We start from the raw sequence: 82,126 nt of genomic DNA, 5'->3' as shown, positions 1-82,126 counted from the left end.
AGGCAAGGATTCATGCGCATGGGGTCTGGACGGCCGTCCAGACCCCATGCGCTACAGAACAAACCACAAAACCTGTAACCCATGTCTCCGGGCTAACTTGTCACCCCTCTTTCCGGTTGCTCAGTGGGGGTGGTTCCTAGTTCTTCGCCTTGTCGACCAGCTTGTTCTGGCTGATCCACGGCATCATGGCGCGCAGCTTTTCGCCCACCTTCTCGATGTCGTGTTCGGCCGCGCGGCGGCGGGTGGCCTTGAAGCTGGTCTGGCCGACCTTGTTCTCCAGCATCCAGTCGCGGGTGAAGACGCCGTTCTGGATCTCCGCCAGCACCTGCTTCATCTCCGCCTTCGTCTCATCGGTGATGATGCGCGGGCCGGTGCGGTAGTCGCCATATTCGGCGGTGTTGGAGATCGAGTAGCGCATGTTGGCGATGCCGCCCTCATACATCAGGTCGACGATCAGCTTCACCTCGTGCAGGCATTCGAAATAGGCCATCTCCGGCGCGTAACCGGCCTCGACCAGCGTCTCGTAGCCGGCCTGGATCAGCGCCGTCAGGCCGCCGCAGAGGACCACCTGTTCACCAAACAGATCGGTCTCGCATTCCTCCTTGAAGGTCGTCTCGATGACGCCGGCGCGGCCGCCGCCGATGGCGCTGGCGTAGGAGAGGCCGATATCGAAAGCCGAGCCCGAACCGTTCTGGTGGACGGCGATCAGGCAGGGCACGCCGCCGCCCTTCACATATTCGCCGCGCACGGTGTGGCCGGGGCCCTTGGGCGCGACCATGAACACGTCGAGGTCGGCGCGCGGCTCGATCAGGTTGAAATGGACGTTGAGGCCGTGGGCGAAGGCGATCGCCGCGCCTTCCTTCATGTTCGGCGCCAGATGGTCGCGATAGATGTCGCCCTGCAACTCGTCGGGCGTGCACATCATCAGCACGTCGCCCCAGGCGGCGGCCTCGGCCGGGCTCATGACGGTGAAGCCCGCCTCTTCGGCCTTCTTCACGGTCTGCGATTCCGGGCGCAGCGCCACGCGAACGTCCTTGACCCCGCTGTCGCGGAGGTTGGCGGCGTGGGCGTGGCCCTGGCTGCCGTAACCGACGATGACGACCTTCTTGGCCTTGATCAGGTTAACGTCGGCATCGCGATCGTAGTAAACGCGCATTGTCTTTCCTTCTTCTTTCCTAGGTGCTTGTTGAATGGAGGCGGATCAGCCGACCAGGCTTTGTATCCGGTTCGCCCAGCGTGTGCCTGCGAGCTTGTTGATGAACCGACGATCGGCGGTAAGGACCTGGGTGTCGTACTCCTCCGCCAGCGTGACGTAGAAGCAATCGTAGATCGGATGATCAATGCTCATGGCGAGTGCGGCTGCTTCCTGGCCGAATTCGACGGTGGGGACGATCTTACTGAGAAGATTGGGCGTTTCGCGCATTATGGACGACACCATCTCAGGGGCAGCTTCCCCCTGGCGCTGTTTCCGCCAGGCGGCATTTCCGACCTCCGGCACGATCAGATCGGGCGCGATCAGCGGAACTGCGCGATCGACCCATGAACGAGCTTCCTCGGTGCCATCCTCCGGAAAGAACCATTTCAGCACGACGCTGGCATCCACCACGATCATCGCCGGCTATCCCGATCAGCGCGAACGAGATCGGCGCTGTCGGAGGTTTGAGCGGGCGCCATCGCGCGAATGCGATCTATGATGCTGAGCCGCTCTTCCCGGCTCAGCTTTGCGGCGTCGCTCAATATATCCCTCAGTTCCTGTTCCAACGAATGCCCGTGAAGCTCAGCCTTGATCTTCAGATTCTGGACGACCCTGTCTTCCAGGTTTCGAACGACGACCTGCGCCACCGCAGCCTCCGCTATCAAGTTTGATAGCATTAAACGTTCCGACGTTCGGTCCTGTCAATCGCCGCCCTGGAGGCCTTCCTTGCCGCGGGAGATGGCGACGACGCCGGTGCGGCTGACTTCCACGAGGCCGAGGGGGGCCATGAGGCCGGTGAAGGCGTTCAGCTTGTCGGACGAGCCGGTCACCTCGAAGACGAAGCTTTCATGGGTGGAATCGACCGCGCGGGCGCGGAAGATGTCGGCGATGCGGAGCGCCTCTATCCGCTTCTCTCCGGTCGCCACGACCTTGAGAAGCGCCAGCTCGCGCTCCACGAACGGGCCTTCGTCGGTCAGGTCGGAGACGCGGTGGACGGGCACCAGCCGGTCGAGCTGCGCCTTGATCTGCTCGATGATCATGCGGCTGCCGGACGTGACGACGGTGATGCGGCTGAGATGTTCACCGGCCACGACCTCGGCGACGGTCAGGCTCTCGATATTGTAGCCGCGGCCGGAGAAGAGGCCGATGACGCGGGCGAGGACGCCGGGTTCGTTGTCCACGAGCACGGAGATGGTGTGGCGTTCCACGGGTTCGACGGGAGGCATGGGTAGAGGTCCGTTCTTATTTTCTGTCAGGCATTGGGAGGGCGTAGGCGGGGCCGCCTATACCAGGACCATGCCTTCCTCCGAGGTCTGCTGCTCCGTCTTGTCGGCGGGCGTCAGGATCATCTCATTGTGCGCCGCGCCGCCGGGAATCATCGGGAAGCAGTTCTCATGCTGCGTGACGTTGACGTCAACGATGACGGGCTTGCGGGTGCCGAGCATCTCATCGATGACGCCGTCGAGTTCCCCCATCTTGGTGGCACGCAGGCCGACCGCGCCGAACGCTTCGGCCAGCTTCACGAAGTCCGGCAGGGCTTCGGAATAGCTCTGCGAATAGCGCTCGCCATGCAGCAGTTCCTGCCACTGGCGCACCATGCCCATCCAGCGATTGTTGATGATGTAGACCTTCACCGGGAGCTGGTACTGCACCAGGGTCGCGATCTCCTGGATGTTCATCAGGATCGACGCCTCGCCCGCCACATCGACCACCAGCGCGTCGGGATGGGCGATCTGGACGCCCATGGCGGACGGCAGGCCGTAGCCCATGGTGCCGAGGCCGCCTGAGGTCATCCACCGGTTGGGCTTCTGGAACGGGATGAACTGGGCGGCCCACATCTGATGCTGGCCGACCTCCGTCGTGATGAAGACGTCGTCGCGCTGCGCCGTCTTCTCCGCCAGCCGGCGGATGGCGTATTGCGGCTTGATGATCGCGTCGTCGCCCCTGTCCTGGGTGAAGCGCAGGCAGTCCCGCGCCCGCCAGAGGTCGATCTGGGCCCACCAGTCGGAGAGCGCCAGCTTCTCAGCCTTGTACTTCCGGTCCTTCCAGACCTTGATCATTGCCTCCAGCACGGCGGCGGCGTCGCCGACGATCGGGATGTCGACCCGCACGTTCTTGTTGATGGAGGACGGGTCGATATCGACATGGATCTTGGTCGATCCGGGGGAGAAGGCGCTGATCTTGCCGGTCACGCGATCATCGAACCGCGCGCCGATATTGACCATGACGTCGCAGCCATGCATGGCGAGGTTGGCTTCGTACGTGCCGTGCATTCCCAGCATGCCCAGGAACTGCTTGTCGGCCGCCGGGAAGCCCCCCAGCCCCATCAGGGTCGAGGTGCAGGGGAAGCCGGTCAGCGCCACCAGCTCTCGCAGAAGCTCAGACGCGCGGGGGCCGGCATTGATGATTCCGCCGCCGGTATAGAAGATCGGCTTCTTCGCCCGCGCCATCGCGGCCACCGCCTCCTCCACCCGACGCATGTCGGGCTGGACCTGCGGGCGGTAGGTCTTGTGCGTCACGCTTTCCGGCGAAACGTAGGTCCCGTCGGCGAACTGCACATCCTTGGGGATATCGATCACCACCGGGCCGGGCCGGCCGCTGCGGGCGACGTAGAAGCCCTCATGCAGCGTGCGCGCCAGCGCGTTCACGTCCTTCACCAGATAGTTGTGCTTGGTGCAGGGCCGGGTGATGCCGGTCGTGTCGCATTCCTGGAAGGCGTCGTTGCCGATCAGATGGGTCGGCACCTGCCCGGTCAGGCAGACCACGGGAATCGAATCCATCAGCGCGTCGGTCAGGCCGGTGACCGCGTTGGTCGCGCCGGGGCCGGAGGTCACCAGCACCACGCCGACCTTGCCGGTCGACCGCGCATAGCCTTCGGCTGCATGTACCGCCGCCTGTTCGTGCCGGACGAGGATGTGACGTACGGCGTTCTGCTTGAACAGCGCGTCATAGATCGGAAGGACCGCGCCGCCGGGATACCCGAAAATAACGTCTACGCCCTGGTCCGCCAGGGACTTCAGGACGATTTCGGCGCCGTTCAGCGTTTGGTCGGACATGATCATCTACCCTCGACACGGCCGTCGCACGGCCGATAACTCCATGATTTGATTGGACTACCACCCAAGGCTGACCTTGAAGGGAAGGGCAAGCTAGTCGGGATGATGCAGTGCGTCAATCGCAAAATCGAATATTCGATAAGATTTCATCCAGCAATTTTTCCGAATATTGCGCGTTTACGGTATGGCTGTTATGCACATTGCCGCCTTCACAAGTCTTCGGAGCCTGGTGGCGGAACCAGGTGAGTTGCCGCTTGGCGTAGCGCCGCGTGCTCTGCCGGGCCAGCGCCGAAGCCTCGGCAAGCGGCAGTTCCCCTGAAAGATGGCCGCGAAGCTCCGGCACGCCGACGGCCTTCATGACCGGAAGGTCGGGCGGCAGCCCGCGGGCTTCGAGCGCCCTCACCTCTTCCAGCGCGCCTTCGTCCAGCATCGACTGGAACCTATTGTCGCAGGCGGCGTAGAGCGCCTCGCGCGGCGGCATCAGGCCGATGAAGTGGAAGGCCAGCCCATCGGGGGCCAAGCCCGGAGCGGCCTGCCAGTCGACGATGGAACGGCCGGTGGCGGCCATGACCTCGAACGCGCGGACGAGGCGCTGCCTGTCCCCCGGATGCAGCCGCGCCGCCGCCTTCGGGTCGCGCCGCGCAAGCTCCTCACGAAACGCCTCGCCACCCAGGAAGGCGTGAAGTTCCGCCGTCGACTGCCGGATCTCCGGCGGGATGTCGGGAATGTCCGCGATGCCCTGCATCAGCGCACGCAGATAGAGGCCGGTACCGCCGACCGCGACCGGGATGTGGCCTTCGGCGAAAGCGCCGGCGACCGCGTCGAGCGCCATCGTCCGCCAGCGGGCGACGGTGCAGCGCTCCGATCCGTCCAGCACGCCGTAGAGGCGGTGGGGAACCGCCGCCTCGTCCGCCGGGTCCGGCCGGGCCGACAGGATGCGGAGGTCGCGATAGACCTGGAGCGCGTCGCCATTGACGACGATTCCGTCGAACCGGCGCGCGAGATCCAGCGCTAGGGCCGACTTGCCGCTGGCGGTCGGACCGCCGACGACCAGGACGTCCCGGCCGATCCGGGGGGTTCCGGTCATCGACCCTTTCCTGGGGCCGGACGGTCGGGCATAAGGCGGGCGGCGTTTTCATAACGATCAGGCATCATGGACAAGGTTCTAACGCTCATCGCCGTGCCCGCCCAGCATCTGGACGAGGCGACTGTCAGGAAGGTCGCGGTCGCGCTGGGCGTGGAGACGGGGCCGACAGGCTGGCTGGCGGCGAATGCGGCGTGCGACGTGCCCTTCACCGGGATCGGGCTCGCCGAGGCGCGGGACCGGGCTGAGGCGGCGCTAGACGGCCGGCCGGTCGACGCAATCGCGCAGCCGGCGGCGAACCGGCGGAAGAAGCTGCTGATCGCCGACATGGATTCCACCATCGTCACCGGAGAGACGCTGGACGACATGGCCGCGCTGGCCGGCATCGGGGAAGCGGTCGCCGCCATCACCCGCCGCGCGATGAACGGGGAGATCGACTTCGCCGGCGCGCTGCGGGAGCGGGTGGCGATGCTGAAGGACCGACCGGCGGACCTGCTGGAGCGGACGCTGGCGATGGTGGAGCTGATGCCGGGGGCGCGGATTCTGACCGCCACCATGCGGGCGAACGGCGCGCACGCCATGCTGGTATCGGGCGGCTTCCGCTTCTTCACCGGACGAGTACGGGAGATGGCGGGCTTCGACCAGGACGAGGGCAACGTGCTGCATGTCGAGGGCGGCCGGCTGACCGGAACCGTCGGCGATCCGATCCTGGGCCGGGAGCACAAGCTGAAGACGCTGACCGATGCCGCCGCCGCGCGCGGCCTGTCGCCGGCGGAGACGCTGGCGGTCGGCGACGGGGCGAACGATCTGCCGATGCTGCTGGCGGCGGGCCTGGGCGTCGCCTACCATGCCAAGCCTTCCGTCCGGGCGGCCGCGCACGTCCGAATCGACCATGGCGACCTGACCGCCCTGCTCTACGCGCAAGGGTATCGAGCGGAAGAATTCGCCACCCCCGAAGCCTGAGTCTCGAGGAAACTCCCATGCCATACCTGGCCGCCGACGATCGCTACCAGTCGATGCCCTACAAGAGGTGCGGGGGCAGCGGATTGAAGCTGCCCGCCCTGTCACTGGGGCTGTGGCACAATTTCGGCGGCGACCGCACGCTGGAGAGCCAGCGCGCGATGCTGCGCCGCGCCTTCGATCTGGGCGTCACCCATTTCGACCTCGCCAACAATTACGGGCCGCCCCCCGGCTCCGCCGAAGAGAATTTCGGCCGGCTGATGGCGCAGGATTTCCGGCCCTATCGGGACGAACTCCTGATCTCCACCAAAGCCGGCTACGACATGTGGCCCGGCCCCTACGGCGAATGGGGCAGCCGCAAATATGTGCTGGCGAGCCTGGACCAGAGCCTGAAGCGGATGGGGCTCGACTATGTCGACATCTTCTATTCCCACCGCTTCGATCCGGAGACGCCGCTGGACGAGACGATGGGGGCGCTGGACCACGCCGTCCGGTCGGGCAAGGCGCTCTATGCCGGCATCTCCTCCTATTCCGCGGAGAAGACGCGGGAGGCTGCAGCGATCCTGCGGTCGCTGGGCACGCCCTGCCTGATCCACCAGCCCTCCTATTCCATGCTGAACCGCTGGGTGGAGGATGGGCTGCTGGACGCGCTGGAGCAGGAGGGAATCGGCTGCATCGCCTTTTCGCCGCTGGCTCAGGGGATGCTGACCGACAAATATCTGAAGGGCGTCCCGGAGGAGAGCCGCGCGGCGCAGGGCAAGTCGCTGTCGCCCAACCTGCTGAGCGACGATAACCTGAAGCGCATCCAGGGGCTGGACGCGATCGCGGGCAAGCGCGGGCAGAGCCTGGCGCAGATGGCGCTGGCCTGGGTACTGCGGGACCGGCGGGTGACCTCCGTGCTGATCGGCGCGTCGAGCGTCCGGCAGATCGACGACAATGTCGCGGCGCTGGAGAAGCTGGATTTCACGCCGGAGGAGCTGGCGGAGATCGACCGGTTCGCAACCGAAGGCGGCATCAACCTCTGGGCGCGGTCGAGCGCCGTCTGATCCCCCGATCGTGGGGGATCGCGCATCCCCCTTCCTTCATGATCCGATCCTTCCGGGCGGCGCGACAGTCCGCCCCGGAAGGACGATCCGATGCATTTCCTGCCAGACCCGATCGATCCCGCCGTCAGCCGCACGGCGCTGATGGTCTGCGCCTATTGCGCCCTGACGGCCCGCCACCCCGCCTTCGCGAAGGCCTTCCGCGACCCGTTCGCCGAACCGCTCTACCGTCTGGCGGCGCGGGAGGGCGACGCGCTGATGGAACGGACGCCGGACTGGCCGGCCGTGGAGCGGGTAGTGCTGGCGGAAGGCGGCGTCGCGGCGACGGCGCTTACGAGCGTCGTCTGGCGGAAACGCTGGATCGAGGATCATGCGCGGCGGGCGCTGGAGGATGGAATCCGGCGCGTCGTGGTCCTGGGCGGCGGGCTGGACACGCTCGCCCTGCGGCTGGCCCCGGCCTTCCCTGCTGCGAGCTTCATAGAGGTCGACCGGACGGAGACGCAGCGGGTGAAGCGGCGGCTGGCGGCGCAAGTGGCCGGGATTCCGGACAATCTGGCGTTCGTCGAGGCCGACCTCGCCATCACGCCGCTGGAGGCCGTGCTATCGGAGAGCAGCGGTCCGACGCTGCTGATCGCGGAGTTCGTGCTGGAATATCTGCCGCCGGAGGCTGTGGCGCGCCTGTTCGGATCCTTCCGGCCGCTGATCGGCGCGCAGGGGCGGCTGATCTTCACCTTCATGTCGAAGCCATCGCTGGAGACGGAACCGCTGGCCCGCCGCTATGCGGAAGCGGCCGAGGCTATCGGAGAGCCGATCCGCTGGCGCCTCGACCCTGCGCTCTTGTCCGGATTTCTTCGGGATCACGGGCTCCGGGCGCGGGACCGGCTGAACACGCGGGTGCTGATCGATTCCTATCTGGACCGGATCGGGATCAATGTTCCCGGCGTGGTGCCGGAACGGCCGGTCGACACGCTGCACATGGTGCTGGCGTCGGCAAACCACCCCTCACCCTCCCGCTCCGCGGGTCCCTCCCTCTCCCACAAGGGGAGAAGGTGAAGTTGTTAGCCCTCTCCCCTTGTGGGAGAGGGTTAGGTGAGGGTTTAGGCTCCCTCCCCTGCTAAGCGGGGGAGGGTTGGGGTGGGGGTGTCAGCCGGTTTCGACGTTGAGGGCGACGAAGCGGATGCCGCCGGGGCCGTCGAGGAGGAGGAGGACGGATTTGCGGCCGGCGTCGCGGGCTTCGGCGACCCTGGTCGCGACGTCGGCGGGTTCGGCGACCTGCTCCTGGCCGACCTCGACGATCACCTCGCCGGGTTGCAGCCCCTTCTGGGCCGCCGCGCTGCCGGGCTCGACATTGGTGATGAGCACGCCTTCCAGGTCGGGAGCCAGATTGTACTGGGTCCGCGTCTCCTCGGTCAGCGCGGTCAGGGTCAGGCCCAGCGTGTGGAGGTTCTCCTCAACCATGGTGTCGGGGCTTGAGCCGTCGGCGGAGAGAAGGCCCTGCTCCTCCGCCTCCTCAAGCTCGCCCAGCTCGACCTCCACGGTCCTGATCTCGCCCTGACGGAAGATCTCGACCTCGACCTCCCGGTCGACCGCCGTTTCAGCGACGAGGCGCGGCAGGCGGCGCATCTCCTCCACCTCCTGGCCGTCGAATTCCAGGATCACGTCGCCCGCCTCGATCCCCGCCGTCTCGGCCGGGCCTTCGGGCGTGACGCTGGCGACCAGCGCGCCGCGCGCGGAATCGAGGCCCAGGCTCTCCGCGATCTCATCGGTCACAGTCTGGATGCGTACGCCGAGCCAGCCACGGCGCGTACGGCCGAACTCGATAAGCTGCTCGACCACCGGCTGGGCCAGGGAGGACGGGATGGCGAAGCCGATGCCGACCGACCCGCCGGAGGGGGAGAAGATGGCGGTGTTGATGCCGATCACTTCACCCGCCAGGTTGAACATCGGACCGCCGGAATTGCCCCGGTTGATCGAGGCGTCGGTCTGGAGGAAATCGTCATAGGGGCCGGCATTGATGTCGCGGGCGCGGGCGGAGATGATGCCGGCCGTCACCGTGCCGCCAAGGCCGAACGGGTTGCCGATCGCCAGCACCCAGTCGCCGACGCGCATCACGTCGCTGTCGCCCCAGGGAACGAAGGGCAGCGGCTCATCGGTCTCCACCTTGAGGACCGCGAGGTCGGTCTTGTCGTCGACGCCGACCAGTTCGGCCGTCAGCGAGGTGTCGTCCTGGAGGATGACGTTGATCTCATCCGCGCCGGCGATGACGTGGTTGTTGGTCACGACATAGCCCGACGCGTCGATGATGAAGCCGGAGCCCAGCGAGGTGGCGCGCTGCGGCGGGCCGTTCGGGATGCGCCCGCGCTCGTCGAAGAACTCCCGGAAGAATTCCTCGAACGGGGAGCCCGGGGGGAATTGCGGGATGTCGGGGCCTTCGAAGCGCCGCTGGTCGATGGTCTGCGTCGTGGAGATGTTGACGACGGCCGGCGAAAGCCGTTCGGCCAGATCGGCGAAGCTCTGCGGCGCGTTCTGCGCCCGCGCGAGCGAGGAGAGGCCAAGAGCGGTCGCCAGCACAAGCAGGGCCAGGAAGGCGCGGAGATAGATCGAGGTGTCGAATCGCCGCGCTGTGGCGAGCGAGGAAACCCTTTGTCCAGCGGACCCCAACCGACGCCCCATACCTGCCTTCTCCCTGCCGTTGCGCCGGTCCCTGCCGGCTTCTTCGCGACGCGCCGTCGACGCCTGTCCCGCTTTCAAGGGATGTTGGCGTTTCGGAACGGCGGGTCAACCCACTTTGCCAGAAGCCGCCAGCTTCGTCGGCAATCGCGGCGTCATCAAGGCGGGTCAGCGGGCGCCGGTCAACGAATGCCGGTCAACGAATGACTGCGACCAGCGCCACGCCCAGAACGGCCGCCACCAGCCCGGCGATTCGCAGGCTGGCCGACGGCATCGTCATGACCGAGGCGACCATCCGCTTCATCGCTTCCGGGGCGACGGCGTAGCACAGCCCCTCGATGACCAGCACCAGGGCGATGGCGGTGAGGAAATCAGACATGCGGGATCGCTAGAGCGAGGCGGCGGCGGTCCTTCGGGAAGACCGCCGCCCTCCCCTCGTCACTCGGCTTCCGTCGGGGCCGCGGGAATGGTTTGCTCTTCCGGCGGCTGCCCGGCGGACTCTTCTTCCGTGGGGCCGGGCGGAGCGGTTTCCGGTTCCGGCGCCTGCGCGGCCGAGCCTTCTTCCGCGGGTTCCGACGGGGTCACGGAGATAGCCCCGCCCGACGCGCCGACGGCCTCGGCCGGATCGACATCGCCGAAGAACCGGAAGAACTCGCTCTGCGGCGACAGGACGAACGTCGTCTCCTCGCTGCCCAGCGCGTTCCGGTAGGCCTGGAGCGTCCGGTAGAAGGTGAAGAACTCCGGATTGGCGTTGTAGGCCTGGGCCAGGATGGTGATCGCCTGGGCCTCGCCCTCGCCGCGCAGCACCTGCGCCTCGCGCTCCGCCTCGGCCAGGAGGACGGTCGCCTCGCGGTCGGCGCGGGCGCGGATCTGGGTCGCCTGCTCCGCGCCCTCGGCCCGGAACTCCGCCGCCTCCCGCGCCCGTTCGGAACGCATCCTTTCAAACACCGCCTGCTCGGTTTCCTCCGGCAGGTCGACCCGGCCCAGCCGGACGTCAATGATATCGATGCCGAAGCTGAGCGCGTCCTCGTTCACCTGGCGCTGGATCTCTTCCATGATCCGGGCGCGCTGGTCGGACAGGATCTCTATCTGCGTGGTGTTGCCCAGCACCCGGCGGACGGCCGAATTGACGGTCCGGGCCAGCCGCTCGCGGCCGGTCTCCTCCGTCCGCACCGCCTGATAGAACATCAGCGGATCGACGATCTTGAACCGGGCGAAGCTGTCGACCACGAGGCGGCGCTGGTCGCCCAGGATCACCTGCTCGGCCGGCGGATCGAGGGAGAGGATGCGGTCCTCATACCGAATGACGCGCTGGATGAACGGGATCTTGAAGTTCAGGCCGGGTTCGACGACCTGGTCGACCGGATCGCCGAACTGCACGACCAGCGCCTGTTCGGTTTCGTCGACGATGTAGAAGGACTGGGTGGCGAGGAGGCCGAGCAGGACCACGAGCACGCCGAGGATGGCGAATTTCCGGTTCATGGTCACTGACCTTCCTGGGTCGCCGGGCGACGCCGCAACTGATCGAGCGGCAGGTAGGGCACGACGCCCGAGCCGCCGCCGGCATCGTCGCCGATGATGACCTTGTTGGTGCCCTGGAGGACATCCTCCATCGTCTCGATATAGAAGCGTTCCGCCGTGACTTCCGGGGCCGCCTCATAGGAGTTGAGGACCGAGGTGAAGCGTTGTGAGTCGCCGAGCGCCTCGTTGATCACCTGCTCCCGATAGGCCGAGGCCTCCTGGATCATCCGTTCCGCCTCGCCGCGCGCGCGGGGGATGACGTCGTTGCGGTAGGCCTCCGCCTCGTTGCGGAGCCTCTGGCCGTCCTGGAGGGCGCGCTGCACATCGTCGAACGCGTCGACCACCGGATCCGGCGGCGCGACGTCCAGGAGCTGCACCTGCGTCACCTCGATGCCGGCATTGTAGTCGTCCAGGACCGACTGGACGAGGTCCCGGGTCCGGATCTCGATCTCCGCCCGCGCCTCGTTCATGGCCGGCTGGAGCTCCGTCTGGCCGATGATCTCCCGCATCGCGCTTTCGGCGACGATCTTCACCGTCTCCTCCGGCTCCCGGATATTGAACAGGAAGTTGGACGCGTCGGAGATGCGCCAGAGGACCGTGAAGTCGATGTCCAGGATGTTCTCGTCGCCGGTCAGCATCAGGCTTTCCTCCGGCACGTCGCGGGCCGAGGCGTTACGCCCCTCGATCGCGCCGACGAAACCGATGTCGATCCGGTTGACGGTGGTGACCGACGGGGTCAGGACCGTCTCGATCGGCGCGGGCAGGTGGTAGTTCAGGCCCGGCTGCGCGTCGCGCACATATTCGCCGAAGCGGAGCACGACGCCCCGTTCATCGGGCTGCACGCGGTAGATGCCGCTGGCCAGCCAGAGGACGATGATCGCGAGGATCGCCAAGGCGATGCCGCGTCCGCCGCCGAAGCCGGACGGCATGATCCGCTTGAAGCGGTCCTGCCCCCGGCGCAGCATATCCTCCAGGTCCGGAGACGAGGGGCCGCCGCTGCCGCCGCCGCGACTTCCCCAGGGGTTCTGCCCTCCGCCGCCACCGCCGCCGGAAGACCCCCAGGGGCCGCCGCCCCCACCACCCTGATTGTTCCAAGGCATACCTTGATCCCACTCCCTCGGTTCGCACGGGAACCGGTTCTTTCTATCGCCAAGCTAGGGCCTTATATCAGAAGCGATCGCCCCGCGGTCCAGAAGTTCCACCGGAATATCTTTGAAAGGATGGGTTTTCAACCATGGCCGAGGTGACGGAAAGCCAGATACTGGCGGCGCTGGGAGATATCCGCGCGCCGGGGCAGGAAACCGACATCGTCAGCATGAAGATGGTTTCAGGCCTTCATGTCCGCGACGGCCACGTCCTCTTCTCCATAGAGGTCGACCCGCAGCGCGGCCCGGCATTGGAGCCGCTGCGCCAGGCGGCAGAGGATGCCGCCAAGGCGATTCCCGGCGTGCTTTCGGTCACCGCCGTCCTGACCGCCGAACGCCCGTCGCAGGCCGCGCCCCGGCAATCGGCGGCGCCTCCTCCTCAAGCACGGCCGGCGCCGGCGCGTCAGAAGGCCGCGGTCGAGGGGGTGAAGGCCATAATCGCGGTCGCCTCCGGCAAAGGCGGGGTCGGCAAATCGACCACGGCGGCAAATCTGGCGCTGGCCCTGTCGGTCAACGGGCACAAGGTCGGGCTTCTGGACGCGGACATATACGGCCCCTCCATGCCCCGGATGATGGGCCTGCGCGGCAAGCCCACCTCGCCGGACGGCAAATCCCTCAACCCCATGGAGAATTTCGGCATCAAGGTGATGTCGATGGGCTTCATGGTGGAGGAGGAAACGCCGATGATCTGGCGCGGGCCGATGGTCCAGTCGGCGCTGATGCAGATGCTGAGGGACGTGAACTGGGGCGAGTTGGACGTGCTGGTCGTCGACATGCCGCCAGGCACCGGCGACGCGCAGCTCACCATGGCTCAGCAGGTGCCGCTGGCCGGCGCGATCATCGTTTCGACGCCTCAGGACATCGCGCTGCTGGACGCCCGCAAGGGGCTGAACATGTTCCGCAAGGTCGACGTGCCGGTGCTGGGCATCATCGAGAACATGTCCTATTTCGTCTGCCCGGATTGCGGCAGCCAGCACGACATCTTCGGCCATGGCGGCGCGAAAGCGGAGGCCGCCCGGCTGGGCTGCCCGTTCCTGGGCGAGATACCGCTGCACCTGGCGATTCGGGAGACTTCCGACAGCGGCAATCCGATCGTCATGTCGCAGCCCGACGGCCCGCACGCCCAGGCCTACCGGGCGATCGCCGAACGGGTATGGGAGGCGCTGTCGGCGGAAGAAACCGGCCGCGCCGCCCCGCGCATCCTGGTGCAGTAGGCGGCAGCTTGGGGCTTGTCGAAGGGCCGGGGCCGACATGGTTCGACGGCCTCACCATGAGGGTGGGGCCGCCGCAATGAGGTCTTATTCTTTCCGCATAACATCGTCGTCATGAAACCGGCTGGGGAAAGGCCGGCAATCGAATCATTTGGCACCGATGCCGGCGGCGCGGACCTGCGGACGGAAGGCAAGCAGGCCGGACCGGCGAGGAGAGTTTGATGCGTATCGGACTTCCAGGATGGACGTTGGCGGTAGTGGCCGGGGTCATCGCGATTTCAGGCGCGGCGCAGGCGGACCGGAACGGCTTCTACCTTCGCAATACCGGCGATGTGGAAGTGTCCTCCGTCTATGTCTCGCCCATGTTCTCCAAGCGCTGGCGCGGCGACCGGCTGGACGTTTCCGGCATCGATCCTGGCCAGGACATCTGGGTCCAGATCGAAAATCCCGAAGGGGACTGCTTCTTCGACATAAGGGTGGAGGACGCGACGGGAACGCCCCACGAGTTCTGGGGCATCGATTTGTGCGGGACCCGCATCCTCAGCGTCCCCTGAAATCCGGCTTCATTCCCCGCCGACGGCGTGTTCGATCGGCGGTAGATTGCGGAGATATTCCACCATCGCCGCCCGGTCCTCGGTCGTCAGGCGGCTCGTCGTCTCGGAGATGACGTCGGCCATTTCGCCGCCGGCGAAATCGCCATCCGGCATCATCCCGATCTCCAGGAAGAAGGTCAGATCGTCGGCGCTCCAGCCGCCGATCCCGGTTTCCTCATGGGGGGTGATGTTGGGCACCACCTCGCCGCCCGGCCCGTCTTCCGCCCCGGCCAGATGGAGATCCTCGTCAAGCCCGCCCAGCGGGCCTCGCGGCGTGTGGCATTGGGCGCAATGGCCCAGCGCCTCGACCAGATAGGCGCCGCGGCTTTGCTCCGCCCGCACCGCCGCGGCCTCGGGCGGGATGCGCTCGAAATTCATCGACCGCCAGACCGGCAGAAGGAAGCGCCATGAGAAGGGCCAGGACAAATCGTGAGGCCGGTTCTCGACAGCGGCCGGCGGCACGGATCGCAGATAGGCCCAGAGATCGGCGATATCGGTCGCCGTCATGCCGGTGTAGCTGGTGTAGGGGAAAGCCGGGTAGTAGGGATCGCCCGAGGGCGACACCCCTCCCCTCAGCGCCCGCACCAGATCGGCCTCCGTCCAGTCACCGATGCCATGTTCGGGATCGGGCGTGATGTTCGGGCTGTAGAAGGTGCCGAACGGCGTCGACAGAGCGCGGCCGCCGGCCAGGGGCCGCGCCCCCTCCTCCTCCGCGGTATGGCAGGCGGCGCAACCGGCGGCGGCGAAGATATAGGCCCCGCGCGCCACCGGATCGTCGGACGCGGGATCGAGTTCCACCTCCTGCGCCCAAGCCGCGCCGCCGGCGAGAAACAGCAGCGACGCGGCCGGGATCATCGCGCGAGACAAGGCCACAGCGGTCAGTCGTCCTCCGCGCGGAAATTGTCATGGCAGCCGCTACAGGCCTGCCCGACGACGGCAAATGCAGCGCGGATCGCCTGCGGATCGCCGCTTTCGGCCGCCGGCTGGAAATCGGCGATGGCGGCCTGCGCAGCCTCTACCCGCTCCGCAAAATCATCGGGATTTTCCCAGATCGCCGGCAAGGCATCGCTATCGTCCACGCCTTGCCCGGTGCCTTCGGGGAACAGGTCGGGCAGACGGGGCGCGACCTCCGCCATATCGGCGGCCGCGGCCTGGACATCCTCCACGGTGCCCGCCTCGCCCTGGATGAATTTGGCGGTGGTTTTGGCGGAGTCGCCCAAGGTCTCCATAGCGTCCTGACGGGTCTCCACCATTTCCTCCGGCGTCTGGGCGACGCCCGGGAAAAACGCGCCCGACCCGACGATGGCGGCGGCGGCAAGGGCCGAGATGGCGAGGGGCTTCAGCATCAAATCCTCCCATTCTTCCGTTGTTGTCGACGCCGGAGCCGGCCTTTCGGGGGCCGGGCAGCAGGCGTCACGGGTAAAGCTAACACGGCGCCGGAAGGGAGAGTGATCACGGTCGCGTCAGGTCACGCGGAAAGCCGCCGCACGATATCGAAGCCAAGATCGGTGACGGGGGGAGCCGTCCGGCTGCCATCGAGCCTGCCCAGGATCGCTTTCGCCGCCGTCAGGCCAAGCGATTTGTAGTCCACATGGACGGTGGTCAGGCTCGGCTCCACATGCGCGGCGAAATCCTGGTCGCCGAAGCCGATCACGGCGATCTGGTCGGGAATTGCTAGACCGCGAGAGCCGGCTTCGATGATGATCCCCTGCGCCAGCAGGTCGGAGCTGCAAAAGATGACGCCTTGCGAAAAATCCTGTTCCTCGACCAGCCGGGCAAGACCTTCCCGGCCGCGCGCGAGGCTCGCCGACCCCTGGAACGTCACGTCGGAGACCGGGGCGCCCGATAGCTGGGCGAACCGATCCGCGAACGCCGTCTTGCGCCGCAACGCCCGCTCGTCCCCAGCGGAAACGGTGCCGGCGCGCCGATAGCCGGCTTCATGCGCGAACTCGGCGACCACTCGGCCGGCCTCGACATGGGAGAATCCGACGCACAGATCGACCGGGGAGTCGGTGATGTCCCAGACCTCGACCACGGGGATCCCCGCGCCGAGCAACATCTTGCGAGCCATGGCGGTATGATGGATTCCCACCAGCAGCATGGCGTCCGGTCGCCGCGACAGATGAAGGGAAATCAGCGCTTCCTCATCCTCCGCGACAAAGCCTGTCTCCGACAGGAGGATCTGGTAGCCGTGCCCCCGCATTCCGTCGGTGAAGGCCTGGATCACCGATGAATAGACGATGTTGGTGATCGAAGGCACCAGCGCGCTGATGAGCTTGCTGCGCCGCGAGGCGAGCGCGCCGGCAAGCGCGTTGGGCACGAAGCCCGTCACCTCGATCGCCTCGCGGATCTTGCGGAGCGTCTTCGGCGACACCTTGGAAGGATCGCTGAGGGCGCGGGACACCGTCACCTGTGAGACGCCGGCCAGCCGGCCGACGGTTTCCATGGTGACGGCGTCCGATGGGCGGCGGCGTGTGCGCGCTGGGGTTTCTTCCGCTGTCATAGGGAAGTTATTTCTTCACCCTGGCCGGAAGGCAAGCATCAGACCGCGTCTTCGATCCCTCCGCGATCGCGGCGGCTGATGATGATCGAGACGGCGATCGATCCGGCGATCAGCAGCCACAGGAACACGGCGATCCAGCTCTTGGTGAAGAAGATCGTCAGGTCGCCGAAGGATTCCAGGCTCTTCACGAAATAGATCTCGGCCGAAGGCCCCAGGATGAAGCCGATGATGAAGGGAGCGACCTCGAGCCCCAGCTTGACGCCGACCCAGCCGAGGATTCCGAAGACGAGCAGGGTCCAGACGTCGAACATGATGCCGTAGTTGATCGTGTAGGCGCCGATCACGCACATCATCAGGATGACTGGATAGAGGATCGCCTTCGGGATGGCGACGGCGAGGGAGAACCAGCGGATCGCGTAGTACATCAGGACGAACGTGACGACGTTGGCGAGCAGCATCGCGAGAATCATCGAATTCCATGTGTCCGGATGCTGACCGATGAACAGCGGACCGACCTGGATGCCCTGAAGGGTGAAGGCGCCGATCAGGAGGGCCGTCGTCGAATCCCCCGGAATGCCGAGCGAAAGCAGCGGCACCAGCGCCCCGCCGGTCAGCGCGTTGTTGCTCGTCTCCGAAGCGATGACGCCGGCGGGCTCGCCCTTGCCGAAGGTCTCAGGGTGGGAAGAAGTCGTCTTGGCGGCCGTATAGGCCAGGATCGATGCGGCGGAGCCGCCGATGCCGGGCAGGATGCCAACGAACGTCCCGATTCCCGAAGAGCGGATGAGGTTGAGCGTCTGGCCGCGGAATATGGACCAGGAGAATCTGGACCTGGAGCCGCTCTCCAGCTCCCGGATGGACTGGCCCTTCGGCATGCCGATCTCCGCCTCCTCCAGGACCGTCGTCAGCCCGAAGAGCGCGATGAGCATCGGCAGCAGCGAGAAGCCGCTGTAGAGGATGTCTTCCATGCCGGGCGGTATCAGGCGCCAATGTCCGTTTCCGCCGTCCGTGACGTCATAGACTCCGATGAGGCTCACGAAGATGCCGAGGAAGCCGGAGAAGACGCCCAGCAGCATGTCGCGCGAGAGCGCGCCCATGACGGTCAGCGCGAGCAGGATGATCAGGAACTTCTCGATATAAGAGAAGCGGATCGCGAAATCGGCAAGGAAGGGCGTGAAGAGGTACAGCGCCGCGAGCGAGACCAGACCGCCGAAGAGAGAGCCGATGATGCTGATGCGCATCGCCTGCTCGCCCTTGCCTTGAAGCGCCATCTGATAGCCATCGAAGGTGGTGGCGACGGATGATGGCGTGCCGGGCATGCCGATCAGGATCGCCGGCACCACTCCGCCCGAGATGCCCCCGACATAGAGCCCGATCAGCAGGGCGAGACCGTTCTCCAGCCCGAGCGCATAGGTCAGCGGCAGACAGACGGCGACGGCCATCGTCGCGGTGAGGCCGGGAATGACGCCGAAAATGATCCCAAGGGCCGTTCCGGCCGCGATGAGCAGCACGAAGAGCGGCGTGATGAAACCGAACAGATCCATTGAATTTCCCCGCTCAAGGCAGCGTCAGGAAGAAGACGTAGGCGAACACCCACCAGACCAGGAGCGGCGAGACGATGGAGACAATGCCGAGCACCGCCAGGGCGGGCCTCGCCCTTTCCCGCAGGAAAAGCAGCCCGCACAACGCCACATAGGGGATCGAACAGAGAAGGAAGCCCATGCCCGTGTTGGGCCAGAAATTGCCGACCGGGACCATCAGCAGGAAATAGACGAGCGTCAGGACGATCGTTCCGAAGAAGCGGAACTTGTCCATCGCGGCGAATATTCCGGACCAATAGCCCGCCGCGCCGGCGAACCGCCGCCAGCGCGTCGCGACGATCGCCGCCCCGAGAAGCAGAAGGACGGTGCCGATGATGGTGGGAAATACCAGGTGAGAGGTCTCGAAATCGATCGAGACGCGCGTGAGGCCGTCCATCCGCGGCGCTCCTCCTTCCTACATGACGAGGCGCGCCCGGCCCGTTTTGCAGGGCCGGGCCAGATCCTGCGAAGGATCAGCTCTTCATTTCCTCGATCACCGCGGCGGCAGTGTCGCGCTTGGCAATGAGATATGCCGCCGCCTCTGCCTGCGGCAGGTAGTTGGGCATGAAGAACGCCTGGAGCTGGCGCTGCTGGATTTCCCCGACGGCGTAGATCTCCGTCAGCGCCTCGTCGATCGTTGAGGAAATGCCAGGGTCCATCTCCTTGTTGAAGAGAAGGAAGAACTCCTTGTCGAAGGTGAAGTCCTTCTCGCCATCGAGCGTCACGCTGGTCTGCGGGCTGGCGAATTTGAGCATCTCTTCCCGGGTGGTTCCGCCCATCCCTGCCTCCGGCGCCTGCTCCAGGGTTCCCGGACGGGTCGTGATCCAGACGAAGCGCATGGCGGTGCGATCGTCTTCCGGCAGTTGCGTGAACTGCTCGTTCGCCTGGATCGAGCCGTTGATCACGTCGGCCAGGCCGTCCCACATCGCCTGATTCTTGTCCGCCTGGGAGCCGGTGTTGACCGGGACGATGTTGGCTTCCGAACCGGGGTTGAGGATGTTCGCGGCATTGCGCATTCCGGTGAATCCGATCTCCGAAACGCCGCCGGGCTGTATCGCGACGCGGATGCGTTCCCCGCCCGCCGCCGCCGCGAAGACGTCCTCCATGGATTGGTAGGGCGAGGTCTTCGGCACGAGGAAGCAGTTGCCGGGATTGATGGCGACCGTCGGGCCGATCGCGAATTCGGAGAAGGCGTCCCCGATGCCGGGCACACCATAGAGGTAGGAAAGATAGATCTGGTCGTGGTGAAGCATGATCGTCGTGCCGCGCGAATCGCGGCGTGTGGCGTTCAGCGCCTCGTTCGTGCCGACCGCGTCGACGCGGATGTTGACGCCCAGCTTCTCCGCCAGCGCGTCGGCCACGATCGACGAGTTCTGGTAGGTGTCCCCGCCTGTCGAGGTCGAGCCGATGACCATGCGGATGTTGCGCGGCAGGCTTTGCGCGCGCGCAACGTACGGGCTGGATAACGTGACGGTGGCGGCGACTCCAGCGCCGGCCGCCAGAACGGATCTGCGGGTCAGTTTCATGATGTCCTCCCCTCGGGCCGACTGTCGCGGCCTTGAATTGCGGAGCTGGGCGCTCATGACGCCCATCCAGCGCGCCACTCTATATGTATGCGCATACATAACCGTGAGACATGAATCAGCCATGTGTCAAGGCCGGAGTCACCGCAACGTCGTGCACACTTTATGAACGGGCGAGATGATTGACGCACTTCTATGAATGCGCATACACATGACGACATGGCACGATGTGAGAGATCGAGGATGACTGATCACAAAAGACGGAGCCCGAAAGAACTGCGCAGCGCGCGCTGGTTCGCTCCGGACGACCTTCGCAGCTTCGGGCACCGTTCCCGCATGATGCAGCTTGGCTATTCCGAGGAGGAATTCATGGGCAGGCCGATCATCGGCGTGCTCAACACCTGGTCCGAGCTGAATTCCTGCCATGGGCACTTCCGTCAACGGGCGGACGACGTGAAGCGCGGAGTGGCGCAGGCAGGTGGCCTAGCGGTGGAACTGCCGTCCCTTTCCGTCGACGAAAGCTTCACCAAGCCCACCTCGATGCTCTACCGCAACTTGCTCGCGATGGAGACGGAGGAGACGATCCGCTCCCACCCGCTGGACGGGGTGGTGCTGATGGGCGGCTGCGACAAGACCACCCCCGCCCTTGTGATGGGCGCGATCACCGCCGGCGTGCCGATGATCTACCTGCCGGCGGGGCCGATGCTGAGGGGCCATTTCGCCGGCAAGATCCTGGGCTCAGGCTCGGACGCCTGGAAATACTGGGACGAGCGGCGCGCCGGCAAGATCACGGATGAGGAATGGCTAGGGGTGCAGGGCGGCATCGCGCGCTCCTACGGCACCTGCATGACCATGGGCACCGCCTCCACCATGACCGCCATCGCCGATGCGATGGGGCTGACGTTGCCCGGCGCGTCGTCCATCCCCGCCGCGGATTCAGGCCACCAGCGCATGTCGTCGCAATGCGGCCGGCGGATCGTGGAGATGGTCTGGGAAGATTTGACGCCCGACCGGATCGTGACCGAAGCCGCCGTACGCAACGCCGCGATCGTCGCGATGGCGACCGGCTGTTCCACCAACGCCGTCGTCCATCTGATCGCCATCGCACGCCGCGCCGGCGTGGACCTGACGCTCGACGAACTCGACGCGCTGGGGCGCACGACGCCGCTGATCGCCAATGTCCGGCCGGCGGGCAAGGACTACCTGATGGAGGATTTCTTCTATGCGGGCGGCCTGCGCGCGCTGATGAAGCAGATGGAGGACCGGCTCGACACCTCCGCGATCACGGTGACGGGCAAGTCGCTCGGGCAGACGCTGGAGGGCGCCCAGGTCTACAATCCCGACGTGATCCGCCCCCTCTCGAACCCCGTCTATCACGAAGGGTCGCTTGCCCTCCTGCGCGGGAACCTCTGCCCTGACGGCGCGGTCATCAAGCCGGCCGCCTGCGACCCGAAATTCCACACCCATCAGGGCCCGGCCCTGGTCTTCGACAGCTATCCCGAAATGAAGGCGGCCGTGGAGGACGAAAATCTCGACGTGACGCCGGACCACGTGCTGGTGCTGCGCAATGCGGGACCGCAGGGCGGGCCCGGCTTTCCGGAATGGGGAATGCTGCCGATCCCGAAGGCGCTCATCAAGCAGGGTCATCGGGACATGCTGCGGATTTCCGACGCGCGGATGTCGGGCACCTCCTACGGGGCGTGTGTGCTGCATGTCGCGCCGGAAAGCTATGTCGGCGGACCGCTGAGCCTGCTCAGGACCGGCGACATCGTGCGGATCGACCTTCCGAACCGTCGTCTGGACATGCTGGTGTCCGACGACGAGCTGGAAGAGCGGCGGAAGGCCTGGACGAGGCCGGAGCCCCGCTTTGAGCGCGGCTATGGCTACATGTTCTCAAAGCACGTGACCCAGGCCGACAAGGGCTGCGATTTCGACTATCTGGAGCGCGGCTTCGGCCGGACCGCCGGCGAACCGGACATCTTCTGAGGAACCGTTAATCGCGACGATCGAGGATGAGGAAGGAGAAAGGCGGGTCACCCGCACGGTCCTCCCGCCGCGTCTCCACCCAATCCTTGCTGTCGTAAGGCGGAAAGTACGCATCCCCTTCGAACGCGCCCTCAACCAGGGTGACATAGAGCCGGTCGGCGGAGGGAAGCGATTCGGCGTAGATATGCCCGCCGCCGATCACCATGATCTCCGCCTCCCCCGCTTCGGCCGCCAGCCTTTCGGCCGTCGCCCAGGCGGAGGCGAGGTCGTGGACGACATGGACGCCATCGGCGCGGAAACCGGGGTCGCGCGTCACCACGATGTTGGGCCGGCCAGGCAGCGGGCGGCCGATCGATTGGAAGGTCTTGCGCCCCATGACGATCGGCTTGCCCATGGTGATCGCCTTGAACCGCTTGAGGTCCTCCGATATCCGCCAGGGCAGGCCGTTGTCCCGGCCGATCAGCCGGTTGCGGTCATGGGCGACGACGAGCGACCGGCGCATCGCCATCAGACCGCGACCTTCGCGGCGATGTGCGGGTGGGCCTGGTAGCCCTCAAGCGCGATGTCTTCATAGACGAAGTCGAACAGCGACTGCCGCGACGGGTTCAGCCTGAGCGTCGGCAGCGGCAGGGGCGTGCGGGAAAGCTGGATGTCCGCCTGCTCCAGATGGTTGGCGTAGAGATGGGCGTCGCCGAGAGTGTGGACGAAATCCCCCGGCTTCAGCCCCGTCACCTGGGCCACCATCAGCGTCAGCAGCGCGTAGGAGGCGATGTTGAACGGCACGCCGAGGAAGATGTCGGCACTGCGCTGGTAGAGCTGGCAGGACAGACGGCCGTCCGCGACGTAGAACTGGAACAGGCAGTGGCAGGGCGGCAGGGCCATCTTCTCTATGTCCGCCACGTTCCAGGCGCTGACGATCAGGCGGCGGCTGTCCGGATTGCGCTCTATCTGGTCGACCAGCCGGGATATCTGGTCGATCGTCCCACCGTCCGGCGTCGGCCATGACCGCCATTGCGCGCCATAGACCGGGCCAAGGTCGCCATCCCCGTCGGCCCATTCGTCCCAGATGCGGACGCCGTTCTCCTTAAGGTAGGCGATGTTGGTGTCGCCCTTGAGGAACCACAGAAGCTCATGGACGATCGACTTCATGTGCAGCTTCTTGGTCGTCACCAGCGGGAAGCCATCCGCCAGGTCGAAGCGCATTTGGTGGCCGAACACGCTGTAGGTGCCGGTGCCGGTCCGGTCCTCCTTGTAGACGCCGTCCTCACGCACGCGGCGCATCAGTTCCAGATACTGCTTCATTCCTGACCGTTCGGATTCGGGGGACGAGAGGCGACGATAGCGGCGACGGGAGGGGCTGGGAAGGCCCCCTCACGGAATGATCCGTCGATCGCGGAAATCCCGGAAGATGCGCATGAACATCGCTTCGGTCTCGACATATTCGTGGAAGCCGAAGCGGCGCGCCTTGGAGCCGTCGGCGAACATGTCGTAGTCCCAGGAAAAGACGAAATTGCCGAAGCCCCAGGAAGAGACCTGCCGGTAGGGCGTCGGCTCCAGCCCGTGCCTCTGGACCATGCCGTTCCATAGCGGCTCCTTGTCCGCCATGACGACGGCAAGCGACATGGGCAGTTGTGGGGCGACCTCCAGATCGAAGAATCGGGCGATCTTCGGCCACATCTCGCTCCACCGGAACAGGTCGCCATTGTTGATGTTGAACGCCTGGTTGGCGGCAGCCTCATCCGTCGCCGCCCAGACCGTCGCCTTCGCCAGAAGGCCGGAATCCGTCATCTCGATCAGGCTGTCATAGGCGCCGGGCTTGCCGGGGAAACGGAGCGGCAGCCCCAACTCCTTCGACATCGAGGCGTAGATCGCGATGACCATGGCGAGGTTCATCGGATTGCCCAGCGCGAAGCCGCCGACGACGGACGGGCGGATGGCCGACCAGCTCCACGCCCTGCCCTTCTGCCGTTCCTCCAGGAACATCTGCTGGTCGACATTGAATTCCGGCGGCATGTGCCCGGCGTCGGTTTCCCGCGCAGGCGTCTTGAAGGGGCCGAGATGCGCGCCATAGACCTTGTAGCCCTGCATCAAGCTGATGTGGCGGAGGTTCTTCGCCGCCGGCTCCACCGCCTCCACGACATTGACCAGCATGGCGAGGTTGGGCGGGACGAGTTCGGCCCAGCTCGGCCGATCCTGATAGGCGGCGTAGAAGATGTGCGTCACCTCCTTCAGGCCGCCGAGTTTCGCGCGGGCATCATCGGGATCGAGCAGGTCGACCGCGATATGGCGAACCGGCCCTGACGCCTGCCCGCCCCGGCGGGAGAGGCCGATCACCTCCCAATCGCCCAGCGCAGCCAGATGATCGACGAGGTTCCGGCCGATCACGCCCTGCGCGCCGACGACGAGGGCGGTTTTCCGATTCGTGCTCATGGGGTGATGATCCTTCAGACAGTTGATTCGACGACGCCCGGCCGGCCGGAATCCCGGCGGAGGCTTAGGAAGGCGACGGGCAACGCAGCAAGGGGCAGGAGCGCCGCGATCCAGGCGACGGAGCCGAGCCCCGGCCCATGGGCGATCACCACGCCGCCAAGCCACGCGCCGAGTGCGTTGCCGAGGTTGAAGGCGGCGATGTTGAAGCTGGAGGCGAGACTTTTCCCCGCCCCGCCCGCCTTCTCCAGCACCCACATCTGGAGCGGCGGCACCGTGGCGAAGGCCGAAGCGCCCAGCAGGCCGACGAAGATCACGGCGGAAACCGGATTGCGGACGGCGAAGGTCATGAGCGCCAGGACGGCCGCAAGCACGATCAGGCTGCCGAACACGGTCGGCGCCAGATGCCTGTCGGCCAGTCGGCCGCCGACAAGGTTGCCGACGATCAGGCCGCCGCCGAAGACCAGCAGGATCGGCGAGACGGCGCTTTCGGCGAAGCCGGCGATATCGGTCAGGAGCGGCGCGATATAGGTGAAGACGGCGAAGACGCCGGCATATCCCAGCACCGTCGTCAGCAGGCCCAGAAGCACCGGCCGGCGTCCCATCGCCCTGAAATCCGCCCGCCAGTCGCCGGCCTCAGGCGTGGCCGTGTCCTTCGGCACGAAGGCGGCGATGACGGCCAGCGCCGCAAGCCCGACCAGCGTCACAGTCCAGAAGGTCACGCGCCAGCCGAACTGCTGCCCGATCCAGCTTCCCAGCGGCACGCCGAGGATGGTGGCGACGGTCAGGCCGGTGAACATGATGGCGATCGCCGAGGCCTTGCGGTCGGGCGCGACGAGCCCGGTCGCCACCACCGAGCCGACGCCGAAGAAGGTGCCGTGGGCAAGCGCGGTGAGCATGCGCGCCGCCATCAGCGTCCCGTATGTTGGTGCCAGCGCGCAGGCGGCATTGCCTGCTGTGAAGATCGCCATCAGAGCGATCAGCAGCGTCTTGCGCGGCCATCGGCTGGTGAAGGCCGTCAGCAGCGGCGCGCCGACGACGACCCCCAGCGCATAGCCGGAGATCAGCAGGCCCGCCGCCGCGATCGAGACGCCGAGATCGGCGCTGACCTCCAGCAGCAGGCCCATGATGACGAATTCGGTGACGCCGATCCCGAAGGCGCCGGCGGCGAGGGCGTAGAGGGCAAGGGGCATGTCGTCTTTCCGTGATGACGTTCGCTCAAGCCCCTTAGGTGGACGATCCGGCGCCGGTGAAGTAGACATCCTTTAAGAACATCATTTGTGAAACGAGATCATGAATGGCGCGATTGGAGGTCAACCGGTCCGGCGAGATGGAGGTCTTCGTGAAGGTGGTGGAGCTGGGTGGTTTCTCAGCCGCCGCCCGGGCCTTCCGGATGACGCCCTCGGCGGTCAGCAAGCTGGTCGCGCGGCTGGAGGCGCGGCTTGGGGCGAGACTGCTCAACCGGTCGACCCGGCGGCTCCAGTTGACGCCGGAGGGCTGCGCCTTCTTCGAACGGGGGGTACGGCTGCTGGCCGACCTGGACGAGGCGGAGCGCTGCGCCGGGGCCAGCGAGATTCCGTCCGGCCGGCTGCGGGTCAATGTCAGCGTGCCCGTGGGCATGCACATCCTGCTGCCGCTGATGCAGGAATTCCTGGAGCGCCATCCGGAGGTCAGCCTGGATATCGATTTGACCGACCATGTGGTCGATTTGCTGGAGGAGCGGACCGATGTCGCGATCCGCAACGGGCCGCTGAAAAGCTCCCGTCTCATCGCCCGGAAGCTGGGGGAGACGCGGATGATGATCGTCGGCGCGCCCTCCTACCTCCGCCGGCGCGGAATCCCGAGGACGCCGGCGGAGCTGGACGGGCACAACAGGCTGGGCTTCGGCTATGTCCGGGCGGTTGAGGGATGGCCGTTGATGGATGGGGACCGCCGGATCGTCGTTCCCACCATCGGCAGCGCCCGGGTCAGCAACGGCGACGCGCTGCGGGCGCTGGCCGTGAACGGGCTGGGCCTGGCGCGCCTCGCCACCTTCCTGGTGGAGGCGGACATCGCCGCCGGCCGGCTGGAGCCGGTGCTGGAGAATTGCAGCCCCGGCGATCTCGAGGAGATCCACGCCGTCTATCTGGGCCAGGGTGGCCTGCTGCCGGCCCGCGTCCGCGCCTTCCTGGACTTCCTGGTGGAGAGGGTGCGGATGGGCTGAAGGTTGAGTCGACGCCTTCCCGAAACCGTCATGCCGGACCCCGATCCGTCATCCATGCGATGTCGATGATTGCCGGAACCGTGCTCTGTTCTTCGCGATCGGAGAAGCGGCAAGAGCCTATGGATTCCCGATCAAGTCGGGAATGACCAACAAAAACAATGTCATGGTGGACTTGATCCAGCATCCATGCGGTGTCGAGAGTGGGCGACCTTCGCGGGAATGACCAGCAAAAGAACCATTCTCCCAACTCCCTCATGGTGAGCCAGTCGCACCATGTGTGCCCGCGCCCTTCGACGGGGCTCAGGCCGAGGAGGAAAAGCATGGGCCTGACAACACAATTGCCCGATCAAGTCCGGAATGAACAGTAAAGGAAGGTTTCGCCCCGCCTCCTCATGGCGAGCCTACCATGCCGCGCGGGGCCGGCTGGTTCACCCCAGCACCTTCCCGTAGATCCTCTTTTCGAACAGTTCTCCCTCCTCGCCCTTGTAGTCGGAGCCGTCCTGGTCGTCGGCCCAATGGATGAGTTCGTGGAGCACCGTGACGCCGGCGAGGTGGACCTTGTCGCCGCCCTTGTTGCGAACCCAGTCGCGGCCGGCCTCGAACTCGTCCACAAGGTCGGAATCGATCTTTATCGTGTTGGATTTGACGCCGGGCTGGAACGAGCCGTAATCGCCGTCCAGCGCCGTCACGTTCACCGTCGGCCGCTCCGTCCATTTCAGCGCGCGCTTCAAAGCGGCGTGGTCAAGCTGACCGTACTTCATGAAGGCGCGTCGGATGGATTTCACGTCCGCCACATCCGGCAGGTCGTAACGAAGATAGTGGTAGAACTTCGGATAAAGCACGCGATCGATGAGCCCTATATACATGGCCGTCCCTCCGGCAAGAGACCTGCCCGATATTAAGCTCGGCCGGCGGGAGCGGGCAGAGGTTCATGGGAATTGCACCCAATGAACGCCGATGAACGTGGGACTCCTTCACGCCACCTTCCAAACCGGCGGCGGACGCACTATATTCATCGGTGACGGGGCTTGCTCCGTCTATGGCGATAAACGCCGTAGCTAATAGCTTGACCGGACCGGGGGGGCAGCACCCCCGCGCCTCCACCAAACTTCCACCTTGGGGGCGAAACAGGATCGACGGCTGGTGAACGGTACGGTTTTTGCCCGGCATGGTTCCGCCGTTATCGGGCCATTGCATAGTTGCGAATGACAACAATGCTGAGGTTCGCCTCGCCGCGTAAGCGGTCGGGTGACCACATCTAAGCCCTTGGGGGTTGCACTCCAAGGCGGGGTCGGGGGGCGCCTGGCAACAGAAGCCCCCACTTCCCATTTTCGGCGCGCCGGGCGGCTTCCAGCCCTTCACAGGGCGGATTGAGGCGTCTAGTCTCTGCCGCATGGTTGAAGACCGACTCCGATACGACCGCATGGTCGAGCGAGCGTTGCGCGGCGTGGTCCGCGAAGCGCTGACCCAGGCGGCCGAAGGCGGGCTGCCCGGAAACCATCATTTCTACCTGACGTTCACGACCGACAATCCGGACGTGGACATTCCGTCATATCTGAAGGAGCAGTACCCGGAGGAGATGACGATCGTCCTCCAGCATCAGTTCTTCGGGCTGGAGCTCGACACGGCCGGCTTCGCGGTCACGTTGAGCTTCAACAACAAGCACGAACGGCTGGTCATCCCGTTCGCGGCGATCACCACCTTCGCCGACCCTTCGGTGAATTTCGCCCTGCAGTTCCAGCGAATCCCGGGCGCCGAGGATCCGTCTCCTCCCTTGCCCTCCCAGGACCATCTGGAAGCCCCGGAAACTGCCGACGAGCCGCCCAAGGAAGAGGACGGCAGCAAGATCGTCACGCTGGATAATTTCCGAAAAAAATAGCCCTTTACCCTTCCTTCATATTTTTTTGCGCCGGGCGAACAAATGACACGCCCGATTCCCGATCTTGGTTGTTATGGTGAATATCAACTTCCGGCAGACCCTGAGGAAAGGGATCCTGACCGTGGTTGCCTAGACCTTGACATCTCGGCTTGAGGGAAAGGCGCGGCCATGTACCAACACGAGTCCCTGCGGCATCACGCAGTTGTTATCGGCGGAGAACGGGTCGGCGATCTGGTGTCGCTAGGCCTGCGGGTCGTCTTCTATACGACGGACCCACGGCTGACGACGCTGGACGGCACCTATTATTGCTCTATGGAAAGCGCGGTCGAGGCGGCGCGCAACGCATTACGGAAAATCAAGGCGATGCCCGGCCTGGAACGGCGTCGTCCACCCTATCACGCGCCCGTCAGGCAGGCGCGTTTCTAGCTCTGAAGGGCGAAAGCGACCTGACCCGTCCGCCGCACCGTCGCTTGGCGGAGGCGGCGAGACGGGCCGGGATGCAGACCAGCCTGCCGACGCGCGAGGCGCGTCCGGCGGTGCGGCCGAGGGCAAGAGCGTTGGCGATCCGACGATCGAGGAAAGCCCAGCTCGCCTCATGCCGCTCCGAGGAATCCCCCAGCCAGTAGAGCAGCGTCGATCCCTGGACGGCCGCCAGCAAGCCGCGCTTGGTGTAGAAATTATAGTCGGTCGAGACGTCGCCCGCGGCATGCCACAGCGCGTCCACCGTCCGGTAGAGAAGACGGCTGGCGACAACGCCGTTTCCGGGCATCGACAGGACGGCCAGCGCCCGTCGCTCCGCATCCCGGTGGGGCTCCAGGATCTCCAGCCGGGTGCGAACGCCCAGCGTGATCTTCTCCCGGACCTTCAATTCGGCGAAACCGTCATGGCCAGCCAGAGCCTCCAGCATTTGCCGGTCCGCCCAGTCGCTGAAATGGGCGATCAGGTCGATCGTGCCCCTGGGGAACAGGTCGTCGGCGGCGCCAGCTTTCATCCCGACCGATTCGGCGGCCAGATGAAGGGCGCGGCGGGTCCAGCCGTCGAAGGCGATGTTGGGCAGGACCGCCAGCATCAGGCGGTCCCGCTGCGCCAACCGCTCGGCCTCGCGGGCCCTCGTCCGTTCAGTCGTCATCGGTTTCTTCCTCCTTCTCAAGGAGATGGTGCAGTTCGCTGTCGAAGACGAGCGTTTCCATCCTGTCCATGCGGTCGAGATAGAGAATGCCGTCCAGATGATCGACCTCATGCTGGACGACACGGGCATGAAAGCCCGTCGCCTCCCGCTCGATCCGGCCGCCATCCAGCCCGGTGCCGGAATAGCGGATGCGGTCGTGGCGCGGCACCAGCCCGCGCAGGCCCGGTATGGAGAGACATCCTTCCAGGCCGAGCGCGATCGTATCGTCCAGCGGCTCGACGACCGGATTGACCAGGACCGTCACGCCCTCGGGCGGAGGATCCTCCCCGGCGGTCAGGCGCTCCGCCGGCGCCCGGAAGACGATGATCCGGCGATCGACATGGATTTGCGGGGCCGCCAGCCCGACGCCGCCGGCATCCTCCATCGTTTCGATCATGTCGCGCGCCAGGACCGCCACCGCCGGATCGGTGGGATCCTCGATCGGCGCCGCCTTCCGGCGCAGCACGGGACGTCCCATAAGTGCGATCTTCAACAGGGTCATGGTTTCGAGCCTTCGTTCCGGTTCTTGAAATTCCGCGAAATCTGGGGCGCATCCGATCTTGGCAAGCGGAGCCGCCCGTGATAGACACTGCGCCCTTGGACCCGCCTTACGGGCGGGAGCCAACGGTTTTCTGTGGACCATTGACCTTTGAGTGTCCCCGAAAGGAGCGACGAACTAACGTGCAAGTTCAAGTTCGTGACAACAATGTCGACCAGGCCCTTCGCGCGCTGAAGAAGAAGATGCAGCGCGAAGGCATTTTCCGCGAGATGAAGCTGCGCCGCAACTACGAGAAGCCCTCGGAGAAGCGTGCGCGCGAAAAGGCGGAGGCCGTGCGCCGCGCCCGGAAGCTGCTGCGCAAGCGCCTGGAGCGCGAGGGCTACTAGCCCCGCGACATTCTCGGCGGCGTTTTCAGGACGCCGCGAATGAATGCTGGATGAGACCGCCCGGCCCCGTTGCCTGGGCGGTTTTGTCTTGCGCGCGTTCCCGAGCGGGTCGAAGCGATCAGGCCATCGCCTTGCGATAGCAATATTCGACGCTGTTGGAGAGGTCGTTCAGCGCCCGGCTCCCTTCCTGCCGGACATAGCCCAGCCTTTCATAGAGCCGGTGAGCGTCCGTGAAGCGGGTGTCGGTCCAGAGCACCATCCGCGTGCAATCGACCCGCCGCGCCGCATCCTCCACCAGGGCGACCAGTCGCGTGCCGATCCCGCCGCCCCGCGCCGCACGTCCGACATAGAGCCGCAGCAGCTCCGCCTCCGGCCCGTCGAAGCGGCAGCCGATGCAGGCGACGATCTCCCCGTCCCGCTCCACGATCCAGAGCCGGCCGCCCTTCTCCGCGAAGGCGCTGGCCGGGCGCAGCAGGTCGGGCATGTCGTCCTGCAGGTCCAGCACACAACCCGGATATTCCCGGAAGATGGCGTCGATGAGGGCGATCAGCCCCGCCGAATCGCCATCGGCGGCATCGCGGATCAGCAGTTCATCGACAATCATCAATCTTCCTCTCGCATCGGCGCGGGAGGGGTTATGCCCGACGCGCGGGGAGGAAGGAAGGGGCCGGGGTCCTAGAACCGGAGGTCGAACCGCGCCCCGACGGCGACGTTCATCTGTTCGAACGGGTTCTCCACCCGTCCGGTCAGGGTCAGATGGTCGAAGACCCGCCGGCTGAAATCCAGGAACAGGTCGGTCTCCCACTCCGCCGGTGTCAGGAAGGCGATGGCGGAAATGCCGAGCCCGCTGCCGATATGGCGGAGCGCGAGGCTGGTTCGGCTGGACAAGGAACCGTCGCCATCGCTGGCCATAGTATAGTCTGCGTCGACGCGGTAGAGGACGTAGAATCGCGGCTGGGTCAGCTTGGTCACGGCTGCACCGTGCATGATCACCGAATCACCGACCGCGTCGTAGCGGCCGTCGATATCGACGCGGAAGGCCGTCACCGGATCGTGCAACGGCCGCCAGGAAGCCTCCGCCCCGACCACCATGTCGGCGGCGCGAGTCCGCCCACCCTGCCATGCCTTTCCGGCGAAGCTGACGCCGCCGCTCAGCGTATAGTTCTCGGTCGTGCTTCGAAGCCAGTAGCTTTCCCGCGCCCGCACGCCGGTCCGCCAGTCCCGAGACCCGCTCACGTCCGGCCGAAGGAAGGCCGGGCTGCTGGCGGTTCCGGAAGGCGCGCTGAGTGGGCCGACCAGCAGGGCGGCGGGCTCCTCCTCCTGCGCCGCCATCGCCGGAAGGGCGATGAGGAAGGCCAGAAGGAACAGGCAGTGTCGTAACAGGCGGCGATGGATAGGATGGGTGCGCATAGGGCCGGATCAGGCTGTTGGGGGCGAATCTCCAATCGAATCAATGTGATTCTAATTCGCCACTTGTCACGAATTGGTTAACGCGTCGAACACGGGCCGCCAACCCCGCTTCCCGAAAAATTTCGGCTTGCGCCGGCCGGAAGACGCCGCTGGACTATCGGGCGGCGCATCCAGCGCCATCGATAGGAAAGGCTTCGAGGCATCCTGCCGCGCCTGACCGCCAACCGACGATGCGACCGCGCCAGATGACAGACCCGATTCGCGACCTTCTATCCCGCAAGCCCGTCCTGTTCGCCGACGGCGCGATGGGCACCAGCCTGTTCGCCCTGGGGCTGGAGACCGGGGACAATCCGGAATTGTGGAACGTCGACCATCCCGACCGGGTGGCGGAGGTGCATCGGGGATTCGTCGAGGCCGGGTCGGACATCGTGCTTACCAACAGCTTCGGCGGCAATGCGCGGCGGCTGATGCTGCACCAGCTACAGGGCCGGGTGGGCGAGTTGAACCGCGCGGCGGCGGAAGTCGCGCGGAATGTCGCCGACCAGGCCGGTCATAAGGTGCTGGTCGCCGGGTCGATGGGTCCGACGGGCGACATCATGGCCCCGGTCGGCGCGCTGTCCACGGCGGAGGCGGAGGAGGCTTTCGCCGCCCAGGCCGAGGCGCTGAAGGAGGGTGGGGTCGATCTCTTGTGGATCGAGACCATCTCCGCCATGGACGAGCTGACGGCCGCGGTCGCCGGCGCGGCGCGTACGGGCCTGCCAATCGTGGCGACGCTGACCTTCGACACCCATGGCCGCACCATGATGGGCGTGACCACGGCGGAGGCGGCGAAACTGGCCGCCGGTCTGCCGGTCCCGCCCGTCGCGATCGGAGCCAATTGCGGGATCGGCCCCAGCCAGCTTCTGGAATCCGTGCTGGGGCTGGTCGCCGCCGCGGGGCCGGAAGCGGTCGTCGTCGCCAAGGGCAATGCCGGCATCCCGCAATACCGCGCGGGGCACATCCATTATGACGGCAGCCCGGACGTGATGGCCGACTATGCCGCGCTCGCCCGCGACGCCGGCGCCCGGATCATCGGCGGCTGCTGCGGCAACACCGCCGCCCACATCAGGGCGATGGTCGAGGCTGTGGGGACGAGGCCAAGACGCGATCCGCCGAGCCTGGAGGCGGTGGCGGCGGCGCTGGGCCCGCTGAACGCGCCGGCCAAGACGGATGGCGAGGAAAGGCGGGAACGGAAACGACGGCGGGGGTAGACACCCTCACCCTCCCGCTTTGCGGGTCCCTCCCTCTCCCGCAGGCGGGAGAGGGTGAAAATGGTTTACCCTCGCCTACGTCTCCGCCTTCCCTCCTCCGGCCCAGCGGCCTCCCTCGGCTCAGGCAGGGTCACGGCGGCGCGGAGGTTGGGGAAGGGATCGGATTTGTGGGGGATGGCCATGGCGCGGACGAAATGGTCCTGGAATTTCGGCTCCACAGCCGTCTCCACCTTCTCCACCTGACGGACGACGCGCTCGATCTCCGCGCGAGAGGATCGGTTGACCAGCGCGATGCGCGCGCCGGTGCCCGCCGCGTTGCCGGCCGATCCGACCTTCGCCAGGTCGCAATCGGGGATGAGACCCAGCACCATCGCGTATTTCACGTCGATATGGCTGCCGAACGCGCCGGCCAGCGTGATGCGGTCGACCGATTCCACGCCCATCCTGTCCATCAGCAGCCGGATACCGGCATAGAGCGCCGCCTTGGCGAGCTGGACCGCCCGGACGTCGGTCTGGGTGATCCGCTTCTCCGTCGACAGGCCATCGGCGTATTGGAGGACGTAGGAGAAGGTGCGGCCGTCCGGCACGATGCGCGGCGACCGCGCCGCGAGCGATCCGTCGATCACGCCGTCGGCAGTGAGGATGCCGGCCAGGTACATCTCCGCCAGCACCTCGATGATGCCCGACCCGCAGATGCCGGTGACGCCGGTGCGGACCGCCATATCGTAGAATCCGGGTTCGTCCGACCAGAGATCGCCGCCGATGATCCGGAACCGGGGCTCCAGCGTCTCAGGGTCGATCCGCACCCGCTCGATCGCGCCGGGCGCGGCGCGCTGGCCGCAGGAAATCTGCGCGCCCTCGAAGGCCGGCCCGGTCGGGCTTGAGCAGGCGAGCAACCGCTGCCGGTTGCCGAGCACGATCTCCGCATTCGTGCCGACATCGACGACCAGTCGCAGCTCGTCCGACAAATAGGGCGTCTCCGACAGGATGACGGCGGCCGTGTCCGCCCCGACATGGCCGGCGATGCAGGGCAGCACATAGGCGCGGCCGTCGGGATTGATCCGCAGGTCGATCTCGCTGGCCCAGATGTTCAGCGCCTGATCGGTGGCGAGCGCGAAGGGCGCGCCGCCCAGCTCCGTCGGATCGATGCCCAGCACCAGATGATGCATGATCGGGTTGCCGACGATCGTGACCTCCAGGATGTTGTTGAGGTCGATCCCGGCTTCCGCCGCCACCTCCCCCGCCAGGGCGTTCAACGCCTCCCGCACGGCGGCGGTCAGCGCAGCCTCGCCGCCCGGATTCATCATGATGTAGGAAACCCGGCTCATCAGATCCTCGCCGAAGCGGATCTGCGGGTTCATCCGGCCGCCCGCCGCCAGAACCTCGCCCGTCTCCAGATCGCAGAGATGGGCGGCGATGGTGGTGGAGCCGATGTCGAAGGCGATGCCGTAGATCCTGTCATGGAAGCCAGGCCAGACGGTCAGCAGCCTTTCTCCCTCGCGGACCGCGACGGTCACCTTCCAGTCGCCGTCGCGCAGCGCCTTCTGCACGGTCTGGAGGACGCGGAGGTCGCAGGACAGATCCCCGATCTCCCATTGCTGGCGCAGCGCATCCTCCAGCCGGCGGAGATCGCCGGAAGGATCGTGCAGGTCGGGTTCGGCGACCTCCACATAATGCAGCTTGACCTCCGGATCGACCTCGATCGCCCGGACCTCGGCGCGCTTGCGGATGACCTGCTTGTGGACCTGGCTTTCCGGCGGCACGTCGATGACCAGGTCGCCCTGGATGCGGGACTGGCAGGAGAGCCGCCGCCCGGCCGCGAGCCCCCGCTTGTCGGCGTAGCGCGCCTCGCCCGGCGTCGCCTCGGTCACATGGAAGGCGCGGCTGTCGATGCCGTGTTTGGCGAACCTGCCTTCCCCGATCTCCACCTGACAGCGCCCGCAGATCGACCGGCCGCCGCATACGCTGTCGATATCGACGCCCAGCGAACGCGCGGCCTCCAATACTGTGGAGCCGCGAGGGAACCGTCCGCGCCTGCCCGACGGCGTGAAGACGACCAGCGCTTCCCCGGTCTCCGACCTGTCGGAGGCGTCCGTCTGCCCGCCTTCCGGCGGTGGCTCCGCGCGCCTGTTGGTGAGCGTCACCGCCCTTCTCCTATTATCCGACGGCCCGGCGGCGGCGGCCTTCCCTGCCGCCGCGGCCGCCCGCGGCTTCGGCCCCTTCGGCCGCCGGTTCGCGGAACTTGCGGATCCAGCGGGCGCAGTTGGGGTCGTGCCCCATCATCACGTCCGCGCCCATCACGCCGGTCATCTCCTCCGCATGGAGCGGGTTGGTGATCGCGCAGGTCATGCCCGCGCCGATCGCCATAGAGAGGAAGGCCGCATTCAGCCCGTGGCGATTGGGCAGGCCGAAGGAGATGTTGGAGGCCCCGCAGGTCGTGTTGACCTTCAGTTCCTCCCGCAACCGGCGGATGATTTTGAACGCCGTCGCCCCGGCGACATTGATCGCGCCGACCGGCATGACCAGCGGATCGACCACGATGTCCGACGCCGGGATGCCGTAATCGGCCGCATGCTCGACGATCCTCTTCGCCACGGCGAAACGTTCGTCGGGATCCTCGGAAATGCCGGTCTCGTCATTGGAGATCGCGACGACGGCCGCGCCGTACTTCTTGATGAGCGGCAGCACCGCCTCCAGCCGCTCCTCCTCTCCCGTCACCGAATTCACCAGCGCCTTGCCTTGATAGACCGCAAGCCCGGCCTCCAGCGCGGCGACGATGGAGGAATCGATCGAGAGCGGAACGTCGGTGATCGACTGCACCAGCCTGATCGTCTCCGCAAGGATGGCCGGCTCGTCGGCCAGCGGGATGCCGGCGTTCACGTCCAGCATGTGCGCCCCGGCCTCGACCTGGGCCATGGCGTCGGACACCACGCGGGAGAAATCGCCGGCCGCCATCTCCGCCGCCAGCAACTTGCGGCCGGTGGGATTGATGCGCTCGCCAATAATGACGAAGGGCCGGTCGAAGCCGATCGCCACCTCCTTCGTCGCGGAGGACACCACCGTATCGGTCATGCGCGATCCCTTTTCGCCAGATGAGCCTTGTCCGGGGAAAACCCTACGGGTCCGAAGGGTTCCGTCGATCGCTCCGGTGCGGCATGGAGTATCATGCGGGCGTCATGAGGCCCGGCGTCATGAGGTAACGCCGCCGGATGCGACCAGCGCCTTCAGGCGGGCATCGTCGAACGCCGCCTCCAGCCGGGACGCCAGCGCGTCCGCCTCCGCCTGGAGGTCGTCGCCGCACTCCGCCGGCTCGCCGCGCCGCCATTCCTCCAGATAGGCGTCCGCCCCCCGCGCCCCGCCGCGCATGGCGGCGCGGTCGATCGTGTCCTGGAAGCGCTGGGACAGCAGCAGTTTCACCTGGTTCCGCCGGCCGGCGGAGGCGACGATTTGGGAGGGAATGTCCCGCCAATAGAGGATGGTGATTTGCGGCATGGGTCAGCGAGCCCCCTCACCCTCCCGGCTTCGCCGGGTCCCTCCCTCTCCCACGAGGGGAGAGGGCTTTTTCTCCCTCTCCCCTCGTGGGAGAGGGTCGGGGTGAGGGGGTGGCGGGCCCAGGCGCTGGCGGAGGGATTTCAGCACGCCGTCGAGGTTTCCCATCACCTCGTTATTCCAGAACCGGGCGACTTCGAATCCTTCGGATTCCAGCGCGCGCGTGCGCTTCAGGTCGGCTTCACGGCGGTCGGCGTGCTGGCCGCCATCGACCTCCACGACCAGCCGAGCGTCGAAGCAGACGAAATCCAGCACATACGAGTGGAACGGCACCTGCCGGCAGAATTTCCAGCCTTCGAACTGACGGCTGCGCAGGGCGCGCCAAAGGCGGCGTTCGGCGGTGGTGGAGTTATGTCTTAAATCGCGAGCACGGTTGAGAAGAGCACCCCCCTCACCCTCCCGGCTCCGCCGGGCCCCTCCCTCTCCCACGAGGGGAGAGGGCTTTGTTTCTCCCTCTCGCCTTGTGGGAGAGGGCCGGGGTGAGGGGGCTTCGGCGGCACGCCGGACAAAAGTCGCCAGTTCACCGTACCCGGTGGGGCGGTGTTCGAAGGTTAGGGCGAGGCGGGCGGCGGCGGTGCGCGCTTTTTCCAGCAGGGCCGGGTCGTCGGTCTGGGACAGGTAGATCAGCCGGCGGTAATGGCCGAACATCAGTTCGCGGAGTTCCGGGTGGCGGTCAAGGCCCAGCCCCTCCATCACCAGCCGGTCGAAATGACGGGCCAGATAGTCGGTCAGGAAGAAGGTGCCGATCTCCTCCTCCATCAGCGCATCGAATGTCTCCGCCCCGGCATAGAAGCTGTAGCAATGGGGGCCGGCGATGCGCTCCGCCCCCTCCTCCGCGCAGACCGCGTCGATGCCGCCGCCCGTGCCGCAATCGGCGTAGAGGACGAAGATGCGGTCATAGCCCTGGCCGCGCGCGGTGCGGATGCGCTGGCGCAACCGGTCGGGAATCAGGTTCGGCCGGTTGTGCAGAATCGCCGGCAGGCAGGTGACGGCGATATGGTCCAGTCGGCTGGCCCGGACGACCGCCAGCGTCTCCCGCGCCAGCGCGCCGCAGGCGATCAGCAGGACCGAAGGCGCGGCCGCCGTCATCACCGCCGCCTATCCGGTCGCGCCAGCGAACTGGTTGTGCTTGCGCTTGATGAGGTCCTTCGCCGTCTCCACCGCCACCGCCGCGTCGCGGCAATAGGCGTCGGCCCCGACCTGTCGGGCGAATTCCTCGTTCAGCGGCGCGCCGCCGACCATGACGATGAAATCGTCCCGCAGCCCTTTCTCCTTCAGCGTGTCGATGACCACCTTCATGTAGGGCATGGTGGTGGTCAGCAGCGCCGACATGCCGAGGATGTCGGGCTTGTGCTCCTCCAGCGCCTCCAGGTACTTCTCCACCGCATTGTTGATGCCGATGTCGATGACCTCGAAGCCCGCTCCCTCCATCATCATGGAGACGAGGTTCTTGCCGATGTCGTGAATGTCGCCCTTGACCGTACCGATGACCATCTTGCCCTGCTTCGGCGCGCCGGTCTCCGCCAGCAGCGGGCGAAGGATGTGCATTCCGGCCTTCATCGAATTGGCCGACAGCAGCACCTCCGGCACGAACAGGATGCCGTCGCGGAAATCGACGCCGACGATCCGCATGCCTTCGACCAGCGCCTTGGTCAGCACGTCATAGGGCGCCCAGCCGCGGCCGAGGAGGATGTTCACCCCCTCCACGACCTCATCCTTCAGCCCGTCATAGAGATCGTCCCACATCTGCTCGACAAGCTCGTCGTCGGGGAGGGAGTTGAGATCCAAATCTTCCTGATCGGCCATGGTCTGATATCTCTCGCTGCTGAGGGCCCCGCCGTCACCGAGGGCGGAAGGGCCGGTTGACCATCATACGAACGCGTCGGGCATGGAGGATTTCTTCTCCGCCATGAAGGCCTCCAGCGCCTCGTCCACCGCCGGATCGAGGGGCGGCGCTTCATATTCAGCCAGCTTCTTCTTCCACAGGCCGTTGGCGCGCTGGGCGGCGTCCTGCTCCCCTTCCGCCAGCCACTGCTCGAACGAATTGTTGTCGGCGACGGGCGAGCGGTAGAAGGCGCTTTCGAAATTCGCCTGGGTGTGGGCGCAGCCGAGATAGTGGCTGCCTGGCCCGACCTCACGGATCGCCGAGAGAGCCTGCCCGTTCTCAGACATGTCGATGCCTTCGGCCATGACCTGCATCATGCCGAGCTGGTCTGAATCGAGTATGAATTTCTCATAGGAGCTGACGAGCCCGCCTTCGAGCCAGCCGGCCGAATGCAGCACGAAATTGACGCCGCCGAGCATGGTCGGCAGCAGGGTCTGCGCGCTTTCGTAGGCGGCCTGGGCGTCCGGAACCTTGGACGCGCAGAGCGAGCCGCCGGAGCGGAACGGAACGCCGAGCCGCCGGGCGAGCTGCGCTGCGCCATAAAGCACCAGTGCCGGCTCCGGCGTGCCGAAGGTCGGCGCGCCCGACTGCATGGAGATGGAGGACGCGAAGGACCCGAAGACGACCGGCGCGCCCGGCCGGACGAGTTGGGTCAGCGCCATGCCGGTCATCGCTTCGGCCAGCGTCTGGGTCAGGACCCCCGCCGCCGTTACCGGAGCCATCGCCCCGGCCAGGATGAAGGGCGTGACGATGCAGGCCTGGTTGGCGCGGGCATAGGTCTTGAGCGCGCCCAGCATCACCGAATCCCAGACCATGGGAGAGTTGGCGTTGATCAGGCTGATCAGGACGCAGTTCTGGTCCACGAAATCCGCGCCGAACAGGATGCGCGCCATCTCCACCGTGTCGGCCGCGCGTTCCGGCGCGGTGACCGATCCCATGAAGGGCTTGTCGGAAAAGCGGATATGGGCCGCCACCATATCGAGGTGCCGTTTGTTCACCGGCAGATCGACGGGTTCGCAGACCGTGCCGCCGGAATGGTGCATCACCGGCGTCATGTAGGCCAGCTTCACGAAATTCCGGAAATCCTCGATCGTCGCGTAGCGCCGACCCTCGTCCAGCGTGCGGATGAAGGGCGGGCCGTAGACGGGCGCGAAGATGGTGTGGTTGCTGCCGACGGTGACGCTGCGGTCGGGATTGCGGGCATGCTGGACGAAGCCGCGAGGAGCGGTCGCGAGCAGGCCGCGGACGAGGCCGCGCGGAAAGCGGACGCGTTGCCCCTGAACGTCGGCGCCGGCGTCCTTCCACAGGGCCAGCGTCTCCGGATCGTCCTTGAAGTCGATGCCGATCTCTTCCAGCACCGTCTCCGCATTATATTCGATGATCTCCAGCCCTTCGGGCGTCAGCGCCTCATAGACGGAGATCTTGCGCTCTATGCAGCGCATCTGGTGGATCGGCCCGCCCCGCCTGGAGGCGCGGCGCGCCTCCGCTCCGCCCCGGCCCCGCCGGGACCGGTGGTCGACACTCTGTTCCACGGAAACGGTCATCGCCCGATCCTCCCGCACGCGAATGAAACGACTCTATCGACCCGCGCCCCGTCGGGGACAAGCAGGTTTGCGACACGGATTGTTTGTCAGACGACATGCCCTTGGAACGGCTTGGATTTTCGTCGCCCAGAGGGGTCGCCCTCCGAGATTTCCGGCGCTATCCTCCGCGCCCATGACCTTTCCGCTCGCCTCCCCCTGCATCGGCGTCTGCCGGATGGACCCTGCGACCGGCCTCTGCGACGGATGCCTGCGTACGGTCGAGGAGATCGCGGCCTGGCCGACGGCGAGCGAGGAAGAGCTGCTGGCAATCGTCCATCGGCTGCGGGAAAGGCGGCGGGCGCGCGGCCAGACCAGCGAGGCGGACGCCAGACCGCGCCGCCGTCAGCGGGTGGGGTCGAGGCCCGGCAGCAGGTAGCGTTCATTGGAGCGGCGGCCAGCAGCCGGTCCGTGGCGATGGCTTCTCCGATACGCCTCATGTGCCGCTCGACCAGCCGGCAAGTTCGAATTATCTATAAAATATGACGACTGCCAAATCAGATACCATCGCCTCGCGGATCAGCCGGACATTGGCGGACCGCATCGTTTCCGGTGCAATCGAGGCCGGCTCGAAGCTGCGCCAGGATCACATTGCCGAGGAATTCGGAGCAAGCCATGTGCCGGTACGGGAGGCCTTCCGACGGCTGGAAGCGCAAGGGCTTGTGGTCAGCGAGCCGCGTCGGGGCGTGAGAGTCGCCGGCTTCAGCATGGAGGAAGTCCGGGAAGTGGCCGAGATGCGTGCCGCGCTCGAAGTCCTGGCGCTACGCAACGCCGCGCCGCATTTGACCAAAGCCATTCTCGATGAGGCCGAGGACGCCACGAGCGCAGGGGATAGAGCCGGTGACGTGGAAACCTGGGAAGGAGCAAATCGCCGTTTCCATCGGCTCATCCTGACGCCCTGCGCCATGCCGCGCTTGCTCAGGTCCATTGACGATCTGCACACCGCGAGTGCGCGCTTTCTGTTTTCAGGCTGGCGGGCGGAATGGGAAGCGCCAACCGACCGCGACCATCGCACGATTCTCACCGCGCTACGCGCCGGTCAGGTCGATAGCGCCGTCTCGCTGCTCGCCAGACATGTGCAATGGATCGGCCAAACGCCCAGAAAAGCCCGACCGGCGCTGGCATCGTCTCGACGTTGATCCAAGAGCCCTTGTCATCTGTGTGGTTCTATGGATTTTTTTAGCGATAGATTGGAAAATTATCTATAATTCACGCAAGGAATCCAGATGAGCAATGCAACCACGCCGACCGTCAAACCTGCCCGTCGCCTTCTCGATCTGGAAAGCCGCCCCCTGGCGTGGCGGGCGGGCGCCGTCATTCTCGGCACATTGTTCCTGACCGCCTCCTCATACATCTCCGTCCCGATGGTTCCGGTGCCGATTACCATGCAGACGTTCGCCGTGATGCTGGTCGGAGCGCTTTATGGTTGGCGGCTCGGCGGCATCACGATTACCGCTTGGCTCATACAGGGCGCGCTGGGAATGCCGGTACTCTCCGGCGGCGCTGCCGGCGCACATCATTTTGTCGGACCGACCGCCGGCTATCTCTTTGCGTTCCCTATCGCCGGGGTGCTCGTCGGATGGCTGGCCGAACGGGGCTGGAACGGCAACCGGGTGGGCCTCGCCTTCGTCAACATGCTCCTTGGCAACGTGATTTGCCTTGCATTCGGCGCGGCATGGCTGGCTGCCACTATCGGGCTGGAACAGGCAATCATGCATGGCGTGACGCCCTTCCTTGTCGGCGCTGTTCTCAAGTCCGCTCTTGGAGCGGCAACCCTCAAGGCGCTAACCTGCGGCGGGAGGCGGCTGGCCGGATGACGATCCGGCTTCGGCCGCATTATCTGCTTTGCCCTGCTGACCTATGCCGGCAAAGGCTACAGGGCCGCTTGCTCCCGAGGCCGTCGTTTTTTTCCTCTTCTCGCAACATGCTACAGTTCAACGACTTCGGAGAGAAAGACCATGTTGCAGCTCACGCACGATACCGAACAGTTCGCCCGCAGGGTTGCGGCTCGCCTAGGCCGAAAGCCCGAAGATCTGATCCGCTCCGTGATCGAGCGCGAAGCGAAGGCGCTCGGCGTCACCGACGAGCCGCCGGCCAAGCGCAGGATGACAGCCGCTGAAATGCTGGCCTTCGGACGGAAGGTCGCCGCCCGTCCGGTCCTCGACCCCCGTTCCCCGCAGGAAATCGCGGATGATCTGAACGCACCATGATGGTCGTGGACTCGTCGGCTGTCATCGCCGCGAGGTGAAAGCGCGGTGCCGGTTTCGATGCGCCGTCAGCGCGTGGAACCAACCCCCGGCAGCAGGTAGCGTTCGTCCCGGCGAGGGGCCAGCAGCCGGTCCATCCGGTCGCTTTCCGCCCGGCTGTCAAGCAAATCCCGCCGGTCCTCCGGCGCCAGACGACCCCGTGCGCGGTCGTGGTCCAGCCGCTGGACCTGCCCTTCCAGCCGCAGCCGGTACTGCTGCGCGCCCAGCCTTTCGAGGGTTCCCGGCGTCTGCACCGCCTCCCTGACCGTGGTGTTGCGGTAGCGATAGGGCGCGAGGACGCTTTCCTCCTCCGCCTTGGCGGAGGGGAACGGCGCGGCCAGCAGGAGGGCCGCCAGGGCCAGGACGATCCGTCGATCCATGGATCAAAGATGGTGCGGCCGGCGGTGATCGCCAATCATCCGTGGCGGAGAAGGCCTTCCACGATCTGCTCCCCCGCGATGATCCCGACCATGCGGCCGTCGCCGTCCAGCAGGATGACCGGCCGGCGGGTGTCGTGGACCCGCTCCACGGCGACGCGCATGGGCAGGTCCACCGGCTCCGCGCAGACCGCGCCGGCTTCCGCCCCCTCCCCGCCCCGGACGATCGGGCGTTCGCCGCCCCCATCACCATCGCCGTCGCGGATGGCGACGGGCATGTCGACCTCGTCCAGCCGGCACCGGACGCCGGTCGCGGCATCCAGCACGATCCAGTCGCCGTCGCGCTCCAGCGCCGCCAGCGGCTTCATGAGCGTTCCGCCGCGCAGGACGTTCAGCGGGTTCACGTTGGCGACGAAATTCTCGACATAGTCATTCGCCGGGTTCAGCACGATGTCCTGCGGCGTGCCCACCTGGACGATCTGGCCGGATTCCATGATCGCGATCCGGTTGCCCAGCTTCAGCGCCTCGTCCAGATCGTGGCTGACGAAGATGATGGTCTTCTTCAGCGATTGCTGGAGGTCCAGCAGCTCATCCTGGAGATGGCCGCGGATCAGCGGATCGAGCGCGGAGAACGGCTCGTCCATCAGCAGGATATCGGCATCCGTCGCGAAGGCGCGGGCCAGCCCGACGCGCTGCTGCATGCCGCCCGAAAGCTCGCGGGGATATTTGTCGGACCAGGGTTCGAGCTGGACGAGCGACAGCATCCGGTCCACCGTCTCCCGCCGTTCAGCCTTGGAGACGCCGCGCAGTTCCAGCCCCAGCGCGACATTGTCGCGGATCGTCCGCCAGGGCATCAGCGCGAACTGCTGGAAGACCATGGAGACACGGGTGGAGCGCAGGCGGCGCAGCGCGCCCGCGCCACAGGTGGCGACGTCGACCTCCCGCCCGTCCTCCTGCCGGACGGTCAGGCCGCCGCGGGTGATCGGGTTGAGGCCGTTGACGCAGCGCAGAAGCGAGGACTTTCCTGATCCGGACAGCCCCATCAGCACGCACAACTCCCCATCCCGGATGTCAAGGTTGGCGTCGTGGACGGCGACGGTGTTGCCGGTTTCCGACAGGATCTCAGACCGGCCTTTCCCCTGGTCCAGCATGGTGGTGGCATCGGATGGCGACGGGCCGAAGACGACGTCGACATGGTCGAAGCGGACGATGGTGTTGTCTGTCATGTCAGCGCGTGACCTCCACCTGCTTCACCAGCCGGTCGAGCACGATGGCCAGTATGACGATGCACAAGCCCGCCTCGAACCCTTGCGCGATATTGACGGTATTGAGCGCCCGCACCACCGGCCGGCCGAGCCCGTCGGCCCCGACCAGCGCCGCGATCACGACCATGGAGAGCGACAGCATGATGCATTGGGTAACGCCGGCCATGATGGTCGGCAGGGCGTGGGGCAGTTCCACCTTGAACAGAAGCTGCATGCGCGATGCCCCGAACGCTTCCCCCGCCTCCAGCAGCGGCTTGGGCACGCCCCGGATGCCCAGATAGGTCAGCCGGATCGGCGCGGCGATGGCGAAGATGGCCGTGGAGATCAATCCCGGCACAGCGCCCAGCCCGAACAGGATCAGGGTCGGGATCAGGTAAACGAAGGGCGGGATCGTCTGCATCAGGTCGAGGATCGGCCGCAGGATGGTGTAGAGCCATTGCCGATGCGCAGCCAGGATGCCGACCGGGATGCCGATGATGAGGCAGAGGATGGTGGCGCACAGCACCAGCCCCACGGTTTCGATCGTGTCTTCCCAATAGCCCAGATTGAGGATCAGCAGCATCCCCAGCACGACCGCCAGGGTCAGCTTCCAACTTCGGTGCAAGGCGTAAGCGAAGACGGCCAGCAGCAGGATGAAGACCAGCGGCGGCGGCAGCAGCAGGATATCGATCAGCCCGTTGATGAAGAAGCCGAGCGCCAGGGAGATGGCGTCGAAGGCCTGATAGAAATTGTCCGTGACGTAGTTGGTCGCGGTTTCGATCCAGGAGCCGATCGGGATCTTGGTCTGGAGAAGCTCAGTCAGACTTTCCATGGAAGGCGCCGCCGGAGGTGGAGAAGAAAGGATGGAGAAATGCGAAACGGCGGCCGATGGACGATGCCCGGCCGCCGCCCGCCATCTTCATGCCGGGATCAGAGCCCCAGATGGCTTCGAACCGCCGGCAGCCCTTCCTCGCCGTCGAGCGTCGTCACGCCTTCCAGCCAGGGCTCCAGGACCTCGGGATGCTCCGTCAGATATTGCTCGGCGGCCGCGCCGGGCTCCATACCGTCTTCCAGGATCAGGCCCATGACCGTGTTCTCCATGGTCAGGTCGAACGCCAGATTCTCCAGCAGCTTACCAACGTTCGGGCATTCCTCCATATAGCCGGCGCGGACGTTGGTCAGGACGGTCGCTCCGCCGAAATCCGGGCCGAAGAAATCGTCGCCGCCAGCGAGATATTCCATATCGTACTTGTTGTTCATCGGATGCGGCGCCCAGCCCAGGAACACCACCCATTCGTCGCGCCGCGTGGCGCGGTCGACCTGGCTCAGCATCCCCTGCTCGCTGGATTCCACGATCTCCCAGTCGCCGAGGCCGAAGGCGTCCTGGTCGATCATGTCCTGGATCAGGCGGTTGCCGTCATTGCCCGGCTCGATCCCGTAGATCTTGCCGCCGAACTGGTCGCGGTGCGCGTCCAGGTCCGCGAAATCGGTAACGCCGGCCTCATGGACATAGGTCGGGACGGCCAGCGTGTATTTCGCGCCTTCCAGGTTCGTCCGCACGACCTCGACCGTGCCTTCGTCGACATAGGGACCGACATCGGCCGCCATGGTGGGCATCCAGTTGCCCAGGAAGACGTCGATGTCCTCATTCTCCAGGCTGACATAGGTGACCGGGACGGAAAGGATCTCCTTTTCCACCGTGTAGCCCAGCCCTTCCAGGACGGTCCCGGCCAAGGCCGTGGTCGCCGTGATGTCAGTCCAGCCGACGTCGGAGAAGCGGACGGTCTCGCAGGCCTCCGCGTTCTGCGCCGAAGCGGGGAGCGTGAAGCCCAGAACGGCGAGAGCGGCCACGCCGCCCATGAGGGACGGCCGGTTGATGGTGAAAGGCATGCCCTTTCCTCCTTTTATTGCTGATTGTTGCCCGTTTCCGGGTGGTGCCTCCTGAAAACCGCGACGTTGCGCGATAGGTCGAATTTGAGACTATCCTAGCGACAATCTTTCCGACCACAAGAGGCGGCCGGACCCGAACCATTCCGGAAACGACCTCTTTTCGGCAGTTGAGACAACTTCATTACCGGGATCGGGAAATGAAATTGCCATCGATCCGTATCAGGAACGAAGAACGCCAGAATATTTTTGCAACGCAGCAACGGATGACGCGGCTGAAACAGGACGGTTGACCTGAAGGCCGCGCATGGAGAGGCTGGCCCGCTTTCCGGGGCCGAAGAGTGTCGTTCATGAGCACGAGCCAGAATTTCGATTACGTCATCGTCGGCGCCGGGTCGGCCGGTTGCGTCCTGGCCAACAGGCTGACGGAGGAGGGCGACCACAAGGTGCTGCTGGTCGAGGCCGGCGGACCTGACCCCTGGTGGGACTGGCGCATCCATATGCCGTCGGCCCTCAGCTACCCGATGAACGATCCCAAGCTGTCCTGGGACTACCGGACCGAGCCGCAGGAGCATATGAACGGCCGCCGTCTGCACTGGCCGAGGGGGCGACTGCTGGGCGGGTCATCCTCCATCAACGGCATGGCCTATGTGCGCGGCAACGCGCTGGATTACGACCGGTGGGCCGAGGCTCCGGGGATGGAGCACTGGTCCTACGCCCATTGCCTTCCCTATTTCCGCCGGGCAGAGACGCGGAACAAGGGCGGCGACGCCTATCACGGCGATAGCGGGCCGCTCCATGTCTCCACCGGCGCCTGCCGAAACCCGCTCTACGACGCCTTCATCCAGGCAGGGAAGCAGGCGGGCTATCCGCTGACCGACGACCAGAACGGCTACCAGCAGGAAGGATTCGGCCCCATGGACATGACCGTCCATAATGGCCGCCGCTGGAGCGCCGCCGTCGCCTATCTGCATCCCGCCGAGAAGCGGCCCAACCTGACCAGGATCACCGGCGCCCTGACAACCCGCCTGCTGTTCGAGAAGGGCCGCGCGGTCGGGGTGGAATATGTCCGGGACGGGGAGACCGTGCGCGTCCGGGCGGAGCGGGAGGTCATCCTGTCGGCCGGGGCGATCAACTCCCCCCAGCTTCTGCTGCTGTCCGGCATCGGACCTGCGGACGATCTGAAGGCGCTGGGGATCGAGATCGTGGCGGACAGGCCGGGCGTGGGGCAGAACCTCCAGGACCATCTGGAGCTTTACGTCCAGTATGAATGCACGCAGCCGATCACGCTCTACAACGCGATGAACCCGATCGCGAAGGCGCGGATCGGGCTGGAATGGTATCTCCTCAAGACCGGGCTGGGCGCGACCAATCATTTCGAATCCGGCGCGTTCATCCGCAGCCGGCCGGGCGTGCCGCATCCGGACTTGCAATATCACTTCCTGCCGATGTCGGTGAATTATGACGGCTCCAACCCCACCGACAGGCACGGCTTCCAAGCCCATGTCGGGCCGATGCGATCCCAAAGCCGGGGCTGGATCAGGCTGCGCAGCGCCGACCCGACGGACGCGCCTATCATCCAGCCCAACCTGATGTCCAGGGACGAGGACTGGATCGAGATGCGGGCCGCCGTCCGGCTGACGCGGGAGATCTTCGCCCAGCCCGCCTTCGACCCCTATCGCGGCGAGGAGCTGAAGCCGGGCAAGGAAGTGCGGACGGATGCGGAGATCGACGAGTTCGTGCGCAACAATGCCGAAAGCGCCTACCACCCCTCCTGCGCCTGCAAGATGGGCGAGGATGAGATGGCGGTCGTGGACGGACAGGCGCGCGTCCATGGCGTGGAGGGCTTGCGCGTCGTCGACAGTTCCATCATGCCGTCGATCGTCAGCGGCAATCTGAACGCGCCGACCATCATGATCGCGGAAAAGGCGGCCGACATGATCCTGGGCCGGACGCCTTTGCCGCCCTCCGACGCCCCCGTCTATCGAGCCCCGAACTGGGAAACCGACCAGAGATGACCACCGCCCCCGTTCCAGACATCGCCCGTCTCCATATCGGTGGCGGCTACCGCGATGCGAGTTCCGGAGAGAGCTTCGACACGCTGAACCCGGCGACAGGCGAGACGCTGTGCCCGGTGCAGGTGGCGTCGGCCGCCGACGTGGACGCCGCCGTGGACGCCGCGCGGGAAGGCTTCGAGGCCTGGTCTGCGATGACCGGCGCGCAGCGCGGCCGCATCCTGATGAAGGCGGTCGCCCTGCTGCGGGAACGGCGGGACGAGCTGGCGCGGCTGGAGGTCATGGACACCGGCAAGCCGATCGCCGAGGCGTCGGTCGTGGATGTCGACAGCGGCGCGGACGCCATCGAATATTTCGCCGGCATGGCCGCCGGGCTGCACGGGCAGCATTACGATCTGGGCGGCCCCTTCGCCTATACGAGGCGGGAGCCGCTGGGCGTCTGCGCCGGGATCGGGGCCTGGAACTATCCGCTGCAGATCGCCTGCTGGAAATCCGGGCCGGCGCTGGCCTGCGGCAATTCGATGATCTTCAAGCCATCGGAGCTGACGCCGTTGACGGCGCTGAAGCTGGCGGAGATCTATGCCGAGGCCGGTGTGCCGCCGGGGGTCTTCAACGTCGTGCAGGGCAAGGGGCCGACAGGGCAGGCGCTGGCGACCCATCCGGGCGTCGCCAAGGTGTCGCTGACCGGATCGGTGCCGACCGGCCGGCGCGTGATGGCCGACGCCGCGCAGACGCTGAAATATGTGACGATGGAGCTTGGCGGGAAGAGCCCGCTGATCGTCTTCGGCGACTCGGATGTGGAGAACGCCGTCTCCGCCGCGCTGATGGCGAACTTCTATACGCAAGGGGAGATCTGCTCCAACGGCACGCGAATCTTCGTCCAGGAAAGCCTGCACGACCGGTTCATGAACCGGCTTCTGGAACGCACGGCGAAGATGCGGATCGGCGACCCGATGGACCCGGAGACCGATGTCGGCGCGCTGATCAGCGAAGCGCATATGGAGAAGGTTCTGGGCTATATCGAGGCCGGAAAGCAGGAAGGCGCGCGGCTGGCGATCGGCGGGGAGCGCGTCACCCGCGACGGGCTCGACCGGGGCTGGTTCGTCTCCCCCGCCATCTTCGACCTCTGCCGGGACGACATGCGCATCTGCCGGGAAGAGATCTTCGGCCCGGTCATGTCGGTCCTGACCTTCCGGGAGGAGGACGAGGCGATCGAGCGCGCCAACGACACGGAGTTCGGCCTGGCGGCGGGCGTCTTCACCCGCGACCTGGCGCGCGGCCATCGGGTGGTGGCGAAGCTCCAGGCCGGCACCTGCTGGATCAACAACTACAACATCACGCCGATCGAGATGCCGTTCGGCGGCTACAAACAGTCCGGCGTCGGGCGCGAGAACAGCCATGCGGCGATCGAGCATTATACGCAGTTGAAGAGCGTCTATGTCGAAACCGGCGACGTCGAAGCGCCATACTGACCATCCTCCATGACCACGATCGCCCTGTTGATGGCCGCCGCCTTCCTGGCCGGCGCGCTGAACGCCATGGCGGGCGGCGGCAGCTTCCTTACCCTGCCGGCGCTGATCCATGCCGGAGTGCCCCCTGTCGCCGCCAACGCCACCGGCACTGTCGCGCTGCTGCCCGGCTATGTCAGTGGGGCCTATGGATTCCGTCGCGACCTGACGCCGGTGGCGAGCGTCGGGCTGCCCTGGCTGGCGGCTGTCAGTCTGGCGGGCGGGCTGGTGGGCGCGTTGCTGCTGCTGGTGACGCCGGACGATGTCTTCCGGGCAATCGTGCCCTGGCTGCTGCTGGCGGCGACGGCGCTGTTCGCCTTCGGCGGCAAGCTATCCGACGCGATGCGCCGGCGTGGAGCGGGCGGCAAGGGGCAGATGCTGGCGGCGCTGTTCGTCGTCTCCGTCTATGGCGGCTATTTCAATGGCGGGCTCGGCATCCTGCTGCTGGCCCATCTGGCGCTGTTCGGCATGACCAGCCTGAACGCCATGAACGGGCTGAAGACCGCGCTTTCCGCCGTGCTGACGACGATCGCGGTCGCCGCCTACGCCGTCGGCGGCGCGGTCCATTGGAAGGAGGCGGCTATCATGACTGTCGCCGCCATCGCCGGCGGCTATGCCGGCGCCCGCCTCGCCCGCCGCATCCCGCCGACGGCCCTGCGGATCGGCATCGTGGCGCTGGGGCTGATCATGGCCGCCGCCTTCTTCGCGGGATGACGAGCCATACCCTGGCCCTCATAAGCCGACCTCGTAGTTTTACGACCCATGGTTTGGTCTTATTAGTCAGAATAGGTGAACTCCGGTAGCGCCTCTACTTCCGCGGGTGTTGCGAACAAAACAATGTTCTCGTTGGTCCGCCACTCGATATCCGCGATATCGACTGCAACCAATTTTTCTCCGACGCCGAGAAAGTCTCCCACCGCGATCACAAGTTGGCGCACACTACCCGTATCGGCGTCGACAACGACATCCTCGATGGTCCCAACCCCGGCGCCATTCGAAGCGACCACGCGGCTACCTATTAGAGACATTTCTGGCCCGGTCTGCGTGTCAATGTCTGGAGGGCCAACCGCTACCGGACTGGAGAGCGCGGGTCGGTTGCAGCCTCCCGAGATAAAATGGAGATCGACTGGATCAACCCTCATGAGTTGATCATCACAAGTGCGAAAGTTGTTGCCACCCTCCGTTACGGATTCGATCCGATATCCGAGAATCGGCGCGCCGTTCTCGTCAACATATAGATAGACTGCAGACTCGGAATAATCTTGCGCTAACGTCGTTCTTGTTGGTGCGCACGTCAGCACAACCATGAGCAAGAGCCTGATCATTGATCCCTCCTGACGGCTGGGTCATTCCGCATGAGAATTTGAGCCGCAGAGACGCTAGAACGAGGAATCTCGAAAACCCATCCCACCTCTCCGGGACTGCTTTGCCAAAGGACGATATAGAAATCTTTAGTCGCAGTGATCTTGTACAGTTGATATCCGTTATTCCAGTTTTGAAAAGGTCCATCGAAGATCGGGTCGTCGGGCCGACCATTCTTCTTCAGTACAAAATAGATCAACTGTTGTGGGTTGCGCCGGATCTCATGGGCTTTCGCGATTCCAGCTTCTCGCGAAATAAAGTACCCCCCGGTAATTATGACCACAAACACCATTGCATAGACAACTGGGCTCGCCAAACGGCTGATGAAAGTACTTGCGTGGTCTCTAAAATATCTGACGATCAATAAATATATAATAACGATCAAAAATATCGACATCAATACCGAAAAACCAGAAATAATATTGAAAATATAATTCCATAGAATCTCTAAAAAAAATGACAACACAGAAAATGAATACACGATAATAAAATAAATATTTAAATCTATTGCACTAACATCGCCGCCAAAATATTCCAACCAGTAGTAAGTATATATCCATCCGAAAAAATATAAAGCAACCGCAATCGGCAGAATGATTTCGGTCAATGCGATAAGAGGTTTCGACATTGGCATCCACCTTTGCTAGAGATGCCGGCCCGACAGACAGCGGTAAGGAAACGCCATTCAAGCTTATGAAACCGCTAAGGAGGTGCCTCCTCTCCGAAATCACGACCGCACTCGGATAATTCTAACCAAGATTGTTTATCGTACCTGAGTTATACAGAAAGAAGCTGCGGTTACGGCTGTATGCGACGCGCAAATGTTATCTAAGCACAACTATGGACCCTGCTGGTGCAGCGTAGAGTCAGCCGCCCGATCTATTCGCAACATCCGTCGCTGTACAACCGTATTATCTTCCCCGATCACCTACAGATTGTAAACCTTGACCGTCGTCGCATCCTCCGTCAGGTGGATAGCAATTAATTGGTAGTCAGGCGCTCGACCGATTCTCAACCCATGGCGATAGCCGCGCAGCAGTTGGAAGGAGTGATGCGCGCCGGTCCGAAACCGAGTTGTTCAGCGTGACGGCCGGCAATGGATGAGGGATTCAGCGAATATCGTCGCCGGAGCCTGCTGGTTCGTCATCGGTGCCATCGAGGAAGGATTCGAATGCTGAAAGCTCGCCCCGCTCCGCCCGTTCGCGGAAATACCTCTCCGTTCTAAGGGCGGACAGCTTTTCCGCGACGGCCACATTGATGAATTGGTTGAGGGTCGTCCCCTCCTCCGCCGCCACCTTCTCCGCCTCCGCCTTTACGGAGGAAAGGAGGCGAAGAGCGTAATTGCTGGTTTGAGATTTCATGGCCCTTTTCCCTCCTCCATTCTTGCAACCATCCAACGCAAGGATCCATAGGTCCATGCCGCTTCAGCGATGGCGAAGAACCGGAGACAGCTTCACCGGCATCGATACCGTATGGATGCCGGATCGGGGTCCGGCATGACCTAAAAAGGTCATTCCCGACTTGATCGGGAATCCAGCGGCGCTGACCTTTCAGCCCCGCCGGACAGCGTGAAGGCCTCCTTCGGCAAGGCCCCTGGACCCCGGATCAAGTCCGGGGTGACCTAGTGGGCGTTCCTGCGCCTATCCCAGGTCGCGGTGGACGTCGAAGCCGGTTTGGGTGGGGGTGAAGTCGGCTTTGATGGCGGCGTCCAGCCAGTCGGCGGCGCGCTGGAGGCCGCCGAAGGTGAAAAAATGGGCCTGGGCGATGCCGCAATCGGGGTCGGTCGCCTTGTAGCGGGCGAGGTCGGCGACGATCCGGTCGGGCGCGGAGACCGAGGCCAGCTTCGCCATGTTGAACGCCTGGCGCTTCAGCACCTTGGCCGACGCGCCGACGCCGCACAGCGCCGCGTAATGCATCAGGCTCTTCAGCTTAGCGGGACCGGCGATGCCGATATGGATCGGCAGATGGTTGCCGGCGCGGCGCAGCCTGCGGTCCCAATCGATGACCGTGCGAGCATCGAAGCAGAATTGCGTGACGATGTGGAGATCGGCGTCGGTCCGGGATGAGAAGGCGTTCTTGTCCTTGATCGAGGCCATGATCCCGGCATCGCCGATCGGCTTGTAGCCTTCCGGATGGCCGGCAACGCCGATCCGCCGGATGCCGAACCGGTCGAACAGCCCCGTCTCCAGCATGTCCATGGTGGAGGCGAACTCCCCCGCCGGGGCGGGAACGTCGCCGCCGATCGCCAGCACCTGGGTAACGCCGGCATCTTCGGAGAGACGGCCGAGATAGCGTTCCAGCTCCTCACGCCCCTCCATCGTCCGGGCCGGGACGTGGGGCACCGGGTTCAGCCCTTCATGCCTCAGCCTCTTCGCCACATGGACGATATCCCGCCAGTCCGAACCGGGGACGAAGGCGATATAGACGCTGGCGCCCTCGGGAACGAGGTCCTGGTAGCTTGGGGTCTTGGCGGCGACCTGGGGCAGCGTCTCTATCGAGAATCCCTGGAGGAAGGACGGCACCAGTTCTTCCAGTGCGGCGTCCGGCGGCTCCGTCGCCGGAGCGGCTGCCTTCCTGGCCAGACGAAAATCCAACAGCGCCATCGCATATCCCCCGAACCGGAAGAACCTTCTTGTCCAGAGAATGGGTTCGGCGCGCGGCCGGGGCTATGACGGCTGCGACTTCGGCTGGCCGTCCGACGACACGGCGGGAACGCGAAAGAGAAAACGGCGGCCCCGAAGGACCGCCGTCTCCCAATTTTTTAAATGTAGGCTTTTGTCGGCTTTTGCCGGCTTCAGGCCAGTTCGACCGAATCGGCCATCGGACCCTTCTGGCCCATGCGGGTGGAGACCCGCACGCGCTGATCGGTTTCAAGCTGCATCAGGCCGGCCCGCTCCAGCGTGCGGGAGGAGACGAAGACGTCCTTGCCGCCATCGTCCGGCGTGATGAAGCCGAAGCCCTTCGCCGCATTGTAGAACTTGACCGTGCCTTCGACGGAAACGCCGGCCGGTCCGCCGCCACCGCGCGGGCCGCCATAGCCGCCACCCCCGAAGCCGCCGCCGCCAAAGCCGCCGCGGTCACGGTCGCCATACCCGCCGCGATCACGATCGCCGTAGCCGCCACGATCGCGGTCGCCATACCCGCCACCGCCACCACCGCCGCCAAAGCCGCGGCTGCCGCCGGACGTGCCGGTCGAATTATCGAGGTTGTGGATGGCCGCGACCTGCGGACCCTTCTGGCCGTCGGACAGGTCGCAGACGATCGTCGCGCCTTCCATCACCTCACGGTGTCCGGCCTGTTCAACCACCGATGCGTGCAGGAACGCGTCCGGCGAGCCGTCCGACGGCTGCACGAATCCGAATCCCTTGGTTGGGTTGTACCACTTCACGACGGCCGTCACGTTCGTCTGGGACGGCGACGGCTGGGAGAAATTACGACGGTTCATCATCGGAAACAGAAACTCCAAGTCGGGATGCCTTCCGCATCCCCGATGCACACCCGAGAAGCTCACGGACAGAGGGGAGCGTCGGACAGCCCTGTGCGACTCCGTATCGCCCGGACAGGCCGGGGATCGAAGTTTCTCTAACCGGGATTGATGACCGCGCCACGCCAAGCCTTCTCACGACCCGCCCGCAAAACCCAATAGGCCTTACGAACTTGTTAACTATGCACAGGAAGCGCCCGTTTAGGCAAGCGTCCTCGGTTGCATATCATCTCACGGCGTAAGCGCGACGGTCGCCGGATCTTCCCAGTCGGATGCGGTGTCCGGGAAGTCCTCCAGCGGGCCTATCGCCTCCTTGTCGCGCTCGAAGAGCGGCGGGCTCTGCATATAGTGGTAGAGGAGCGAGGCGACCGACAAGATCGAGTTCATATGCGTCCGCTCATAGCCGTGGGAGGCGTCGATGCCGAAGCAGACGAGCGCGGTGCGGATGTCGTTCCCCGCCTCCACCGCCGAGGCGCTGTCGCAGCGGTAATATCTGAAAACGTCGCGCTGATGGGAGATGCCGTTCTCCCGGCAGAGGTCGATCATCCGCCTTGTCAGGTGATAGTCGAACGGGCCGGACGAATCGGCCATGGCGACGGTGACGCCGGTTTCCTGGCTGTTCTGGCCCGGAGCCACCGTGCCGTTGTCGACCGACACCATCTCCGCCACGTCCTGGTGCAGGACCGACGAGGCGCCGGACCCGACCTCCTCCGATATCGTCATCAGCAGATGGCAGTCGAGCGGCAGGGTCGCCTTGCGGTCGACGATCGCCTTGGCCGCGCCCAGCATCGCCGCAACGCCCGCCTTGTCGTCCAGGTGACGGGAATTGATGAAGCCGTTGGGCAGGATCTCCGGCACCGTGTCGACGGCGATGAAGTCGCCGATATTGAAGCCGAGATCGATCAAATCCTTCCGGTCGCGCACCGGCTCGTCGATCCGGACCTCCAGATTATCCCAGGAGACGGGCTGGGTATCGATCTCGTCATTATAGGTGTGGCCGGAGGCCTTGAGCGGCAGGATGGTGCCGCGATGGGCGGCATGGTCGGTGAACACCGTCACCCGCGCCCCTTCGGCGAACCGCGCCGACCATGTGCCGATCGACACGATGGCGAGGCGGCCGTTGGGCTTCAGATCCTTCACCAGCGCGCCCAGCGTGTCCAGATGGCCGACGATGGACCTGTCCGGTGACGCCACCCGGCCGGGCAGGTTCGCCCGCATCGCGCCGCGGCGCGTGATCTCGAACGCGATGCCCAGCGCCTCCAGCTCCTCCCCCACCACATGGACGACATGGTCGGTGAAGCCGGTCGGGCTGGCCGTGTTCAGCAGCCGCAGCAGGATGCGGGTGACATAATCGCTGTCGATGACCGCCATGGCGGTGGAATCCGGCATTCGCGCCTTCCTTCAGGCGGCGCGGCTTTCGGCCGTGGCGTCCGACGCGCGCGCCACCGTCCTGGGGAACAGGAGGTCGATGAATTTCCGCGCCGTCGGCTGGGGCTCGTGATTGGCCAGGCCCGGACGTTCGTTCGCCTCGATGATGACGTAGTCGGCATCCTCCACGGACGGCACGAGGAAGTCCAGCCCCACGACCGGGATGTCCAGCGCCGCCGCCGCCCGGATGGCGGCGTCCGCCAGCACCGGGTGCAGCATGTCGGTCACGTCGTGGATGGTGCCGCCGGTATGGAGGTTCGCCGCCTTGCGGACGCGGATCGTCTCCCCCTCCGGCGGCACATCCTCCATCGAATAGCCGGCGGCGCGGACGCAGCGCTCCGTCTCCTCGTCCATCGGGATGCGGCTTTCGCCGCCGGTGGCCGCGGCGCGCCGGCGGCTCTGCCGGTCGATGAGCTGCGCCACCGTATGGCTGCCGGTGCCCACGATCTCCGCCGGCTTCCGGATCGCGGCGGCCACGACCTCCTGCCCGATGACGATGATGCGGAGATCCTCGCCCTTCACATAGCGCTGGAGGATCACCTGATCGGCGCTCCGCCCGGCGATCTCGATCGCCTGCTCCACATCCTCCGGCGTCTGGAGATCGACGCTGACGCCGACCCCCTGCTCCCCCCTCACCGGCTTCACGACCAGGGAGCCATAGCAGGCTAAGAAGGCTGCATTGTCCTCAGCCGATCCGGCGAATTGCTGGGCCGGCACCTCCAGCCCGGCCTGGGCGAGCAGGCGGCAGGTCACCGTCTTGTCGTCGCACCGGCTCATGGCGACGGCGGTCGTCAGTTCGGAAAGCGCCTCCCGGCAGACGATCGAGCGGCCGCCGAAGGCCAGGCGGAAATAGCCTTCCGCCGGATCGATGGGCTCCACCGCGATGCCGCGCCGCAGCGCCTCGTCTATGATGATCTGGGCGTAGGGATTGAATCCCTCCTCGATCGGCGGGCCGACATAGAGCCGTTCGTTGATCGAATTCCGGTTCTTCAGCGTGAAGACCGGCACTCTCTTGAAGCCGAGCTTCTCATAGAGCGCGACCGCTTCGGCATTGTCGTGCATCACCGACAGATCCATGAAGGCCCGGCCGCGCGCCTTGTAGCGTTCGGCCAGACGCCGGACCAGCGCCTCTCCGATTCCCGGCAGCGGCGCCTGCGGATCGACGGCGAGGCTCCAGAGCGAGGTGCCGTTGTCGGGGTCGCCGAAGGCGTGGCGGTGGTCCGCGCCCATCACGACGCCAAGCACCTCGCCCGTCGTCTCATGCTTGGCGACCAGGTAGCAGAGCTTGCGCGAATGCCGGCTCGCCCACAGGAAATCCTCATCCACCGTCATCATGCCGTGCTGGGCGTAGATGCGGTTGACGGCCGCTGCATCCTCCCGAGTGCGGACCGGCGTGATGACGAAGCCGGTCGGCATCCGCCGGCCCGGACGGTAGTCCGACATCCACAGCCGATAGGTATGGGAGGGGTCGAGGAACAGATCCTGCGGGGCCAGCGAGATCACGACATGGGGGTCGCGGACATAGAAGCCGACGTCGCGGCGGCCGGGCCGTTCGGAGCGCAGCGCGTCGGCCACCTTCTCCGGGGTCTCGAACGTGTGGCCGAAGATCAGCCGTCCCCAGCCGCAATCCAGCACGCTGTCCGGCTTCGGCATCAGGTCCGGCGGCAGTTCCTCCATCGGCTCATGCGAGCGCAGGGTGCCACCCCTCAGCCGATCCAGGCGATGCTGGCTCGCTTTCCATGGGCGCATCTAAACCTCCCCGATCGTCAGATGCCGTGATTCTGGAGCCACAGCTCCAGAAGGCCGACCTGCCACAGCTTCGATCCCCGAAGCGGCGTGATGTGGCTTTCCGGGTTCTGGAGCAGCATGTCGATATAAGCCGGCTGAAACAACCCGCGTTCCCTGGCCGCCTGTCCGGTCACGGCATCGCGCACCATGTCCAGCGTCTCGCCGCGCAGATATTTCAGCGCCGGCACGGGGAAATAGCCTTTCGGCCTGTCGATCACCTCCGACGGGATGACACGGCGGCCGACTTCCTTCAGGACGCCCTTGCCGCCCTGGGCCAGCTTCATCTCCGCCGGCATGCGCGCCGCCAGCTCCACCAGCTCATGGTCCAGGAAGGGCACCCGCGCCTCCAGGCTGGCCGCCATGGTCATGCTGTCGACGCGCTTCACCGGATCGTCGACCAGCATGATCTCGGTATCGATGCGCAGCGCCTTGTCGACCGGCCGGGCCGCGCCGGGGCGGTCGAAATGGCCTTCGATGAAAGCGCGGGCATGGTCGCCGCCGTGGAAGCGGGGATCGACGGCCTGGCGATATTCCTCATGATCCCGATCCATGAAGACGCGGGCGTAATCCGCCGCCGGATCGCGGCTTTCCAGCATCGGCGGATACCAGTGATAGCCACCGAACACCTCGTCCGCGCCCTGGCCGCTCTGCACCACCGTCACATGCTTCGCGACCTCCTGGGACAGCAGATAGAAGCCGATATTGTCGTGGCTGACCATCGGCTCGTTCATCGCGGCGATGCAGTTGGCCAGCTCCGGCAGCATGCGCTGGCTGTCGATGGACAGCTTGTGGTGGGTGGTGCCGAAATGGCTGGCGATCAGGTCGGAATACTGGAATTCGTCGCCGCGTTCGTTGCCCACCGTCTCGAACCCGATCGAGAAGGTGTTGAGGCCGTGCGCCCCCTGTTCGGCCAGCAGCCCGACGATCAGGCTGGAATCCAGCCCGCCGGACAGCAGCACGCCCACCGGCACGTCGGCGACCAGACGTCGCTTGACGGCGACCCGGAGCGCCTCCAGCACCCGATCCTCCCAGTCGGTCTCGGTCAGCCTCTCTTCTTCCGGCCGCGCGCCGTAATCGACCGACCAGTACCGCTTCTCCGTCATCGTGCCGTTCGGCTCCACGATCAGCAGCGAAGCCGGCGGCAGCTTGCGCACGCCGTTCAGGATAGTGTGCGGGGCCGGGACGACGGCATGGAAGCTCATGTAATAGTTGAGGGCGATCGGATCGATGTCGGTGTCGACCCCGCCGCCCTGGAGCAGCGCCGGCAGGGAGGAGGCGAAGCGCAGCCCGCCCGGCCGTTCGTTCAGATAGAGCGGCTTGATGCCCAGCCGGTCGCGGGCCAGCACCATGCGGCCGGATTCGCGCTCAAGGATCGCGAAGGCGAACATGCCGTGGAACCGCTCGACGCAGCGTTCGCCCCAGGCATGGTAGGATTTGAGGATGACTTCAGTGTCTCCGTGGGAGAAGAAGTCATAACCTTTCCCCTCAAGCTCCGCCCGCAACTCCTTGTAATTGTAGATCGCGCCGTTGAAGGCGATGGAGAGGCCCAGCTTCGAATCGACCATCGGCTGGGAGGAGGCGTCCGACAGGTCGATGATCTTCAACCGGCGATGGCCCAGCGCCGCACCGTCCCGGACGAAGAGCCCGCCGCCGTCCGGCCCCCGCGCCGTCATGGCCGCGCCGACCGGCGTCAGCGGCCCCGCATCCACCGGCCGGCCGTCGAACCGGATCTCACCATAGAGTCCACACATGGGCTCCGCCCCCTCGTCGCCGTGAATCGAAACAGGCCGCCGGACGCGCGCCGACGGAACGGCGATCGCGATACCGACAGCCCGTAATAACAAAGATCAACGCTGCATGTAGGAAGGCTTGCCTTTGGGTCAAGCCGGAGATCCCAAATACGATAGGCGAATCCGATGAATATTTGAGGCTTAGTTGAGAGAACAGATTTCAGTCCAGCAACGAAATATGACCAGCCTGACTAATCAGCATTCGAGAATATATTTTCAATATATGCAGCTTATCGTCTCTTCCTTTTGCGATGGAGAGGTAGAACATCCTCTTCGAGCATCAGTACCGGTCGCCATCCCTCATCGACCGCACCAAGCAGGCGGTGTCCTCGGCCTGTGAGGACATGGCCGCCGTCAACGCCCGGATCGAGGCCATATCGATCCGTTTGCGCGGCCCCGCCACGGGGGTAAGCCGCGCGACCGGCTTGCCGCGCCGGGTGATTTCGATCGACTCGCCCGCTTCGACACGGTCAAGAAGTTCGCCCAGATGCGCCCTGGCGTAGGTCAGATTGATCGTAGCCATGTCACCCTCCTGCCCCCCCCCCGCGATCTACCCGTCTTTCAGTTTCCTGACGGTAGCACGATAGAGGTTCAGGACATCTTCTTCGTCTTCATGATGGCCTTCCTTCACCCGCCACCGGCCGCCGACCATCACGTCGCGAACGGGGGTCGGGCCGGTGGCGGCGAAGATCAGGGCGTCCAGCAGGGCGTCGCCTTCGCGTTCCACCAGCGCCGGGTGGTCGGGGTCCAGCACCACGAAATCCGCGCGCGCGCCCTTCGCGATCCGGCCGATGTCGCGGCCCATCGCCTGCGCGCCGCCCGCCAGCGCCGCCCGGTAGAGGCCGGCGCCGATGGACGGGCCGTCCAGCCGCGTCACGGAGCGGCGCCGCAGCGTCAGCCGCTGGCCATATTCCAGCAGCCGAAGCTCCTCCGCCGGGTCGATCCCGATATGGCTGTCCGACCCGACGCCAAGCACGCCGTCGGCGGCAAGGTAGTCGGTCAGCGCGAAAAGCCCGTCGCCCAGATTGGCCTCCGTCGACGGGCAGAGGCCGGCGACCGCGTCGCTGGCGGCGAGGCCGCGCGTTTCCGCCGGGGTCATATGGGTGGCGTGGATCAGGCACCAGCGGCCGTCGACCGGCGCGTGGGCCAGCAGCCATTCGACCGGCCGCGCGCCGGACCAGGCGCGACAATCCTCCACCTCCCGCGTCTGTTCGGCGACATGGATGTGGATCGGCGCCATCCCGTCCTCCGCCCACGCCCCGGCGACCAGCTCCGCCAACTGCTCCGGCGCGACGGCGCGCAGGCTGTGCGGGGCGACGCCCAGACGGATGTTGGAATCATCGGCATGGGCCTTCCGAAGCTCCGCCACGATGGCGAGGATGCCGGCGGGCTCGTTCGCGAAGCGACGCTGACCGCCGGCAAGCTCCCTCCCGTCGAACCCGCCCTGGGCGTAGAGAACCGGCAGATGGGTGATGCCGATGCCGGCCCTGCGGGCGGCGGCGATGATTCGGCGCGACAGTTCCGCCGGGTCGTCATAGGGCGTCCCGTCCGGCGCGTTGTGGACGTAGTGGAACTCGCCCACCGCCGTGTAGCCCGCCTTCAGCATCTCAAGATAAAGCTGGGCGGCGACGGCCTCCATCTCCTCCGGCCCCAGCCGCCCGAGGAAGCGGTACATGAGGTCCCGCCAGGTCCAGAAATCGTCGGACGGGTTGGCGGCCGTCTCCGCAAGGCCGGCCATCGCCCGCTGGAAGGCGTGGGAGTGCAGGTTGGGCATTCCCGGAATGACCGGGCCGGCCAGCCTCTCCGCGCCATCGGCCTCGCCGCCCTTCGTGACGGCGGAGATCGCGCCATCTTCGCCGGTTTCGATCAGCACGTCGGAGGCCCAGCCGTCGGGCAGCAGCGCGGAGGGGGCGAGGTAGGCGGTCATGGCGGCTCCGTCCGTGGAAAGGACCCCTCACCCTCCCGCTTCGCGGGCCCCTCCCTCTCCCCTGAGGGGCGAGGGTGAGTTCAGTGAGGAGGATCGCCCCGGAGGTTGCCAGCGGATGGGCGGAGGGACAATAACTGTCGGAACGGAAGATGGGAGTTTCCCGATGTGGGATGCGCTGTGGCTGAACGGCCATCTGGCGACGATGGAGGGCGAGGCCGGGTACGGGATCGTCGAGGACGGGGCGATCGGCGTCGCGGACGGCAGGATCGCCTGGATCGGACGGCGGGCGGACCTTCCGGGCGCGGCGGAGACGCTGGCGGCGAGGGTCCATGACGCCGGGCGGGCCTGGATCACGCCCGGCCTGATCGACTGCCACACCCATCTGGTCCATGGCGGCGACCGGTCGCGGGAGTTCGCGCTGAGGCTGAAGGGCGCGAGCTATGAGGAGATCGCGCGGGCCGGCGGCGGCATCGTTTCCACCGTCGCGGCGACGCGCGCGGCTTCGGCGGACGAGCTTCTGGAAAGCGCGCTCCGCCGTCTTTCCTTCCTGCGCGCCGAAGGCGTGACGACGGTCGAGATCAAGTCCGGCTACGGGCTGGAGACCAAGACCGAGATCCGGATGCTGGAGGCCGCGGGGCGGGTGGCGGCGGAATCGGGCCTGCGCGTCCGCCGCAGCTTCCTGGGCGCGCACGCCGTCCCGCCGGAGTTCAAGGACGATCCCGACCGCTATATCGACCTGGTGTGCGAGGAGATGATCCCGGAGATCGCGCGGCGCGGGCTGGCCGATGCGGTCGATGCCTTCGGGGAGACGATCGCCTTCTCGCCCGAGCAGGTGGCCCGCGTGTTCGAGGCCGCGGCGGCGCACGGGCTGCCGGTGAAGCTGCACGCCGACCAGCTTTCCGACCAGCGCGGCGCGGCGCTGGCCGCCCGGTTCGACGCGCTGTCCGCCGACCATCTGGAATATACCAGCGCAGATGGCGTGGCGGCGATGGCGGCGGCCGGCAGCGTCGCGGTGCTGCTGCCCGGCGCGTTCTACTTCCTGCGGGAGACTCAGGCCCCGCCGGTGGCGGCGTTCCGGGAAGCCGGCGTGCCGATGGCGGTGGCGACAGACTGCAATCCCGGCAGCGCGCCGGTCAGTTCCCTTCTGGCCACGATGAACATGGCGAGCGTTCTGTTCCGCCTGACGCCGGAGGAGGCGCTGGCCGGGACGACGCGGAACGCGGCAAGGGCGCTGGGGCTGGCCGGGGAATGCGGCCGGCTGGCGGTGGGGCTGGCGGCAGACCTGGCGCTGTGGTCGGTCGGCCATCCCGACGAGCTGGCCCACCGGCTGGGCTTCAACCCCTGCGTCGGCGTGGCGATCGGCGGGCGACGCATCCGTTGACAGGGGCCCTTTCGGGGCCACAATGGCGGCCCTTTCGAAATCGGGTCCGCCCGGGAACCGGCGCGGCCCTGTCACGTTGACGTTTACGTAAACGTAAATTACTGATCGATCCTGTCGGAAAGCGAAGGAGAGGCGTTTCCCATGAAGATCCTCGTGCCCGTGAAGCGGGTGATTGACTACAATGTGAAGGTCCGGGTGAAGGCCGACGGCTCCGGGGTCGACCTGGCGAACGTCAAGATGTCGATGAACCCGTTCGACGAGATCGCGGTCGAGGAAGCGGTCCGCCTGAAGGAGGCCGGCACGGCGACTGAGGTCGTGGCCGTGTCGCTGGGCGTGCAGCAGGCGCAGGAGACGCTGCGCACGGCGCTGGCGATGGGGGCCGACCGCGGCATCCATGTGCTGAGCGACGAGATCCTGGAGCCGCTGGCCGTCGCCAAGATGCTGAAGGCCATCGTCGACGAGGAGAAGCCGGACCTGGTGATCCTGGGCAAGCAGGCGATCGACGATGACAGCAACCAGACCGGCCAGATGCTGGCCGCCCTTCTGGGCTGGGGCCAGGGCACCTTTGCCTCCAAGGTCGCGGTGGCCGACGGGGCTGTGACGGTGACCCGCGAGATCGATGGCGGGCTGGACACGGTGAAGCTGAAGCTGCCGGCGATCGTCACCACCGACCTGCGCCTGAACGAGCCGCGCTACGCCTCCCTGCCCAACATCATGAAGGCGAAGAAGAAGCCGATCGACCAGAAGAGCCCGGCCGATCTGGGGGTCGACCCCTCCCCGCGCCTGACGGTGCTGAAGGTGGCCGAGCCGCCGAAGCGCCAGGGCGGCGTCAAGGTCGGCTCCGTCGCGGAGCTTGTCGACAAGCTGAAGAACGAAGCCCGCGTGATCGGGTAAGGAGACCGAAAGATGAGCATTCTGGTCATAGCCGAACACGACAATGCCGCGATCAAGCCGGCGACGCTGAACACCGTCGCCGCCGCTAGGGAAATCGGCGGCGACATCCATGTGCTGGTCGCCGGCAAGGGCTGCGCCGGCGCGGCGGAGGCGGCCGCCAAGATCGACGGCGTCGCGAAGGTGCTGACGGCCGACGATCCGGCGCTGGACCATGCGCTGGCGGAGAACCTGGCGCCGGTGATTGCCGATCTGGCGAAGGGGTACGGCCACGTGCTGGCGCCCGCCACGACCTTCGGCAAGAATGTGATGCCGCGCGTCGCGGCGCTGCTGGACGTGCAGCAAATCTCCGACATCACCGGCGTGGAATCGGCCGACACCTTCGTCCGGCCGATCTATGCCGGCAACGCCATCGCGACCGTGCAGTCCGCCGACCCGATCAAGGTGGTGACGGTGCGCGCGACCGCGTTCGACGCCGCGCCGGCCGAAGGCGGATCGGCGGAGACAGCGACCGTCGAGGCCAAGGGAGATTCGGGCCTTTCCAGCTTCGTCGGCGCTGAGCTTTCGGAAAGCGCGCGGCCGGAACTGACCGCCGCCCGGGTCATCGTCTCCGGCGGGCGCGGGCTGGGATCGGCCGAGAACTTCAAGATCCTGGACGGCGTCGCCGACAAGCTGGGGGCGGCCATCGGCGCGTCCCGCGCGGCGGTCGACGCCGGCTATGTGCCCAACGACTACCAGGTCGGCCAGACCGGCAAGGTGGTCGCGCCGGAGCTTTACATCGCCGTCGGCATCTCCGGCGCGATCCAGCATCTGGCGGGCATGAAGGATTCGAAGGTGATCGTGGCGATCAACAAGGACGAGGAAGCGCCGATCTTCCAGGTCGCCGATTACGGGCTGGTCGGGGACCTGTTCAAGATCGTCCCCGAACTGGACGCGGAACTGGCGAAGGTCCTGTAGGGGATCGCCGGGGCGGCGGGCAGCCGTCGCCCCTTTTCGCCTCACCCCGCCGCGAACTGCGCCTTGATGAGGTCGGTCAGGCGGGCGACAGGGGCGCTTGGCGTGCTGTCGGCGCTGTAGAGCTGCAATTCGGCGGGCGGCAGGGCGGGAAAGCCTTCTGCCGGCGTCAGGATTCGCCAATGGGGCGGCACGGTGCGGCGGGAGGTGATGGTGACCGCGCCACGATCCTCCACCGCGATGCGGATGCCCGTGGGGCTCTGGCTGGTATAGACGACGCGCCATTCCCGCCCGCCGCCGGCCAGCGCCTCCGTCCCGCGCGCCCGGTAGGGGCAGCTTTTCGGGTAGAGCACCAGCGGCAACGGCCGGTCGGCGCAGGCGGCGGGATCGAAATCCGGGCCGGCGACCCAGACGATCTCCTCCAGGCACAATGTCACGCCGGTGCCCAGCGCGGCGTGGCGGATGCCGACGACAAGGTCCAGATCGCCCTCCTCCAGCCGGCTCAACAACTCCCACGTCATGTCGCAGCGTATGTCGCAGCGCACACGCGGATGGTCCGCCTCGAACCGGCGCAGCAGGCCTGGCAGGAACAGTTCGGCATAGTCGTTGGGCATGCCGACGCGGACCACGACCTCCCCCAGCGCGGGATTGACCGCCGCCGCCGCCTCCCCGTGCAGGCGCAGGATGCGGCGGGCGTAGATCAGGAAGTCGCCGCCCTGGCGGGTCAGCGCCACCCGTCGGCGCGTGCGGTCCAGCAGCCGGCAGTCCAGCATCGATTCCAGCCGGCCGACCTGGAGGCTGACAGCCGACTGGGTGCGCCCGACGCGCAGCGCGGCGGCAGTGAAGCTGGAGGTTTCCGCCACCGCGACGAAGGTGCGGAGCAGCGCGGTTTCGAGGTTCGGGATCATGGGAATCACTTATGAGGAAAGCTCATCGAGACAATCGAATAAACTCGTTTCTATCATGAATTCCACCGGCATAGGGTCCGGCCATCGATTTTCACCAACGAAGAAGGGCCGAACCCCATGAACATGATGACCGCGAAATTCGCCGACGCCGGACGCAACGATCTGGACGATCTGGTCGATCTGGCGCGCTATCCGATCCATGAGGAGGGCTCTCCCCGGCTGGCGGAGCTGATCGCCGCGACACGGGCCGAGCTGGAGCGCGACGGGTGCAGCGTCTTGCCGGGATTCCTGACGGCGGCGGGGCTGGAGCGCGCGCGGGAGGAAGGAAGCCGCATGGCGCCCAAGGCGTTCTTCCAGAAGCTGATGTGCAACCTCTACAACAGCGCGCCGGACCCGACCCTGCCGGAAGGCGACCCGCGCACCCTGTTCTTCGAGCGGACCAGCGGCTTCGTCACCCGCGACATGATCCCGGCCGACGCTGCGATCCACCGGATGTACGTCGCGCCGGCCATGAAGGGCTTCGTCGCCCGCTGCATGGACGAGCCGGAAATCTACGAATACGCCGACCCGTTCGCCGGGCTGGTGTTCAACGTGCTGCCGCCGGGAACCCAGCAGCCCTGGCACTACGACACCAATGAGTTCATCACCACCATCATGACCCAGGAGGCCGAGGATGGGGGCGCGTTCCAGTACTGTCCGGGCATCCGCGCGCCGGGGGACGAGAATCTGGAGGGCGTGGGCCGGCTGCTGCGCGGCGAGGACACGAGCGCGCTGAAGGTCCTGGACCTCCGCCCCGGCGATTTGCAGCTCTTCAAGGGCCGCTACGCGCTGCACCAGGTATCCCGCGTCGGCGGCGGCCGGGAGCGGCACACCGCCGTCCTGGGCTACGCCACTAAGCCTGGGCTGGTCGGCCCCTTGGAGCGGACGCGGCAGCTCTACGGCCGGGTGTCGGAAGCCCACATCCTGGCGGAGCGGGCGCTGCAGCAATCGACGGACGGGCTGATCCGATGAGCGGACATGCTCCCCTGCCCGGCCCCCTCCCCGTTCCGAACGAGCGACGGCTGGACCTGGAGCGGCTGGCGCGGCTGCGCGAGCAGGTCCGGGCGCATGATTGCGGGGCCGTGCTGCTCTACGACCCGACCAACATCCGCTACGCCACCGGCGTCAGCAACATGCAGGTCTATTCGCTGCACAACCCCTGCCGCTATGTCTTCGTGCCGGCGGAGGGACCGGTGGTCCTGTTCGACTTCTTCGGCTGCGAGCACCTGTCCGCCGGCAAGGCGGCGGTGGACGAGGTGCGGCCCGCCGTGAGCTGGTACCATTTCATCGTCGGCGACCGGGTGCGGGAGAAGGCGGCGCAATGGGCGGCGGAGATCGCCGACCTTGTCACGGCCCATGGCGCGGGCAACCGCCGGATCGCGGTCGACCGGCTGGACCCCGCCGGCCTGTGGGCGCTGGAGGCGCTGAACGTCCAGGTCGCCGACGGGCAGGAGGTCGCCAACCACGCCCGCCGGATCAAGACGCCGGAGGAGATGCTGGCGATCCGCGCCGCCGTCGCCAATTGCGAGACCGGGATGCGCCGGATGGCCGACGCGCTGCGGCCCGGCATCACCGAACTGGCGCTGTGGTCCCACCTGCACCAGTCGAACATCGAGATGGGCGGTGAGTGGATCGAGACGCGGCTCCTGACCTCCGGCCCCAGGACCAACCCCTGGTACCAGGAATGCTCAGACCGGGTGATCGAGGATGGCGACATCGTCGCCTTCGACACCGACCTGATCGGCGCCTACGGCTATTCGGCCGATATCTCCCGAAGCTGGGTCGCGGGGGACGGCAGGGCGGGCGACGAGCAGAGGCGGCTCTACGAGGCGGCGTTCGACCAGGTGACGTCGAACATCCTCCTGTTCCGCCCCGGCGCGACGTTCGAGGAGATCGCCATGGCGGGCCGTCAGCTTCCCGAACGCTACCGCGACCAGACCAACAGCGCGCTGGCCCACGGGATCGGCCTCTGCAACGAATACCCGCTGATCGTGAACCGGCAATATTGGGAGGATGGCGGGATCGACGGCGCGGTGGAGGCCGGGATGGTCTTCTGCGTGGAGAGCTTCGCCGGCGAGAAGGGCGGCCGCGAAGGCGTGAAGCTGGAGCAGCAGATCCTGGTCACGGAGACGGGTCCGGAGCTTCTGTCCACTCACCCGCTGGAGGAAACGCTGATGTGAGGGGGTGGGGGTCTAGGCAAGCGGGGCGGCGGTTCCTATAACCGTCCCGGTTTTGAGATTCCCGCTTCGACTGGTGATCCCGATTGGCTGACGGTTCCCCCTCCCCCACGCGCGGCGCGCTTTCGGGCCTGAAGGTTCTGGACATGACCCGCATCCTGGCGGGGCCGAGCGCGACGCAGATTCTGGGCGACCTTGGCGCCGACGTGGTGAAGGTCGAGCGGCCGGGCGTCGGCGACGACACCCGCAAATGGGGGCCGCCCTACCTGACTGACGCCGATGGCGGGGACACCACGGAAAGCGGCTATTACCTTTCCGCCAACCGCAACAAGCGCAGCCTGGCGATCGACTTCACGATTCCGGAGGGCGCGGCACTGATCCGCCGGCTGGCCGGCGAGGCCGACGTTCTGGTGGAGAATTACAAGGTCGGGAACCTGGATCGTTACGGACTCGGATACAAGCAACTGAAATCCGAGTTGCCGGGACTGATCTACTGCTCCATCACCGGGTTCGGCATGACCGGCCCCTACGCCAGCCGCGCGGGATACGATTTCCTGATCCAGGCGATGGGCGGGATCATGAGCATTACCGGCGTCCCGGACGGGGAGCCGATGAAGATCGGCGTCGCGGTCGCGGACCTGATGACCGGCATGTACGCCACGGTCGGCATCCTGGCGGCGCTGAACCATCGGCGGGAGACCGGCGAGGGCCAGCATATCGACCTGTCGCTGCTGGACGCCCAGGTGGCCATGCTGAACAATGCCGGCCAGTATTTCCTGACCGCCGGCGCGCCGCCCGCCCGGTTCGGCAACGGCCATCCGATGATCGTGCCCTATCAGGCGTTCCGGGCGGCCGACCAGCACATCATCCTGGCGGTCGGCAATGACGGGCAGTTCGCGAAATTCTGCGCCGCCGCCGGGCGGGACGATCTGGCCGCCGATCCGCGCTTCGTCCGCAACGCCGACAGGGTGCGGAACCGGGAGGTGCTGATTCCCATCATCGCCGGACTGATCGCGGAGCGGCCGAGCGCGTTCTGGCTTTCCGAACTGGAGGCGCGAGGCGTGCCCTGCGGGCCGATCAACGACATCGCGCAGGTCTTCGCCGACTCCCAGGTGATCGCACGGGAGATGAAGGTCGCGATCGACCATCCGGCGGCCGGCCGCAAGATCGACCTGATCGCCAGCCCGTTGAAGATGAGCGCGACACCCGCAACGCTGACCCGCCACCCGCCGATGAACGGCGAGCATTCGGCGGCGATCCTGGCGGACTGGCTGGGCATGGAGGGCGGGGAGATCGCCGCGCTGGAAGGAAGAGGCGTGATCGCGGGACGGGAGAAGGCATGATGCGCCGGTGGCGTTCCGGGACCCGTCTGCCTATAGTCGCGCTTTAATGACCTTGACCGAATCCCCCGCCTTCGCGCGGCGACACCTCCTTGGCATCGAGGAGCTGAGCGCCGCGGAGATAGCCTGCCTGCTCGACGTCGCGGACGGCTATGTCGAGCAGAACCGCCGTCCCGACAAGAAGACTGCGCTGCTGCGCGGCCGGGCGGTTATCAATCTTTTCTTCGAGAATTCAACGCGGACGCGCACGTCTTTCGAGCTTGCCGGCAAGCGGCTGGGGGCCGACACGATCAACATGTCGGTCGGCGCCAGCTCCATCAAGAAGGGCGAAACGCTGATCGACACGGCGATGACGCTGAACGCGATGCATCCCGACGTGCTGGTCGTCCGCCACCCCGATTCGGGCGCGGTGAAGCTTCTGTCGGAGAAGGTGCGCGGCGCGGTCATCAATGCCGGCGACGGCAGCCACGAACACCCGACCCAGGCGCTGCTGGACGCGCTGACGATCCGCCGCCGGCTGGGCCGGCTGGAAGGGCTGACGGTGGCGATCTGCGGCGACGTGCTGCACAGCCGCGTCGCCCGGTCCAACATCCATCTGCTGAACATCATGGGCGCGCGGGTGCGCGTGGTGGCGCCGCCGACGCTGGTTCCCAGCGACGCGGAGCGGCTGGGCGTTGAGATCTTCCACGATATGAGAAAGGGCCTGAAAGACGCTGATATCGTTATGATGCTGCGTCTTCAACAGGAGCGGATGAACGGCAGCTACGTGCCGTCGACGCGGGAATATTTCCGCTTCTTCGGCCTGACCTACGAGGTGCTGGAGCATGCCCGGCCGCACGCGCTGATCATGCATCCGGGGCCGATGAACCGGGGTGTGGAGATCGATTCCGAAGTGGCCGACGATATCCATCGCAGCGTGATCCTGGAACAGGTGGAGTTGGGCGTCGCCGTCCGGATGGCGTGCCTGGACCTGCTGATGCGGGCGCGCGGCAATGAGGGGGTCGCGGCATGACCGGCCACCGCACCGCCTATCTGAACGCGCGGCTGATCGATCCGGCGACGGGGCTGGATGCGCGTGGCTCGCTGCTGGTCGAAGAGGGCAGGATCGCCGACCTGGGACCGCGCCTGTTCGCCGACGGCGCGCCGGCCGATTCCGAGATCGTGGAGTGCGGCGGCAAGGTGCTGGCGCCGGGACTGGTCGACATGCGCGCGAGTCTGGGCGAGCCCGGGCACGAGCATAAGGAGACGATCGCCAGCGCCGGCCGCGCGGCGGCGGCGGGCGGCGTCACCGCCATCGCCTGCCTGCCCGACACCGACCCGCCGATCGACAGCGAGGCCGTGTTGCAGTTCGTGACCGGACGGGCGCGGAAGGCGAAGCTGGCGAAGATCTACCCCTATGCCTGCCTGACGCGCGGCGCGAAGGGGGAGGATCTGGCGGAGCTGGGGCTGCTGGCCGAAGCCGGGGCCGTCGCGTTCACCGACGGCAGGCGGGCGGTGGGCGACGCGCTGGTGATGCGCCGGGCGCTCAGCTACGCGACCGCCTTCGACCTTCTGATCGTGCAGCACCCGGAGGAGCCGGCGCTGGCGCGGGGCGGGGTGATGAACGCGGGGGAGATCGCCACGCGGCTGGGGCTGGCGGCGATCCCGCCCCAGGCAGAGGTGATGCTGATCGAGCGCGACCTGCGGCTGCTGGAGATCGCCGGCGGGCGCTACCATGTCGCCCATATCTCGACCGCCGCTTCGGTGGAGGCGATCCGGCAGGCCAAGCGTCGCGGGCTTTCCGTCACCTGCGACACCGCCCCGCCCTATTTCGCGCTGACCGAGGTCGATGTCGGCGATTATCGCACCTTCGCGCGGCTGTCCCCGCCCCTGCGGAGCGAACTGGACCGGCGGGCGGTGGTGGAGGGGCTGGCGGATGGCACGATCGATGTCATCGCCAGCGACCACACGCCCCACGACCAGGATTCCAAGCGCCTGCCCTTCGCGATGGCGGAGCCTGGGATCGTCGGGCTGGAGACGCTGCTGCCGCTGGCGCTGGAGCTTTACCACCAGGAGCGGCTGTCGCTGATCGACCTGCTGTCGAAGCTGACGGTCGCACCGGCGGGCCTGCTGAAGATTCCGGCCGGACGGCTGGCGAAGGGTGCGGCGGCGGACCTGACGCTGTTCGACCCGGACGAGCCCTGGAAGATCGATGTCGATTCCTTCCAGGGCAAGTCCCGCAATTCGCCTTTCGACAAGCGGCCGGTGATGGGCCGGACGTGGCGCACGGTCGTCGACGGCCGGACGGTCTTCCAGCGGGAGACGGCCGATGCCTGACCCCACCTGGCCGTTCTATGCGGCGGCGCTTCTGGGATACCTGCTGGGATCGATCCCGTTCGGGCTGGTGCTGGCGCGGATGGCCGGCTATGGCGACATAAGGAAGATCGGGTCGGGCAATATCGGCGCGACCAACGTTCTGCGCACCGGCAACCGGCCGCTGGCGCTGGCGACGCTGCTGCTGGACAGCGCCAAGGGCGCGATAGCCGTGCTGATCGCGGCGCAGTTCGGCCCGACGACGGCGGTGCTGGCCGGGGGCGCGGCGATGGTGGGCCATGTCTTTCCCGTCTGGCTGGGCTTCAAGGGCGGCAAGGGCGTGGCGACGGCGCTGGGCACGCTGCTGGCGATCGCGCCGGCGGTGGGGGCTCTGGCCTGCCTTACCTGGCTGGTCGTCGCGCTCATCTTCCGCATCTCATCTCTCGCGGCGCTGGTCGCCATCGTCGCCGCGCCGGCCTATGCCTACCTGCTGAGCGGCTTCCCTGTCGCGGGCGCTTATTGGGCCGATCCCCAGCGGGCGGGGCTGGCGGCGTTCATCGCGATATTGGTCGTGATCCGCCACCACGCCAACATCCGCCGCCTGCTGAGGGGCGAGGAGCCGAGGATCGGGAAAGCGAAGCCGCCCGCCGGGGCATAGAGGAATCCGCGCGGCGTCGACGAACGCCGGGACCGTGCTCGTTCCCGCCCTGTCGGGAATGACCAACCGGAAAAACCTCATGGTGAGCCTGTCGAACCATGCGGGCACGGACGCTTCGACAAGCTCAGCGTGAGGCCAATCCAGAAGATATCCGGCTACTGGGTGACGGGACGGATCTGCATCTCCACCCTGCGGTTGGCCTGACGGCCGGCCTCGGTTTCGTTGGTCATGATCGGGAAGCTCTCGCCAGCGCCGCGCGGCAGGATGCGCTGCCGCGCCACGCCGTTGGCGACCAGGAAGTTGGCCACCGAATTGGCGCGTTCCTCCGACAGGCGCTGGTTGTAATCGAAGTCCCCTGTCGAATCGGTATGGCCGGTGACGTCGATGACCGTCTGGTCGTACTTGGCCAGCGTGCTGGCCACCTGGCTCAGCGAGCCGATGAATTGCGGCTGGATGTCGTACTGGTCGAACCCGAAGGTCACGTCGGCGGGAAGCTGGACGTAGAGCACGTCGCCCTGCCGCTGGACCGTCGCGCCGGTGCCCTGGAGATCCTGGGTAAGCTGCGCCTGCTGGTTGTCCATATAGGCGCCGACCGCCCCGCCGAGCAGCGCCCCCGCCCCGGCCCCGATCAGCGCACCGCGCCCGCGTTCGTCATCGTCGATGATGGCGCCGGCGGCGGCCCCGCCGACCGCGCCGATGCCGGCGCCGGTCAGGGTGCGGTTGGGCTGCCCCCCCGTCTGGCACGCGGCCAGCGCGAGCGGCGCCAGCGCAACCAGCGGAAGAATGCGATTCCTCGTCCAAGCGGCCATGGTCGTTTTCCTTTTTTGGCTTGTTCCCGAAGAGTGATCCGCCCCCTGCCTACCGGACGATTGCGGCAATTTTGTTCCGGAAGGATGACGAGCGGCGAGGGGGCAGCGTCACGCTGATGCTTCCCATGGATTGACGACGGTCACGCCCGTGGGCTGAAAGTCAGCGACATTGCGGGTGACAATCGCCATGCCATGCACGAGCGCCGTGGCGGCGAGGAGCGCGTCACGCTCGCCACGCTTGTCGGGGACGTGCAGCCGCGCGCAACGCTGCGCCACAACGGTATCGACGGGCAGCGTCCGGTCGAAAAATTCGGGCAATACGTGCTGGTCCAACCACGAACGGAGCATGGCGCCCTGGGCGGCGTCCTTCCGTTCGATCAGCAGGACGCCAAGTTCAAGCTCCATGACGGAAATGACGGACATATAGAGGTCGGAGGCATCGACCCTTTCGGAGAAAGCCGCGACGTTCGGGTCGGCCTTGCCAAGCCGCACCTTTCGCAGTTCGGATATGACGTTGGTGTCGAGGACGTACATCATGAAATGTCAGCCGGCCTGGTCCCGATGGCCATGCGCGGCGGATCGAACTCGATGTCCGCGATCCCCGGCATCGCCAGCGAATCGGCGATGTTGCGATGTTGTTTCGCAAGTCTCTGGTATTCCTCGATGCTCAACAGCACATGCGCCGGCTTGCCGCGATCGGTGATGAACACGGGTCCGTTCCTCGCCGCCTTCTTGGCGCGGGTGACATCCTGGTTCAGTTCTCGACTGGACAGGGTCGTGATGGTCATCGCCGCACCTCCGGCATGATATCGATCACGTAGGTATGTTACTACCCAACTTGGAGATTGACCAGAACCACTTCGTTCTGCAAGCGTTCCGGCATGATTCAACCGAGACGCGCATTATCGGATTCCGAGCGGCGGGATTGGCTTCGGCTGATCCGGACGGAGCATGTCGGCCCGATCGCCTTCCGCATCCTGCTGCGCCGCTGCGGCGACGCCGGCGCGGCGCTGGACGCGCTGCCGGAGATGGCCCGCTTCGGCGGGCAGCGCGGGGCGAAGCCCTTCGGTCGCGCGGAGGCCGACCGGGAGATGGAGGCGGTCGAGCGGCTGGGCGGCCGGATGATCGCGCTGTGCGAGCCGGACTATCCGCCGATGCTGGCGGCCATCGAGGACGCCCCGCCGGTGATAACGGTGCTGGGCGACGCTTCCCTGCTTTCCCGGCCGCAGGTGGGAATCGTCGGCGCCCGCACCGCGTCCACCAACGGCAGGCGGTTCGCCGAGACGCTGGCGCGCGATCTGGGCCAGGAGGGGATGGTCGTCGCCTCCGGCCTGGCGCGGGGAATCGACGCGGCGGCCCATGCGGGCGCGCTTCCGACCGGCACGGTGGCGGTCGTCGGCGGTGGCGTCGACGCGGTCTATCCGGCGGAGAACCGGGCGCTGCACGAGCGGATCGCGGCCGAAGGCGCCATCGTCGCGGAGCAGGCGCTGGGCGTCCAGCCCAAGGCCCGCCACTTCCCGCGCCGCAACCGCCTGATCTCCGGCCTGTCGCGCGGGATCGTTGTGGTCGAAGCGGCATTGCGGTCGGGATCGCTGATCACGGCCCGGATGGCGGCCGAACAGGGGCGCGAGGTGTTCGCCGTCCCGGGCTTCCCCGGCGACCCGAGGGCGGAGGGCGGCAACCGGCTGATCCGCGAGGGGGCGACGCTTATAAGGTCCGCCGCCGACGTGCTGGAGGATTTAGCCGGCATCGGGGCATCCTTCGCCGAAACCGGCGGCGATTATGGCGTCGATGCGCCCGATCCGGCCGAGCCCGGCGCGCTGGAGCAGGCGCGATCGGCGGTGACCGGCCGCCTCTCCCCGTCCCCGACGCCGGTTGACGAACTGGTCCGGGACTGCCAATTGTCTGCTTCGGCGGTGCTGACCGCGCTGCTGGAGCTGGAACTCGCCGGTCGGATCGAGCGGCAGCCCGGCAACCGCGTCGCGCTTGTCGGAACGACATAACGGACGCGATTCCGGCCGGAACGGCCGGCCATCCGCGCATTTTCTAGAAACCTTACCGACGCGAGGACCCCTTGCCGGGCGAAAATCTGGTCATCGTCGAATCCCCGGCGAAAGCCAAAACCATCAACAAGTATCTGGGCGGCGGTTTCACCGTCCTGGCCAGCTACGGCCATGTCCGCGACCTGCCGCCGAAGGACGGGTCGGTGCGGCCGGACGAAGATTTCGCGATGGACTGGGAGCCGGGCGACCGGTCGAAGAAGCATATCGACGCCATCGCCAAGGCGGCGAAGGACGCCGGCACGATCTATCTGGCGACCGATCCGGATCGCGAGGGCGAGGCGATCTCCTGGCATGTCCAGGAGATCCTGAAGGGCAAGCGCGGGCTGGCTAAGGCCGATTTCCAGCGCGTCACCTTCAACGAGATCACCAAGTCCGCGGTGCTTGAGGCGATGGCGAGCCCGCGCGACATCAACCGGGAGATGGTGGACGCCTATCTGGCGCGGCGCGCGCTGGACTATCTGGTGGGCTTCACCCTGTCGCCCGTCCTGTGGCGGAAGCTGCCGGGTTCGAAATCGGCCGGGCGGGTGCAATCGGTCGCGCTGCGGCTGGTCTGCGAGCGCGAGGCCGAGATCGAGGGCTTCAAGCCGCGCGAGTTCTGGTCGATCGAGGCGGTCTTCCGCACCGCCGACGGATCGGAATTCACCGCGCGCCTGACCCATCTGGACGGCCGCAAGCTGGACAAGTTCGGCCTGCCGGACGAGGCGAGCGCGAAGGCGGCCGCCGCGCGCATCGAGGCCGGGACCTTCGCGGTCCAGTCGGTCGAGAGCAAGCAGGTCCGGCGCAACCCCTATCCGCCCTTCACCACCTCCACCCTGCAGCAGGAAGCCTCGCGCAAGCTGGGCTTCGGCGCGTCGCAGACCATGCGGACGGCCCAGAAGCTGTATGAAGGCGTGGACGTGGGCGGGGAGACGGTCGGCCTCATCACCTATATGCGGACCGACGGCGTGACGCTCGCGCAGGAGGCCATCGCCCAGGCGCGCCGCGTGATCGGCCAGACTTTCGGCGACGCCTACGTGCCCGGCAGCCCGCGCGTCTACAAGTCCAAGGTCAAGAACGCGCAGGAGGCCCACGAGGCGATCCGGCCGACCGACCTGTCCCGCCATCCCGACAAGCTGCCCCGGCATCTGGACCGCGACCAGCACCGGCTTTACGAGCTGATCTGGAAGCGGACCATGGCCTGCCAGATGGAAAGCGCCGTGCTGGACCAGGTGGCGGTCGACGTGGCGGCCGGGGACGGGTCGGTCGTGCTTCGGGCGACGGGATCGATCGTGAAGTTCGACGGCTTCCTCAAGGTCTATGAGGAAGGAAGGGACGATCCCGCCGACGACGAGGACGGCGCGGGCAAGCGCCTGCCGCCGGTCGGCAAGGGCGACGCCGTCGACCGGCGGACGGTGAAGCCCGAACAGCATTTCACCCAGCCGCCCCCGCGCTATAGCGAAGCCAGCCTGGTCAAGACGATGGAGGAACTGGGCATCGGCCGTCCCTCCACCTACGCCAGCATCCTCCAGGTGCTCCAGGACCGGGAATATGTGCGGCTGGAGAAGAAGCGGTTCCACCCCGAGGATCGCGGCCGTCTGGTGACCGCCTTCCTTCAGAGCTATTTCAACCGTTATGTCGAATACGACTTCACGGCGAACCTGGAAGAGCAGCTCGACGACATCTCCGGCGGGCGGATCGACTGGAAGACCGTGCTGCGCGACTTCTGGCAGGCCTTCCACGCCGCGATCGAGGGCACCAAGGACCTGACGATCAGCCAGGTCATCGAGACGCTGGACGAGGAGTTGGGGCCGCATTTCTTCCCACCCCGCCCGGACGGGTCGAACCCGCGCGCCTGCCCGTCCTGCCAGAGCGGCAGGCTGGGGCTGAAGCTGGCGCGCAACGGCGCGTTCATCGGCTGCTCCAACTATCCCGAATGCCGGTTCACCCGGCCGCTGGAAGTGATCGACGAGAACGCGGCGGAGGAGGCGGCGGCCTATCCGCGCGCGCTGGGCGACGACCCGGAGACGGGCCTGCCGGTCAGCCTGCGCAAGGGACCCTACGGGTTCTACGTACAGCTTGGCGAAGGGGAGAACGGGGCCAAACCCAAGCGCGCCTCGCTGCCCAAGGGGCTGCCGCCGGACGATGTCGATCTTGAGAAGGCGCTGGCCCTGCTGGCGCTGCCCCGGGACGTCGGAACCCATCCGGAGACCAAGGAGACGATCACCGCCGGCATCGGCCGCTACGGCCCCTATCTGAAGCATGGCGGGGCCTACAAGTCCCTGGCGGCGGACGACGACGTGCTGACCATCGGCATGAACCGGGCGGTGGAGCTTCTGGCCGATGTCAGGCAGCGCCCGGTGGCCGAGCCCCTGCGGGAACTGGGACCGCACCCCAAGGACCAGGAGACGATCAACGTCTTCAAGGGTCGCTACGGCCCTTATGTGCGGCACGGCAAGGTGATGGCGTCTCTGCCGAAATCGGTGGAGGTCGACCAGATCACGCTCGACCAGGCGGTGGAGCTTCTGGACGCCAAGGCGGCCAAGGGCGGCGGCAAGAAGGGCGGAGCCCGAAAGGCCGCCCCGAAAAAGACCACCGCGAAAAAAGCCCCGGCGAAGAAAGCCGGCGCTTCCAAAGCCACGACGGCGAAGGCCGGGACCGCGAAAGCTTGAGCAGGAAGAAGCCCCCCTTCCCCACCCGGGAGCAGGTGGCGGCGTTCGTCCGGGAAAGCCCGACGCCGGTCCACAAGCGGGAGATCGCGCGCGCCTTCCACATCACCGGCGATGACCGGCTGGCGCTGAAGGAGATGATTCGCGACCTGGAGGATGACGGGGTGCTGGAGCGCGGACGCGGCCGCAGGATGGCCCCGCCTTCCGCCCTGCCCGCCGTCGCCGTCGTGGTGGTGACCGGGACGGATTCGGATGGCGAGGTGCTGGCTCGGCCGCTGCGCTGGGAAGGCCCCGGCGCGCCGCCGGTCATCTTCATGGCGCCGGAGAAGCGCGGCCATCCGGCGATGGGCGAAGGCGACCGGGCGCTGGCCCGGCTGCGGCGGCTGGATGACGGCGCCTATGAGGGGCGCACCATCAAGCGGCTGGGCGAGACCGGCGAAGGCGCGGTCCGCGTCGTTGGAATCTATGAGGCGAAGAAGGATGGCGGGACGGTCCATCCGGCCGACAAGCGCCGGCGGGGCAGCCTCCACATCGCGCCGGAGGATGCCGGCGGGGCCGCTAACGGCGAACTGGTCGTTGTCGAGACGGTGGAGGAAGGCAGGCGAGGGCCGCGCCGGCTGGCGATCGTGGACAGGCTGGGCGACGCCGGCCATGCAAGCGCCATCAGCCTGATCGCCCTTCACGCGGCGGAGATCCCGGTCGACTTCCCCCGGGAGGCGGTGGAACAGGCCGAGGCGGCCGGTCCCGCCGGGCCGGAGGGCCGCACCGACCTTCGGGACATTCCCTTCGTCACCATCGACGGCGCGGACGCGCGGGATTTCGACGACGCCGTCTGGGCCGAATCCGATTCCGACCCGAAGAACGAAGGCGGCTGGCATCTGATGGTGGCGATCGCCGATGTCGCCCATTACGTCACGCCGGGATCGCCGCTGGACCGGGAGGCGTTCCGGCGCGGCAATAGCTGCTATTTCCCCGACCGCGTCGTGCCGATGCTGCCGGAGGCGCTGTCCAACGGGCTCTGCTCCCTGCGGCCGGACGAGGACCGGGCGTGCCTGGCGGTTCATCTGTGGATCGACGCGCAAGGATGGCTGCGCCGGCACCGCTTCGCGCGGGGGCTGATGCGGTCGGCCGCCCGGCTGACCTATGAGCAGGTGCAGGCGGCGCGGGACGGGAACCCGGACGATCTGACGGGGCCGCTGCTGACGCCCGTCCTTGAACCGCTCTATGGCGCCTACGACGCGCTGCTGAAGGCGCGGCGCAAGCGCGGGACGCTGGATCTGGACCTGCCGGAGCGGACCATCCAACTGGATTCGGAAGGCGAAGTCGCCGGCATCGGCGCGCGGGCGCGGCTGGACAGCCATCGGCTGATCGAGGAATTCATGATCGCCGCCAATGTCGCGGCGGCGGAGACCCTGGAGGGCAAGGGCACGCCCTGCCTGTTCCGCGTCCATGACGAGCCCGACCCGGCGCGGCTGGAGGCGCTGCGCCAGTATCTGGCGCCGATGGGCTATCGGCTGGCCAAGGGCCAGGTGGCGCGGCCGCGCATGTTCACCCAGATCCTGGACCAGGCCGAAGGCAAGCCGGAGGCGGAAACGGTCAGCGAGATGGTGCTGCGAAGCCAGGCGCAGGCGGTCTACAGCCCCGACAATCTGGGCCATTTCGGGCTCGCCCTGCCCCGCTACGCCCATTTCACCTCCCCCATCCGGCGCTATGCCGACCTGACGGTCCATCGCGGGCTGATCCGGCAGTTGCGACTGGGGGACGATGGCGCGCCGGACGAGGAACTGGCGCGGCTGGAGGCGATCGGCGAGCATATCTCCTTCACCGAGCGACGGGCCGCGCAGGCCGAACGGGACGCGACCGACCGCTATGTCGCGGCCTACCTGTCCTCCCGCGTGGGAGAAGTCTTCGCCGGCAAGATCAGGGGCGTGACCCGGTTCGGCCTGTTCGTGACGCTGGACGAGACCGGCGCGGACGGGCTGGCGCCGATCGGCAGCCTGCCCGACGACTATTACGATCATGACGAGGCCGCGCACGCCCTGATCGGCCGCCGCTGGGGCCGGGTCTACCGGCTGGGAACGCGGGTCAAGGTCAGGCTGACGGAGGCCAACCCGCTGACCGGCAGCACGCTGGTGACGTTGATGCCCGGCGAAGGCGAAGACGCATCCGGCCAGGCCCCGCCGGGCCCGGGAAAGAAGCGGTGGGGGAAACCAAAGCCCTCGCCCAAGCGTACTATCAAGGCGGGGCGGGCGAAATCCGGCGGCAAACGCAGCCGATAACCCTCTCCGCGTCGAGACCGCTGATTCCGGCGGCCACCTCCCCGGCTTTGTGTCCTTTGAGCAACGGTCGTGGGATGAATGCAACGGAGGGCCGCTCCGCGTCGCGCGCCGCTTATGCGAACCGGCTGCCGTGGAGTATGATTCCCACTAGATCGGCGACGATGAAACAGGCGCGCCCCGGCGGCCAAGGAGGTCGCACAACATGAGCGAAAAACTGCGCGCGATGAAAAGCCGGGTGACGCGGCTGGGCCTGGTGCTGGTGCTGGTGGGCGGCTGTTCGCTGACCACCACCGCCGAAGCGCCGGTCGATCCGGACGGCCCGCTTTCGGCGTCCGTCTTCTCCGTCGGCTACGGCCGGATGGACGACATCTATCTGCGCGAGGTCGATCTACACCAGCTCTCCACCAAGGGCCTTCAGGGCCTGTCGGCGATCGATCCGGCGCTGGGCGCGTTCGCGGAGGATCAGGCGATCGTCCTGACCGTGGGGAACCGGGCGACGGCCGTGTTCGAGATTCCGGCCCCGCACGATGCGGGAGCCTGGGCCTCCCTGCTGATCCGCGCCATCGAACATGGCAAGACCGAATCCCCGGCGCTGCGGCAGGCCGGCAGCGACCGCATCTATGAGGCGGTCTATCACGGCATACTGGCGGAGCTTGACCCCTATTCCCGCTATGTCGGTCCGAAGCAGGCGGCGGAGCAGCGGGCCTTTCGCGACGGCTATGGCGGCGTAGGACTGCTGCTGGCCTATGACGATGAGGGCCGGCCTGTGGTCCAGAACGTCTATCCCGAGACGCCGGCGTCCGCCGCCGGAGTCGAGGAAGGATCGATCATCCTGGCGGTCGATGGCGTGCCGGTGGAGGATTTCGGGGCGGAGAACATCGGCGCGCGCCTGCGCGGCCGGCCCGACAGCACGGTCGCGATGACCGTGGAGACGCCCTCCGGCGCGATCCTGACCCATGATCTGAAACGGGAGATGGTGGTCCCCAACCTGGTCGAGACGCGGTACGAGGACGATGTCGCCATCCTCGACGTGTCTGGCTTCAACACCGCGACCGACGCCGATTTCTCCGAGGCGCTGCGTGTGGCGGTGGAGACGCTGGGTCCCTCGGCGGAAGGGATCATCCTGGACCTTCGCGGCAATCCGGGCGGGCTGCTGGGCCCGTCCGTGGCCGTGGCCGACGCCTTTCTGGTCGGCGGCGAGGTGATCTCGACCCGCGGCCGGCACCCCGACAGCCACCAATATTTCGACGCCGATTCGGTCGATCTGGCCCATGGGCTGCCGCTGATCGTGCTGGTCGACGGCCAGTCGGCCTCCGGCGCGGAGGTGGCGGCCGCCGCCCTTCAGGACACCGGCCGGGCGGTGGTGGTCGGCGCGTCCTCCTACGGCAAGGGCAGCGTCCAGACGGTGACGCGGCTGCCCAATGGCGGGGAGCTCTACCTCACCTGGGCGCGCATCTATTCGCCAAAGGGCTATACGCTGGACGAGCAGGGCGTGATGCCGACGATCTGCACCAGCAACGGCGCGACGAGCGCGCGGGAGATTCTCGGCGATTTCCGTGAGGGTGATCTGGCGATCCCGGCGGCGCAGCTCGATCTGCGTCGCGCGGCGCCCGACGATGAGGAGGCGCTGATGCTGCTGCGCGCCGCCTGCCCATGGCGCGCCCATGAAGGGGAACTGGACGTGGCCGTCGCCAAGGCACTGCTGGAGGATGGCGGGCTTTATGGCCAGGCGCTGGCGGCCGTGGAAAGCCCGACGCTGGCGCAGCGCTAGATTCAATAAGTTGGTATTCCGATTCAGCCAACGGATGGTCCCCATCCGTCGGCATCGGAACACTAGCCGGCCTCTCCTCTTTGCTTGACAGCAACGCCGGGGACGCTATGGTGCGCCGCTCCACGCGGTCCGCCTTGGGCCGCGAACGAATTTTTTTGGGACCAGGACGATGGCGAAAGCGGCAACCGTTAAGATCCGGATGGTGAGCACCGCCGACACCGGTTTCTTCTATGTCACCAAGAAGAACCCGAAGACGACGACCGACAAGCTCACGCTGAAGAAGTACGACCCGAAGGCGCGCAAGCATGTCGAGTTCAAGGAAGCCAAGATCAAGTAACGGCTCCCTGCTCAGCATTTGCGCGAAAGGCCGCCATCTGGCGGCCTTTTTTTAACCCCCTCACCCTCCCGCTTCGCGGGCCCCTCCCTCTCCCACAAGGGGCTACGGCATTCACACATCTTTGGTTGAGTGGCGTTGGATGATCTGATTCTCTGGGTTTGATTGGGATTGGAGGATTGGACGATGGAGACGTCGCTGGGGCGGTTTGGTGACCGCCGCCTGG

The 82,126-nt window shown here is 66.3% G+C and carries 81 protein-coding genes and 1 other RNA gene; 33 read left to right on the top strand and 49 right to left on the bottom strand.

Annotated elements, in window-relative coordinates:
* Positions 1 to 136: 136 nt before the first annotated feature.
* The 6 genes from ilvC to miaA all read right to left on the bottom strand — a co-directional run bounded on the left by ilvC (position 137) and on the right by miaA (position 5,338).
* Entirely contained in the window at positions 137 to 1,156 is a 1,020-nt protein-coding gene (gene ilvC, locus AAFN89_RS19205; RefSeq protein ID WP_347540834.1) for a ketol-acid reductoisomerase, read from the bottom strand.
* Between the two features lie 45 nt (positions 1,157 to 1,201).
* A complete protein-coding gene (locus AAFN89_RS19200) occupies positions 1,202 to 1,612 on the bottom strand; it encodes a type II toxin-antitoxin system VapC family toxin (RefSeq protein WP_347540833.1) in 411 nt (136 codons plus the stop codon).
* Positions 1,609 to 1,842, bottom strand: a complete 234-nt coding sequence (locus AAFN89_RS19195; RefSeq protein WP_347540832.1) for a hypothetical protein — start codon at positions 1,840 to 1,842, stop codon at positions 1,609 to 1,611. The genes AAFN89_RS19200 and AAFN89_RS19195 overlap by 4 nt, the downstream gene beginning before the upstream one ends.
* Positions 1,843 to 1,896: 54 nt before the next feature.
* Complete coding sequence (gene ilvN / locus AAFN89_RS19190; protein WP_347540831.1) at positions 1,897 to 2,421, bottom strand: acetolactate synthase small subunit; 525 nt, start codon at positions 2,419 to 2,421, stop codon at positions 1,897 to 1,899.
* 57 nt (positions 2,422 to 2,478) lie between these two features.
* Positions 2,479 to 4,251, bottom strand: coding sequence for an acetolactate synthase 3 large subunit (locus AAFN89_RS19185; RefSeq protein ID WP_347540830.1), 1,773 nt, complete (start codon positions 4,249 to 4,251; stop codon positions 2,479 to 2,481).
* A 115-nt stretch (positions 4,252 to 4,366) separates the two neighbouring features.
* The gene (miaA, locus tag AAFN89_RS19180) at positions 4,367 to 5,338 is read right to left on the bottom strand and encodes a tRNA (adenosine(37)-N6)-dimethylallyltransferase MiaA (RefSeq protein WP_347540829.1); all 972 of its coding nucleotides are present in this window, start codon (positions 5,336 to 5,338) and stop codon (positions 4,367 to 4,369) included.
* 66 nt (positions 5,339 to 5,404) lie between these two features.
* Here miaA and serB point away from each other — a divergent pair, with 66 nt between their 5' ends.
* From serB to AAFN89_RS19165, 3 genes are all read left to right on the top strand, one after another.
* Positions 5,405 to 6,298, top strand: a complete 894-nt coding sequence (serB, locus tag AAFN89_RS19175) for a phosphoserine phosphatase SerB (RefSeq protein ID WP_347540828.1) — start codon at positions 5,405 to 5,407, stop codon at positions 6,296 to 6,298.
* 17 nt (positions 6,299 to 6,315) lie between these two features.
* Entirely contained in the window at positions 6,316 to 7,341 is a 1,026-nt protein-coding gene (gene mgrA / locus AAFN89_RS19170) for an L-glyceraldehyde 3-phosphate reductase (RefSeq protein WP_347540827.1), read from the top strand.
* Positions 7,342 to 7,431: 90 nt separating this feature from the next.
* Positions 7,432 to 8,391, top strand: coding sequence for a class I SAM-dependent methyltransferase (locus tag AAFN89_RS19165; RefSeq protein WP_347540826.1), 960 nt, complete (start codon positions 7,432 to 7,434; stop codon positions 8,389 to 8,391).
* 90 nt (positions 8,392 to 8,481) lie between these two features.
* Here the strand turns inward: AAFN89_RS19165 and AAFN89_RS19160 are convergent, their stop codons facing one another.
* From AAFN89_RS19160 to hflK, 4 genes are all read right to left on the bottom strand, one after another.
* Positions 8,482 to 10,011 carry a DegQ family serine endoprotease gene (locus tag AAFN89_RS19160; protein ID WP_347540825.1) on the bottom strand — a complete coding sequence of 510 codons (1,530 nt, stop codon included), beginning with the start codon at positions 10,009 to 10,011 and terminating at the stop codon, positions 8,482 to 8,484.
* 193 nt (positions 10,012 to 10,204) lie between these two features.
* Positions 10,205 to 10,387 carry a DUF2065 domain-containing protein gene (locus AAFN89_RS19155; RefSeq protein WP_347540824.1) on the bottom strand — a complete coding sequence of 61 codons (183 nt, stop codon included), beginning with the start codon at positions 10,385 to 10,387 and terminating at the stop codon, positions 10,205 to 10,207.
* A gap of 59 nt (positions 10,388 to 10,446) precedes the next feature.
* Positions 10,447 to 11,490, bottom strand: coding sequence for a protease modulator HflC (hflC, locus tag AAFN89_RS19150; protein ID WP_347540823.1), 1,044 nt, complete (start codon positions 11,488 to 11,490; stop codon positions 10,447 to 10,449).
* 2 nt (positions 11,491 to 11,492) lie between these two features.
* Positions 11,493 to 12,629 (bottom strand): FtsH protease activity modulator HflK, encoded by a 1,137-nt coding sequence (gene hflK, locus AAFN89_RS19145; protein WP_347540822.1) that lies wholly within the window; start codon positions 12,627 to 12,629, stop codon positions 11,493 to 11,495.
* 134 nt (positions 12,630 to 12,763) lie between these two features.
* Between hflK and apbC the strand changes: the two genes are divergently transcribed.
* Both apbC and AAFN89_RS19135 read left to right on the top strand, forming a co-directional pair.
* Positions 12,764 to 13,888, top strand: coding sequence for an iron-sulfur cluster carrier protein ApbC (gene apbC / locus AAFN89_RS19140; RefSeq protein ID WP_347540821.1), 1,125 nt, complete (start codon positions 12,764 to 12,766; stop codon positions 13,886 to 13,888).
* 218 nt (positions 13,889 to 14,106) lie between these two features.
* Positions 14,107 to 14,439 carry a hypothetical protein gene (locus tag AAFN89_RS19135; protein ID WP_347540820.1) on the top strand — a complete coding sequence of 111 codons (333 nt, stop codon included), beginning with the start codon at positions 14,107 to 14,109 and terminating at the stop codon, positions 14,437 to 14,439.
* 9 nt (positions 14,440 to 14,448) lie between these two features.
* Here AAFN89_RS19135 and AAFN89_RS19130 read toward each other — a convergent pair whose 3' ends face one another.
* The 6 genes from AAFN89_RS19130 to AAFN89_RS19105 all read right to left on the bottom strand — a co-directional run bounded on the left by AAFN89_RS19130 (position 14,449) and on the right by AAFN89_RS19105 (position 20,084).
* On the bottom strand, positions 14,449 to 15,351 hold the full coding sequence (locus AAFN89_RS19130; protein ID WP_347540819.1) for a cytochrome c: 903 nt from the start codon (positions 15,349 to 15,351) through the stop codon (positions 14,449 to 14,451).
* 5 nt (positions 15,352 to 15,356) lie between these two features.
* On the bottom strand, positions 15,357 to 15,824 hold the full coding sequence (locus AAFN89_RS19125; protein ID WP_347540818.1) for a cytochrome c: 468 nt from the start codon (positions 15,822 to 15,824) through the stop codon (positions 15,357 to 15,359).
* A 122-nt stretch (positions 15,825 to 15,946) separates the two neighbouring features.
* Positions 15,947 to 16,924, bottom strand: a complete 978-nt coding sequence (locus AAFN89_RS19120) for a LacI family DNA-binding transcriptional regulator (protein ID WP_347540817.1) — start codon at positions 16,922 to 16,924, stop codon at positions 15,947 to 15,949.
* Between the two features lie 95 nt (positions 16,925 to 17,019).
* Positions 17,020 to 18,522, bottom strand: a complete 1,503-nt coding sequence (locus tag AAFN89_RS19115) for a tripartite tricarboxylate transporter permease (RefSeq protein ID WP_347540816.1) — start codon at positions 18,520 to 18,522, stop codon at positions 17,020 to 17,022.
* Between the two features lie 13 nt (positions 18,523 to 18,535).
* Positions 18,536 to 18,955 carry a tripartite tricarboxylate transporter TctB family protein gene (locus tag AAFN89_RS19110; protein WP_347540815.1) on the bottom strand — a complete coding sequence of 140 codons (420 nt, stop codon included), beginning with the start codon at positions 18,953 to 18,955 and terminating at the stop codon, positions 18,536 to 18,538.
* Between the two features lie 76 nt (positions 18,956 to 19,031).
* Positions 19,032 to 20,084, bottom strand: coding sequence for a hypothetical protein (locus AAFN89_RS19105; RefSeq protein ID WP_347540814.1), 1,053 nt, complete (start codon positions 20,082 to 20,084; stop codon positions 19,032 to 19,034).
* A gap of 240 nt (positions 20,085 to 20,324) precedes the next feature.
* Here AAFN89_RS19105 and araD point away from each other — a divergent pair, with 240 nt between their 5' ends.
* Complete coding sequence (araD, locus tag AAFN89_RS19100) at positions 20,325 to 22,067, top strand: L-arabinonate dehydratase (protein ID WP_347540813.1); 1,743 nt, start codon at positions 20,325 to 20,327, stop codon at positions 22,065 to 22,067.
* A gap of 7 nt (positions 22,068 to 22,074) precedes the next feature.
* On the opposite strand, the gene AAFN89_RS19095 is transcribed toward araD, so the two are convergent.
* From AAFN89_RS19095 to AAFN89_RS19080, 4 genes are all read right to left on the bottom strand, one after another.
* Positions 22,075 to 22,575, bottom strand: a complete 501-nt coding sequence (locus AAFN89_RS19095) for a dihydrofolate reductase (protein WP_347540812.1) — start codon at positions 22,573 to 22,575, stop codon at positions 22,075 to 22,077.
* Positions 22,575 to 23,369 (bottom strand): thymidylate synthase, encoded by a 795-nt coding sequence (locus AAFN89_RS19090; RefSeq protein WP_347540811.1) that lies wholly within the window; start codon positions 23,367 to 23,369, stop codon positions 22,575 to 22,577. Before AAFN89_RS19090 ends, AAFN89_RS19095 begins: the two co-directional genes overlap by 1 nt.
* A 69-nt stretch (positions 23,370 to 23,438) precedes the next feature.
* Positions 23,439 to 24,497, bottom strand: a complete 1,059-nt coding sequence (locus tag AAFN89_RS19085; protein WP_347540810.1) for an SDR family oxidoreductase — start codon at positions 24,495 to 24,497, stop codon at positions 23,439 to 23,441.
* Between the two features lie 14 nt (positions 24,498 to 24,511).
* Positions 24,512 to 25,687, bottom strand: coding sequence for an MFS transporter (locus AAFN89_RS19080; RefSeq protein ID WP_347540809.1), 1,176 nt, complete (start codon positions 25,685 to 25,687; stop codon positions 24,512 to 24,514).
* Between the two features lie 104 nt (positions 25,688 to 25,791).
* On the opposite strand from AAFN89_RS19080, the gene AAFN89_RS19075 reads away from it, so the two are divergent.
* A complete protein-coding gene (locus AAFN89_RS19075; RefSeq protein ID WP_347540808.1) occupies positions 25,792 to 26,697 on the top strand; it encodes a LysR family transcriptional regulator in 906 nt (301 codons plus the stop codon).
* A 428-nt stretch (positions 26,698 to 27,125) separates the two neighbouring features.
* Here the strand turns inward: AAFN89_RS19075 and AAFN89_RS19070 are convergent, their stop codons facing one another.
* A complete protein-coding gene (locus AAFN89_RS19070) occupies positions 27,126 to 27,563 on the bottom strand; it encodes a hypothetical protein (protein WP_347540807.1) in 438 nt (145 codons plus the stop codon).
* Positions 27,564 to 27,677: 114 nt separating this feature from the next.
* Between AAFN89_RS19070 and ssrA the strand changes: the two genes are divergently transcribed.
* The 3 genes from ssrA (at position 27,678) to AAFN89_RS19055 (ending at position 29,002) form a co-directional block, all read left to right on the top strand.
* Positions 27,678 to 28,020, top strand: a transfer-messenger RNA (tmRNA) gene (gene ssrA / locus AAFN89_RS19065).
* A gap of 70 nt (positions 28,021 to 28,090) precedes the next feature.
* Entirely contained in the window at positions 28,091 to 28,576 is a 486-nt protein-coding gene (locus tag AAFN89_RS19060) for a ClpXP protease specificity-enhancing factor SspB (protein WP_347540806.1), read from the top strand.
* A 168-nt stretch (positions 28,577 to 28,744) separates the two neighbouring features.
* Positions 28,745 to 29,002 (top strand): hypothetical protein, encoded by a 258-nt coding sequence (locus AAFN89_RS19055; protein WP_347540805.1) that lies wholly within the window; start codon positions 28,745 to 28,747, stop codon positions 29,000 to 29,002.
* Here the strand turns inward: AAFN89_RS19055 and AAFN89_RS19050 are convergent.
* Together AAFN89_RS19050 and def are read right to left on the bottom strand one after the other, a co-directional pair.
* Positions 28,983 to 29,705, bottom strand: coding sequence for a COQ9 family protein (locus tag AAFN89_RS19050; RefSeq protein ID WP_347540804.1), 723 nt, complete (start codon positions 29,703 to 29,705; stop codon positions 28,983 to 28,985). The two genes, AAFN89_RS19055 and AAFN89_RS19050, sit on opposite strands and share 20 nt — an antisense overlap.
* Positions 29,695 to 30,246: a peptide deformylase gene (gene def, locus AAFN89_RS19045; RefSeq protein WP_347540803.1), complete on the bottom strand. Its 552-nt coding sequence runs from the start codon at positions 30,244 to 30,246 to the stop codon at positions 29,695 to 29,697. Before def ends, AAFN89_RS19050 begins: the two co-directional genes overlap by 11 nt.
* A 179-nt stretch (positions 30,247 to 30,425) precedes the next feature.
* On the opposite strand from def, the gene rpsU reads away from it, so the two are divergent.
* Positions 30,426 to 30,629: a 30S ribosomal protein S21 gene (rpsU, locus tag AAFN89_RS19040; protein ID WP_347540802.1), complete on the top strand. Its 204-nt coding sequence runs from the start codon at positions 30,426 to 30,428 to the stop codon at positions 30,627 to 30,629.
* A gap of 118 nt (positions 30,630 to 30,747) precedes the next feature.
* Here the strand turns inward: rpsU and AAFN89_RS19035 are convergent, their stop codons facing one another.
* Together AAFN89_RS19035 and AAFN89_RS19030 are read right to left on the bottom strand one after the other, a co-directional pair.
* Entirely contained in the window at positions 30,748 to 31,233 is a 486-nt protein-coding gene (locus AAFN89_RS19035; RefSeq protein ID WP_347540801.1) for a GNAT family N-acetyltransferase, read from the bottom strand.
* A gap of 71 nt (positions 31,234 to 31,304) precedes the next feature.
* Positions 31,305 to 32,039, bottom strand: coding sequence for a hypothetical protein (locus AAFN89_RS19030; protein WP_347540800.1), 735 nt, complete (start codon positions 32,037 to 32,039; stop codon positions 31,305 to 31,307).
* A gap of 245 nt (positions 32,040 to 32,284) precedes the next feature.
* Between AAFN89_RS19030 and bmt the strand changes: the two genes are divergently transcribed.
* Positions 32,285 to 33,289 carry a betaine--homocysteine S-methyltransferase gene (gene bmt / locus AAFN89_RS19025; protein ID WP_347540799.1) on the top strand — a complete coding sequence of 335 codons (1,005 nt, stop codon included), beginning with the start codon at positions 32,285 to 32,287 and terminating at the stop codon, positions 33,287 to 33,289.
* A 65-nt stretch (positions 33,290 to 33,354) separates the two neighbouring features.
* Here the strand turns inward: bmt and AAFN89_RS19020 are convergent, their stop codons facing one another.
* The 6 genes from AAFN89_RS19020 to AAFN89_RS18995 all read right to left on the bottom strand — a co-directional run bounded on the left by AAFN89_RS19020 (position 33,355) and on the right by AAFN89_RS18995 (position 40,267).
* On the bottom strand, positions 33,355 to 35,433 hold the full coding sequence (locus AAFN89_RS19020) for an ASKHA domain-containing protein (RefSeq protein WP_347540798.1): 2,079 nt from the start codon (positions 35,431 to 35,433) through the stop codon (positions 33,355 to 33,357).
* Positions 35,434 to 35,446: 13 nt separating this feature from the next.
* Complete coding sequence (locus AAFN89_RS19015; RefSeq protein WP_347540797.1) at positions 35,447 to 36,361, bottom strand: methyltetrahydrofolate cobalamin methyltransferase; 915 nt, start codon at positions 36,359 to 36,361, stop codon at positions 35,447 to 35,449.
* Positions 36,362 to 36,478: 117 nt separating this feature from the next.
* Positions 36,479 to 36,781: a virulence factor gene (locus AAFN89_RS19010; protein ID WP_347540796.1), complete on the bottom strand. Its 303-nt coding sequence runs from the start codon at positions 36,779 to 36,781 to the stop codon at positions 36,479 to 36,481.
* 3 nt (positions 36,782 to 36,784) lie between these two features.
* Positions 36,785 to 37,927 carry a DUF559 domain-containing protein gene (locus AAFN89_RS19005; protein WP_347540795.1) on the bottom strand — a complete coding sequence of 381 codons (1,143 nt, stop codon included), beginning with the start codon at positions 37,925 to 37,927 and terminating at the stop codon, positions 36,785 to 36,787.
* Positions 37,928 to 37,936: 9 nt separating this feature from the next.
* A complete protein-coding gene (locus AAFN89_RS19000; protein WP_347540794.1) occupies positions 37,937 to 38,644 on the bottom strand; it encodes a B12-binding domain-containing protein in 708 nt (235 codons plus the stop codon).
* Positions 38,645 to 38,707: 63 nt separating this feature from the next.
* Positions 38,708 to 40,267 (bottom strand): trimethylamine methyltransferase family protein, encoded by a 1,560-nt coding sequence (locus tag AAFN89_RS18995; protein WP_347540793.1) that lies wholly within the window; start codon positions 40,265 to 40,267, stop codon positions 38,708 to 38,710.
* A gap of 172 nt (positions 40,268 to 40,439) precedes the next feature.
* Here AAFN89_RS18995 and AAFN89_RS18990 point away from each other — a divergent pair, with 172 nt between their 5' ends.
* The 4 genes from AAFN89_RS18990 to AAFN89_RS18975 all read left to right on the top strand — a co-directional run bounded on the left by AAFN89_RS18990 (position 40,440) and on the right by AAFN89_RS18975 (position 42,513).
* Positions 40,440 to 40,682 carry a DUF1289 domain-containing protein gene (locus tag AAFN89_RS18990; RefSeq protein WP_347540792.1) on the top strand — a complete coding sequence of 81 codons (243 nt, stop codon included), beginning with the start codon at positions 40,440 to 40,442 and terminating at the stop codon, positions 40,680 to 40,682.
* A gap of 103 nt (positions 40,683 to 40,785) precedes the next feature.
* A complete protein-coding gene (locus AAFN89_RS18985) occupies positions 40,786 to 41,442 on the top strand; it encodes a GntR family transcriptional regulator (protein WP_347540791.1) in 657 nt (218 codons plus the stop codon).
* An 87-nt stretch (positions 41,443 to 41,529) separates the two neighbouring features.
* Complete coding sequence (locus AAFN89_RS18980) at positions 41,530 to 42,120, top strand: biotin transporter BioY (RefSeq protein ID WP_347540790.1); 591 nt, start codon at positions 41,530 to 41,532, stop codon at positions 42,118 to 42,120.
* 141 nt (positions 42,121 to 42,261) lie between these two features.
* On the top strand, positions 42,262 to 42,513 hold the full coding sequence (locus AAFN89_RS18975; protein WP_347540789.1) for a hypothetical protein: 252 nt from the start codon (positions 42,262 to 42,264) through the stop codon (positions 42,511 to 42,513).
* Positions 42,514 to 42,578: 65 nt separating this feature from the next.
* On the opposite strand, the gene AAFN89_RS18970 is transcribed toward AAFN89_RS18975, so the two are convergent.
* The 4 genes from AAFN89_RS18970 to AAFN89_RS18955 all read right to left on the bottom strand — a co-directional run bounded on the left by AAFN89_RS18970 (position 42,579) and on the right by AAFN89_RS18955 (position 46,060).
* Entirely contained in the window at positions 42,579 to 42,929 is a 351-nt protein-coding gene (locus tag AAFN89_RS18970; protein WP_347540788.1) for a hypothetical protein, read from the bottom strand.
* 35 nt (positions 42,930 to 42,964) lie between these two features.
* Positions 42,965 to 44,152, bottom strand: coding sequence for a choline ABC transporter ATP-binding protein (choV, locus tag AAFN89_RS18965; protein ID WP_347540787.1), 1,188 nt, complete (start codon positions 44,150 to 44,152; stop codon positions 42,965 to 42,967).
* Between the two features lies 1 nt (position 44,153).
* Positions 44,154 to 45,002, bottom strand: coding sequence for a choline ABC transporter permease subunit (gene choW, locus AAFN89_RS18960; RefSeq protein WP_347540786.1), 849 nt, complete (start codon positions 45,000 to 45,002; stop codon positions 44,154 to 44,156).
* A gap of 98 nt (positions 45,003 to 45,100) precedes the next feature.
* Entirely contained in the window at positions 45,101 to 46,060 is a 960-nt protein-coding gene (locus AAFN89_RS18955; protein WP_347540785.1) for a choline ABC transporter substrate-binding protein, read from the bottom strand.
* 347 nt (positions 46,061 to 46,407) lie between these two features.
* Here AAFN89_RS18955 and betA point away from each other — a divergent pair, with 347 nt between their 5' ends.
* The 3 genes from betA to AAFN89_RS18940 are packed head-to-tail and all read left to right on the top strand — an operon-like array spanning position 46,408 to position 50,294.
* A complete protein-coding gene (gene betA, locus AAFN89_RS18950) occupies positions 46,408 to 48,075 on the top strand; it encodes a choline dehydrogenase (RefSeq protein ID WP_347540784.1) in 1,668 nt (555 codons plus the stop codon).
* Positions 48,072 to 49,544, top strand: coding sequence for a betaine-aldehyde dehydrogenase (gene betB, locus AAFN89_RS18945; protein WP_347540783.1), 1,473 nt, complete (start codon positions 48,072 to 48,074; stop codon positions 49,542 to 49,544). The genes betA and betB overlap by 4 nt, the downstream gene beginning before the upstream one ends.
* A gap of 9 nt (positions 49,545 to 49,553) precedes the next feature.
* The gene (locus tag AAFN89_RS18940; RefSeq protein ID WP_347540782.1) at positions 49,554 to 50,294 is read left to right on the top strand and encodes a sulfite exporter TauE/SafE family protein; all 741 of its coding nucleotides are present in this window, start codon (positions 49,554 to 49,556) and stop codon (positions 50,292 to 50,294) included.
* 62 nt (positions 50,295 to 50,356) lie between these two features.
* On the opposite strand, the gene AAFN89_RS18935 is transcribed toward AAFN89_RS18940, so the two are convergent.
* The 10 genes from AAFN89_RS18935 to AAFN89_RS18890 all read right to left on the bottom strand — a co-directional run bounded on the left by AAFN89_RS18935 (position 50,357) and on the right by AAFN89_RS18890 (position 61,359).
* Positions 50,357 to 50,905: a PRC-barrel domain-containing protein gene (locus AAFN89_RS18935; RefSeq protein WP_347540781.1), complete on the bottom strand. Its 549-nt coding sequence runs from the start codon at positions 50,903 to 50,905 to the stop codon at positions 50,357 to 50,359.
* The gene (locus tag AAFN89_RS18930; protein ID WP_347540780.1) at positions 50,902 to 51,570 is read right to left on the bottom strand and encodes a hypothetical protein; all 669 of its coding nucleotides are present in this window, start codon (positions 51,568 to 51,570) and stop codon (positions 50,902 to 50,904) included. The genes AAFN89_RS18935 and AAFN89_RS18930 overlap by 4 nt, the downstream gene beginning before the upstream one ends.
* Before the next feature lie 481 nt (positions 51,571 to 52,051).
* A complete protein-coding gene (locus tag AAFN89_RS18925; RefSeq protein WP_347540779.1) occupies positions 52,052 to 52,303 on the bottom strand; it encodes a hypothetical protein in 252 nt (83 codons plus the stop codon).
* A gap of 279 nt (positions 52,304 to 52,582) precedes the next feature.
* Positions 52,583 to 53,545, bottom strand: coding sequence for a methylenetetrahydrofolate reductase (locus AAFN89_RS18920; RefSeq protein ID WP_347540778.1), 963 nt, complete (start codon positions 53,543 to 53,545; stop codon positions 52,583 to 52,585).
* A 191-nt stretch (positions 53,546 to 53,736) separates the two neighbouring features.
* Positions 53,737 to 54,390 carry a cold-shock protein gene (locus AAFN89_RS18915; RefSeq protein ID WP_347540777.1) on the bottom strand — a complete coding sequence of 218 codons (654 nt, stop codon included), beginning with the start codon at positions 54,388 to 54,390 and terminating at the stop codon, positions 53,737 to 53,739.
* A gap of 267 nt (positions 54,391 to 54,657) precedes the next feature.
* The gene (locus tag AAFN89_RS18910) at positions 54,658 to 55,815 is read right to left on the bottom strand and encodes an osmoprotectant NAGGN system M42 family peptidase (protein WP_347540776.1); all 1,158 of its coding nucleotides are present in this window, start codon (positions 55,813 to 55,815) and stop codon (positions 54,658 to 54,660) included.
* Positions 55,816 to 55,827: 12 nt separating this feature from the next.
* Positions 55,828 to 57,603: an N-acetylglutaminylglutamine synthetase gene (gene ngg / locus AAFN89_RS18905; RefSeq protein ID WP_347540775.1), complete on the bottom strand. Its 1,776-nt coding sequence runs from the start codon at positions 57,601 to 57,603 to the stop codon at positions 55,828 to 55,830.
* 17 nt (positions 57,604 to 57,620) lie between these two features.
* Positions 57,621 to 59,393: an N-acetylglutaminylglutamine amidotransferase gene (locus AAFN89_RS18900; RefSeq protein WP_347540774.1), complete on the bottom strand. Its 1,773-nt coding sequence runs from the start codon at positions 59,391 to 59,393 to the stop codon at positions 57,621 to 57,623.
* A 319-nt stretch (positions 59,394 to 59,712) separates the two neighbouring features.
* Complete coding sequence (locus tag AAFN89_RS18895) at positions 59,713 to 59,955, bottom strand: type II toxin-antitoxin system Phd/YefM family antitoxin (protein WP_347540773.1); 243 nt, start codon at positions 59,953 to 59,955, stop codon at positions 59,713 to 59,715.
* A 27-nt stretch (positions 59,956 to 59,982) separates the two neighbouring features.
* Positions 59,983 to 61,359, bottom strand: coding sequence for a formimidoylglutamate deiminase (locus AAFN89_RS18890; protein ID WP_347540772.1), 1,377 nt, complete (start codon positions 61,357 to 61,359; stop codon positions 59,983 to 59,985).
* Between the two features lie 163 nt (positions 61,360 to 61,522).
* On the opposite strand from AAFN89_RS18890, the gene hutI reads away from it, so the two are divergent.
* From hutI to AAFN89_RS18875, 3 genes are all read left to right on the top strand, one after another.
* Positions 61,523 to 62,740 carry an imidazolonepropionase gene (gene hutI, locus AAFN89_RS18885; RefSeq protein ID WP_347540771.1) on the top strand — a complete coding sequence of 406 codons (1,218 nt, stop codon included), beginning with the start codon at positions 61,523 to 61,525 and terminating at the stop codon, positions 62,738 to 62,740.
* A 141-nt stretch (positions 62,741 to 62,881) separates the two neighbouring features.
* Positions 62,882 to 63,634 carry an electron transfer flavoprotein subunit beta/FixA family protein gene (locus tag AAFN89_RS18880; RefSeq protein ID WP_347540770.1) on the top strand — a complete coding sequence of 251 codons (753 nt, stop codon included), beginning with the start codon at positions 62,882 to 62,884 and terminating at the stop codon, positions 63,632 to 63,634.
* 12 nt (positions 63,635 to 63,646) lie between these two features.
* Positions 63,647 to 64,588 carry an FAD-binding protein gene (locus AAFN89_RS18875; RefSeq protein ID WP_347540769.1) on the top strand — a complete coding sequence of 314 codons (942 nt, stop codon included), beginning with the start codon at positions 63,647 to 63,649 and terminating at the stop codon, positions 64,586 to 64,588.
* A gap of 41 nt (positions 64,589 to 64,629) precedes the next feature.
* Here the strand turns inward: AAFN89_RS18875 and AAFN89_RS18870 are convergent, their stop codons facing one another.
* Positions 64,630 to 65,493 carry a LysR substrate-binding domain-containing protein gene (locus AAFN89_RS18870; protein WP_347540768.1) on the bottom strand — a complete coding sequence of 288 codons (864 nt, stop codon included), beginning with the start codon at positions 65,491 to 65,493 and terminating at the stop codon, positions 64,630 to 64,632.
* Between the two features lie 117 nt (positions 65,494 to 65,610).
* Between AAFN89_RS18870 and AAFN89_RS18865 the strand changes: the two genes are divergently transcribed.
* The 6 genes from AAFN89_RS18865 to plsY all read left to right on the top strand — a co-directional run bounded on the left by AAFN89_RS18865 (position 65,611) and on the right by plsY (position 71,999).
* On the top strand, positions 65,611 to 66,504 hold the full coding sequence (locus AAFN89_RS18865; protein ID WP_347540767.1) for a hypothetical protein: 894 nt from the start codon (positions 65,611 to 65,613) through the stop codon (positions 66,502 to 66,504).
* Positions 66,501 to 67,712: a Xaa-Pro peptidase family protein gene (locus AAFN89_RS18860; RefSeq protein ID WP_347540766.1), complete on the top strand. Its 1,212-nt coding sequence runs from the start codon at positions 66,501 to 66,503 to the stop codon at positions 67,710 to 67,712. Before AAFN89_RS18865 ends, AAFN89_RS18860 begins: the two co-directional genes overlap by 4 nt.
* 83 nt (positions 67,713 to 67,795) lie before the next feature.
* The gene (locus AAFN89_RS18855) at positions 67,796 to 69,052 is read left to right on the top strand and encodes a CaiB/BaiF CoA-transferase family protein (RefSeq protein ID WP_347540765.1); all 1,257 of its coding nucleotides are present in this window, start codon (positions 67,796 to 67,798) and stop codon (positions 69,050 to 69,052) included.
* Between the two features lie 52 nt (positions 69,053 to 69,104).
* Positions 69,105 to 70,061, top strand: coding sequence for an aspartate carbamoyltransferase catalytic subunit (locus AAFN89_RS18850; protein WP_347540764.1), 957 nt, complete (start codon positions 69,105 to 69,107; stop codon positions 70,059 to 70,061).
* On the top strand, positions 70,058 to 71,365 hold the full coding sequence (gene pyrC / locus AAFN89_RS18845) for a dihydroorotase (RefSeq protein ID WP_347540763.1): 1,308 nt from the start codon (positions 70,058 to 70,060) through the stop codon (positions 71,363 to 71,365). Before AAFN89_RS18850 ends, pyrC begins: the two co-directional genes overlap by 4 nt.
* Positions 71,358 to 71,999 carry a glycerol-3-phosphate 1-O-acyltransferase PlsY gene (plsY, locus tag AAFN89_RS18840; protein ID WP_347540762.1) on the top strand — a complete coding sequence of 214 codons (642 nt, stop codon included), beginning with the start codon at positions 71,358 to 71,360 and terminating at the stop codon, positions 71,997 to 71,999. The genes pyrC and plsY overlap by 8 nt, the downstream gene beginning before the upstream one ends.
* A 155-nt stretch (positions 72,000 to 72,154) precedes the next feature.
* On the opposite strand, the gene AAFN89_RS18835 is transcribed toward plsY, so the two are convergent.
* From AAFN89_RS18835 to AAFN89_RS18825, 3 genes are all read right to left on the bottom strand, one after another.
* Positions 72,155 to 72,808, bottom strand: a complete 654-nt coding sequence (locus tag AAFN89_RS18835) for an OmpA family protein (RefSeq protein ID WP_347540761.1) — start codon at positions 72,806 to 72,808, stop codon at positions 72,155 to 72,157.
* Between the two features lie 108 nt (positions 72,809 to 72,916).
* Positions 72,917 to 73,342 (bottom strand): type II toxin-antitoxin system VapC family toxin, encoded by a 426-nt coding sequence (locus tag AAFN89_RS18830; RefSeq protein ID WP_347540835.1) that lies wholly within the window; start codon positions 73,340 to 73,342, stop codon positions 72,917 to 72,919.
* Entirely contained in the window at positions 73,342 to 73,596 is a 255-nt protein-coding gene (locus AAFN89_RS18825; RefSeq protein WP_347540760.1) for a type II toxin-antitoxin system Phd/YefM family antitoxin, read from the bottom strand. Before AAFN89_RS18825 ends, AAFN89_RS18830 begins: the two co-directional genes overlap by 1 nt.
* A gap of 93 nt (positions 73,597 to 73,689) precedes the next feature.
* Here AAFN89_RS18825 and dprA point away from each other — a divergent pair, with 93 nt between their 5' ends.
* The 5 genes from dprA (at position 73,690) to rpmG (ending at position 81,903) form a co-directional block, all read left to right on the top strand.
* The gene (dprA, locus tag AAFN89_RS18820; protein ID WP_347540759.1) at positions 73,690 to 74,811 is read left to right on the top strand and encodes a DNA-processing protein DprA; all 1,122 of its coding nucleotides are present in this window, start codon (positions 73,690 to 73,692) and stop codon (positions 74,809 to 74,811) included.
* 71 nt (positions 74,812 to 74,882) lie between these two features.
* Positions 74,883 to 77,519: a type I DNA topoisomerase gene (gene topA, locus AAFN89_RS18815; protein WP_347540758.1), complete on the top strand. Its 2,637-nt coding sequence runs from the start codon at positions 74,883 to 74,885 to the stop codon at positions 77,517 to 77,519.
* The gene (rnr, locus tag AAFN89_RS18810) at positions 77,516 to 79,795 is read left to right on the top strand and encodes a ribonuclease R (protein ID WP_347540757.1); all 2,280 of its coding nucleotides are present in this window, start codon (positions 77,516 to 77,518) and stop codon (positions 79,793 to 79,795) included. Before topA ends, rnr begins: the two co-directional genes overlap by 4 nt.
* 202 nt (positions 79,796 to 79,997) lie before the next feature.
* The gene (locus tag AAFN89_RS18805) at positions 79,998 to 81,566 is read left to right on the top strand and encodes a S41 family peptidase (protein WP_347540756.1); all 1,569 of its coding nucleotides are present in this window, start codon (positions 79,998 to 80,000) and stop codon (positions 81,564 to 81,566) included.
* A 169-nt stretch (positions 81,567 to 81,735) separates the two neighbouring features.
* Positions 81,736 to 81,903: a 50S ribosomal protein L33 gene (gene rpmG, locus AAFN89_RS18800; protein ID WP_347540755.1), complete on the top strand. Its 168-nt coding sequence runs from the start codon at positions 81,736 to 81,738 to the stop codon at positions 81,901 to 81,903.
* Positions 81,904 to 82,126: the final 223 nt, after the last annotated feature.

Source organism: Inquilinus sp. CAU 1745, assembly GCF_039839375.1.
Taxonomy (GTDB): domain Bacteria; phylum Pseudomonadota; class Alphaproteobacteria; order DSM-16000; family Inquilinaceae; genus JBDOQU01.
The sequence above is the reverse complement of the archived record's forward strand: the minus strand, read 5'-3'. Positions and strand labels throughout refer to the sequence as shown.

Bases quoted from the DNA above. Each gene is read 5' to 3' on its own strand.
- ilvC (WP_347540834.1), bottom strand. From the start codon at position 1,156: ATGCGCGTTTACTACGATCGCGATGCCGACGTTAACCTGATCAAGGCC.
- AAFN89_RS19200 (WP_347540833.1), bottom strand. From the start codon at position 1,612: ATGATCGTGGTGGATGCCAGCGTCGTGCTGAAATGGTTCTTTCCGGAG.
- ilvN (WP_347540831.1), bottom strand. From the start codon at position 2,421: ATGCCTCCCGTCGAACCCGTGGAACGCCACACCATCTCCGTGCTCGTG.
- AAFN89_RS19185 (WP_347540830.1), bottom strand. From the start codon at position 4,251: ATGTCCGACCAAACGCTGAACGGCGCCGAAATCGTCCTGAAGTCCCTG.
- miaA (WP_347540829.1), bottom strand. From the start codon at position 5,338: ATGACCGGAACCCCCCGGATCGGCCGGGACGTCCTGGTCGTCGGCGGT.
- serB (WP_347540828.1), top strand. From the start codon at position 5,405: ATGGACAAGGTTCTAACGCTCATCGCCGTGCCCGCCCAGCATCTGGAC.
- mgrA (WP_347540827.1), top strand. From the start codon at position 6,316: ATGCCATACCTGGCCGCCGACGATCGCTACCAGTCGATGCCCTACAAG.
- AAFN89_RS19165 (WP_347540826.1), top strand. From the start codon at position 7,432: ATGCATTTCCTGCCAGACCCGATCGATCCCGCCGTCAGCCGCACGGCG.
- AAFN89_RS19160 (WP_347540825.1), bottom strand. From the start codon at position 10,011: ATGGGGCGTCGGTTGGGGTCCGCTGGACAAAGGGTTTCCTCGCTCGCC.
- AAFN89_RS19155 (WP_347540824.1), bottom strand. From the start codon at position 10,387: ATGTCTGATTTCCTCACCGCCATCGCCCTGGTGCTGGTCATCGAGGGG.
- hflC (WP_347540823.1), bottom strand. From the start codon at position 11,490: ATGAACCGGAAATTCGCCATCCTCGGCGTGCTCGTGGTCCTGCTCGGC.
- hflK (WP_347540822.1), bottom strand. From the start codon at position 12,629: ATGCCTTGGAACAATCAGGGTGGTGGGGGCGGCGGCCCCTGGGGGTCT.
- apbC (WP_347540821.1), top strand. From the start codon at position 12,764: ATGGCCGAGGTGACGGAAAGCCAGATACTGGCGGCGCTGGGAGATATC.
- AAFN89_RS19135 (WP_347540820.1), top strand. From the start codon at position 14,107: ATGCGTATCGGACTTCCAGGATGGACGTTGGCGGTAGTGGCCGGGGTC.
- AAFN89_RS19125 (WP_347540818.1), bottom strand. From the start codon at position 15,824: ATGCTGAAGCCCCTCGCCATCTCGGCCCTTGCCGCCGCCGCCATCGTC.
- AAFN89_RS19120 (WP_347540817.1), bottom strand. From the start codon at position 16,924: ATGGAAACCGTCGGCCGGCTGGCCGGCGTCTCACAGGTGACGGTGTCC.
- AAFN89_RS19115 (WP_347540816.1), bottom strand. From the start codon at position 18,522: ATGGATCTGTTCGGTTTCATCACGCCGCTCTTCGTGCTGCTCATCGCG.
- AAFN89_RS19110 (WP_347540815.1), bottom strand. From the start codon at position 18,955: ATGGACGGCCTCACGCGCGTCTCGATCGATTTCGAGACCTCTCACCTG.
- AAFN89_RS19105 (WP_347540814.1), bottom strand. From the start codon at position 20,084: ATGAAACTGACCCGCAGATCCGTTCTGGCGGCCGGCGCTGGAGTCGCC.
- araD (WP_347540813.1), top strand. From the start codon at position 20,325: ATGACTGATCACAAAAGACGGAGCCCGAAAGAACTGCGCAGCGCGCGC.
- AAFN89_RS19095 (WP_347540812.1), bottom strand. From the start codon at position 22,575: ATGGCGATGCGCCGGTCGCTCGTCGTCGCCCATGACCGCAACCGGCTG.
- AAFN89_RS19090 (WP_347540811.1), bottom strand. From the start codon at position 23,369: ATGAAGCAGTATCTGGAACTGATGCGCCGCGTGCGTGAGGACGGCGTC.
- AAFN89_RS19085 (WP_347540810.1), bottom strand. From the start codon at position 24,497: ATGAGCACGAATCGGAAAACCGCCCTCGTCGTCGGCGCGCAGGGCGTG.
- AAFN89_RS19080 (WP_347540809.1), bottom strand. From the start codon at position 25,687: ATGCCCCTTGCCCTCTACGCCCTCGCCGCCGGCGCCTTCGGGATCGGC.
- AAFN89_RS19075 (WP_347540808.1), top strand. From the start codon at position 25,792: ATGGCGCGATTGGAGGTCAACCGGTCCGGCGAGATGGAGGTCTTCGTG.
- AAFN89_RS19070 (WP_347540807.1), bottom strand. From the start codon at position 27,563: ATGTATATAGGGCTCATCGATCGCGTGCTTTATCCGAAGTTCTACCAC.
- AAFN89_RS19060 (WP_347540806.1), top strand. From the start codon at position 28,091: ATGGTTGAAGACCGACTCCGATACGACCGCATGGTCGAGCGAGCGTTG.
- AAFN89_RS19055 (WP_347540805.1), top strand. From the start codon at position 28,745: ATGTACCAACACGAGTCCCTGCGGCATCACGCAGTTGTTATCGGCGGA.
- AAFN89_RS19050 (WP_347540804.1), bottom strand. From the start codon at position 29,705: ATGACGACTGAACGGACGAGGGCCCGCGAGGCCGAGCGGTTGGCGCAG.
- def (WP_347540803.1), bottom strand. From the start codon at position 30,246: ATGACCCTGTTGAAGATCGCACTTATGGGACGTCCCGTGCTGCGCCGG.
- AAFN89_RS19035 (WP_347540801.1), bottom strand. From the start codon at position 31,233: ATGATTGTCGATGAACTGCTGATCCGCGATGCCGCCGATGGCGATTCG.
- AAFN89_RS19030 (WP_347540800.1), bottom strand. From the start codon at position 32,039: ATGCGCACCCATCCTATCCATCGCCGCCTGTTACGACACTGCCTGTTC.
- bmt (WP_347540799.1), top strand. From the start codon at position 32,285: ATGACAGACCCGATTCGCGACCTTCTATCCCGCAAGCCCGTCCTGTTC.
- AAFN89_RS19015 (WP_347540797.1), bottom strand. From the start codon at position 36,361: ATGACCGATACGGTGGTGTCCTCCGCGACGAAGGAGGTGGCGATCGGC.
- AAFN89_RS19010 (WP_347540796.1), bottom strand. From the start codon at position 36,781: ATGCCGCAAATCACCATCCTCTATTGGCGGGACATTCCCTCCCAAATC.
- AAFN89_RS19005 (WP_347540795.1), bottom strand. From the start codon at position 37,927: ATGACGGCGGCCGCGCCTTCGGTCCTGCTGATCGCCTGCGGCGCGCTG.
- AAFN89_RS19000 (WP_347540794.1), bottom strand. From the start codon at position 38,644: ATGGCCGATCAGGAAGATTTGGATCTCAACTCCCTCCCCGACGACGAG.
- AAFN89_RS18995 (WP_347540793.1), bottom strand. From the start codon at position 40,267: ATGACCGTTTCCGTGGAACAGAGTGTCGACCACCGGTCCCGGCGGGGC.
- AAFN89_RS18990 (WP_347540792.1), top strand. From the start codon at position 40,440: ATGACCTTTCCGCTCGCCTCCCCCTGCATCGGCGTCTGCCGGATGGAC.
- AAFN89_RS18985 (WP_347540791.1), top strand. From the start codon at position 40,786: ATGACGACTGCCAAATCAGATACCATCGCCTCGCGGATCAGCCGGACA.
- AAFN89_RS18980 (WP_347540790.1), top strand. From the start codon at position 41,530: ATGAGCAATGCAACCACGCCGACCGTCAAACCTGCCCGTCGCCTTCTC.
- AAFN89_RS18975 (WP_347540789.1), top strand. From the start codon at position 42,262: ATGTTGCAGCTCACGCACGATACCGAACAGTTCGCCCGCAGGGTTGCG.
- AAFN89_RS18970 (WP_347540788.1), bottom strand. From the start codon at position 42,929: ATGGATCGACGGATCGTCCTGGCCCTGGCGGCCCTCCTGCTGGCCGCG.
- choV (WP_347540787.1), bottom strand. From the start codon at position 44,152: ATGACAGACAACACCATCGTCCGCTTCGACCATGTCGACGTCGTCTTC.
- choW (WP_347540786.1), bottom strand. From the start codon at position 45,002: ATGGAAAGTCTGACTGAGCTTCTCCAGACCAAGATCCCGATCGGCTCC.
- AAFN89_RS18955 (WP_347540785.1), bottom strand. From the start codon at position 46,060: ATGCCTTTCACCATCAACCGGCCGTCCCTCATGGGCGGCGTGGCCGCT.
- betA (WP_347540784.1), top strand. From the start codon at position 46,408: ATGAGCACGAGCCAGAATTTCGATTACGTCATCGTCGGCGCCGGGTCG.
- betB (WP_347540783.1), top strand. From the start codon at position 48,072: ATGACCACCGCCCCCGTTCCAGACATCGCCCGTCTCCATATCGGTGGC.
- AAFN89_RS18940 (WP_347540782.1), top strand. From the start codon at position 49,554: ATGACCACGATCGCCCTGTTGATGGCCGCCGCCTTCCTGGCCGGCGCG.
- AAFN89_RS18935 (WP_347540781.1), bottom strand. From the start codon at position 50,905: ATGATCAGGCTCTTGCTCATGGTTGTGCTGACGTGCGCACCAACAAGA.
- AAFN89_RS18930 (WP_347540780.1), bottom strand. From the start codon at position 51,570: ATGTCGAAACCTCTTATCGCATTGACCGAAATCATTCTGCCGATTGCG.
- AAFN89_RS18925 (WP_347540779.1), bottom strand. From the start codon at position 52,303: ATGAAATCTCAAACCAGCAATTACGCTCTTCGCCTCCTTTCCTCCGTA.
- AAFN89_RS18920 (WP_347540778.1), bottom strand. From the start codon at position 53,545: ATGGCGCTGTTGGATTTTCGTCTGGCCAGGAAGGCAGCCGCTCCGGCG.
- AAFN89_RS18915 (WP_347540777.1), bottom strand. From the start codon at position 54,390: ATGATGAACCGTCGTAATTTCTCCCAGCCGTCGCCGTCCCAGACGAAC.
- AAFN89_RS18910 (WP_347540776.1), bottom strand. From the start codon at position 55,815: ATGCCGGATTCCACCGCCATGGCGGTCATCGACAGCGATTATGTCACC.
- ngg (WP_347540775.1), bottom strand. From the start codon at position 57,603: ATGCGCCCATGGAAAGCGAGCCAGCATCGCCTGGATCGGCTGAGGGGT.
- AAFN89_RS18900 (WP_347540774.1), bottom strand. From the start codon at position 59,393: ATGTGTGGACTCTATGGTGAGATCCGGTTCGACGGCCGGCCGGTGGAT.
- AAFN89_RS18895 (WP_347540773.1), bottom strand. From the start codon at position 59,955: ATGGCTACGATCAATCTGACCTACGCCAGGGCGCATCTGGGCGAACTT.
- AAFN89_RS18890 (WP_347540772.1), bottom strand. From the start codon at position 61,359: ATGACCGCCTACCTCGCCCCCTCCGCGCTGCTGCCCGACGGCTGGGCC.
- hutI (WP_347540771.1), top strand. From the start codon at position 61,523: ATGTGGGATGCGCTGTGGCTGAACGGCCATCTGGCGACGATGGAGGGC.
- AAFN89_RS18880 (WP_347540770.1), top strand. From the start codon at position 62,882: ATGAAGATCCTCGTGCCCGTGAAGCGGGTGATTGACTACAATGTGAAG.
- AAFN89_RS18875 (WP_347540769.1), top strand. From the start codon at position 63,647: ATGAGCATTCTGGTCATAGCCGAACACGACAATGCCGCGATCAAGCCG.
- AAFN89_RS18870 (WP_347540768.1), bottom strand. From the start codon at position 65,493: ATGATCCCGAACCTCGAAACCGCGCTGCTCCGCACCTTCGTCGCGGTG.
- AAFN89_RS18865 (WP_347540767.1), top strand. From the start codon at position 65,611: ATGAACATGATGACCGCGAAATTCGCCGACGCCGGACGCAACGATCTG.
- AAFN89_RS18860 (WP_347540766.1), top strand. From the start codon at position 66,501: ATGAGCGGACATGCTCCCCTGCCCGGCCCCCTCCCCGTTCCGAACGAG.
- pyrC (WP_347540763.1), top strand. From the start codon at position 70,058: ATGACCGGCCACCGCACCGCCTATCTGAACGCGCGGCTGATCGATCCG.
- plsY (WP_347540762.1), top strand. From the start codon at position 71,358: ATGCCTGACCCCACCTGGCCGTTCTATGCGGCGGCGCTTCTGGGATAC.
- AAFN89_RS18835 (WP_347540761.1), bottom strand. From the start codon at position 72,808: ATGGCCGCTTGGACGAGGAATCGCATTCTTCCGCTGGTTGCGCTGGCG.
- AAFN89_RS18830 (WP_347540835.1), bottom strand. From the start codon at position 73,342: ATGTACGTCCTCGACACCAACGTCATATCCGAACTGCGAAAGGTGCGG.
- AAFN89_RS18825 (WP_347540760.1), bottom strand. From the start codon at position 73,596: ATGACCATCACGACCCTGTCCAGTCGAGAACTGAACCAGGATGTCACC.
- dprA (WP_347540759.1), top strand. From the start codon at position 73,690: ATGATTCAACCGAGACGCGCATTATCGGATTCCGAGCGGCGGGATTGG.
- AAFN89_RS18805 (WP_347540756.1), top strand. From the start codon at position 79,998: ATGAGCGAAAAACTGCGCGCGATGAAAAGCCGGGTGACGCGGCTGGGC.
- rpmG (WP_347540755.1), top strand. From the start codon at position 81,736: ATGGCGAAAGCGGCAACCGTTAAGATCCGGATGGTGAGCACCGCCGAC.